The sequence below is a fragment of the Microbacterium tenebrionis genome (assembly GCF_903645325.1).
In the GTDB taxonomy this organism is placed as follows: domain Bacteria; phylum Actinomycetota; class Actinomycetes; order Actinomycetales; family Microbacteriaceae; genus Microbacterium; species Microbacterium tenebrionis.
Genome location: NZ_CAHJXQ010000007.1, coordinates 55,423 through 138,020, shown reverse-complemented (window position 1 = coordinate 138,020; position 82,598 = coordinate 55,423). Strand labels below are relative to the sequence as shown.

Below are 82,598 nucleotides of genomic sequence, written 5' to 3'. Positions count from 1 at the left end.
CTTCGACAGCGTCTTCTCCGCCCACGAGACCTACGGGTTCCTGTGGCGCCGCGACGACGACGACCACGCAGCCGCGATCAACCACGACGCCGCGCATCGCCCGCGCAGGCAGGATCGTGAGCCGTACTACCTCGAGACCGGTGCGTTCTACGCCTTCACCGCTGAGGGGTTCCGCGCGGCGGGGCACCGGTTCTTCGGACGCATCGGCATCGTCGAGGTTCCGGAGCGGACCGCGATCGAGATCGACGACGAGCAGCAGCTCGCCGTGGCATCCGCGATCGCCGACGTCGTCGAGCCGGGCGACGAGCCGATCCCGGCGAAGGCGATGGTCACGGACTTCGACGGCGTGCACACCGACGACACCGCATTCGTCGACGCCGACGGCCACGAGTTCGTGCGGGTGAGCCGGTCGGACGGCATGGGGGTCTCGCGGCTGCGCCGTGCCGGCATCCCGATGCTCATCCTCTCGACCGAGACGAACACCGTCGTCGGTGCGCGGGGGCGCAAGCTCGGCGTGCCGGTGGCACAGGCGATCGACGACAAGGCGAGCGCGCTCGCCGCGTGGGCGGCGGATGAGGGGATCGACCTGGCCGATATCGCGTACCTCGGCAATGACGTCAACGATCTCGGCGCCATGGGGATCGTCGGGTGGCCGGTCGCCGTGGCGGATGCGCGTCCGGAAGTGCGTGCGGCAGCCCGCGTCGTCCTGACCCGCCGCGGCGGCGACGGCGCCGTGCGCGAGCTCATCGAGCGGGTTCTCGTCGCCGCGCCCCCTGCCGCCGAAACAGGTCCTGCCGCCTGAGACACGTGCCGTGGCACGGCCTGTGTCGGCGGGGTGGACCTGTTTCGAGGCGGACGGCCGCACGTAACCTGCCCGTCGCGCGCTGTTCAGAGTCGGAGCGTACCCAGGAGGGATGGGGGCTCGACGACAGGAGGCGACATGACCGTCAGCATCGGATCGCGCGTGATCGGCGGAGGCCACCCGGCCTACGTCATCGCGGAGATCGGCCTGAACCACAACGGCGACGTGGAGATCGCGAAGCGGCTCATCGACGTCGCCGCGAACGCCGGCGCGAACGCCGTGAAGTTCCAGAAGCGCACGCCCGAGATCGCCACCCCGGAGCACATGCGCGACGTCCCGCGCGAGACGCCGTGGGGCACCATGAGCTATCTCGACTACCGCCGCCGCGTCGAGTTCGGCCGCGACGAGTACATCGAGGTCGGCGACTACGCCACGATGCGCGGGCTCGACTGGTTCGCGTCGCCGTGGGATGTGCCGAGCGTCGAGTTCCTCGAGGAGCTGAACGTCGTCGCGCACAAGGTCGCGTCCGCCAGCCTCACCGACATCGAGCTGCTCGAGGCGCTGCGGGCCACGGGCAAGCCGATCATCCTCTCCACGGGCATGTCGACGCCCGAGCAGATCGACCGGGCGATGCAGACGCTCGACACCGATCGGGTCATCCTCATGCACGCCACCTCGACCTACCCGATGGAGCCCGAGGAGGCCAACCTCCGCGTCATCACGACGCTCCGCGACCGGTACCCCGGCGTTCCGGTCGGCTACTCCGGCCACGAGCGCGGACTGCAGATCTCGCTCGCGGCCGTCGCGCTGGGCGCGGTCGCGGTCGAGCGGCACATCACGCTCGACCGCACGATGTGGGGATCGGACCACGCGGCATCCCTCGAGCCGGGCGGACTCGAGCACCTCGTGCGCGACATCCGCATCATCGAGACCGCGATGGGCGACGGCGTCAAGCGCGTCTTCCCGGGTGAGCAGGCGCCGATGGCGAAGCTGCGCCGGGTGGGCGTCTGAGTCCATGAACGCGGAGCTTCGTGTCGTCGCGATCGCGGATGCCGACTCCTTCGTGAAGTGGTCGGCGGCGCTGCTGGATGCGGTGCCCGGCATCAGCCGGCACATGCTGCTCGTGCGGACGCCGCTGACGGTCAGCCGCGAGCAGGAGCACATGGCTCTGGCCGGTACCGTCTTCGGCACCGATTCGGTCACACGCCTGGGGTTCGACGAGCTCACCGGATGGCTGAACGGGCACCTGCCCGACGTCGTCGTCCTCGCCGGAAGGGGACCGTTCGTGCGGCTCGTCGCCCGGGTCATCGACCGCCTGAGGCGGCGGCCGGTCGTCGTCAGCGGCCTGCCGGGAATGTCGATCCCGGCGCTGCGCGGAGCACTCGAGTACCGCCGCGAGTCCGACCTGCTCGTGCTGCATTCTCACCGCGAGATCCGGGCGTTCGAGGCGCTCGCCGACCGCCTCGGCGTGGGCGTGCCGATGGCCCTCGCCACCCTCCCCTATGCGCGGCCGGCTTCGGCGCAGGGTGGGCTCGCGCGGGCGTCGCGGGGCAGGGCGGAAGGGTCGGATGCCGTCGGCACACCCCGTTCGCACTCCGGCGGCGTGCTCGTGGCCGAGCGCGAGCATCGGGGCACGGATCTCGTGTTCGCCGCGCAGGCGCTCGTTCCGGCGCAGCGCCACGAGCGGGAGGAGCTCGCCTGTATCCTGCGACGCGCGGCTGAAGCGCGGCCGAACCGGCGGGTCGTCGTGAAGCTGCGCTCGCGGCCGGGGGAGGCCGAGACGCACCTCGAACGCGATGCGTATGCCGAGCTGCTCGCGAACAGACCCGCGAACCTCGTGCTCTCGTACGAGCCGATGGCTCTCGCGCTCGCGCGCGCCGAAGGACTGGTCACTGTCAGTTCGACGGCGGCGGTCGAGGCGATCGCCCGCGGCGTCCCGGTCATCGCGCTCGACACGTTCGGTGTCGAGAAGCAGCTCCTGAACACCGTGTTCACGGGCAGCGGCCTGCTCGCCGGGGCGGATGATGTCATCGCGCGCCGGTTCCGGCATCCCGACCCCGCGTGGATGCAGGACAACTACTTCCACTCCCCCGAGCAGTCGGAATGGTGGATGCGCGTCGAGGAGCTCGTGATGCTCCGCCGGGGCGGAGCGCTGCCGGCGAAGACCGTGCCGACCGGACGCGGGGGAGCGCTGCGCGCCGCCTGGCATCGCAAGAGCGTGCTGGGTTCGGAAGACCGCTCGCTCGCGGGAGCCGTGGCGCTCGGCGTCGGGGCACCTCTGGTCGACGGCATCCTCGGGATGCGCCGTGCGCGCGGCCGCGCCGGCGAAGACACCTGGTCGGATGCCACGACCGACTACACGCTCGAACCCCGCCCCGCCGCGACTCGTCCGCCGCTGAGCATCCGCCCCACCTACCCGCCGCTACCCGTCGCCCTCACGAGACGGGGTTTGCGGCACGAGACCCGGGTCACCCACCCCCGTCTCATGCAGCAAACCCCGTCTCACGCTCGGAGGCGTCGCTGTTCAGCGGTTGATCTCGTCGTCGTCCCAGTTCAGCGACGAGCCCTCGGCGATCGGCAGCGCCTCGATCGCCGGATCCGCGCAGATCGCGCGGACCAGTTCGCGCGAGCCGGCCACGATCGTCGAGTCGTAGTCGATCTCGCTCACCATCACCCAGGCGAGGTCTTCGGGCCACAGGATGCTGGGATGCTCCGCGTCGGGGGCGAAGCCGCGCGCTTCGGCCTCGTGGTCGCGCCAGGGCACGTCGAGGATCCAGTCGGGGTGCGCGAACGCCGAAGGGGCGGCGCTGAAGAGCACGTGAGAGCGGTCGGGCAGCTCGAGCCGAGGCCCTTTGGAGATCTCGTCGGAGAGGATGCCGGGGTGCCACCGGGGCTTGCGGAACGGGTTCTCGAAGCTCGCCTTCAGGCTGCTCCACCCCGACGGTTCGGGGAGCGGGCCGTCGCTGAACTCGAAGAACCCGCGACCGTTGCCGCCGCGTCCGCCGAGCAGCCCGCCCCAGCCCTCCCAGACCGCGACGAATCCCGCGTCCGGAGTCGAGGTGTGCGCGATGAGTGGCACGGAGAGGGCGGCAAGCAACGAAGGGGGCATCCGGCCCTCACCCGGACCGGTGTACTCGCGTCCGTCCGGTGCGATGCGGACGTCGCCGTCGCGCGGAGTGCGGACGAGCGGGTACCACTGCGCGAGCGCGTGCATGGTCGTGCCGAACACCTCGGCAGTGTCGGCCCACGTGATCTCTTCGTCGATCACGAGCTCCATCAGGTGCTGCTGCTCGGCATCCGGCATCCGGACCCAGTCGTCCATCGGCGGCATCGCACGATCCGGCAGAGACCGCACCTGTGCCGGGTGGAACACCCGCGCGTACGCCTCGTACCCGTGCGGCACGAAGTGGTGCATCGACCAGTCCTCGTCCAGGCGCTCGCACAGCCACCCGCCCGCCGTCGCCGGGTCCGAGATCCATTCCATGCCGCTCACGCTACCCGCCGCCCATGCGAGACGGGGTTTGCAGCACGAGACCCGGGCCGCCCACACGCGTTTCATGCTGCAGACCCCGTCTCACGCATTCGGCGATGCGCGGAGCAGCACCAGGCGTAACCTGGGCGAGTGACGGTGCTCATCGCCTTCCTCGCCAACGTCCTCGTCGCGATCGCCAAGACGGTCGCGGCGATCATCACGTCCTCCGCCTCCATGGTCGCCGAGGCCGCGCACTCGTGGGCGGATGCCGGCAACGAGATCTTCCTGCTCATCGCCGACCGTCAGGGAGCGCGCAAGAAGGATGAGCGGCATCCGCTCGGCTACGGCCGCAGCGCGTTCGTCTGGTCGCTGATCGCGGCGTTCGGCATCTTCACCGCCGGAGCGATCGTGTCGATCATGCACGGCATCCAGGAGCTCGGCTCCGACGAGCCCGTCGAGAGCCCGGTGATCGCGTACATCGTGCTCGGCATCGCGTTCGTGCTCGAGGGCGCGTCGTTCACGCAGGCGCTCATCCGCTCACGCCGTCTGGCGCGCGAGCGGGGCTCCTCGACCTGGGACTTCGTGATCGAGACGAGCGATACGACGCTGCGGGCCGTGTTCTTCGAGGATGCCGCGGCGCTGATCGGCCTCGTGATCGCCGGCGGCTCCATCGCGATCCATGAGGCCACGGGCGAGGCGGTGTGGGATGCCGTCGGCTCGATCCTCGTCGGCATCCTGCTGGCGGTCGTCGCGGTGCTCCTCATCGGGCGCAACCTGGCGTTCATCGTCGGAACCAGCGCGTCGCCCCAGCTGCGCTCGCGCGTCGGGCGGGCGCTGCTGGAGGCTCCGGCGATCGAACGGGTCACCTACCTGCACATCGAGTACGTGGGCCCGAATCGGCTGTTCATCGTCGCCGAGATCGACCTCTCCGGTGACGAGCGCGAGCACGACGTCGCCCGCCGGCTGCGGGAGGTCGAGCGGCAGATCGAGGCACACGAGGTGGTCGAGACCGCCGTGCTGTCGCTGTCCGTCGATGACGAGCCGTCTCTGGAGTTCGGCCGCGACGCTGAGGCTCTCGACTACGTCGACCAGCTGCGTGCCGGCGTCGCGATCGAGCTGGACGATCCGGGTGTGGTTGACGACGCGCAACGATGACCCGGTTCGCGACACGCCCGCAACTGAAGTAGACTTCTGTGGTTGTCTGCCCTCCGGACCGCACTCTGCGGCGAGAATGGCCGGCACGTGCAACACACCCTCCTGCTTCCGGGAAAGTCTCGGAAGCCGTTCAAGTCCGAAGGAGGTGGGTAAGTGACGCACCAGTACGAACTCATGGTCATTCTGAACCCTGAGATCGACGAGCGCCAGGTCGCACCCACGCTCGACAAGTTCCTGAAGGTCATCACCAACGATGGCGGTTCTGTGGACAACGTCGACGTCTGGGGCAAGCGCCGGCTCGCGTACGAGATCCAGAAGAAGAACGAGGGCATCTACGCCGTCGTCAACTTCACCGCTACCAGCGAGGCCACGCAGGAGCTCGACCGTCAGCTCAAGCTGAACGAGCAGATCATGCGCACCAAGGTCCTCCGCGCTGAAGAGGCACAGGCGATGATCGCGTCTGAGGCCAAGCGCTCCGAAGAGAAGGCTGCCCGCAAGGCGGCCAAGGCTGCGAAGGCTTAAGGCTCATGGCCGGCGAAACCGTCATCACCGTGGTGGGCAACCTCACGGCCGACCCCGAACTGCGCTACACGCAGAACGGGCTGCCGGTGGCGAACTTCACCATCGCGTCGACCCCGCGGACCTTCGACCGTCAGGCGAACGAGTGGAAGGACGGCGAAGCGCTGTTCCTCCGTGCGTCCGTATGGCGCGAGTTCGCCGAGCACGTGGCAGGGTCACTGACCAAGGGCATGCGCGTCATGGCGCAGGGCCGGTTGCGTCAGCGCTCCTACCAGGACCGTGAGGGCAACAACCGCACGGCCATCGAGCTCGAGGTCGACGAGATCGGTCCGTCGCTGCGCTACGCGACCGCTCAGGTCACCCGCGCGGCATCCGGTGGAGCCGGTGGCGGCGGCGGACAGCGTCCGGCGCAGCAGCAGCAGGTGTCGGAGGAGCCGTGGTCCACGCCCGGTTCCTCGACGAGCGCGGATGCCTGGAGCACTCCGGGCAGCTTCGGCGACGACACCCCGTTCTAACAACTTCTGGATGCCTCGGCATCCGTACATCCCAAAGGAAAAACCATGGCTGGAAAGTCGAGCGGCGACCGCCGCAAGCCGCGGAAGGGTGGCAAGCCCACCGCTCCCGCGAAGTCGATCCGGGTCGGCGTCATTGACTACAAGGACGTCGCGACCCTTCGCAAGTTCATCTCGGAGCGTGGAAAGATCCGCGCCCGTCGTATCACCGGAGTCTCGGTGCAGGAGCAGCGTCTGATCGCCAAGGCGATCAAGAACGCGCGCGAGATGGCTCTCCTGCCCTACGCCGGCGCTGGCCGCTAAGGGGTACCGGACAAATGGCAAAGCTGATTCTCACGAACGAGGTCGCCGGGCTCGGAAGCGCCGGTGACGTTGTCGAGGTCAAGAACGGGTACGCCCGCAACTACCTCATCCCCCAGGGCTACGCGACCGCGTGGACCCGTGGTGGCGCCAAGCAGGTCGAGTCGATCCAGGCCGCCCGCAAGGCCCGTGCGATCCACGACCGCGAAGAGGCCGTGGCGCTCAAGGACAAGATCGAGGACGCGAAGGTCCGCCTGACGGTCAAGGCCGGCAACGGCGGTCGCCTGTTCGGCTCGGTCAAGACCGAGCACGTCGCGGACGCCGTCGAGGCCGCAGGTCTCGGCAGCATCGACAAGCGCAAGGTGACCATCACCTCGCCGATCAAGTCGACGGGTGACCACGAGGCCACCGTGCGTCTGCACGAGGACGTCGTCGCCGTCATCGCCCTTCAGGTCGTCGCCGCCAAGTAAGCGGCAAGGCTGGACGGATGCCCCGGAGTCTTCGGACTCCGGGGCATCCGTCGTTTGCGTGCGACGAGCATCCGCTGGGGACGGATGCAAGGTCACCGGATGGGGATCAGCCGGTGACCTTGCGTCGCAGCAGCCCGGCTCCGATCAGGAGCAGCGCCGCGGCGAGCAGAGCCGGTGCGACAGAGATGTCCACTCCGGTGGTGGCGAGCATGCCGCCGTCTGCTGTCGCGATGGCGCCGCCCTGCCCACTGGGGATGGGTGCGGAGCCGGGGTCTTCGCCCGGCATCGCGCCGGGATCCGTGCCGAGGTCGGTGCCCGGGTCTGTGCCGGGATCCGTTCCCGGGTCGGTTCCGGGGTCTGTGCCGGGGTCCGTGCCCGGAGCGGTGACCGTCGAGTCTCCGATGATGCCGATGGCGTTGCCGCCGACGGTCACCGGGATCGAGATCGGGGCGACGATCTGCGTGCCCCCGAGGAGCGAGTCGAGGCCGCTCGTGACCGGATCAGTCCGCGTGGCCGGTGCAGGGGCCGCCTGACCACCGTCGCCGATCACCGCACTGGTGCCTGCGACGCTGATCGCGTTACCGGTCGCCGTCACGGGTGCTGTGACCGGTGCGACGACCTGGGTGCCGCTGGCGACACTGTCGGTTCCGTCGGTGGATGCCGCGGGAGCGGTGCTGTCGGCCGGGGTCGTTGCCGCGGGGGTCGACGCCTGCGTCACATCGCTGTCGCCGAGTACTCCGATCGCGTTACCGGTCGCCGTCACGGGTGCTGTGACCGGTGCGACGACCTGGGTGCCGCTCGCGATGCCGTCGGTTCCGCCGGTGGACGCTGCAGGAGCGGTGCTCTCGGCCGGAATGGGGGCCGCTGGTGTCGACGCCTGCGTCACATCGCTGTCGCCGAGTACTCCGATGGCGTTGCCCGTGACCGTCACGGGCACGTTCACGTCGACGAGTGCCTGCGTGCCGCTGAGCACGCCGTCCACGCCCGAGGTGGTGACGGACGGCGAACTCGGCGCCGGTTCGGCAGGTGGCGTCTGTGCGGGCGACGACTCCGCGACGTCGGATGTGCCGAGGACGCTCACGGCGTTCCCCTCGACGACGACCGGAACATCGACGGTGACCACCGCCTGTGTACCGGATGCCGTGCCGTCCGAGCCGCTGGTCGTGGTGGACGGGGCGGGCGCGGATGACGTGGGGGCCGCGACCGGTGCGGCATCCGCTGAAGACGTCCCGAGCAGCGAGATGGCGTTTCCCGTCACATCGACAGGGATGTCGACGGGCACGAGCGCCTGCGTTCCGGAGAGGAGGCCGTCCTCTCCGTCGGTCTCCGCCGCGTTCGCGGCGGTGGCGCCGAGCAGGGTGATCCCGCCGGCGATGGCGACGCCCCAGAGGGCGCGCTTGACGAATGTGCGCATGATGTTTCAGCTCCTGACTGATCGTTTCGGATGGCGCGTGCGCGATCGACGGCACGCGTGTGCATGTCACCCCGAGAGGTGACCCGATCCTGATCAGTCGGGTGAGGCGTCGGTCTCGAAGACCGGAGCGGATGGCAGATCGTCGTCTGTCGGACCGCGCCCGCCGGGCAGCGCTCGAGTGGTGGAGGATGCCGCGAACGTGTCAGCGGCATCCGTGACGACCCCACCGCCCCCGCCGACCGGTGCAACCGAAGCCGGCGCAGCGGACGGTGCGTGAGCGGCAGGCACGGGTGCGCCGGGGAAATCGGTCTCGTTCGAGACGAGAGCATCCACGGAAGCCTCGACGCGCTGGGCGTCGAGGAAGAGCTGTGCGGTGATCGAGGCGGACAGCGACGGGCTGCCGGCGGATGCGCTGAGCACCGACGCCTGGGCGGCGGGGGCGGCATCCGGCTGCGCGGCCGCTTCCTGCTCCGTCACGGCGGGACCGGTCGGATCTTGGACGGTCGGGTCCTGGACGGGCGGAGCCGGCGCGACCGGATCCGGATCGGCTGGCGCCGACGGGACGGCGCGATCCACGACGTCGACCGCGGCGGGGACGACGGCCTGGGCGGTGCGGCCGAGCGAGGCTGTCGTCGAGTCGAGCGCTGCGGTGGCCTCGGCGACGGCATCCGGAACGGAGAGCTCGTCGAGCAGGTCGCCGACGATCGGCACGGAGCGCGCGGTCTCGACGACGGGATCCGTGAGCCGCGAAGCCGGAGAGTCCTGGAGAAGATCGGTCACCGGCGCTGTGACGGTCGGGGGGACCTCGACGACGGCATCCGAAACCGGTGCGACGGCAGCGGGGACGACATCGCGGACGACAGGAACGGCCTGAACCGTGGTGGACACGGCGGCCGAGACGGGCGCGGACGCTGCCGGGAGGGTCTCGGTGACGGCAGGGGCGACATGATCGACTGCGGGGAGCACGACGTCGTCGACGACGGCGCCCGCGATCTCGGCGCCGGCGCCGACCGTCGACCCGACAACCGAGGTGAGGCTGTCGAGGGGGCCGTCGTCGTCTTCGGCGTGCGCGGTGCCGGTGGAGGACAGCAGGGTGAACGCGGCCCAGCCGAGCACGGCGAAAGCCCCCCATGCGAAACCGCTCCTGACTCGGCGGTATGCGATGGTTCTCACGTTCACCTCCCCCTCTGAGGGAAACGTCATCGACGAAACCTGTGTCGCGGCCGACCATACCCCCGGGGCGGCGGTGTGTCCAGGGGCACTCGGGTTCACCGGGTGATCCGGCGGGGCGAATCACGGCCGGGAACGCGGGACGCGCCCGGGGAAAGTCAAGGCTTGACTTTCCCCAAGTTGTACACATGACGCACCGGTGGGGGAAACCTTCAAGGACTCGTTGAAGCAGGTTTTCATCCACAGCCTGAGGAAACCGAAAAGCCCAGTTCCAGTGGCATAAAATAACTTCGCATCTCCGGTCAGCACAGGGTTATCCACATCGGTTCTGCACAGACACTCCGAAGTTGTTCGCATCCTCTCCACATAGTTATCCACAGGCCGTTTTGCATGGGGAAAATGCGACTCCTAGCGTGGACGGGCGACGAGATGTCGGTGGTGCGTGGTTCGCTCGAAGCGGCCGCGGAAAGCATCCGCTGTCGCCGGGTCAGGAGCATCCTCGACCTCACTGCCAACCGGACCGAAGGGAGCCCCGTGTCGATCGCCGACATCTCTGAGGAGCGCATCGGTGGGCAGCGTCAGCCGGAACGCACCCCGCCGCACGATCTCCTCGCCGAACAGAGCGCGCTGGGCGGCATGCTGCTGTCGAAGGACGCCGTCGCCGACGTGATCGAGACGCTCAAGGGCGCCGACTTCTACATCCCCAAGCACGAGCTCATCTTCGAGGCGATCCTCTCGCTGTACTCGCACGGCGAGCCGACCGACGTCGTGGCGGTCACGGACGAGCTCATCAAGACCGGCGAGCTCGGTCGCGCGGGCGGTGCCGACTACCTGCACACGCTCACCTCGATCGTGCCGACGGCCGCGAACGCCGGCTACTACGCGGGCATCGTGTCGGAGCGCGCGATCCTGCGCCGCCTGGTGGATGCCGGCACCCGTATCGTGCAGCTCGGCTACGACGGGCAGGGCGACGCGACCGACATCGTCAACAACGCGCAGGCCGAGATCTACTCGGTGACCGGCACGCAGGAGGCCGAGGACTACGTCCCGCTGACGGTGGCGGTGGATGCCGCGGTCGAGGAGATCGAGGCGGCCAGCGGCCGCGACGGCTCGATGACCGGCGTCCCCACCGGGTTCAAGGAGCTCGACGAGCTCACCAACGGCCTGCACGGCGGTCAGATGATCGTCGTCGCCGCGAGGCCGGCTATGGGCAAGGCGCTCGCCCTCGACACGCCTCTGCCCACTCCTACCGGGTGGACGACGATGGGCGAGGTGCAGGTCGGCGACGAGCTGTTCGACGCCGACGGACGCCCGACGCGCGTCGTCGCGGCGACAGAGATCATGCTCGATCGCACCTGCTACGAGGTCGAGTTCTCCGACGGCTCGACGATCATCGCGGATGCCGAGCACCAGTGGCTGACCGAGACCAGGGCGATGCGTCGCTCGCCCGCAGGCGGATCCGCGGTCATCACGACCGAGCAGATCCTCGAGACGCTTACGGTCGGCGCCGACGAGCGGGCGAACCATTCGATCCCCAACGCGGCACCGCTTCGCGCAGCCGAGGCAGAGCTTCCCATCCCGCCGTACGCGCTCGGCGCGTGGCTGGGCGACGGGCACAGCGCCGGCGCACGGCTGACGAGCGAGTCCGACGAGATCCCCGGATTCGTTCGGGATGCCGGCGTCCGCGTCGAGGCGCGCGGGGGGATGCTCTACTCGCTCAAGCTCGCCGAGCGCCCTGTGCTCGTGCGCGAGTGCGAGGTGTGCGGTGCCGAGTTCACAGCACGGCACCCGCACGTGCGCACCTGCGGTCGCACGTGCGGTCCGAAGAACAAGGGCGCGCATCCCGAGCGCCTGTCGTGCCCCGACTGCGGTGAGCCGTTCTCCGGTGAGGCGCAGGTCTGTGCGACCTGCTACCGCGACCACGGGTCGTTCACCGCGCTGCTGCGCGGCCTCGGCGTGCTCGGCGACAAGCACGTGCCGCAGCAGTATCTGCGCGCATCCACTCGTCAGCGCCGCGAGTTGCTCGCGGGTCTCATGGACACCGACGGCACGGTCGTCAAGGGCGTCGGGTCGTGCCAGTTCGCGGTGACGAGCAAGCACCTGGCTGACACCGTGTACGAGCTCATCGTCAGCCTCGGCTACAAGTGCGGGCGAACGACCAAGCGTGTGCCGGGCCGGTCGGAGGAGTCGTCGACCTGCTACATCCTCAACTTCTCGGCCGTGGACGATGTTTTCCGGCTCGATCGCAAGCGCCGGCTGCACGAGCAGGAGCGCCCCGCGAGCCTGGTTCGCATCGGGCGGCGCTACGTGAAGGCGGTGCGCCCGGTGCCGAGCGTTCCGGTGCGATGCGTGCAGGTCGACAACGCCGATCACCTGTACCTCGCGGGCGAATCGATGATCCCGACGCACAACTCGACGCTGGCTCTGGATTTCGCGCGCGCTGCGGCGATCGGCCACAACCAGCCCGCGATCTTCTTCTCGCTCGAGATGGGCAAGAGCGAGATCGCGATGCGTCTGCTCAGCGCCGAGGGCGCGATCCCGCTGCAGCACATGCGCAAGGGCACGCTCGACCCGCGCGACTGGACGACGGTCGCGGCGACCCGCGGTCGCATCAACGACGCCCCGCTGTACATCGATGACTCTCCGAACATGACGCTCGTCGAGATCCGCGCCAAGTGCCGCCGGCTCAAGCAGCGCGCGGGGCTCAAGATGGTCGTGATCGACTACCTGCAGCTGATGACGAGCGGCAAGCGCGTCGAGTCGCGTCAGCAGGAGGTCTCGGAGTTCTCACGTGCCCTGAAGCTGCTGGCGAAGGAGCTGCAGGTTCCGGTCATCGCGCTGTCGCAGTTGAACCGTGGTTCTGAGGCCCGGCAGGACAAGAAGCCGCAGATCAGCGACCTGCGCGAGTCGGGATCGATCGAGCAGGATGCCGACATGGTGATCCTGCTGCACCGCGACTCGGTCTACGACAAGGACGTGCGCCCAGGCGAGGCCGACCTCATCGTCGCCAAACACCGCAACGGCCCGACGGCGACGCTTCAGGTCGCGTTCCAGGGCCACTATTCGCGGTTCGCCGATATGGCGCCCGGCGACTTCGGCGGCTTGTAGGTTCCACGTGAAGATGGCCGTTTCTGTGTCAACTTGGCCCGCACTTGGCCATTCGGCCAAGTGCGGTGGATGGATTTGGCATCGACGTGATCGGGCGGCTCATCTCCGTCGACCCGGTCTGGCGTGGGGTCGCGGTCAGAGTGGGCTGTTCACATCCAACACGCGAGAATATTTCTGCACATGGATCGCGCGATTGTCGGAGGCGCTGACTAAGATGGGAGTCATGGCAGAGTTTGCTTCTGATCGCCGGACCGGCCGGGTGATGCTCGGCACGGTCCGAGTTGCGCGTGGGTGGACGCAGGGTGCGTTGTCCGAAGCCACGGGGATCTCGCAAGCGGTGCTGTCGAAGGCGGAATCCGGGCTGGTGGAGTTGGACCCCGACCGCCTGGAGAAGCTGAGCGGTGTGCTGCGTGTTCCACCGGTGCTGCTGACGGTCCCGGTGGATGAGGGAGCGGCGCCGTATGTGTTCCATCGCAAGCGCTCCACGTTGCCCCTGTCGGTGGCGAACCGGTTGCGGGCAGAACTGGAATTGCTGCACTTGCAAGTGACGGGGCTCGTCGCGGGAGACACGCCGGTGCGGCTGGTGCGGCACCCGCTTCCGCCCGATGGCTTCGATACTCCGGAGGAGATCGCGCAGGAGGTGCGTGCGTCGATCGGTATCGCGTCCGGTCCGCTGGAAGACCTCGTGCGCTCGCTGGAGGATGCCGGGGTTGTGGTGGTGAAGCGATCGTTGGGGTCGGAGCGGATCGATGCGATGGTGAGCTGGCCGGAAGGACAGCGACCAGTGGTGCTGCTGGGAGATCACATTCCGCCGGATCGGCAGCGGTTCTCGCTGGCGCATGAGCTTGCGCACGCGGTGATGCATCAGGTGCCGTCGGAGACGCAGGAGTCTGAGGCGGATCGGTTCGCGGCGGAGTTCTTGATGCCGGCGCAGGATGTGCGCATGGATCTGGCGGCGGCACCGGTGACGATCCCGGGCTTGGCACGGTTGAAGTCGAAGTGGCGGGTGTCGATCGCGGCGCTGCTGCGGCGTGCGGTGGATCTGGATGTGATCAGCGAGGGCCGTTACCGGCAGTTGAACATCGAGCTCTCCCGCGCCGGATATCGGAGCGTAGAGCCGGTAGCGATCGCCGAGGAACATCCTGGTCTGATCGACCGGGTGGTGCAGCAGCGGCTGAATGAGGGTGAGAGCGTCGCAGAGCTCGCGCGCGACGCGTTCCTGGTTCAGGACGAGTTCGAAGACCTTTACGTGAGGAGCGCAGCATGACCGATCGGGCCAACATCGAGGTGGTCGACAGCTCTCTGGTTTCGCGGACGACGCGTGAGTCGCTCGCCGGTGCCACGCTGGTCGAGCGCACTTTGGGCGGGCGAGTGTTCACGATGGCTGGCGGTGAGACGATGCAGACCGCCCCGCACGTGAACATGGAACACGGCGGCATGGTGTTGTCGGGGCCGACGGCTCTTCAGACCGCCTGGCGCCTGCGGGCGCGGCATCAGGATTTGGTTTTCCTTATCGAGCCGACTTCGGTGCTCGCTCCGGCGACGGCCGAGCGCCCGTTGATTATCGATGAACCGGTGGATGCGCTCATCGCGCCCACGGTGGAGGAGACTCTCCAGGCGCAGCGCGATGCAGGCGCGGCGGTCGCGGTGATCCCAGCGGGGTTTGTGGACGTCGCAGACCCGGGGGCGCTTAAGGCGGTCCTCGCGGCTGCGGACAATATCGACCGCGACGACGTGATCCTCCCGTTGGCCGTCCATCAGAAGTGGTCGACGCCGGATCACATCTCGCAGTTGATCGCGGTCGCCGCGCGGAGCCGTCATCCGGTGGCGTTGGCGCTGGGAGCGAAGGCGGGTGATCCTCTGAATCTCAAGGGGGCGCCGGAGTCGTATCGCCGGTTCTTCGGCGAGGTGAAGGGTGCGGTGCCGTGGCGGGCGGACTTCGCTGGCATCGATGCGTTCGCGTCCGGCGCTCGCGCGGCCGTGATCGGGCAGATCCCGAGCCTGCGGCGCCTGCCGGTGCCGGGCAGCCGACCGTACTCGAGTCGCCCTGGTGATCGCACGCCGCACGTGCTGATGCCGGAGCTGATGCGATTCGCCCGGTCCAGCGAGATGCACCTGAAGTGGTTCGCCAGCGCGACTCCGTGGCCGTGCCCGTGTCGCCACTGTGAGGGACGCGCGGTGGACTCGTTCACCGGCTCCGATGAGGATCGGCTCCGGGCTCACCTGCACAATCTGGCCGCGCTGGACGAGATCGCAGGTATCGTCACCTCGATGGGGACCTCTCAAGTGGCACGGTGGTGGAATCAGCGTCTGGCGGAGGCTGAAGCGGAGCATGTTCGGCTCGCCCAGCACACGGGTGTCATGATCTCGATGCCGCCGACACTTGCCCGGTGGCGGTCGCTGAGCTGAGCGCCTGGCCGTAGATGCGCTCAGCGAACAGCCAGGAGGCGCCAGTGAACCGGGCGGGCTGGAAGGGCGCCGACGCGGCGACGGTCCGCTCGCCGTTGGCGTCGGCCACCGTAACGCCGACACCGTAGAAGGTTGCTTCGAGCAACAATATCTCGTCGAGCCGTCCAGAGGGGACGACGAGTCGACGACGCCCGTAGGGGGCGAATGTCGTCGCCAACTGCAGGGTGCTGCGACGGAACGGGCCGAACACCGATATCAGCCGCACCGTCACGGGAGGCTCCGCTCTTCGGATGAGAGTGGACTGGCTGCGGGCGACGGCGCGCTCTTCGGCGAACCCGCAGCGGACGGCTCGCCGAGCCAGGCGCCGCTCGTACGCATCGAGGCCCGCGAGGGCGGTGGGCTGATCGACGGGGAGCGTCAGCAGGAACCGCAGAGTGTCCAGGTCTTGTACAGACCCCGCCGCGTTTGTGGCGCGGCGGCGCTGGATCTCCGGGAGGTGAAGCTCGAGGTCGACGTGGACGCGATGGGCACCGGTTTGCCAACTCACCCCGGACGTCCCGGCGACGGTCGTGGAGGGGCTAGCTGTCATAGGGGCCTCCGATGCCCAGGGTGTCAGTCACCTCGGACGTGAGTTGAGATGCCGCCTGCCATACGAGATGGTCGCGACGCTGGTAGGCGAGGGTGCGTTCTCCCTCGAGATGGCCCACGACCTCGATGAGGCCGGCGCGTTTGAGTCGTGCGAGCATGCCGTGCACGATGCTCCCGGCCAGGCCCGTGGCCCGTTCGATGGCGGGAGCGTTGAACGTTGCGTCCGGTGCCTGCGAGATCTGCCACATCACGGAAAGCATGTGCTCGCTGCCGAAGACCGCCTTCGACAGCTCGGCCGCGCGGGCAAGGGTTGGCACCTACCCAGTCTAGATCAAATTCAAGATTCATGAAACATGGAGAACGCACCAGTGTGTGCTCTGGACGCCGCACCTTGCGAATTCGGCAGCGGTGGCACGTGGTGGCGCGACGCACGTCGAACACGTCGCTCACCGGTCGTCGCGACCGAGCTGTGGGTCGATCCGGGGCGCCGTGGGTTAGCTGGCGGCTCGATGCTGCGGGATCTCGGGCGCAGCTTCGGCGTACTCGCGGGCGGCGCGCATGTAGGGGTTGTCGCGGACCTGGTACAGCGTGGTCTTCTCCCCGGGCACACGGCCCAGGTACTCGATGAAATGCCTGGACTTCAGCCTCTTGATGAGCGGGTGGATGATCCCGCCGGGCAGTCCGGTGGCGTCGATGATCTGCTTCGGGGAGAACGGTTCATCGCCGTGCCGGGTGATCTCGACCAGCACGGTGTGCATGTAGCTGTTCCCGAAGAGCGCTTTGGAGTCTTCGGGGGCAATCGGGTGGATCGCCGTCATGCTCCGAGTGTCTCATATGCGTCGGACGCCGCCGACTGGTCGGCGGAGGTTTGTTGTGTATCTGACAGGCGCAACATCGAGCTTGGTAGTGAATGTGACATTTACTAGTGATTAGCTGTTTAGTGATTTAGTACAAAGCTGCTCACTTCTTTCTGTGGCGTCGGTGAGTTCCGCTGCGCGGTCGCGGGGCAACAGCATGTGTTCATGCGCACGCACCGCTGTCAGGTTCCGACCGGGGACACGGGCGATGGTGAGCTGCGGGCCGGGGAGCCGGGTCGGGGATGATCGCGGTGGCGTCGACGATCCGGATCCGTATGATGCAGGATCACGTCGACGTCGTTTCGCTGCCGGATGCCCGGTTGGGGGTGTTCGCGGCGGCGGTGCCGTGGCGTGAGTTCCGCTGGTACCGCAAGCAGCGTCACTTCTCCGGCTCGTACTGGTCCGCGACGATGCAGGCGCCCGTGGGGTACGAGTCGCGGCTGGAGTACGCGAACCTGCTGCTGTGCGACTTCGACCCGCGAGTGGACTGGATCCTGTCCCAGCCGTTCCTGATGGAGGGCGACGATCACGGCACGACCCGCAGGCACATCCCGGACTATCTGATCTCGCACACAGACCGGTTGGTGTGCGTTGTCGATGTGAAGCCGGCGGCGAAGCTGCAGGTCCCGGCGGTGCGGGACTCGCTGGACTGGACGCGGCGGGAGGTCGAGGCGCATGGCTGGGAGTACCGGGTGTGCTCCGAGCCCGATCCGGTGCTGCTGGCGAATGTGCAGTTCCTCGCCGGGTACCGGCGCAGCTTCCAGTTCGATCCCGGGCAGGTCGATGCCGCGGCGACCGTGCTGGGAGCCGCTGTGACGTTCGGGGAAGCGGTGCGTGCCGTGACTCCGATCGCGGGAGAGCAGCGGTTCGCCCGTTCCCTCGTGCTGCACCTGCTGTGGACACAGCGTTTGCGCACGGACCTGTCCCACCTGTTGAGCACGACGAGCGTATTGGAGCTGACATGAGCGCACGAGACGACCTTCGACCTGGCACTCCCTCCCTGCTCTTCGAGGAGGCTGGCCCGGAGCGGTCGACGAGATCGGAGCGCGACCGCGAGGCCGACACGGCGCGAGCATGCGAGGCGCTGGGCATCCCCGTGGCCCTGCCGGTGCCCCCGCAGTCACCGAGAGCGGACAAGGAAGCGGCAGCCCAGCTGCTGCGCGCCGTTGAGGAGTACCTGCGGCAAGTGCTCGGTACGCGCGTCGTGCAGCCACCGGCGCGGCATCTTCGCGTGACGGCGGAGAGCGGCTCATCCCTCCGTGACACGGCCTGAGTCCCGGCACCCGATCCCCGACTACTCACTTTGAGAGGAAGCATGATGATGGATAGCTGGATGCTGCGACCTGGGATGGACTTCGTCTACGACGGGGAGGCGTGCACGGTCGCGGAGATCGCTGACGGGGCGGTGATCATCCGCGACCGCACGGGCCGGCACCGCCGACTCCGGATGGTCGACGTGCTGCGCCCCGCCGCCGAGGGCGGCAAGGCCCACATCCCTGGCCACACGCGGGAAAGGGATGCTACTCCGCTGGGGGTGCTGTGGGCGGACGCTACCGACTCCGCGAAGGCACGCACCATGGAGCGCGCCGACCACGTCCGCGAGGTGCTCACCGGATACAAGTCCGGCACTCCGCAGATCCCGCGGGAGGGTGAGCCGCGCCTGGAATACCACCCGCAGCACAGTCTGCGACAGCGGACTGCGGCGAAGGCGACCGAACTCGGGAAGGGCGAACGGACCGTGCGCCGCTGGGTGGCGCAGTACCGGGAGTCCGGGGAGGCGGGCCTGATGGACTACCGGTCCTCCCAAGCCGGAAACGCGCTGACCGGGTTCGACCCGCGGTGGATCGCTACCGCGCAGACGGTCCTGGATGAGCAGACCCCCGAAGCGAAGGTCTCCAAGAAGATCATCATCGACCGGATCAATGCACGCACCGAGCGCGTCCACGGCCCGGGGACAGTGAAGCGCCCCTCGCGCGCGAGCGCGTACAACGCGCTGGCTGAGCTGGATCGAGGCCGGGCCACATTCACCGGCCCCACCAAACGCAAACGGTCGACCGCGAACCGACCCTCCGCACCCTACGGGCGGTTGTCGGCGGTCCGGCCGGGCGAGTACGTGCTGATGGACACCACGCCGCTGAACGTGTTCGCCGTCGCCCCGGTGACCGGGAAATGGGTGTCAGCGGATCTCACGATCGCGATGGACCTGTACTCGCGGTGCATCCTCGGACTGCGGCTCACGCCGGGTTCGACGAAATCGATCGACGTCGCCGGCGTGCTGATGGAGGCGCTGCAACCGTTTGATACGCCCACGGATTGGGGCACGTCCGCTCGCTGGCCGTACCACGGTCTGCCCGACACGCTGCTGGTAGACCCGACCCGTACGAAGGTGTCCCGGTTCACCCGCGCCGGCATCCTGCCGGAGACGCTGGTCGTCGACCACGGCGCCGCCTACCTGTCGGAGCATCTCACCAGCGGGTGCGCCCGGTTGGGGATCTCGATCCAACCCGCCCGGATCTACCAGCCCACCGACAAGAGCCCCGTGGAACGATTCTTCCGCACCCTCGACGACCTGCTGCAAGAGCTGCCCGGCTACAAGGGCGCGGACGTCGCCGGACGCGGCGAGGACCCCGAAGCAGAGGCCGTCTACACGGTGCCGCAGCTGGAGCAGATCATCCGGGAATGGGTAGCCACCGTCTACCACCTTCGTCCCCACAGTTCGTTGGAGGATCCAAACCTGCCCGGGGTAAAGCTCAGCCCCGCGCAACGATACGAACAGGGCCTGGCTGTCGCGGGACAGCTGCGTCTGCCCACCGACCGGAACGTGCTGCTGGAGCTGCTGCCGGTGGTGAAGCGGCAGTTCAACCACTACGGGGTGGAGATCCACAAACTCCGCTACACCGGCGAGTCGGTCGCGAAGTACCGCAACCGGGCCCGGTCGATCCACCGCGACAAGGGTACGGAGTGGCCATTCTTCGTCAACCCCGACGACCTCACCAGAATCTACTTCCACGACCCCGAGGACCACACCTGGCACACCCTCGAATGGGAGCACAAGGGCAGCTTCGACACCCCGTTCAGCCTGGACGCGTTGGAGTACGCGAAGAAGATCGCAATCCGGCAGGGTCGCCCCTCCCAGGTTGACGACGTCGCCGCGCAGCTGCTGGAGGACTGGGGCGCCGGCCGTGGTCTGACGCCATCGGAGCGGCGGATGAGCGCCCGGATGGCCGCACAGCTGAACGACAAGGAACCGGACCCGGACGGGGTGTGGTCGCTACGCACCGTGCAACGGATGCTCGACGCGGAACTGACCGCCTCGTCTGATCTCGGAACCGAGCTCACCGGCTCCGTCCGCGACCCGCGCCGACGCGTCGACACGCCCGAGACCGGTGATGATGACGACGAGGACGACATCGACGAGCCCACCATCCGCGGCGACTACCACTTCGAACCGATGGAGATGCTCCGATGACCAGCCCGACGAGCGCCCCGCAGCAGCCGCCCCGCCAACGGAGCCTCTCCACCTACGAGGGCTGGACAGACTTCGCCGAACGGCCTCCCCGCGCTCGCCCTGAGGAGCTCTCGCGCGCCCAGCTGGAGTCGTTGCCTGCTCGCGATCGCGTCGTCTACGACTTGGAGCGGCGGGTGTGGCACGCGAACATCCTGCTGCGCACACGGCAGGTAGAGGACATCGAACTGCAGCTGGCGGACATCCTCGACTCCAACCTGCAGGACTCCGACCGGGTGAAGTCAGCCGCAGCGATCGACGCCCCGCCGGCGCTCGGGAAGTCGACCGTGGTGAACAACTTCGGCCGCGTGTTCCACCAGCAGCGGATCGCGGAGGCCGGGGGATGGCTGGACGCGGACAGGGACGTGCGGCACCTGCCGGTGTGTCATGTGACGCTGACGGGGCGGCTGACGATCAAGGGCCTGCACATGATGATCCTCGGCTTCTACGCCCACCCCGCCACCGCCGGCATCCTGCACCGCTCCATGGCCGGCCGGGACCTGGCCCGGGCGGCGGCGGAGTGCATCGAACGGCATGACACCCGGCTGGTGATCGTTGACGACCTGCACTTCTTGAACATGCGCACCCGCGACGGGGTCGAAGTCGCCAACCAGCTGAAGTGGCTCGCAAACGAATACAACGCGACGTTCTTGTTCGCCGGCGTCGCCCTCCGCGCCCGCGGCCTGGTGGGTGAAGGGGAGACCGGCCGGGAGGCGGCGATGGCGCAGACCTTCCGCCGATGGACCGTCCTCGGGCTCAGCCCCTTCACGCTTACCCACAAGAGGGGCAGGGAGGAGTGGGACCGGCTGCTATTCGGCGTCGAACAAGCTCTCGTCCTCACCGGTGCTCGCCCCGGGATGCTGGTCGACCTGTCCCGGTACCTGTTCGCCCGCACCACCGGCAACATCGGATCCCTCATGGACCTGATCCGTCGCGGCGCGTCCCGCGCGATCCGCACAGGGCGGGAGGTCATCGATCGGGAACTGCTCGACGACATCCGCATCGATGAGGGCGCGGAGACGGAGCGCCGCGAGCTTGAGGCGAAGCTGGATCAGCAGCTGCGAAACCACCAGGCACGCCGCCGCAAGAACCAGGACGGCGAGGCGGCCGCCGCATGACCACGACGTCGACGATTTCCTATGAGGTGCGGGTGCTGCCGTTTCGGGTGCGGCCGCTGCCTGATGAGCCGTTCGACTCTTGGCTGGAGAAGATGGCGGCCACCTATGGGGCGACGATGAACGAGATGGCCTGCGCGCTCGGCCTCATCGAGCAGCAGGAGGGTGTGGCGGTGTCGGCGACCGCGTGGATGGCGGACAGTTGGGCCACCGCGCTGACTGATGAGCAGGCGTCGCGGCTCGAGGCGTCGACGGGCATTCCGGCGGATCAGTTCCAGGAGATGACGAGAATGCGGTTCGCGCACCATGCGATCCGGTACACCCGGCGGGGGCGGATCAGTTCGCAATGCCCGGCGGCGGGGACCGCGGGACGCTACTGCCCGGAGTGCCTGGTCGATTCGGGTGGCCGGTGGCGGATGTCGTGGCAGTTCCCGTTCGGGTTCGCCTGTTTTCGCCACCGCCGCCTGCTCGTGGACCGGTGCCCCGTGTGTGATCGTCCTGCCCGGTACCGTGCCCACCCGCTCGCGCTTGTTCCCGTTCCTGGCCGGTGCCACAATCCCGTCCAAGGGCCGGGACGGGGCCCGCAAGCGAACCGGTGTCGGGCCGACCTCACGGCCGACCCGACCCGCACTCCAGTGTCGCGGGCGGTCCTGGATGCGCAGCGGGCGTTGATGCGGATCGTTTCCACCGGCGGGGCAGGGTTCGGGATCTATGCGGAGGCGCCGCAGCCGGCGGTCGCGGTGCTGGAAGACACTCGGTTGCTGTCCCGTACCGCCCGGCACGCGATTGCCGCCGGCGATCGCCTCGACATCAGTCCGCTTGGTGAGGAGCTCGTGGCGCTGTTTAGGGCGAGCGAGGATTGGACGACGGCAGTACGGGCACGACCGGATTCTGCCGTCGGGGCCGCCGTCGGCACCACCCTCGCCGTCACCGCACTGGCGAAGCCGGGCAGTGTCGCCGCGCTGCTGCAGGGGCGGCTGGCTCAGAGTTCGTCGTACACGGCGCACACGCCGCAACTGCAGACCCTGATCGCGGCCGCGCTGGGGCGTCGTCGCCGGCCGACGGTGTTCCTGCAGTCCGCACCACCGTCAGGGGTCAGCCCGGTCGAACGAGCGCGAAAGGTACCGGCACAGTTGTGGGGCGAGTGGATCACCCGGTACGCGCCGCAACGGGTCGGCAGTGAGGTGGTGGCGTCGGCGTTGGCGGCGGCGGTGGTGTTCACGGGCACGAGGCTCACACACTCCGCCGCTCTTGCATTGCTCGATCCGCAGGCGCCGGCCCGCCAGGTGACCCATGTGATGCGTGACCTCGGTCGCAGCTCTCATGACGTGGGCACCCTGCACGCGATCCTCCGGCTGGCCGCGTTCCTCGATACGCATGACGTGCCCGTTGACTACGCCCGACGTCGCGCCCTCGACTACAGCGGGATCCTCCTCGAATCCCAGTGGCAGGAGGTGTGCCGGGTGGCGGGGGTATCGGCTGGGGGGGGACGACGATGGCGTTTGGCCCGGGCGCTCCTGCACCGGACACTGTCGGGGGATCCGATCCATTCGATCCCGCCGGAGTGGGATCAGGCAGGGGTGACCGCGCCGGCCGTCGCCCGCTTCGCCGATGGACTGCCGTCAGCGGTGCGGACGGGACTCGACCAGCTCGCCGCGGACTTCCTTCTCGTCAACGGCATCGATGAGCCCGTCACATGGACACCCGAGCCTTCGGACGGTGTCCCGGACGCGCCTGCGGCGTGGGCGCGGAGCCGCCCAGCACGATCAACGGCCGCGGACGTGATGCCTCCCGATGTGTTAGCGCGGGCGTATGCGGCGGGGGCGTCGACGTACGAGATCGCCGCGGACGTGAACGTGTCCCGGCAGACCGTGGGCCGCATCCTCGCCGACACGGGCACCAAGTCGCGTCGCGGACGACCCCCCACCTTCACCCTCGATTCCGATTGGCTACGCGACCACTATGAGACGCAAGGGAGGACTATGGCACAGATCGCGCACCTTGCCGGATGCAGCGAGATGACCATCAACCGGCACCTGCACGCCGCCGGCATCACCGTCCGCCCCCGCGGGAAAGCAGGGACGTCATGACAACTGAGAAGCGAACCTCCCGTCGGCTGCAGCAAGCCGCCAGGGAACGCATGAAGGCGACCGGAGAGAAGTACACCACGGCACTGCAAGCACTCATCGATGCGGCGCCGTTGCCGAGCACATCCTCGCCGACCGCCCCACGCGAGACACTGACATCCTCCCCTGGCGAGGATCATCCTTCTGACGACGCCCGCGCCCCTGGCTGGGCTCGGCGGCGGTATATCTGGGATGACCGCTGAGGGGAGCTGCAGGGTGGTGTCGAACGACGGTGAAGTGTACGAGAAGCCGTGGTCGGCACCGCACCTCGTGCCGCTGTTCACTGAACTCACCGCTGATGAGACAGCGCCGGTGTGGGCGCGCCGCGCCGTGAGGTTCATCCACCGCCACACCCGCGAGCGTGGTCAGCCGCCGACCTTCCGTGAGGTGTTCGCGGAGCTCGCCGCCCACGACCCCGACGCCGCGGAGCGTCAGGAGGCGTGGTCTTCGGCGTCGGTGCGGTACCTGACGATGGTGCACTGGCGGCGTCGCGGATGGATCCGCTTCCGACGGGAACCGCGTACCCTCCGATCAGGTCCCGCGGCAGGCGAACTGTTTACACTCGGGCCCACGCGGTATACGCCGACGCGGAAGTCCCGCGCCTAGACAGTCCCCGGGGGCGAGTCGGGGTGGGCGGAGTCGAACGCGCCGAGGAGTTCTTCCAGCGCGACCCGTAGCTCGTTGTAGCCCATCGTGTAGAACAGCGCGTCGGAGTTTGAGGTTTCGCTGCCGTCGAGGTCGGTAATGGTCTGGCGGGCCTCACGGATTGCGATGTCGAGCCATGGTTCGGCGTCTGGGAGGCCGCGGATCCACGCGTCGATTTCGGTGAAGGGGACGGGCGTGTAGCCGTGGGCGTCGACGCCGACGTGGAACTGGTGCCCGTTCGGTCCGTGGTCGCGGGCGTGGGTGTAGGAGTGGGATCCCGTCGTCCCAGCGCGGTCGATGGGTGGTGTGCCGATCCGACTCCTGCGAGTCGCCCTTGTATGGGTAGTGAGAAGCGAGGATCCGATACCCGCGTCGGGTGCCTTCGATGACCTCCGGCAGAATCGTCCAACCGGCCGCTTCGTAGAGCGCCGCGAACCGTTCGATCGCCTTCTTCGACTGCGTCGCCGGTGACACCCGGTCGTGGTTTCCGGGGACCAGGAATCGGCGGCCGTGCAGTTGCGCGGTGATACCGATCGATTCCTCGATCGGGCCGAGCGCGACATCTCCGAGGTGGAGCACCACCTCTGTCGGACTGACCGTTTCGTTCCAGCGGCGGATGAGTTCAGCGTTCATCTCGTCGACCGTTGCGAACGGGCGATCCGCGAGTTCGCTGATCCGCGCGTGGCTGAAGTGGGTGTCCGCGGTGACGAAGTCGACCTGGTCGAAGTCGAACCGCGGATACAGGTTCACGACGACGCCCCTCTCGCAGGTGATCGGTGTCTCGCATGATCTGGTGTCTCTAGCGTGCCAGTAGGCGACGACAGGTATCGCTAGAGCTCGTCGAGATCGATCCCGAACTTCCGAGCGACATCGGCGAGCGGGACGTCCGGGCTGTCGGCGGGACGTTCCCGGGCGATGCGGGCGATCTCCTCCGCCTCGGCCGCGTCCTCCACCGCGGCGATCGCCGCCAGCTGCTCGACCAGCACCTCGACGGGCGTATCGTCGGCGGTCGCGCGGCGTCGGATCTCGGCGGCGGCGTGGCCGAGGGTGTACATCCGCTCCCACGGGTGGTCGCCGTGCCGGTCGATGGCGACAGTGTCGCGAGTGTAGCTGCGCTCGTCGCCGGGGACGAGCCAACTTTCGGTGCCGTCCGAGGTGCGGAAGAAGTCGACGTAGCAGTTCCCGCACGGCATCCGGTACACGCCTGGCTCGGTAGGTGCGGATTCGCTGCTCCGCGCGATCATGTCGCGGATGATCTGTTCCCAGTCGGTGTGGTCGTCTGTGTGCGGCACGGTGGTTCCCCTTCCAGCAGAACAGAGCAGTCTGTCATGCCGATGACGCGGTGTCCACGGCATCGGGGATCAGAGCCCGTCCACGTCGGGGTGTCCTCGAGGTGGTCTGGGATGGTGCCACACGAGCGCTAATCGAGGACAGCGGCCTGGTCGATCGCCAGGTTGATGGTGGTTTGCGCTGTGTGCCATGGAATGCGTTCTTGTTCGAGGCGGAGCGGCGGCTGTCCAGCGTCGAGATATTCCAGCGCGGCACGTTCATCTTGCGTGAGGACTGGTTCGGGTGGGTCTACGCGACCGCTCGGGTCGGCGTTCGCGAGTGGTTCGAACTCCCGGACAGTGTCGGCGTGCATGAGTAGGGAGGCGATCTCGGGCACCCTAGCCCGGGCACGCGACAGCAGTGTGATCCCGGCTCGATCGAGGTCTCCCCAGTACCAGGTGCGTGCGGACCGCAGCCATGGGAGCGCGTCGAGCACGTCGAGAAAGTTGCCAAGCGAATGAATCACTACAAGCCCTGCTCGGTCCTCTATTGGCGTCGCGGCCTCCTTGTTCTCGATGATCAGGACGTCATCGGGGGTGAGGGGGAGGCCGGCGACTTCTTCGACGGGTGCTCGGAGTTGGCGGATGCCGCCCACGAGTCGGCGGTCGGCGGGGTCGGCGAGGATGACGTCGACGTGGTTCGGCAGTCGCCGCAGTCCGAGTAGATCGAGGTCGTTGATGTCGAGTTCAGGGTCGACGGCTTCTGCGCCAAGATCAGCCACCCGGTTGGGGATGTCGGTTCGAAGCAGGCAGATGACGATCGCCTTGTGCCGTCCCAGCCACTTGGTGTGGAGACCTGTGACAGGGACTTGGCGGGCGGTGAGCCCGGATGCGGGGTTGTTGCGGAACCATTCCACGACGCGCAGGAGCAGTTCGAAGTCGTAATCGTCGAGGTCGACAATGCGGGGCAGGATCGGCCGCAGCTGGTCGGTGGAGACGTCGAGGTCTGCCAGTTGGGGGTAGCGGGAAATCGCGGTCTGCCAGTGGTTAGCGGTCGCGGGGTCGAGTCCAGCGAGCGCTGTTGGCCCAGGGATGTCGATGTGTGTGTAGACGACCTGAGCGCCAGCGGCCGTGCGGACGGTCGCGGTTCGCAGGCTGGTAGCGGGGTGCAGGTCGTGCCAGGCACGCCACGCATGTAGCCACGTCCGGACGGCCTCTTCTTGTGCGGGGATGGTTGACGCGGTGGGTGGCTGGAGGGGGAAGGTGATCTGTTCAGGGGAGGATTGTGTGAGCCAGGCGCGCCAGGACGACTTGTAGCGGGTGGTGATAAGACGTTCAACGTCTGCGGGGCTCCTCACGCGGCTTCCTCGATACTGAGCGCTTCGCTGATCGTCATCTCGAAGATGCGCACGCCCTGCGGGTTGGCTGGGTCGGAGTTGATGTATGCGACGGTTTCCACGTGGGACTCGAACGCCGTTGCCTTCTCACGCGGCGCGCCGATGATGAGCTGGAACCCGAGCGCGGACAAGGCGGCGAGGGCCCGTCCGGTGTAGTCGCTATCGGCTTTGACAAATCCTTCATCGAGCACGATCGACGCGTAGGTGGGAGGGGCGTCCGTTCCTTCGCCCAGCCGATATCTCAGGGCTGCGCCGAGGATGAATGCGATGAGTTCCTGCCCCTCCCCGCCGCTCATCCCGGAGACACCGTCGTGCACGATTTCGACGCCGTCGGCTCTCTTCTCGATTGCCTTGAACTCGACGTGTTCGCGCGCGTCGAATACGCGGCGACGCCAGCTCTCGCCGGTTCGGGTGAGGTCGTCGAGGAGGGCCAGTTTGCGGCGCAGCCGGTTGAAGTCGCGTTCGATCTTCTCCGCGTCGCGTTCGATGGATTGGTGGAGGGTGTTGCTGGTGTACTCCGAGATCGTGGAGCGGAACTCGTTGAGCTCACCGCTGGGTTTGTCGGAGACGTCGATCGTGAGGGTGGAGTCGACGCGGAACGCCACACGCTCGAGAACCCTATCGATGGGGGCGAGGCCTCGGACGATTGAGCGGCGATCGTCATCGATCTGGACGAGAAGTCCTCGCAGCTGTGTGTTCATGTCCTGGTCGACCTGCTCGAGCCAGCGTTGCTTGGTGCGGGGGAGGTCATCGGTGAGCAGCTGGTCGTGAATGGAGAGCAGCGCCGGCAGGCTGTCGATGCTCTCGTCGATTTCCCTCTGGTTTCGATCCTCCAGGCCGCGGAATGCACGGATGGTGGCGAGGACAGCGGTCTCGAGTGCTTCGCGTTCCTTCCTGAGTGAGACGAGCTGGTTCTGCAGATCCGTGGCCGCTTGCCCGTAGCTGGCTTCGATTGCCGCACGGAGCGCGCGACCCGTCGCCGTCGTGACATCGACGGGAGGTGCGAGGAATCCGAGTGTGCCGGTGGCCTCGCGTTCGTCGGCGTCCAACACGGCGGAGTCGTCGATGAGAAGAGATGACTCGTCTTCCAGGTCGACCAGCACTCCCCACGCTGCGTTCAGAGTCGTGAGCTTCGTCTCGATCTCGCGTGCGTGCAGCTCCGACTCGGTCATTTCTGTTCGCGCGTCGTCCAGTTGCTTCTGGAGTTCGGTGACTTCGGGGGTGTTGGCCTCGGCGATCTCCTCTTGGAGCTGTCGCACCTGGTCGGCTGCAGGTGCCGTATCGATGGATGACCAGTCGAGTTCTTCGAGGAGTGTCGTGAGGCGCTGTGCCCGATCGCGTGCGTCGTCGCGTGTGGCTTGAGCGGTGTTGGACGCGGCGTCAGCGGGTGCCAGTTCCGCGGTAAGCGACGCGAGGTTCTGCTCAAGGTCGCGGCGTAGATCGGCGGTGTCCCAGCCGATGAACGAGTACCTCTGTACCGAGTCGTCCTTCGCGAACCGTCCGAATGCTGCGGTGCGCATCCCTGCGCGGGTGACGGCGCCGTTGAGGTGTGACGCACGTTTGGTGTCCAGATCCGAGTCGCGTTCCACGAGCTGGTAGGAGAATCGGTCGACGAGCTCGTTGAGTACCCACGGGGCGAACGGTGAGTCCGCCAGTTCGACAATCGCCGGTACGGTGCCGGGTACCGGCTCGCGCTGAGAGCCCTGTTCGCGAACGGGAACGAGCGACACGTGCATCCGGGTGTCATGCTCATTGATGAATCGCCGAACGGTGATGAAGTGTTCCTGATCGACGACGAGATCCTTGGCGACGCCGCGCAGAACACTGAAGACGGCAGCCTCCCATGATTGGTGCTCGGCCTTGATCTGGATGAGTTCACCGAAGAAATGCAGCCGGTCCAGCGGCACGTTGGTAGCTGCGGCGATGTCGGCGCGCAGCTGAGCCGCCTCGGGAGAGATGTTGGATCGTCGGGAGCTGAGTTGATGCAGCTCGTGTGCGACCGACTTCCGTTGTCCGGCGATCATGCCCGCGCGGAGCACCGCAGCCTTGGCCTCGGCGTCAAGAGCGATCTGTTGGGTCTCCAGTTGGGTGCGCATATCGCTGAGGTCGTCCTGCAGAAGCAACAGATCACCCTGCGAGGCGGGCAGGGTGCGGTCGAACTCAGATAGGCGACGGGAGACGGCTGCGCGGTGAATGCCGATCCGGTCCAGGTTGTGCTGGGCGGTGTCGAGTTGGACCTTGAGGAGGGGTGCTTTGTCTCCGCCGGCCGAGGTGAGGCTGAGCAGGAGGTTGTCGAACGTTGTCTTCGCGTGTGTCCTTCGCGTGTTCGCTGCCTGCAGATCTTCGTTGGTCTCTGCCGTCGTCAGGCGATTGTCATCGATCCGTGCGCGCAACCAGTCGAGGAGCTTGTGGGCGTGCCAGATCCGTAGGCGCGCGGGGGTCCCTTCGGCCCGCTCCAAGAGGAGTGAAGTCTTGCGTGTGTGGTCTTTGCCCGCGTGCTGGTACTTCTCGGCGAGCTGAGGGAGGCGGGTGAGGGTCTCCAGCTGGCGTCGGGTGGCTTCGTACTCGTCATACAGACGTGACGCCTCTCGGTACGCCTCGAGCGCGGTTCCCCACCGGTCGAGCGCGAGCGGCTCGGTGAGCACAAACTCCTTGAACAGCGCGTTGATGTTGAAAATGCCTTTGGAGGCCTGGGCGCGGCGCAGCAGGTGCATGGCAAGGCGCTGGGATTCGTCGGACTTGCCCATCTCCATCACGGAGCGCATCTTCGCGTGGATCTTGCTCTGTGAGGAATCGACGAGATCACCGCGGCTGGTGTCGATCAGGCCGCTGAGCGTCGTCTTGGTCAGGGGCGATGAGCCGGAGCGGACACCGGTGAGCCCGTTCAGGCGGTCCAGGTCGAAGTCGCCGGAGACGAACCCGTAGATCGTATTCGCGTTGATCGCGTCGGCGCCGGTGGTGTCGCTGGCAACCCATGCGAGTCGAAACACCGTGACCCGTCGGCCATCGTCATGAGCCCACGTGATCGCAGCGCCGCTGGCGAACCCGTTTGTGCCGGGTGGACGCACGTAGGTGGTTGTGCCGGAGCGTCGGTTCTCGTCACGCCGCCGGTCAGTGAGCCCACGCGCGTACGTGTATACGGTGCGCTCGCGCTTCTGGCCTTTGTCGTCGCGTGCGGCCTGGTTGAACTCTTGCGGGTTGGGAAGGATGACCGAGGCCATCGCATCGAGCAGGGTGGACTTGCCGCGTCCGGACGGTCCGAGGATCGCGGTGCCGGCACGTTCGACATGCATGACCTGTAGGTCGGAGTATCCGCCCCAGTTCAGGACCTGGACCTTCTCGATGCGGAACTGCCCATTGATTAGCATCAGGACTCCTCGTCAAGGAGCTGGGCTGAGTTTTCGGTGCCATTCCCGTCATTTGCGGTGGCGCCTGCCCCGAGCCGGTATGCCGCTTCCAGCCGCGTCAGTTCATCGACACCGACAAGAGGTACCACGACTGGCGAGATCGTGTAGAGGTAGTCGGCGTCAGGGTCCTGGTTGAGCAGCCGCAGATCCTGCAGCTGCCGGATGGCGGCGGTGACGCGACGATCGAACTTCGCCTGGTCGCCGTCGTCATCCTGGCGGTAGGCGCTAAGGAACTCGTCGATCTGAGCCCGGGTGACCACGACGAGCTCGTCCTGGGGGTCGGCGTGGGCGCACTCCTGGCAGAGAAAGATGAGCAGGAACGAGGCGTCGCGACTGAGCGGGCGATCTTTGCGGAGGATGCGGGGAGTGTCCTCCTCCATGATCTGCCGTTTGAATGCGACGCCGTGGTCGTGGTCGATCTCCAGTGTCAGGTAGAGATCTGCGAGGCGGCCGCGGATCTCTTCTTCATACCCACGCAGGATGTCCCACACGGCGCGATTCCTCGTCCGGGTGATGAACCGGTTCGTGAGAAGCACGACGAGCGCGCGGCGGGCACCGTCAGGGAAATCCTCGGGGGCGTCAGGCGCTAGCTCTCCTGTATCGGTGGTGCCGTGTCCGTCGCTCATTCGTGCTCACCGATCATGATGGGTGTGTCGAAGCGTAGATGGGGGAGCGCGACGTGGAGTGCACGTTCCTGCGCGGGCTGGAGTGCGACGCGATCTCTGATGTGGTCTGATACCTGGCCGTAGGTGATGGCTAGATCAAGGAGGGAGACGAGTGCTCCCAGCCGTCGGAAGTCTGGCGGCGTCGCGTCGAAGACTTCGCTGCCGGTCACCGCACCGCGCTCACGGATCAGCCGGTTCACGGTCCGGGCGACGACTCTCGGGCTCGTCCCAGCCGCCAGCCGCAACGCCTCACGATCCGCAGTCGGGAGGTCTGCGTGCGGCGAGATCGCGCGGACCTGAACCTCTTGAGGTCCCCGGTCGATCCAAAACTGGGTCTGGGAGATGTCGGTGGTGTCGATCGTTCCGATGCCGAGCACGTCGCTGTCGATCACCGCGGGGCCGGGGTGCCGTTCGACCCATTCGGCGCCGGCGCTGAGCGCCCGGTCAGCGAGGGCGAGGAGGCGCCGGTGCTTCTCGTGTGTGCTCCTGGTGAGGAAGCGCCGCAGTGACGAGGTCCATTTGACGTAGCTCTGCTGTACGCGAAGTTGCGCGGCGAGCAGGGTCGAGAACATCGTCTCGAGCTGCGCCCGCTCGGTCACAGTCATGTGCTCGCGGGCGAACTCCTGGGAGAGGATCTGATCGATGTCGTCCGGGATGGATTGGGCCTGCTTGGACGTCAACAGCCTCGAAAACCCTTGGTAGGAGCGGCCCTCGGGGGTGTCGCCGAGGAGGTCGTGCTCGTGGAGGTAGTCCTCGACGAGCTCTGCTTTGGTAGGACCGTCGGCCATCGCTCGTCGGGCGACTCGCTGGTGACGGTCCTCGACAAGGGTGCGCAGTTGCCGGAAGTCCGCAGGCAGCGTGCGGGTCATCGCCAAGATCTCACGCAGCTGCTGTTGCTGCTCCTCCACGGTAGACAGCCGGGTCCGACCAGACTTGATGTCGTCCCGCTGCTTCTTGAGCCGGGAGATCTCCCGATCGATCCGACGAACCTGCACGCGCCGGTCGGGGTTGGTCATATCCGCGAGCGTGTGGACGGCATGCGCGATGCTCTCTAACCGAGCCGTGGTGACAGTGGTTTCACCGTCGACGATCTCACGGACGAACTGCAGGGCTCGCAGCGAGTAGGCGGAGAGCCGGTATCGCAGGCGGCCAGCGTCCATCTCCGTTTCCAGCCACCGGTCCTCGACCCACTTTTTACAGTGCTCGGCGGGAGTACGATCTCCCGTCATGCTCGGCAAGGCGTCGATGGTCTCAGCGACCCGCTCATGGAACCACTCCGCGGAGACGGAACCATCGATGGTCCCCAGGTGGGTGGCGAACAGCGGCAGGACCCAGTCGCGACTGTATGCGCCGAGAAGACGAAGAGTCGGGTTGGTGTCGACGGCTTCAGCCAACTGCTGTGGTGTTGCTGTCAACGGGTCCCCCCTGCCGGCCTCAGGTGTCGCCAGTATCTCCTATACCGACGACACGGTGCCGCTTTGGCGGGCGGACGGGGGCTCGAGGAGGGCGAGGATGCGTGCGCCTGGGCACCCTCATCCGCCAGATGCCCTCGGCGGTATGTGGTCGGGGTCGGCAGCCCGGGGTACGTAGCGTTCTTGTCGAGGCCGGGGTCTCCTCCCACCCGAACGACGGCCAATCACGCGCCGGCGCTGAGGTACGCGGCTCTGGCCTCGCTCAACTCTGCCCAGTGCGCCTCGAGGCCGGCCAGAGTGGGGCTGACGTTCAGGGTGGGGAGCGGCTGGGAGTGTCCGTCGATGTAGCGGCAGGCTTCTTCGAACACGCGGTTCACAGTCTCGATAGCGGCAGGCAGGGCGGCCGTCTTGATGTTCGGTAGCGCGGTCATCCGCACGTTGGGCTGGTAACGCTGCGTCACCCCCTGCAGCAGCTCAGTTTCGGTGAACACCTCGCACCAGGCCCGGATCCAGTCGTAGCCGGTGCGTACGAGCGCGGCGCGCGCATCACCCTGCTGGGACTTGGCGGCCTGGATGGTCTCGTTGATGTTCTTCTTCAGATTGCTGATGCTGTCCCAGCGGGGCCCGGTAGCTCGGGTGACCTGCCCCTTGCCGTCCTCGTCGGTGATGTGGAAGTACGAGCATCGTTTGGACGCTGCCATCAGGTTCAGCAGTGTGGTGGCGAAGAAGATGTCGTGGGTGAACACGATCACCTGGGTCGTGTCGGCGAGTGCCGCGACACGCTGCGCGACCTCGTTGATGCGGCGATGATCGAGACTGGAGACCGGGTCGTCGAAGATCACCGGTGCGGTGATGCCGGCGAGGCGTGCTTCGGCGAGAAAGTCCGCCATCGCGAGAACCTTCTGCTCGCCCTCGGAGAGGACCTTCGACGGCTTGTGCTTGCCGGTGAGGACCTTGCGGCGGTGCGCTCGTCCCTGACGGCCCACGAACTCGACTTGAAGTTCGGGTGCACGGAGCGCGGTGCGTTCTTCGGCGAACAGCGCGTCGAAGCTTTCGTTGATCATCTGGTCGCTCGCGGTTTTGGCAAGGCCAGTGACCGCGCGTAGTAGCGCAGGCATGGGCTTGGCGAGCAGTGCGAGGCGGTCGGCTTGTTTCGCGTCGCGCACCTGTTGTTCGATGATCGCCCAGGACCGGGCGAGTTCGGCGGCAGCTTCGAGTTCGACCAGTTCCTTCTTCTTCTCAGCGAGTGTTTCCGCGCGCCGCGCGGCTTGTCCTCGCAGTTCCACCAGGGCGCCGCTGGTGGTCTCGAGTGCTTCGGTGAGGCCATCTGCGTCGGCGGCCACGTGAGCCAGGAGGTCGGCTGTGACGGGGGTGTTGTCGCGGAGGTGGTCAAGGAGCGCGGTGGCAGTGCTGAGCGTGCGTTCCAGCAGTGGCAAGAACACGGGCTGCGGGTTGCTCGTGGCGTGGTCGCGCGCGTAGGCGTCGACATCGCTGGTCCGGATGCCGAACACGGGTGAGGTCAGGGCGCTGAGCCGCCCCTTGGCGGCTTCGATGTCGCCGGCGATCTTTTCCTCGAGGAACTCGGAATACTTTCCGATCAGCGCCCGTGCCGGGTCACTGAGCGGTTGGCGGCAGTAGAGGCACCGGTCTGCGTCGTGCGCGTCGTGTGCGCTCAGGTGTGCTTCGTACTCCTCACCGGCCTGGATGAACCGGGTCCAGGTGTCGTCGGGGGCGGCGGGCAGGTCCGCCGCTTCGAACAGCGCCGCGCGGAAGGCTCGATACTCCTCCTGCAGGTACGCCAGGGCGGTGAGCTCGCTGCTGTACGTGGCGGGGCTGAACCGACCGAGAATCTGTGCGGCCGTGCTCGCCTCGGCTAGGACACGCTCGGCGCGTTGTTGCAGGGTGATCTCGGCGCTGATCGTGTCGGCCTCCAGCGCGGCCACGGTGCGGCGCAGTGTCCCGATGCGGGTATCAGCGTCGGTGTGGTGGTCGGCCATCGCCCTGAGCTGGTCCAGGTCTGTCGCGGCGCCGAGCGTCTCGATCAGCGGGTACACCGACGCCGCTCGCGGGAATCGGCCCAGCAGTCCTGTGGGGCCGGATCGCAGGTCGCTGATTGCCGCATCAATGCGGGCCTGGACGGCCTTGATTCCGGCGATGACGTGGTTGAACAAGGCAAGCGCGGCGGGGACGTACACATACTCGAGGTCTTCGTCGACATGGAAGCTCACCGATGGGCTGTCGAAGATCGAGATGCGCGTGAACGGGGCAACCCCCCGTTGCCCTGTCCAGGCGTACGTCTTCGCTTCCGCTCCGAGTTGGTAGCCGATCGTCGCGGACGGGGATTGCGGCGCCGTCGCCTCGATATCCCCGAGGATGACGTCCGCGGTGCGGCTGGCAGCAAGCGCTTTGAAGATTCTCGAGTACCCGGTCTTGCCGGTGCCGTTCTCACCGAACAGAATGGTGAGGCCCTGATGCGGTTCGATGACCCCACCACCGATCAGAGCGTTCACCCCCGCAACCTCTGACAGTGAGGTCACGGTCAAAGGTTCGAGCGCCTCGTCCTCCCCGTCGATCATCGCGAGCTGATCCTCGGTCGACAGTTCCCGGGCGTCCAGCGCCTTCTCTTGCCGGAACAGCGTGTACGCGTGGTCCTCTTCGTCGGAGTTGAGAGGGCCAGCTCCGGTGAGTACGACGCGCACGATGTACCGCACCCATTCGTCGGAACTGTTCGCCCACGCGCCAAGAAGCTGACGGGGGTCCACCCGTGTGTCCGCTTGCACCGCGTCCGTCATCGACCGACCTCCGTCGCGACAGCGGTGTCCATGGAACGCGCTGCTCACCGCCGACTCTATCGTCGCCCTGACAGGACGCCGAGCTGTGCGTCGCGCGGGCCGCTGGAGTTGGTGCGGGAGATGGGGCACGCTGATCGGATGACTGAACGAAACACCTGGCCACGCAACCGGTCGACGCTTCCTGGCGGTGGCCTGTCGACGCTTCCTGGTGGCGGCTTGTCCACCCTGCCGGGTGACGGGGCCTCTACGCTTCCCGGCGGTGGTCTGTCGACACTCCCAGGTGGTGGCCTGTCGACCCTTCCTGGTGGCGGTTTATCCACGCTCCCTGGTGGCGGTATGTCGACGCTTCCTGGCGGTGGTCTGTCGACGCTTCCCGGGGGCGGCTTGTCTACGCTTCCTGGCGGAGGTCTCTCCTCGCTGCCTGGGGGTGGGCTGTATGACGGTGCAGACCCGAACCCGTACCGCTCGAATCAGCCACCCATGACCCACTTCATCCCCTACCTCCGCCATCAGGGGCTGAACGATGTCGCCGATCTGCTGGCGCGTGCTCACGGGCTGAACCTGTAACGAATCACGAGCTCTGCTTCATCGGAGCGGCCCCACGTTCACCTTGACACTCCACCGGGTACCGTCGAGCTGTGTTCTTGCTGCTTGACGCCAACGTGATCGTCGGCAATCCGCTTCTGCGCGGGCGGCAGTGGGACGCCGTCGCGGATGCGGTCGCTTCCGAAGCGCTCGATCTTTATGTGCCCGAGCTTGCGGTCGATGAAGCCGTGGCACGGTACCGCGACAGTGCAGCATTGCGTGAACGCGAGGCGAAGAAGGCTCTCAAGACATGGCCGCCGAGGTCACGGGAACTCGTCCAGGAAGCCATCAACGCTTCAGAGTCCTTCGCCGCCGAGTACGAGAGTCTTCTGCGGGCGCGCCTCGAACAGATGGGTGCAGAGATCGTCGGCTACCCGGAGGTAGAGCATCGTGAGGTCGCGTTGCGGGCGATCTCACGGTCGGCACCGTTCGACAGGGAGGGCAACGGATACCGTGACGCGCTGCACTGGTACGTCTTTGTCGATCTGCTTCTCACGTGCGAACCCGAAGATCCGCACGCGTTTCTTCTGTCGGCTGACAAGCGTGCGTTCGGACCAGCGCGACGGCGCGAACTCTTGGCCGAGATCGAGAAACTCGATGTGGAGTGGGAGGTGAAGATCCTTGAAAGCATCTCCGATTTCAAGGTTCCCGGGCAGTTCCTCGATGACGAGGGCTCATTGGACTACGAGCAGGAGCGACAGCTTCACGACGCGGTACAGGATGCGGTGCTGGCAGGCGGAACACCCAAGGACTTCACTCACTCGCTGGCAGCGAAGACCGAGTTCGACGTTGCTGATGTGCTTGAAGTCTTGTTACTGGATGTGAACGTGGAAGGGGTGCAGATCGAGCGAAAGTCGCGCGATCTATGGATCAACTACACCGCCCAGGCAACGTGCCTCGTGAAGCTCGAGAGCGTCGAGATCCTCGACGAGGACGCCGGCGACTACGCCACCCATCGGGACACCGCCGTATGGGTCCTGGATCTCAGCGGCAATGCTTACTCGTCAGGGAACCGCATCGACGAGGTCGCCTCCCTGCGTCTCGACACCATCGAAGGAGACGCACCGGCATAGATCGAAGGAGACGCACCGGCATAGACAGTGGGCGGGTAGGAGCTACCTCGAGGGCCGCCGGCGCGGCCGCCGCTGTTCAGGTGGGGCGTGCATCTGATCGGCACTCGGCTGTCCTCGCTTTATGTCGGCGGCCTTCGCGGTTCGGCGGTGACGCTCGGCAAGTCATCATGGACTTCGTGTACCGACGCCGAGTGTTCGAGGTTGCAAATGAGCTCGGCGTTGACGTGCGCACCGTGCTCGACGCGCTGCGGAGCCTGGGTGAGGCGGAAGTGCGCCCTGAGGCGCAGCTGAGTGAGTCGCTCGCTCGCAAGGTGCGAGTGCATTTGAATGGTGGCGGGGCTGTGCCGGAGCGGCGGCGGGGTGTGGAGCCAGCGCGCCGCCGGTCGAGGTTTGCTCAAGGCATTCGGGAGCAGCATGACGACGCAATCCGTCGCGTCATCCCCACCATCGCGGCGGGCTTGACCGTTGCCGCTCGGCTGCCCGAGGGTAACGAAGTCATCGTCGCATTCCACAACCGTGACGCCGTCGCGCGGTACGGGTTCTGCACCCTGTCGGGCGGGCCGCTGCCACCCACTGTGCTCAACGCTTCGGATGCACGGAGGCTGTTGGCGCCGTTGCGGGACGTTGACCGCGACTATGTCGCTCGCGGGTGGACGCCACCCAATCTCTACATCGCCTTCGACCTCGCCCATCAACACGTCTGGCTAGGAAGGTCGCTGAAGACGATCGGGCATCCTGGTGAACGATTGGCTGCGGACTCGCTCGTGCGGGTGCCACCCCCTAGCGCCGGTGAACCGCCCCGCATCAACCCTCGCGCACAGCTCTTCACCGCCAACAAAGTGCCGTCCGTCGTCGCGGCGGTCGGCGAGGGGTCGGATCGTCCCGAAGAAGCGTTCCTCCTTCACGAAGAGCTTCTGCGTCTGGCTGTCGACAGCCTCGTCGACGCGGACGTTCTCGATCCGCTGCCCGTGCATATCAACGCGATCTGGTTCTTCGCGCGCCCGATCGTGATGCAGCGGGCGGGCGACAGCGACCGCCATGTCCGCGCGGTCTGGTACCGGCAGGGCGGCTCGATGTGGCGCATACGCACATACGTTGCTGGCGTTGCGGGATCCGGCGCGGTCAATGTCAAACAGGTCGGGCCGCAGCTGTCCGGCCGCGTGCCATTCGTCCCGGTCTGGGATGACACCCGACCGGAACAGAAACTGCTTGCCGCGGTGTGGGCGTTAATGGCCCAGGGCGGCATAACTGAGTCGGAACGCGTCACAGGCGTCGTCGTGCCCAGCGGCGAGCCGCAGGGCGAGCTGACGATCGTGCGCGTGCAAGCGGGCAGCGATCACGTATCCGTCTATCGAGAGGGGAGCGACGGCGAGCCGCCCGATCGTGCGGCCTGGTCGGTTCGCGGCCACTGGCGGCGACAGCCCTACCCCTCACTCGGGCTCGACGACGACGGCCACGTGCGCACCCGACTGATCTGGATCGCGTCGTATGTGAAGGGTTCCCACGGAGCACCAGTCGAACCCAAGGTAATCGTGGTCAGTTCAAGGCCGGGAGAGGCCTGAGGGCCGACACGACCGGCAGTTGAAGGTTCTCGATACGAGATGCCAATTCCACGAGGTCTTTCGAGCGAGTTGCGAATTGCAGTGTCGTGGGGACGTAATCGCCGCCGCCGCCGCTGCCCGCCGCCCGCCGCCGCTGGCGCGCCAGCCAAGGGGCCGCGTGTAGATACGCTCGAAGTGGGCGTATTCTCCGACGAACGGGGCCGCGGTGCGGGAGTCTGGTCTAATCGGTGGATGGTCGCAGCTTCGTTGAAGCCGTTCCCAAAGTCCGTCCGGGTGATCGTGTCGCCGTGATCTCGCCGGCATTCGCCGCCCCAGCGATTTCGCCCGTTCTCCACGAGCAAGCGATGCGGCGTCTGAAGGAGGCGACCGGGTTCATCCCGGTCGAGTACCCCACGACGCGGCAACTCGGCGCGAGCGCGGAAGCCCGTGCGGCAGACGTGAACGCGGTGTTCGCGGATCGGAGCATTCGCGCGGTGCTGGCCGCCATCGGTGGTGATGACCAGATCACTGTCATTCCGCACTTCGATGCCGCCGTGATCGCGGCGAACCCGAAGCCGTTCCTCGGGTACAGCGATAACACGAACCTGCACAACCTTCTTTGGAACCTCGGCGTGCGGAGCTTCTACGGTGGATCCGGTCGACCTCGTCTACCCGTTCACGGGGAGGTGGCTCGTGCAGAACAGTCCGGCGAACCACGACCGACTCTGACCAGTCGCTCGCCTGTGCGCATCACGGAAGCATGACGTCCCCGGTTCGGTTCACCGAGCTCGCTGGGTGGACGCCGCAGCCCTACCGCTCCGTGTTCGTCTGGGTCGCGTTCGAGGAGCGCCTCGTCGCGACCGGCGAGAGGTACGGTCCCGACGATCACGCGGGAGTCTGGACGGCGGACGGGTTCCTGTCGCGGTGGTCCAGTCGGCTCGTCGATCAGGGATGGGAATGGATGGCTCCGCTCATCCGCCGACTCGCGGACGGCGAGGACCCGGAGCACGTGCGCACGGACGCGCTCCATGAGTACGCCGCTCGCCACGACGGCGCGGAACCGAACGTGACCATCTGGAACCTGGGCGTCGACCGACTCCGGTGAGGGCGAGTCAGCCGCGTTGCCGCCCCGCTCGTGGAGCCACGGCATGCGACGTTGGTGCCGTACTTTCCCCGGCGTCGGCGCCTTCCTCGAGGAGGTCGAGAGGCGTAGTTCCGTTTCTGAGCGGGCCAGCGGGAGGCGACGATGCCGCTACCGGCGTGTGGGATCCGGTGCTGCTGGCGATGAGGCTCATTGCGATGTGGGTGGCCGGGCGTAGTCAGGTCTCCATGTTCACGCGTGTCGCGCGCGGTGCCGACGTACTGCAGCGCGGTTGGCGCAGCGGACGCTGCAGTACCGCTGGCGGCCGTTGCGCGTGACGTCTACCACGACGTTGTGGCACGGGTCACCCGGGACTTTGCCGGCGTCGCATCGGTGAAGGCGGTGCATTCCCCGCGTTGTCAGGTGGAGTGCGGTGCCGACGCTGATGACGGCCTCCAGCACATGCGGCAGGGCTTGGTCTTGGTCTCGATAGTGGAGGTGCCAGCCTTCATCATGGTGGTCGGTTAGGCGCGGGTAGGCGGCCGCCTCTGCGAGGTGTTGGTTGAGGAGGTCGGCGCGTCGTTGCGGCAAAGGTTCATCAACGACTTCGAGCCATCGGTCGATTACCCTGCGGACACCGGTGTAGTCGTCCGCTTGCGGATTCGCGAACGGCGTCTGCATCCCATAAGACTCCGCACGGTCGACAATGCCCGCTCGATCTTCGGGCCAGTCGTTTGCCAGTGACGCGGCGAGCAGGACCGCGTACTCGCCGTAAGGGTTGAGATGCATAAGGGCATTACATCACACTGGAACGTGAATCGTTGGAAGGAACTGACTATGACGGTGCTGGGTACTGGACTCCCGTGGGCCGCGGTCGGCGGGATGGGGTTGGCGGCGTTGGTGATGGTGCTCACGCCTGGGCCGAACATGATCTATCTCGTGTCGCGCAGTATCGCTCAGGGGCGAATCGCAGGTCTGGTCTCGCTGGCGGGGACGGGCGTGGGATTCCTCACCTACATGACGATGGCGAACCTGGGGCTCAGTGTCGTGTTCGTTGTGGTTCCGTGGCTCTACATCGGTCTGAAGGCCGCAGGAGTGCTGTACCTCGCCTGGCTCGCGTTCAAGACGTTCCGCCCAGGAGGGACAGGACTGTTCGAACCCGGACCGCTCACCCGCGATACGCACGGGAAGCTCTTCCGGATGGGGCTGTTTACCAACCTGCTGAATCCGAAGGCGGCGGTGATGTACCTGGCGATCATCCCGCAGTTCATCGACACATCGCACGGCAACCCGATTGCGCAGGGGTTCACGCTCGGCACAGTCCAGATCACTGTCAGCGTGATCGTCAACGCAGCAATCGTGCTGGCCGCCGGGACGATCGCAGGATTCATCGGAACCCGCCCGTCCTGGCTCAAGTGGCAGCGCCGCATCACCGGCAGCCTTCTTGCCGCGGTCGCCGTCATGCTGGCCAGGGAAGTTCCCCAGGCTGCCCGCGCGTAGACAACCTGCAGGTGGTCGCGCGCGTGTGGCCAGCGCGCCAGCCATCGCAGCGCCGATGTAACCTGAAATGGACGAATCCGTTCAACCGATTCGTTGCGACATCGACTGATCGCTCTCGCGGCACACGTCGTGAGTGCCACGTGCGCACGAGCGCCGACGACGGCAACCCCGTACATCAGAAGCCGAGGGCGTGGACAGCTGAGCGTGTATGTCAACGGCCGCAGAATGGGAGCGAGATGAACCTGCGGGAAGAGCTTCTGCGTGTCTACGAGGACGCGCGGTCCAACCGGTCCTCCGAGGAGAACGAGACGACGGATCGTGCGGCTGCGGAGCTCTTCGACGCCGGTACGGCAGACCGCGCGAAGGCCGTCGGAGATGTGGCGCCGGTGTTTTCTCTCCCCAGCGCCACTGGCGAAACGGTGACCTTGAGTGATCTGCTTGAGGATGGCCCCGTGGTGCTGAGCTTTTACCGAGGCAGCTGGTGCCCGTATTGCAATCTCGAGCTGCGGGCGCTTCAAGCGAACATCATGGAGTTCAAGGCGCGCAACGCGCGGCTCGTTGCGATCTCGCCGCAGGTGCCTGACGAGTCATTGTCGACCGCTGAGAAACACAGCCTCACTTTGACGTTCTGAGCGACGTGGGGGCCACTGTCTCCCAAAGCTACGGCCTGTCCTTCGTCATTCCTACGGAGCTGGCTGCGCTCTACGAGCGACGAGGTCACGATCTCATCCGTCGAAACGGTGGCGATGGTCGAACGCTTGTGATCCCCGCGACCTATGTGATCAGGCAGAGCGGGTCTATATCGTGGTCGTTCGTGGACAGCGACCACACCAGACGTGCGGAACCGCGGGACATCATCGCAGCGCTCGATGCGATCCGCTGACTGCTGCAGAGGCGACGGACGGAGGAGTCACGCGCCTCTCGTGCGACCGTGCGCGCTGCGACGCAACTCCCGGCTGGTTGTGGACGGAGATCGGTCATGCAGCGCGGCGATCTCCGTTGGCCGCGCACCTCGGCTCGCGAGATCGCGATCAGAACGCGCTCCTCTTCGAAAAGAAGCCTCGAGGAGATGGGGAGAAGCGAAAGCGGGCCAGGGCTGTGGCACGACCTTCACCGCGCTATCCTTGCGCCGCACCGCGGTGCCATCGCGCCGGGGGTACGCGGCCGTCCGCATCGCGCCGACCTCGCGGGCGGCGGCCGCCAGCGGCTGCACTGAGCGAGCAACTCCGTGAACCGGTTCCACGTCAACGAGTTCGGCCTACGCCCGGGGCCCGGACGGGCAGATCGATCGTCGCGTGCCGGGGTGATTCCGGCGCTGACATCTGGCTCGACCGTTCCTGCCGACCGAGGGTGGTCAATGGCTTAAGACCGTTGCCGTGACGGTGGTGATGCCGACGATGACGACGAACCCGCGGAACAGGCCTGCGGGGAGTCGTCTTGCGAACCTGCCGCCGACCAATCCTCCCAGGATCGAGCCGAGAGCAACGAGGGCGACGATGGGCCACGAGATCAGTTCTGGTGAGACGAAGATGAAGACCGTGGCGGCGATGATGTTGACCGCGGCGACGCTGGCGTTCTTCACGGCGTTGAGTTCTTGCATCAGCAACGTCGTCGTGATCCCGAGCAGGGCGACGAGGAGGATCCCCTGCGCTGCACTGAAGTAGCCACCATAAACTCCGAGCAGGAACGCGCCGACCACGGAGGCGACTTTCGAACCTCGGCGAGGGAATGGCGTCGCGTCGACGTCGTCGGTTGCCGCCACGCGGCCGATGCGGTTCTTGATGGCGGGTCCGCTGAGTACCAGAAGCGTACCGATACCAATCAGCCAAGGGATGACGGCAGCGAAGATGTCGGCGGACAAGTGCAGGAGGAGGAGCGCGCCGGTGACGCCGCCGGCGCTGGATGAGGGAAGCAGTAGGCGAGTAACGCGGTAGTGTGCGCGCAGCTCGCGTCGGTAGACGAATACCCCCGACAGGCTGCCGGGCACGATGCCGACCGTGTTCGCCATCGTCGCCGTCAACGGCGGAAACCCCAGCAGAACGAGGATGGGGAAGGACGCCAGTGTCCCCGCGCCTACGACGACGTTCAGACCTCCTGCAAGGAAGCCTGCGCCGACGACCGCCGCTCCTCGCAGAAGCGGCGCGATTTCTATCAGCACGTTGGCCTCCTCCTCGCCCGGGTCACAAGATGTCCCGGAGGCCTTCAAGGCTTCCAAAAGTGCGCTGGACGCAGGTTGATAGAATCGGAAGGGATGTACGCGAAATCCGAAAGCTAGTTCGTGGCGCCCAACTTGCGGGATCTGGAGCTGTTCGTCGCGATCATCGACGCCGGCTCGATCACGGCGGGCGCCCGCGCCGTGGGGGTCTCGCTGTCGTCGGCCAGCAGCCGGATCGCTCTACTGGAACGGCAAGAGCGAGTCGAGCTGTTGTCGCGTCGACGAGGTGGGATCGTGCCGACCACGGCCGGCACGACCCTGGCGATACATGCCCGTGCCCTTCTCGAACGTGCTGATGAACTGCGGCAGGCGATGGACGGGCTGCGCGGGGACTCTGCCCACGAGATCCGGCTCGCCAGCAACACATCAGCCGTCGATACCTTGACCGAGTTCCTGGCCGCGACTCTCGCACGATTCCCTACGATGCGGATCGCGGTGGTCGAGACAAGCAGCGTCGAGGTCGCGTCTCGGGTCCGCGAGGGGGGTGCTGACCTCGGGATCGTTTCCCTCCCACCGACGGGCGACGGTTTGATCGCTCGTGAGTTATGGGCGGATCCCCTTGTCGTCGTTCGTGGCTCGGTGTTCCGCGGAGACGACGTGGCTCCTTCCTTCGAGGAGGTGATGCGGGGGCCGCTGATCGGGTTGCCAGCGGCAAACCCGCTTCAGACACTCATCGACGAGCAGGCGCGCATCCTCGGTGTGTCACCGGCGTACCGCGTGCGGTTGCCAACCCTCAACGCGGTGTACGCCGTCGCCAGCACTGGGGCTGGCGCGGCGATCGTCCCGTATGGGACCGTCAGCCGCTCTCCCACACTGCCTGCTGCCATACATCCGGTGGCAGAGGAATGGGCCGACCGCCGCGCACTCCTCATCACTCGGTCTACCTACGTTCCGTCCCCCGCGCAGCAGGAGTTCATCGACGCGCTTCTGCGCTACCGGGATGAAGTCGATGTCACCGAGCCGCTCGGAGTCGTCATCCTCGGCTCGCCCCCTGAGCAAGCCCGCCGCGGGTAGCGAACCCGATACGAGATCCACCCCGGTCGGTGATAGAGCTGTACGCCAAGCTCGGAAAGGACCTCGGCACCAGTTAGTGAGCGTTGCCGAGCGTAACGACTCGCTGGCGCAGCGCGGCAAGATTCCGGCTGGCCCAAGCAACCCAGACCGCACCGAGAGCGTCTGTTACTGGAATGCAAGGTCGGCTACCGATCGGCGATCCTCCCCTCACCCCCTCCGAACGGGAGCAGATGCTCAGCGCACCGATGTTGTTGACGACCACGAGTGCATGGAACAACGCGCGTAGGCAGTCTGCCGTGGCCCGTGCCAATTCCACTCATCGTGGCCGGATTCATATCCGGAGCCCGCGACGATGATCGTGAAGCAAATGGCCGACACCACGAGCGCCACAATGACGGGCACGAGCGCCCTGAACTATCGATAACAACTCGTGGGCGCAGCGAGGACCCCGGCGTTCACGTCCGGCGCTGTCAGAGCTCGATCACGTACTTGACTCCGCGTGAGCGGCCGCCGGCGCCAAGCCGTCGGGCACGCGCGCGACGTGGGCACTGGTCACGAGAACCTTCTCCGCCCAGGTGCCGCTGCCACCGGGCAGGGGCGCCTCGTGGACGAGGTCGAACACGGCGATGGGAATCGCGTAAGCGAGTGAGACGGCGTTGCACAGGTCGACGAGCGGGTGGATCGAGGGCAATTCCCCGTCGCTCTTGAATCAGCGTGGCAGCGCTTCCGACGCGCACCGGTACTGGGTGGGTTTGAGTCCCATCTGACTGAATGCGCGCCGCCAGGCGACGATCTCGGGGAACTCGCTCTCCGGTCGTTCGGAGAGGCGCATGGAGGCCCGCTCGCGGAATGGTGCCGCGGTCGCCGAGACGTCCGCCGTGTCGGTCACGCCATCGAGGGTGAGTGTCGCGACGGCGAGCTGAGGGAAATGAGCGCGCAGCGCCGAGTCATGAACTGAGCTGCATCAGCGGGTTTCGAGGGCGAGACGGCCGGCGAGCAGCCCATACGTGCCCGCGAAGGTGCGACGCAGCCACGCCATGACCTTCGGGCGCGTGATGACCTGGTTGCGCATCCCCGCGGCGAACACCCCATACAGCGCAAACACGACGAACGTCAACGCCATAAACACAAGGCTGAGCCAGATCATGTGCCACGTGCCTTTCGCCTCGCCCGCGGGAACGAACTGAGGGAGGAACGCGAAGAAAAAGATGGTCAGCTTCGGATTAAGCAGGTTGATGAGCACGGCGGTACGGATGACCCGCCAGAACGAAACCGGGGCGGGGTTCGCGTCGCCGTCGATCATCGTCTTGTCGCGGAATGTCTGCCAGGCGAGGTAAAGCAGATAGGCGACACCGAGCCACTTGATCGTCTGGAACGCGATCGCGGAGGCATTCAGGATCGCGGCCAGTCCGGTGATCGCGGCCACCATGTGAGGGATGACCCCGAGGGTGCAGCCGAACGCCGCAATAATGCCAGCCTTTGCGCCGCGGGAGAGCCCAGCGGCGATCGAGTAGACGGCGCCGGTGCCGGGGGTGGCGACCACCACGAGGGTGGTCAGCAGGAATGCAATGCTCATCGTCGTCCTTCGAGAGTCGTTGCTTCCGCACAGTACCGCGTCCGCGTAATCCCGAAATACACGAGCGATCAGCCGAAGACGAGCGAATCGCCCAGATGGACACCGTGTAGACATTCGTCCGCGAGATCGGGATGGCATGAAGTCGCGCCCCTCGGGTAGCGAGGTCATGGTCGTGTCGCGGTTACACGTCATCACGCTGGCGGACGATCGGCAGCCACAACTCCGTCGTCGCGGAACGGAAGTCTTCAGCGCGATCGAGGATCGCGACGATCGAGGGGCCTGGTCGCAGCAGCCACGGGTTCGACGGAAACCACTCGGATGCCGATGCCGCATACGTCTCCTGCAGAGCCGCGGGATATGGTCCAGATGCCCGGAACACAGCCCACGTGCCGGCAGGAACCTCGATCACGTCGAGTCCTTCCGGCGTGGTCGTCGCGGCGTCCCGGGCAACGCCGTGCAGATAGGTCAGTGTGCTTCCCTCGGTGTAGTCGGAATCGACATCTGCGCTTATCTGAAGCAGTCCGTGAGGATCCGTGTTGCCGAGCGCCGTCAGTCGCGCGTGCTCGTGCGCCGGCAGAGAAGCGACGTGCGCTTGGATGTGAGGATTCGCGCTCCGGTGGATGAGCGGAACGCGTGCAGCATGGCCGACGAGCCGGAACGCGGGTCGATCCACGATACGCGTGTCCATCGACGTGGCGCCGTGGACAGTCAGTCGCAGCGTGAGTTGCGGCTGTGACCGAAGCGGGCCGCCGTTCGTCCGCACCTCGATAGGCGCCGCACCGTGGACCGCCCGGAACGCACGTCCGAATGCCTCGGCCGAGCCATAACCAAATCGAACCGCAACCTGGAGAAGCGGATCGCCCGCGATGACGTCGGCCGCGGCGACCGTCATCCGCCGACGCCGCACATACTCGGACAACGGCATGCCGACAAGCGATGCGAACATCCGCCGCAAGTGGTACTCCGTGGTGCCGAAGGAAGCAGCCAGCGCACCGATGTCGAGGTCGTCGGACAGATCCGCTTCGACGACCTCGATGAGCCTGTTGAGCTCACTGATCACACAAGCCTCCCTTCATTCCAATTCTGCTTGCCGGGGTGCAGTGGTTTGTCCGAACGTGCGACTCCGATCCGAGCGGGCCGGCTCGTGACGGCCGGCGACGTCCGACGACACGCAACACCACACACCATCAGGCGTCCCGGGCGCCTTCACCCGACTTGATCGGTCTCCAATTGTCGGGCGCTGGACCCGGCGTGACGAACACCCTGGAAATCGTCTCGCACCACGAGAGTCCAAGCTGAAGGGAAGCATGTTAGACGCCCGTATCGTCGAGCGGACGGCCTTCCGCCTGATCGGTTACGCCGCGTGCGTCCCGGTCGTGTCGGAATTCCGGAATCCTCATGTCGAGGCACACATCACGGCGCTGTCTGCGGAGAACGTGGAGCGGCTCCGAGCACTGGGCTGCTCGGAGCCCTCGGGTCTGCTTCAGGTGAGTACGGAGGTCGACGCCGACTACGCAGTGAACAGTCGGTTCACGTTCATGGTCGGTGTCGCCCTCGATGCGGCTCCGCCCGCACCTGAGCGCCTCGATGTGATCGAGGTTCCTGCCGGCAAATGGGCGGTGTTCCGCACGGGCGCTCCTTTTGCGTCGGCCTGGATGGACATTGTCAGCGAGTGGTTTCCGTCACACCCGTGGCGCCTGCGTCCGGGGCCGTCGATCGTCACTGAGCGCCGACCAGGCGAGCAGCGCGCCGCAACCGCCGAGGTCTGGATTCCCGTTGAACGCGCGTAAGCCAACTCTGCGCGTCTCCCGGCCGAACGCAAGATTCCAACAGTGGGAAGCTCTGCTCCACAACCGCAACAAGCGCCAGCGGGCCGGCGAGTTCATCGTGCAGGGTGTGCGCCCCATCAGCCTCGCACTCGAGCGGGGCTGGCCGATCCGCGCAGTCCTCTATGACGCGGATCGGCCGCTGTCGCGGTGGGGTGCACAGGTTATCGAAGGATCAGGAGGCGAGCGGGTAGCCGTCGCGGCTCAGCTGCTGCATCAGTTGAGCGACCAAGACGACGGCTCCCCCGAGCTGATCGCCGTAGCCGCCGTGCCGGACGATCAGCTGTCTCGCATACCTATGGGGCCGTCGTTCCTCGGGATGGCATTCGACCGCCCCTCCCTGCCCGGCAACATCGGCACGATCATCCGTTCATTGGATGCCTTCGGCGGGTCGGGCCTGATCGTCACCGGACACGGCGCAGATCCGTACGACCCCAGAGCCGTCCGCGCCTCCACTGGGTCGCTGTTCGCGGTGCCGGTGATCCGACAACCATCTCATCAACCACTGGTGACCTGGGTACGGGAGCAACGCGCTGCGGGCATCCCCCTCACGATCGTCGGAACCGACGAGAACGGGTCCGACGACATCGCCGACGTGGATCTGACAGGCCCCGTCCTGCTCGCGATCGGCAATGAGAACGCCGGACTCAGCGCGGGATGGCGCGATGCGTGCGATGTCGTCGCACGCATCCCCATCGGCGGCGCCGCCAGCTCGCTGAACGCTGCCAACGCGGCATCGATCGCTCTCTACGAGGCCGCGCGCCAGCGCGGACGGGCATAGGCACGCGAATGGCCTACCGCTACGCCGTCACGCGAGAGAGTTACGCCGACCTCTCCGGCGGCGTGCTCCACTCTGCCCCCGGGTTCCCCGCCTTCCCCGCACGCCTCGCCAGCGAGATGTTCCAGCGAGCATTGGCGCTCACCCCGAACCCCACCGCCCAGGTATGGGATCCATGCTGCGGCAGCGGCCACCTCCTCACCACTCTCACACTCCTGCATAGAGACAGAATCACCAGCGTCCTCGGCTCCGACGTCGATCACGCGGCGCTGGAACTCGCCCGGAAGAACCTCGCCCTTCTGAGCAAGCACGGCATGACCGCCCGCGCGAATGAACTGCAGGCCCGCGCCGAGCGCCTGAGCAAACCCGCCTACCTCGATGCCGCCGCCGCTGCACAGCGACTCGCTCGCCGGCTCGCGTCAGGCGACGGCTCATTCGACTACAACATCGCACCAGCCGACGTCTTCGACCCCGCACAACTCCGGCGCGCGTTGAACGGGCGACGCCCCAATGTCGTGGTCACCGATATCCCCTACGGCGAGCAGACAGCGTGGCACGGACCGGATGCTGCACGAGGCCTCGACGGCATGCTGAATTCGCTGGAAGAGGTACTCGACGAGGGAACCGTGATCGCAGTGACGACCCGCGCCCGCAAGGTGCGCCTAACCGGCCCCCGGCGACCTCTCGCATGGTTCCGAATCGGAAGCCGAGCAGTCATCCTCTGCCGCATCGCCAGCCGACTCCAGCATCGAGTTTGAATCTTCCGTGTAGCTCGTCAGCATTGTTCCTTCGGGCAGAAAATTCGTGGGGCTGCATAGAGCCCGGTTACAGCGTTGAGCACTGTCTTGGTTCCGACCGTACTGGCCGGCGACGTTGTTGGAAGCTAGCAGCGATTATCGCCCAAGCACCATCGGACCACGGATCAGATCGGCTACGCAGCGAAGTGTTCTTCGTAAAGGATCCCCTCACGGCCGAAGCGGCGTTTGCAGATCTTCCCGAAATGCGCGAGGGCGTCGACGCGATGGCAATCGGGCCGGGTGTCCTGTACTTCTCGCGGGTAGCCGCGCAAGCGACCAAGACCCGCGTTCAGCGCGTACTCGCTATGCCGATGTTTCAACAGATGACAGTCCGAACCTGGCGCGTAACTACACGGCTGCTCGAACTGCTCGACAACGGTTAGCCTCCGCACGCATCCCGAAATTGATCGTTTCCGGATTCGACGTGATCGCTCGGCCCCTGAAACTTGAAACGCGATCGAGTCAGGGAGAAACGCGCTAATGTCCGTTCTCTTTTGAGTCGGAATCTCGTGCCGCTGATTCACCGCGATCGAGGTTCCTCAGCTCCGCAAGGTCGTCGTGAGTGAGGTTGAAATCGAAGATCTGCGCGTTCTCCCGCAGCTGTCTGGGGTCGTCCGCGCGCGGAATCGGGACGATGTTGTGCTGCACATGCCACCGCAACAACACCTGCGCGGGGGTGCGACCGACCCGGTCTGCGATGTCTACCACGACGGGATGTGTGAGCAAGGGGCCGCCGCGCCCGAGCGGACTCCAGGCCTCGGTCACGATGCCCCACCGCTTGTGCAGATCACGGATATCGTCGCGCGCCAGGTCGGCACTCAGTTGGATCTGGTTGACGTCGGGCACGCGTCCGGTAGCGGCGACGATCCGTTCCAGATGTGGTCGTTTGAAGTTTGAGACGCCGATCGCCCCGACCCGCCCCTGCTCGACGAGTCTTACAAGACCCCGCCAGGCCGCAACGTAGGTGTCGAGCCAAGGCACTGGCCAGTGAATGAGGAATAGATCGAGGTAGTCGAGCCCGGTCCGTCTGAGGCTCTCGTCATAGGCGCGCTGGACACCATCTACGCTGTGATTCTCCTTGTTGAACTTGCTGGTGACGAAGATCTCCTCGCGAGCGATCCCGCTCTCTCGGATCGCCGCGCCAACCGGGGCCTCGTTGAGGTACTTGTGAGACGTGTCGATCAGTCGATAGCCGATGTCGAGCGCCAGCGCGACCATCTCGTGCACCGCGTCGCCCTTGAGCGGCCACGTGCCGAGACCCAGACGCGGAATCGAGTGTCCGTGGAGGAGCGGGATCGGGGCGGGGTTCACTGGAGCACCCCCGTGATTAGCCCAACGCCTCGCTCAACCGCATCGAGGCGTCCTTGAGTGCTCGCCCGAAGGTCGCGACTTTCGAGACCGGAAGACGATGGACTGGGGCAGCGAGGTTGATGGCGAGATTGATGCCTGCTGAGTTCGCGACCGAGACTGCGACCGATGCCACACCGTCCTCGCTCTCCTCGCGGTTCGTCGAGTAGCCCTGGCGCCGAACGGTTTCGAGTTCCTTCTCGAGGTCCGCAAGGGACTGAACGGTATGCGAGGTCACCGCGGGGAGTGAGTCCGTTGGAAACAAGCGCCCGAGCTGTTCTGTCGGCAGGCTGGCAAGCATCGCCTTGCCGGTCGAGGTCGCGTACGCCGGGATCTCCCGTCCAAGGCGTGAGGCGACGCGGACTGCCGCCGCCGGCTCGGACGCCGCGATGAAGCGGACGTTCGCGCCTTCGAGGATGCCGAGATGGCTCGTCTCGCCCATCGAGGAACTGAGATCCTCGAGGATCGGCTGCGCCAGGCGCGGAAGATCCATGCGCCGGAAAATCGAGAAGGCCACGCTCGTGAGTGTCGGACCCGGACCGTAGGTCTTCGTGCGCGGATCCTGACGGGCAAATCCGCGCCAGATGAGCATTGCGAGGATGCGGTGCGCCGTCGAAGACGCCACCCCGAGTTCGGCGCTGACGTCGGTCAGCCTTACCTCCTCCGTACGCTCGCCAAGAAGGAGGAGCAACCGCAGTGCGTTGTCCACTGACTCGATCGGGTATTGGGGCGCTACACCGTCGCCGGGCGATTTCTGCACAACAGAAATCGTATCCTCTTGTGGTCACGGGGACCATCCTCAGACCGCGGGCGTGACCGACCGCGCGCCGTCGCCGCTCAGGCGCGCCGCGACCTCGGCTCGATCGGTTCTCGTAGCCACCGCTCGCCGCGTGCTAACGAGCGCCCGCGGCCAGTTGACGACGAGCGCGCCGGTCAGCGAGTCGCCACTCTCCGAGTAGAGCACGGCGAAGCGCTGGTCCTCCTCGGACCCGATGATGACGATGTCGTCGGCGCCGGTGCGCCCGACCACCTGGATCTTCCAGTCGTACTGGTCGCTCCAGACATACTCGGTCGTGTCGTAGTCCTCGCAATCATCAGGGTGGACGATGTTGTGTGCGACGACGCGAGCCTGATCAACGGCATTGGTCCAATGTTCGAGGCGCAGCGAGACGTTGCGCGACGCACTCGCCCAACGTGCGATATCGCCGACGGCAAAGATCTCAGGATGCCCGATGGCCCGCAGCCCAGAGTCGCAGATCACCCCGTTGTCGAGTTCGATGCCGGAACCCTCGAGCCACTCCGTGTTGACCACAGCTCCGATACCGACGAGAGCTGCATCGGCCTCGATGATCTCGCCGCCATCGAGCACCACGCGCACCCCGTCTGCCGTCTGTTCGACGCCTTCGACTGTCCTTCCGAAGTACTCCTCGACGCCCTCATGCGCATACTTGCGGCTGAAGATCTGGCCGACTTCGGCATTGAGCACCCGCGACATCGGCGCCGGGAACGGGTCAACCATGCTGACCCGCACGCCCGCCGTGATCGCGGTCGCGGCAGCCTCCCCCCCGATGAAGCCTGCGCCGATGACCACAAGGTGCCTCGCTGTGGCCAGCTCATCCCGCAAGCGCTCGGCATCGCCGCTGGTACGCAGCAAGTGAATATGCTCACCTTCACCCCACGGAGAGCGACGGGCGCGTGACCCGGTGGCGATCACGAGTGTGTCGTATGAGACAGCTGCACCGTCCGCGAGCGTCACAACCTGGCCTTCGAGGTCGACGGATGCCGCGGGCGTGCCGAAGATCGAGATGGCTCCGATCCCCCGCGTCTCGTGCTCGGAAAGAAGTTCGATCTCGTGTCGCGCCGTCTCACCGGTGAGGTACTTCTTCGAGAGCGGAGGTTTGTCGTAGGTGGGATGGCGCTCCTGGTCAATCAGGACGATCTCGCCCTCGAACCCCTCGCTTCGAAGAGCTTGGGCGGTCTTGAGCCCACCAACAGAGGCGCCGACGATGACGACCCGGGACACGTCAGTCCTCCACAACCAAGGCGGAGACGGGGCAGCTGCGCGCCGCCTCCTCTACTCGCTTGCGGTCACTGTCGGGCAGGTCCTCGCGCAGAACGATCACTAGGGCGTCGTCATCTAGGTCGAAGTAGTCGCCCGCGGCGACAACGCAATTGGCGTAGCCCTGGCAGGCGCTGCGGTCGGCGATGATCCGTGCCATCGGTCTCTCCTTTTCTACTGCGGTCGCATTTCGGGAAACATCGGCTGGTCAGGCCGCGCGATCATCTCGGAGAACGTCTGCGTGGTCTGCCAGGTCAGGGCCTCGAGTTCCATGGGGTCGATCGCGATCCACTGGCCAGTTTTCGGGGCGTCGATCAGTAGCCTCGTGCCGTTGTGAGTTTCCACGCGGCGCACTTCGATCTCCGAAAACTCGTTGGCGATGACGAGCGGCTCTCCGACGGTGCGGGCGACAAGACGCTCGCGCTCCGCCGCCGCAGCCGCCGCGGCATCACGATCGACGTCGGCACCCTCCCAGTCGAGGCCGCTCACAGGAAGATCGCCAGGTTCTGGGTGCGGAGCACCGACTCGTCCACCATGATCACCCGACGTGCCAACTGCAGGTCGTCACCGACGCGACGCAATACGTCCTCGCGGTGAGCGGAGATGATTGACGGCTCGTTGACGTCTCCCCGGCTGCGGAACAGCAGGACGGCGGAGTCGACGATGAGCTCGTCCTCGACCGAGGACAGGAACACGCGCACGTTCGTCACGTAGTGACGCAGGCGTGAGGGAGGGTCCTCCGTCCAAGCGTGTTCAGTCAGGAATCGCGCGACCCGGCGGCTGAGCGAGTACTTATTCTCGTCCCAGTGCGACATCCCCCTCGCCGTCGTGAAGGAAGACCCGAGAGCCGTCGTCTGACGCACCGGCATGATGTAGTGAATATCCTCTGTAAGCGTCTCAAGCCAGTGCTCGTACCGTTGCTCGTCGAGGGTGTAAGCCTCTTCAATCAACCAACGATGCGCCTCGAGATGCAGTTCGTCGGAGAACAGTAGGGACCGCCCGACTCGATCGGCGCGCGTGGCGTGGGCGCCGAGAGGCGATTGCCCGGAAATCTGGACACCGGTCTCGGTGTTCATCATGCGGGTGCCTCCCCGTTGTTGGTGATGCCTGTACCGATGCTCGCGACCTGCACCTCGACTTCGTCATCGGTGTCGAGGTAGTCGGCCCAACGATCGAGCAGATGACGCTGGTTGTACTCGCCGTAACCAACGTGCGCGACGCCTGGACCGGCGAACTGTTCAGGCGTCAGCGCAGCGACGACCGGAGTGTCGTCTTTGAGAGTCCCCATCCGACTGTTGAGCAGGAGCCGTCGAGCCATCGAACCCTTGGCAGTCGTGGTCAGCGAGACCCAGTTCTCGACATCGTCCTGCTCGAACATTCCCGTGCTACCGAAGCACATAAGGTAGGCCTTGTACGAGAGCTCCTTGAACTCCTCCGGCGCCTCGGCATCGACCGCGAACCAGGAGTAGACCTCCGTCTCGTTCTCGCTAATGGGCTGCCACGAACGGATCGAGATGAAGGGCAGCACGTCGTCCCCGTCCTCCACCTTCGGCCAGTTGTGCACGAAACTCATGTTCGGGAAGAGCGATGCCGCTGAGATCATAAACCCGTCACGGCCAATCACATCGAGCTGCTCAGGCGACCATTGCTCCTTCATCCGCTCGATCATCGCGTCGGGATATCCGACGTAGCGCAGCCGCTCCTCGAGGCTGCCCGGCGGGAGCTTGTAGGTCGTGCCGCCGCCGTTGCCGGCCCAGTACGTGTTGCCGTCCTTGCGCTTCTCCGCCTTCGGCTCACGGAACAACCCGATCTCGACGACCGAGGTGTGGGTCTGGGGCGTGTGATACATGTCGCCGGCGAAGTTCTCGGCGCCGATCTTCCAGTTCGCGTTGACGCGCCACCGCTGCGGGCCACGCAGCTCGATGCCCTTGGCGCTCTGCCCGGTGTAGTAGTCGAGGTAGAACGCGAAGTCGCCGATGTATTCCCGCAGGGTCGGCGCGTTCGGGTCCATGCTGATGAAGATCAGACCGTTGTATGTGTCCAGGTTCGGCGCCGGGAGCAGTCGTGCACCCTTCTTGTTGAACCCTGCCTCACCCCCGTAGGCCTCCTCGTGGAACGGGAGGCCCATAATCCGGCCGTCGTTGCGGTATGACCACCCGTGGTAGGGGCAACGGAAGTGGGAGGCGTTGCCGACCTCGGCGCGGCATACCTGCATCCCGCGGTGCAGGCACATGTTGAAGTGCGCCCGAATCTCACCACTCTCGTCGCGCACGACGATAAACGAGTCGTCGAGCACATGCCGCACCACGTAGTCACCGGGCTGAGGGATCTCGGATTCATGTCCGACGAAAATCCACGCGCGGCTGAAGAGCTTGCTCTTCTCCTGCTCGAAGATCTCCTCGTCGTTATAGATGTGCGCCGGGATCATGCCGCGCCGCACGTCCTCGAAGATCGTCGTCTTGCTCGCCATTGGGCCGCTGCTTCCTGATGTCAGAGTCCTATTCCGCGCCTTGAAGATGATGTCGGTCGAGACCGGTTTTCTTTAAGACAGAATCTGATTCTGCTAGATTTTCCAGGAATTCGCAATCGGAGATCACGCCTCGAAGGAGAAGTGGATGATGAACGACTACGTCGACGAACGCATGCTCGTCGCCAATGCTTGCCGCGTGCTCGCGGTCCGGGGGCTCGTGGACGACATCCTCGGGCACGTCAGCCTGCGGGTCGACGACGACACCGTCCTCATCCGAGCCCGCGGACCGCAGGAGCGAGGGCTGCGTTTCACCACCGCCGACGACATCCTCGCCGTGCCCCTCGAGGGATCGTTCGAGCTCGCCGGCGGGTACCGGGCGCCGAACGAGCTGTCTCTGCATCTTGAGCTGCTGCGCCGCAATCCTGCGGCCCGATCCGTCGTCCACGCGCATCCGCCGGCTGTCGTCGCGTTCTCGCTAACCGGACGGACACTGCTACCGATTGTCGGTGCCTTCAACATCCCCGCTATGCGGATGGCGCGCGACGGCATCCCCGCGCACCCCTCGTCTGCGCTGATCCGCAACCACGCACGCGCGACGGCCATGGCGGACGATTTCGGCACGCGGCCGGTCGGCATCCTGCGCGGTCACGGCCTCACGGCCGTCGGCGAGAGCGTCCCGCAGGCCGTCATCCGCGCGATCAATGTCGACAGCCTCGCTCGCGTGCACCTCGCCGTTCTGCAGGCAGGGGCCGAGCCTATACCGATCGATGACAACGACCTCGCCGACCTGCCCGACCTGGGTGACGCATTCAACGACGGGCATCTCTGGCGATTCCTGCTGCAGGAACTTGCTGAGCAACGGCTCCTGCTGTAGTCAGGCCATCACAGATGTCCGGAGCCCGGGTCGCGATCAACTGCACCATCCTCACCGCCGCGGGCGTACATTTGGACCGAGCCACTCCGTCACCAGGTTGAGCACCGCATCGCTGTTCGACTCCTGCATCAGCATGTGGCCGTTGCCAGCCACGTTCGCTGCCGTCAACGCGACGAACCTGACATCGCCGCCCCGCTCGGCGAGCCAGTCTGCAGTCGCGCGGTCCGACTCGATCGGATGATCGGTGTCGTGGGTACCGACCATCACGAGGGTCGGTAGGCCGTCCAACTCCCTGTCGCCGATGTGGACCTGCGCACCGCGGACGTTCTGCCGCTCGAGGAGGAGCCCGGCTGGGATTGGCACCAGCTGTGAACGGAGCTCGTCCAGGTGACCGGGTGGGAACTGCTCGCTCGCACCGACCAGCTTCGCCTCGATGAACTCTGGTCCGGGATGCCACCAGCCGCGACGGGGAAGCCTCCAGGTGAGCGGGCGTCCCTGGACGACGATGTGATCGGCGTCCTCTTCCAGCACGGCGGGCTCGGGCTGGATATCCCCGGGGGGAGCGGGCGCCAGCGCGACTAGGGCGATCAGTGAATCCCGATGGTGGAAAGCGACCCGATAGCCGAAAGCGGCGGACATGGAGTGGACCACGAGGACAACCGGGCCGCCGAGCGCAGCGATTAGCTCCACGATCGCGCCGGCGACCGCCGCCCCATCCAGCGGCGTGTCGGGGTCCCATGCGCCGCCAGCCGACAACCCAGGCCACGTCATCACGACCGCGCGGTATCCGGCCTCGGCGAGACGGGGCGCCCACCCGGGTCGCCCGCCGATCGCTCGACTCCAGCCACCGGGCCCCCCCCCCGCCGTGAACGAGCAGCACCGTCGCACGGGCGGGGCCGCCGGGCAGCCATTCGGCGTAAGCGACGGTCCCAGCGGAAGTCGCGAAAGAGCGAAACGTCGTCACGACATGACGGAGACGATGGCTGCTGCCAGTTCCACAGGGCGCGTCAACATTGCCTGGTGGCTCCCCGGCGAGCTCGCGGTCGTGGGGTTCGTGAGCCGGTCTGCTGATGCGCGGTACAACTCCTGCGGCACAGCCCGATCCTCTTGCAGGAAGATGTAGCCGCTCGGCACGTCACCGGTGCCGGCCGTCCGAAGACGGATCGGCTCGTCGAGCCAACCGCCAGGCGACGGCACCAGACGAGGCTCGACCTGCGCGTGAAGCTCCTCCGATCCGTCCTGCAAGAAAGCCGTCATGAATAGCTGCGGCGGGATCGGCACGCTCTGGTCGGGCGAGGACGCGGCTGTGCCACGGGCGAAATTCGCCAACTCGGCGGGGAGGATCGCATTGATCGACTCGCCGTCGGCGAGTACCCACGCGTCGATGAAGATCGCCTGCTCCACCTGCTCCGGCATCGCCTCAGCTACGAGTTGGATGAGCGGGCCGCCGCCACTGTGGCCGACTACGACGAACCGGTCCCACCCCTTGTCGGCGATCCGGCCGATGAGATTGTCCGCCATGGTCGAGAGCGTGACACCTGCACGGTCGTCGTTGTCACCGTGACCCTGCAAGGTTGGGGCCCATACCTCGTGGCCTGCCTTCGTGAGCTCAGCGACAACGCCGTCCCACGCCCAACCACCCTGCCAACCTCCATGAACCAAGACGATGCGCATTCTGGAACTCCTTTGTTCACCGACGGCGGGTTCCGTCGGATGGAATCCCACTCTACCTAGCAGAATCTGTGCAGAACAACAGTCCTGTTCAATCCCTTCAGAAAGGGTCATTCGTACTCGTCGAGCTTCCGGAGGACGGTCTATCTGAGCGGCGTCTCACGGAGGTCCTGCAGCATGATCGCCCGGTTCAGGGGCGAGATGCATTGCGGGACCTCTCTGGCCAGCGTGACCGCCACTGCGCCGAGCGGGGTGCCGGATCCATGTGAGTCGCGTCGACACGAATCCGGAGATTGTGCCGGCGCCCAGCACGATGAGGGAGTTGACGATCATCCTGACGATGATCTGAACTCCGCCGAGAACGAATCCCTGAGCGGTCGTGTTTCCCTGCCCGTGATCTATGAACTGCGGGATGATCGCGAGTTACATGACAGCGGCCTTGGGGTTGAGCAGGTTGGTGACGAGCCCCATCCGGAACAGCTTCGACCGGGAGTCGCGCGCGTGGGATTGTGTCTCGAATAGCCCGTTGCCGCCGGGGCGCAGGGTTGCGGACGCCAGCCACGCGAGATAGAGCACTCCAGCGGCTGTCCCGGTCCAGCTCACCTTGACAGGGCTCTCAGGGGTGAGTGCTCGACCGGACGATCCCCCGCGGACTCGCCATGGAGCCACGGCCAAGGAATGCGGAGATCGAGGACGCCGGTCGCGCTGAGCAACACCGGGATGAGGAGAAGAGTGAGCCGCCCCGTCGGCGATCGCCCTCGCCTCTGAACGGCGCGGCTGCTCACTCGTTAACACACTCTAGGTCGATCTGCCTGCCGCAAGCGGGCATCTGAGTTGAGTCGGACCAACTGTAGGAAAATGCCATTTCGCGTGGAATCCTGGCCCTGAAACCGTTGCCAACTACCGTGGAATCGCGAGGGGTTCATGCCATCTCGAGCGGGAACCCACACGGCTGACGGGTGACTGACTAGATTGTCTTAGCCTCACGTAGATTGTCCCGACTGGTGGTTTGGACAATCTAGGTGTACCCGGCCATGAGGTTGGTGGCGGTGGTGGGGTTGCGGGAGGGGAGAACCTCCGGGCTTAGTGGAGATATCTGACGTCTTGACGACCACGGAGGTTCTCGTGTCCCACCGTAATGCCCGTCTGACTGTTCACGGTCGGCGGTTGATCATTGAGCGGTCTCGGCAGGGGTGGCCCCAGGCGCATATCGCGGCGTCGATGGGCGTGTCCCGCAGGTGTGTTCAACGATGGATCGACCGGTATCGGACCGAGGGAGACGCGGGCTTGGAGGACCGCTCGTCACGGCCTGTGACGATGCCCACGAAGACGTCCGCGACCGTGGAGAACGCGGTTGTGGCGCTGCGGCGTGCGGAACGCCTCAGCAGGGACGAGATCGCCCATCGGTTGGATGTGGCGCCTCGGACGGTGTCACGGATCCTCGCCCGCCACGGGATGCCACCACTGTGGGATCTCGATCCGATGACGGGGGAACAGGTGCGTGCGTCGAAGAAGACCACCACGAGGTATGAGCGAGATCATCCGGGCGAGCTGGTCCATATGGATGTGAAGAAACTCGGCCGCATCCCCGCCGGCGGCGGGTGGCGGGCCCACGGGCGTGCGGCGACGAACCCCGGCAAGAACAAGCGCCCCAAGCTCGGATACGATTTCGTTCACTCGCTCGTGGACGACGACGAACAAGTCGAAGTCGAAGTAGCCGGATGATTGGAGCATCGTGAGCAACGAGCCTGACAGGTCGACTCTCAAGGAGAGTGCATCGCCAATCGCGAGGACGCGCCCCGCCGCGGCGAGCGTGCCCGCAGGCATGCCCGCGACCGGGCCGGCTGCCTCCGCGCCCGCACCGTTGAATGAACGGAGTGATGATGGCGGATCGGAACACTCAAATCGTGGAGCGGAGTGCGGCTCCGCTCCGAGGGAGCGTACCAGCGCCAGCCGTCACGCCATCCGGCATGCCGAACGCCGGACCACAAGCAACCACGCAAGGTCCCTCGGCGCCCTCCGCCGCGCCCGCAGCGGGAAGCCAGTCGGGAGATGCCCGTGAGTGATTCGAGCAACTGGTGCGATGCGCTGTACTTCCCGCACGGTCGGCACAAGTACGGAGGAGTGCACTGCCGTCTGGAGGTCGGGCACGATGGCGATCACTGGTGCGAGGCTGAAGACGAGATGGACTCGTAGTTCGAGAGCCACACACGGATTCACTCCGGCCGCCAGTTAGGTGGGTGGTCGAAACGTCGCTGAGTAGCAACTGGGAGGTACGGATGGACTGGGCAGTACTGCAGGCGCAGGTCGATGAGCTGATGCGCCGGTACGACGTCGGTGAGATCGATGGCGGGACATACGCGCAGAAGATGATGGAGCTGACCACCTCCGCGCAGGACTGCCCCACTCCTCTCAAGACACTTGAGCAGTCGGAGTCCCACTAATGGCTGCACTCGCTGGCATCGCCGCATTCTTCGTTGCCCTCTTTCTCAGCTACCAGATCTTCCCCAATCCGGGCACTGGGGATATGGAGTATGCAGGGGGGCGGTTCATCTTCACCATCGCGGTGACCGTCGTCGTGTCGGTAGTTGCAAGCAAGGCCAGTAAGAACCGACGTGAAGAGCAGGAGCGCCGCGAAGCTGAGCTGGAGCGGGAGCAAGAACTCGCGAAACGTGAAGCGAAGCGAAGGCGTATCCAGGACGCGCTCGATCGCGAAGAGGCCCGCAGGTCGGCCGCCCTAGCGGACGCGAAATCGCGCGTTGACCACCTGCGCGCGCTCCTGCAGCGTCGTGAGCAACAACGACGCGACTCGGGGTACCGACACGGGCGGCACGCCTTCGGCGTGGTATCCGATGAGTTCCTGGCAAACATCGTCTGGGAAAGGCTCCACACGCCTTGGGATGAGCGGAGCACCATCACAGCCGAACAGATGGAGTCGCTGACCGGGGATCTCTACATCAGCACGTACCGAAATCAGCGACGTGAGCTCAACCTGGAGGGAATGCAGTACGCGACGAACATCGATGCGCTGAGTCTGAACCCGATTGACGATGAAGTCGACCTGAGCCCCATTGCGGGGCTTGCCAACCTCCGCCGCCTAGAGATTCGCGGGGGCAAGGGCATCTCAAGCATCGATGCCATCGCCACGCTCGATGGGCTACAGCACCTCGCGCTCGCCCATCTCGCGAACGTCAAGGACTTTCGTCCATTGGCAGGCCTCGAACGCCTCGCTCGACTCGAACTCACCTCAATGTCGGACGCGCTGGAGTTCGACTCCATATCCGGATTGACCGGACTTGCGAAGCTTGAAGTCGGTCACATGGGTTGGTTTACCGACCTCAGCGGCATATCGAATGTCCGACAGCTACGGGAATTAGTGCTCTACTCCACCGGGGACCTCGAAGATCTTTCGGCGCTCGCCAAGCTCAGTAGGCTCGAGGGTCTCTGGTTTGACCGAATGCACATCCGCGGCCTTCGCAAGATCGGGAACCTGTCGACGCTAAAATCACTTACCCTTCGCGACGTGTCGGGTGTCGCCGACCTCGAAGCCCTTTCAAACCTCGGTCAGCTTGCGCAACTTGAACTCACCGGTGTTCGCCTGGACCCCTACAAGTACGAGGGAGGAGCCCTGGACCTCGGCCCCTTGAGCAGCCTCTCCACCCTGAGAAAGGTGAAGCTGATACAGGGAGACGGGTACACCAGCTTTGCCAACTGGGATGCCATCTCGCTGACCAGAGGACTGGTCGAACTCGAGGTGGCCGGGGATCTATACGGAACGAACGCGCTTGATGCCATCTCACACCTCGATCATCTCGAGACACTCCGCATTTCCTCCGCCACCATGCCGGACCTGAAACCTCTCTCCACGCTCGCCCGGTTGGAGCGTCTCGAGATCGAGGGAGAGTGGATTGGGGACGGACCGACGCACCTGCACGACCTCGAGACGCTGGCCGGCCTGCCTCGACTTCACACGCTGGTCATCGACACATGCGAAGGCTGGCGCCTACTCCGCGACGTTGGCCAGTTCCACGGGCTGACGCACCTTGAGCTTAAGAACTGCAAGCTTGCGCATGAGTACGAAGATCTAGATTCCTTGGCGAATCTCACGCGGCTCGAATCGCTCGTCCTGCGGGAGAACTCGAATCTCGTGCGCGACGTCAGCCCACTCGAACACCTCTCACGACTGACAAGCCTCACTCTTGTATCGAAGAGCTACGAGAGCCCGTGGGATACCTCCCGGTTGGAACAGACGGAGGGGCTGACTATCAGCACGAGGTAACCGAGCTTGAGGCGCGAGCGATTCGATAGCCTCAACCCGCGCAGATTCATCCGCTTGAACATGTAGGCGGCCGCTTGAGTGACTACTGGCTGACCGTTGGAATCGTCGCGTTGATCGCAGCCCTCACGAGTGCAATCGTCAGCATTTGGGGTGTCGCACGGAACATCAAGCACAAGGCGGTGATCGAGGAGAGGCAGAACTGGCGACTGGCATTGCGCGAACTGGTCCCAGCATTCGTCGGCGAAGAAGACGTGCGCGAACGCGAACGAATGCGAAACGCGATCGTACTCCGCCTGAATCCCTATAAGGACCAAGAAGCCGTCGACCTACTCAACCAGTACGTCTCGGCGCCTTCGCCTGATGCAGGACGGGAGTTGGTCGCGCACTTTCAGGCCATGCTCAAGCTTGAGTGGCAACGGGCGAAGAGGGAGGCCGGCCTCCTCCCATGGGGCGCGGGTTGGAGGGCGGGCCTCAGCGTGAAATGGCAGGGATGGCGAGCCGTGAGCTCAGGTCGCGCTGACGCAGACCAGGCAGCGCTGTAACGCATGCCGTGCAGAGGGGACGGGTCCAGAGGATGGGGCCGCGGCCTTGTTTCGAGGGTTGCTCCGTGGGACCGGTCGAACGACTTATGCAGGTCGGACAATCTAGTTGGCGGAGAAAGCCGACAAACTGTTGGCGGAATCGCTCGAATCGCCATATCTACGGACAAACTAGTGGTGTCTCCGACAGCGGCGGCGGGGGCGGCGACTTCAACTAGTCGACCGCGATGCCTGGATCGGGCGTGATGTCGCGGTAGGCGACGGCGTCGATCTCCATGTCGAACGGACCTGACAATCCAGTGACGGGAACGAACACGCGCGTGGGTGCGCTGCTGGCGAAGAACGGAGGCGTCCATGACCGACCTCGCCACCATGCTCGCCAAGACGCGGCTGTGATCGCCTCGGTGGGTACGCACACGTGTCGCATCGAGTTCGTCGGCGCGGGGGCGTGACCGTCAGGTAGCGGCCGCCGCAGCGGGGTGGGCAAGACCATCGAGGTGCGCCTCGATCAGTGTGACGGCGTCCTCCGGGTGATCCGGCTCGACCGTCAGATGCAGCCCGACGCCATCGATCAGCCCTCCCGCTCGGCAAGCACCGCACGCACCCCGTGGAGCACCTCCTAGGCAAGCTCGTGATCGACACGATGAACCACTGGTGGGAGGTCGACGGTCCCCGCGAACAGATCCTGCCCGGCGCCCTGTCGTCGAGCGTCTTCGTCCAGCAGCTCGTGCCCGAGTCGCGGATCGTCAAGGCGCTGAACGACATGGGCTACCACGACCTCGAGGACGAGGCGAGACCCGTCGGTCAGCCCGGCCGCAAGGCGATCGCGATCGCGGGTGACCTACCCGACGACCTCGAGACGGCGGCGGAGATCGTCGACGCCCTCGGGTTCGACCCCGTGGTCGTCGGCGACCTCGCCGAGGGCACCCGGCTCGAGCCCGGAAACCCGGCGTTCGGAGCGAACGTCGACGCCGACCGTCTCCGCGAGCTCGTCGGCATCCCGTCGCTGACACCGGGCGGCTGACCGGGCGAACGACCCGGCGCACGACCGCGACCGGCTCGATACGATCGAGCCAGAGCATCCCTCCTGACGACCCTTCCGATGATCGGAGAATCCATGCGACCGTTCCTCGACAAGACCATGCCCGACGCCTGGAAGGCTGCGTCGACCTTCTCGACGGCGGTCCGCGAGGCGGCGGAGAAGGGCGGATTGAGCATTCAGGAGTCCGAGCTCATCAAGGTGCGCGCCTCCCAGATCAACCAGTGCGCCTTCTGCATGGACCTGCACGCGCGCGAGGCCCGCCATGCCGGCATCCCGCAGCAGAAGCTCGATCTGCTGCCCGGCTGGCGCGAGACCGACCTGTTCGATGAGCGCGAGAAGGCTGTGCTCGCGATCGCGGAGGCGGCTACGGTGCTGCCACTGAGCGAAGAGTCCGAGGCCGATCTGTTCGGCGCCCGCTCCGTACTCGGCGATGAGACCTTCGTCGCCGCCGAGTGGGTGGCCGTGACGATCAACGCCTTCAACCGGATCTCCATCCTCAGCGAGCATCCGGTGCGTCCGCGTGATGCCGACGGGAAACTCGTGCGATGACGAACCTCGAGCGGTCGCCCGACGTCGAGGTCCTGGACGCCGGCGAGCTGTGCACGGACACCGAGGTGCTCGAGCCGCGCCTGGTGCCGCTCGGCGGGCCGCGCGCCATGACCGTCTACCGCACCCTGCCGCAGAAGCAGCGCTCACTCGTCGGCGCCTGGTGCTTCCTCGATCACTACGGGCCCGACGACGTGTCGGAGACGGGCGGGATGCAGGTACCGCGGCATCCGCACACCGGTCTCGCCACGGTCTCGTGGCTGTTCAGCGGACGGATCGACCACCTCGACTCCGGGGGTAACGCGGCCGCAGTCGTCCCCGGGGAGCTCAACCTCATGATCGCCGGCCGCGGCATCACGCACCAGGAGCTCAGCGACCCCGCGACCACCACCCTGCACGGCGTGCAGCTCTGGTACGCGATGCCGGACGCGACCCGGTTCGGCGAGAACGCGTTCGCCCACTACGAGCCGGAGCCGGTGCAGATTCCCGGTGCGACCGTGCGGGTCTTCATCGGCTCGCTCCTGGATTCTGTCTCTCCCGTCGACACCCGGACACCCGATCTGCTGGGCGCCGAGCTGATCCTCGACCCCGGCGCCGTCGTGCGGCTGCCGGTGCGCGCCGACTTCGAGCTCGCCGTGCTCGCCGAGAGCGACGACGTCACGGTGAACGGCGCGGCCGTCGCCCACCGCTCACTCGCCTACGTGCCGCCCGGGTCCGACACGATCGAGATCACAGCATCGGATGCCGGTGCCCGCATCATCCTGCTCGGCGGCGTCCCGCTCGGCGAGCAGATCGTCATGTGGTGGAACTTCGTCGGGCGCGATCACGACGAGATCGTTGAGTTCCGCCGCCGGTACCAGGCCGAGCTCGGCTTCGAGCCCACCGACCCGCAGGATGTCGGCAAGCGAGCCCTCTTCGGAGAGTTCCCGCCCGACCAGCCGAAGCCGCTGCCGGCGCCCGCGCTGCCGGGGGTCCGGCTGCGGCCGCGCGAGTAGCGGCTTCCTCCCGCCTACCCAGGACCGCTACCGTGTAGCCGTGCCCTTCGCGCTCGCCCTGACAGTGATCCTCGCCCTGCTCGCGGTGTTCCAGACCGCGCTCGCCGCCGGTGCGCCCTGGGGGCGCTTCGCCTGGGGAGGTCAGCATCGGGTGCTGCCGCGCAACCTGCGCATCGGCAGCGCCGTCTCGATCGTCATCTACGCCCTGATCGCGTTCATCGCGTGGGAGCGGGCCGGCATCACGTCGCTGCTGCCGGATGCCGTCGCGCAGGTCGCCATGTGGATCGTCTTCGCGTACTTCGCGATCGGCATCGTCATGAACGCGATCTCGCGCAGCAAGCCGGAGCGGTACACGATGACCCCGGTCGTCCTCGTCCTCGCCGTGCTGTCGCTGCTGATCGCGATGGGGTTCGGCGAGTACGCGATGGCGATCTGACTGCGGGCTCAGAGCACGATGTCGGCGGTGCCGTCGAGCACCCGCCAGTCACCCGGACGCACGCCGCGCACGCGCAGCGAATCCGCCTCGGCGAGGGCGCCGAAGTCGACCCCGGTGATCTCGGCGATGTCGCCGATCGGAACCTGGAACGTCCGGAAGGCTCCCAGCGGCGGCACGGCGAGAACACCCTGAGAGGTGTCGACGAGCTCGGTCTGATCCAGCACGAATCCGGCCGCTGCCAACCCGGCAGACCCTTCCCAGGCCGCCACCTTCCAGAAACGCAGCGGCACCCGGACGCCGCGATACGGCGGATCGTCGTCCGCGAGCACCGGAGCCGTGAACACCGAGACGCGCTGATCGGTCGCCTCGGCATAGGCGAGGACATGGTCCTCGAGTCCGAGCCACAGCTCCTTCGACTGGTTGAACCCGGCGGCCTGCGGTGCGGCGTTCGGGTAGAAGAACGTCGCCTCGGTGGCATCCCGCGCCTCGTCGGCCGTGCCCCACCCGGGGTCGCGGCGGCGCACGAGGTGGCCGCGGTCGAGATCGTTGCGGGAGTACACGTCGGGGCCGGCCTGCTCATCGGCATCCACCCGTGAATCCAGACGCCAGTCGCCCGAGCGCGGCACCTCGCGCAACTGCGCTCCGTCGATGTTCACCGCGGTGACGGCGGCGAACCGGCGCGCGGGGTCGAGCAGCACCGAGAACCGCGGGTAGGCGAGGTCGCGCAAAACGCCGCGCGGTCGGGGGAGCGGGACGGAGGTGGCCAGGAACTCGGAGTCGTACCCGTCGGTCATGCCTCCATCGTGCCCGAGACCACCGACGCCGTCAGCCCCAGAACTCTGCGAGTGCGGGCGCCGCGCCGCGTCATGACCGCGGCGGCTCGAGCGGCAGCTGCGGACCGTGGTTCCACGCCAGGATCGCCGGCTGCTCGCGGTCGTATCCGAGCACTGAGACGGAACCGGCGCCGAAGGTGATGGATGCGCCGAACCGCGGCGCCTGCCGCAGGAACACCGCGGCGAGGATGCGCAGATAGTGTCCGTGCGCGACGAGGGCGACGTCTCCGTCGACCATCGCCGGGAGAACGCGGGTCAGCACGCGTGATGCCCGGGCGGCGACCTCTTCCACGGTCTCGCCGGGGGTCTCGCCGCGGATCACGCCGTGCGTGAACGCCGACCAGTTGTAGCCGAGCTCGGCGCGGATGTCCTGGGTCGTGCGGCCCTCGTACCCGCCGTAGTCCCATTCGATCAGCTGCGGATCGATCTCGGCGTCGAGGCCCGCGAGTTCCGCTGTGCGGCGCGCGCGCTGCAGGGGAGAGGTGAGCACGAGCCGGAAATCGTATCCGCGCACGAGCTCGCCGGCCGCCCGCGCCAGCTCCTCGCCGTGCTCGGTCAGCGGAACATCGGTGCGGCCGGTGTGCCGCCCGGTTCGTGACCACTCGGTCTCGCCGTGGCGCAGCAGCACGAGCTTGCCTTGCGGGTTGTCGGGGGCAGGGCGATCGGGCAGCGGGTCGGCGGCATCCACACGGCGAGCGTACTCGGCGCCGGGCACGACGGGGTACCGCGCCGAGCCGGTGCGGCGCAGGCTCGCCTGCGAACGTCGGCCCGGCCGCCTGCGCCGTGCCAGCATCCGTCTCGCCGCAGAGAGCAATTCTCGCGGCTCGGGCGGGAGTCACGGCCGGACGCGGACCGTCCGGCCCTCGAATGAGACGAGGTCGCCGTCGCGGAGCTGGCGCCCGCGGCGGCGCTCCTCGTCACCGTTCACGGTGACGTATCCGTCGATGATGACCTCCTTGGCGTCGCCGCCGGAGTCGAGCAGTCCCGAGAACTTCAGGAACTGGCCGAGGCGGATCATCTCGCCGCCGATGGATACGTCGGAGGTCGCTTCGTCAGTCATTCCTGAATGCTAACCGGCGCCGGTGCGTAGGCTTGAGCCGTGAACAAGAATTCCCTGTGGACCATCGTCGGCGTGATCGTCGCTGTCATCGTCGCCTGGTGGCTGGTCGGGGTGCTGTTCTCCGTGCTGTGGTTCATCGCGAAGCTCGCGATCGTCGCCGTCGTCGCGGTGATCGTCTACCTCGTGCTGCGAGGGCTGTTCCGCTCCGACGCGGAGTGAGCCCGGGCCTGGGACCTCAGACGAAGCGCACCGTCTGCTGCAGGCGAGTGCGCACGTCGAACAGCTCGTTGCCGCCGATGTCGCGCGCACCGGGAACGCCCTGCCGCAGGACCATGCCGAGCGTGCTGCGACGCACGACGACGACGGGGATGCCGCGCACCTTGCCGAGCGCGGTGACGGCCTGCTCGAGGTCGTCGTCGGGCAGCACGATGATCGCCCCGCCGAAGCGCACCTTCGCCGCCCGGGCGATCACGCGCACGCGGGCGAGGAGGCTGGCCACCGGAGCGCGGCCGTCGACGTTCTGGCCGATGATCTCGCCGCGTCGGAACCGGGCGGTCTCGGCGAAGTCCTCCGACATCACCCCGTACAGCCCCGACGGGCTGAGCACGACGTGGTCGAGCTTCTCGCGCGGGTCGGTGCCCGTGGCGACGTCGTGCCAGACCGTGAACCCCATGCCGAGGTCGGACACCGTGCCTGCCGTGGCCTCCTCGGCGAGGGCGTCCGCCAGCAGACGCCGGATCTCGAGCGGCGCCGAGCGCACCAGCGCCGGGTCGTAGGGGTCGTCGAGGTCGACGCCGCGGCCGGCCCATTCGCGCATCAGGGAGAGATAGCGCTCGCGGCGCCAGCCACCGGGATGCCCGTAAGCGCGGGCCTTGGGGCGCGTGTCCGTGCGAGGGGCCGGTGCTCGCCAGCCGCTCCAGTCGTGCTCGGGCGTTGACGCGCCGGATGCCGTGCCGAATCCGTGCCCGCGGTCGTAGAGGGACCGGGCCTCGGGAGTGCCGACGAGCTCCCACGCCCGCTGCACCTGGATGAACGCCGCGGCGTCGCCGCCGGCATCCGGGTGGGTCTGGCGCAGGCGGAGCCGGAACGCCTTCCTGATCTCGTCAGCCGTCGCGGTGGGGTCGACACCGAGCACCTCATACGCGGAGGCGGAGAGCGGGCTGTCGAACATCAGTCCTCATTCTCGTCTGCGCCGCCTATGCGCGGGTCGGGCATGATCGTCTCGATGTGCGGCTTGGCGTTCGCCTGCGCCCGCCACCACACGACGAAGCCGACGGCGGTGAACGCGCCGTAGAAGACGTACATGAGGCCGGTCGCGTAGTAGCCGGCGCTGAACAGGAGCGGCACGCCGACGACGTCGACGGCGATCCAGATGAGCCAGAACTCCGTCCAGCCCTTCGCCATGCCGTAGGTCGCCAGGAGCGACCCGACGAAGGTCCAGGCATCCGCCCACACCGGCTCGTACGAGCCGAGAAGCCGGAACAGGGGAGTGAGGGCGATCGTGCCGATGACGAGCACGAGCACGAGTCCTATGCGCGCACTGTTCGGCGCCCAGCGCGGTGTCACCTGCCCGGTGCCGGATGCCGCCTGCCGCCAGCGGATCCAGCCGTACACGGCGACCGCGATGAACATGACCTGCCGTCCGGCCTGCCCGAGCAGGTGCGGCAGGTCGTGCTCAGGGCTGAGGATGCTGCCGAGGAACACCGTCAGCAGCAGCAGATTGCCGACGATGCCGACCGGCCACGCCCACACCTTGCGGCGCATGCCGCCGAGTGCACTGGCGAGCCCGAACAGGTTGCCGACGACCTCGCGGATGAGGAGTTTCTGCCCGCCGGGGAGCACCCACTGCGAATTGAAGGCGTCGACCAGCCAGTGCAGCACGTCCATCGCGGAGCTCAGTGCGCGACGACGTTGGCCGGCGACTCGCCGCCCTCGGTGAACGAGGGCTTCTTGCCCAGCATCCGCCCGATCAGCATGACGACGCCGACGACGATGAGACCGACGACGAGACCCGCCAGGGCCGAGACGAAGGTCTCGCCGATCCACGCGATCACGGCACCGGCGGGCGCGAGGAAGTCGTGGATGCCGTGCAGCAGGTCGCTGAAGAAGTGCAATCCGACCTCGCCGAGGTTCGCGAGCAGCAGGTGCCCGCCGACCCACAGCATCGCGACGGTTCCGATCACGCTGATCACGCGGAACACCGCAGGCATCGAGCGCACCAGACGCGTTCCGGTGTGACGCACGCGCTGCGAGTCGCTCTTGGCCATCTTCAGTCCGATGTCGTCGATCTTCACCAGCAGCGCCACGGCACCGTAGACGACGAGGGTCATGATCGCGGCGATCACGGCGAGGATTCCGAGCGTCATCCAGATGCTCAGCCCGCCCTCGAGGTTCGACAGCGAGATGAGCATGATCTCGGTCGACAGGATCAGGTCGGTGCGGATCGCACCCAACACGAGCTTGTTCTCGTTGCGCGCGCCCTCGTCGTCGTGTCCGTGGAGGAACCCGAACCACTCCAGCACCTTCTCGGCGCCCTCGAAGCAGAGGTATGTTCCGCCGAGGATGAGCAGGAACGGCAGCACCCACGGAGCGAACGCGGTCAGCAGCAGGGCGATCGGGATGATGATGATGAACTTGTTCGCCAGCGACCCGAGCGTGATCTTCGCGACGACGGGCAGTTCGCGCGCCGGAGTGATGCCCTGCACGTACTGCGGGGTGACGGCGGCGTCGTCGATCACGACGCCGGCCGCCTTGGCCGACGCCTTCATCGCCGCGCTCAGGATGTCGTCGACGACGGCGAGCAGACCAACCGACATGTGTCCCCCTCGTGGGTCTCAGGGAAGCAACTCTACTGCCGGGACACGCGGCGGCGATGTCACCCGCGTCCGGTGAAGTGGTCCATCGACGAGTACACCTTGAACACGTGCCGGGCCAGGAAGTCCCACGCCCCGGTCGGCAGGATGCCGCGGAGCGCCATCGACAGCTTCACGGTCCACGGCCGCAGCACGAGCGGCGTCCCGTGCAGCATCCCGTTCCAGGCCGCGGCCGTCGCGGTCTGAGGGGTGAGGATCGGCGTCAGCAGCGGCCCTCGCGCTCCTTCGAACATGCCGGTCGAGACGTAGCTCGGGCAGAATGTCGTGACCGCGATGTGCCGATGCCGGTGAGACTCCAGTTCCAGCCGGAGCGACTCGCTCCAGCCGATCATCGCCCACTTGGATGCCGCGTACACGCTCATGTTCGGGTTCGCCAGAGTTCCGGCGGCGGACGCGATGTTCAGGATGCGCTTGGGGCGCGAAGCATCCGCGATCATCTCGGGCAGAACCTCACGGGTCAGCCACATCGCCGCCAGGGTGTTGATGCGCATGGTCGCCTCGATGTGCGCGACCGGGTCGTGCTCCCAGAACGGCGCGCCGCGCACGATGCCGGCGTTGTTGATGACGACGTCGGGGGAGCCGAGATCCGCCCGAAGCTTCTCGATGCCGGCGGCGATCTCCTCGCGCTGCGACACGTCGACGCGGTAGCCGCGCACCTCCACTCCGGATCGGGAGAGGTCGGCGGCCAGAGCGGTGACGGCATCCTCATCGATGTCCCACAGCGCGACGGCGCGCGCGTGCGCGGCGACCGCGCGGCGTGCGTAGAGTTCGCCCATGCCGCGGGCGCCGCCGGTGATGAGGACGAGAGCGTCGGTGATCGGGTTCTCAGTCATGGTGACGAAGCTATGCGCCCCGGCATCCGCCCTCGTGTTTCTTGTGCCTCCCGCACAGGCCGGATGCTTTCGGTCGGTTCTGAGCGCCTCGAAACCGACGAAACGCATACCGCACGCGGTTCCTGAGGGTTCGTCCAGAACGGCTCCCGCCCCGCGATCCTGCGTCAGACTGGAAGGGCGAAAAGGAGTCCACATGACCGACACCGGCACCATCACCCGCACACCCGGCACCGAGACCGCTGTCCTCGCGGGCGGCTGCTTCTGGGGCATGGAAGACCTCATCCGCCGCCAGCCCGGAGTCCTGGACACCCGCGTCGGCTACACCGGCGGTTCGAACGACCACCCGACCTACCGCAATCACCCCGGCCACGCCGAGGCCGTCGAGATCGTGTTCGACCCGACGAAGACGACATACCGCGACATCCTGGCGTTCTTCTTCCAGATCCACGACCCGTCGACGCTGAACCGACAGGGCAACGACATCGGCTCCAGTTACCGCTCGGCGATCTTCCCGCTGAGCCCCGAGCAGGAGCAGGTCGCCCGCGACACGATCGCCGACGTGGATGCCTCGGGCCTGTGGCCCGGCAAAGCCGTCACGACGATCGAGCCCGAGGGCCCGTTCTGGGAGGCCGAGCCCGAGCACCAGGACTACCTGCTGCGCATCCCGAACGGCTACACCTGCCACTTCCCGCGCGCCGGGTGGGTGCTGCCCAAGCGCGAGGCCTGAGCCCCGGCGCTTCGGCGTCGCCGCTCAGGAACCCGCGAGGAACTCCAGCGCGGCATCCTTGAACGCCCGCGAGCCGGGCGCGTTGAAGTGGTGGCGCCCGGGGATCTCGAAGAACGTCCCGTTCGGTGCGGCCTCGGCCAGCGCGCGGGAGCCCTCGATGATGGCGTCCTCCGTGCCCGTCGCGAACAGGATGGGACGGGTCGGGGCATTGGCCGGGTCGGGGTCGACCGTGCGGGTTCGCCTCATCCCCTCGGCGAGGGCGACGAGCGAGCGCAGATCGTTGCCGGGAACGCGTTCGGTGAGGGCGATGTAGTCCTGGGTCGCCTGATCCGTCACGGGTGTGCCGTCGTCTGCATACGCGCGCACCTGGTCGAGGTCGAGCCGCTCCAGAGGGATGCCGTCGGGCACGCCGCCGAGCACGGCACGCTCGATGCGCTGCGGAAGATCACGCACGACCTCCCAGCCGACGCGAGCGCCGAGCGAGTAGCCGACATAGAACGCGTCCTCGACGAGATAGGTGTCCATGACCGTCTCGACGTCCGACACCAGAGTGCGGATGGCATAGGCATCCGGCTCGTGCGGCTTGTCACTGTTGCCGTGCCCGCGCTGGTCGAGGGCGAGCACGCGGTACCCGGCCCTGTTGAGCTCCCGGACCCAGCCGGTGAGGACCCAGTTGTCGCGCACGTTGGACGCGAACCCGTGCACGATCACCACAACCGGGGCATCGAGCTCTCCCCAGGTGTAGGTCGCCAGGCGGGTTCCGTCGGCGGCGTAGACGAGTTGCGGATCCGGCATCCGCGTCAGTTCGGAGAGAGGAACGGCCACCCCTCCATCATGGCCCTCGAGGTACGTCCGGGTGGCGTTTGCGTAACATCATCCTTCCGATGGATGCGGATGCCGGCGGGCCTGCGTACCGTGGGAAACACGAAGGCGACCGGGGGGTCACAATGTCATCGATCGGGCTGATCAGGGATCTTTCAGAGCTTTTCCTGTGGGTCGGAATCGCGGGGGCGGGCATCGCCCTGATCTGCGCGATCGTCGCCCTGATCGCACTTGCGATGGGGGCCGCCGGCGTAGCCGGCGGAGCATCCGCGGCGTGGATCGGCGGCGCGCTGCTCAGCCTTGCATCCGGTTTCTCCGGGCAGTGGGTTCCCGCGATCGTGGCCGCGGGCGGCCTCGTCGTCGCGCTCGTGCTCGGCGCCGTCGCACGGTCCATCGTGCAGGCCTTCGAGCGGCGACCGAAGCCGGAACCGATGGCCTCCTCCGCAGCAGCGGCACCGTCGTCCGCGCCGGCACCGGTGCTGGCGACGCCGCGCATCGTCGGCGTGCACAGCGACCTCTGAGACCGGCCGGTCTCTGAGGCGGGCCCGGCTCGCTGCGTTCACCGCCGTGTGGGTCTTCGATCGTCCGAATCGATTCGATAGACTGGGCGCTCGCCGCACCCCGGCGAGCCGTCTGCCCCGATCCTCGTCTCCGGAAGCCGCTTCCCCCGCATGGCAACCTCCCTCACCACAGGCCGTCCCTGGCGCGTCATCCTGACCTTCGCCGTCCCTCTGCTGATCGGCAACGTCGTCCAGCAGCTCTACCAGGTCGTCGACACGGTGGTGGTCGGGCGCGAGCTCGGCGTGAACTCGCTCGCCGCCGTCGGCGCGACGGGGAGTCTCCTGTTCCTGCTCCTCGGATTCGCCTGGGGCATGACGAGCGGTTTCGCGATCCCGACGGCGCAGGCGTTCGGGGCGAAGGATGCCGCGGGCGTGCGGCGATCCGTCGCCACGGGCACCCTGCTCTCGGCCGCCGCCAGCATCGTCATCACGATCGGCGGCCCGCTGCTGGCCGAGCCCGTGCTCGTGCTCATGCAGACACCGCCTGAGCTGCTCGCCGAGGCGACGCTGTTCACGCAGGTGAGCTTCCTCGGCGGCGGGGCGACGATGTTCTTCAACTACCTCTCGGCGATCATCCGTGCGATCGGCGACTCGAAGACGCCGCTGGTGTTCCTCACGATCGCGTGCGGGCTCAACGTCGTGCTCGTCATCGTGCTCGTCGGTCCCGTCGGATGGGGTGTGGCCGGCGCGGCGCTCGCGACCGTCGTCGCGCAGGCCGTCTCGGTGCTGCTGTGCCTGGAGTTCGTCCGCCGCCGGATGCCGATGCTTCACATTCGGCGCGAGGACTGGCGCGTCACCCGCGACGACATCGCCGACCACCTGCGGCTGGGCCTCCCGATGGGGTTCCAGGCCTCGATCATCGCGATCGGCACGCTCGTCGTGCAGGTCGCCCTGAACGTCCTCGGCGCCGAGGCGATCGCGGCGTACACCGCGGCATCCAGGGTCGACAGCCTCGCGACGGCGCTGCTGGCCTCCCTAGGCCTCGCGGTGTCGATGTACGTGGCGCAGAACTTCGGCGGCCGGCGGCCCGACCGCATCCGCTCCGGCGTCGTGCAGGCGACGTGGATGGCCATCGTCGCCTCGCTCGTGCTCGGCATCGTGCTCATCGCCTTCGGCACGCACCTGGTGCGGCTGTTCGTCGGCGACGGTGCCGACGAGGTCGTCGAGCTCGCGCACCTCATGCTCATCATCAACGGATCCACCTACGCCCTGCTCGGCGTGCTGTTCGTGCTGCGCGGCGCGCTGCAGGGACTCGGTCAGGCGATGATCCCGACCATCACGGGTGTCGTCGAGCTGTTCGCCCGCGTGGCCGCTGCCGTCGTGCTCGGAGCTGTTCTCGGATTCGCCGGCGTCGCGATGAGCAATCCGCTCGCCTGGGTCGGCGCGGTCGTGATCCTCATCCCCGCATACGTGCGCGCGCATCGGGCGCTGGCGAAGATGCCCGTGGATCCGCTCGAGCCGACGCTGACGACGCCGATCGCGATCGTCGGCCCCGACAACAGCTCCCTGAACGTGGATGCCGTGGTCACCCAGCCCGTGCCCGTCATGGTGCAGCGCCGCTGGAAGAAGCTGCTCCGCCGCTGAGACCTACCCCAGCACGCCGCGGCCGTCGCGCAGATCGAAGACCAACTGGGTCTCGGTTCCGCGCACGACCGGATGCACCGTGATGTGCTCGAGGACGATGTCGCGCAGTGCCGCGGCATCCTGAACGGCCACGTGCACGAGGAAGTCGTCGACGCCGGCGACGTGGAACACCTGCAGCACGCGGGGAGTCGCGACGAGCGCGTCGAACAGGGCGTTGACCTTCTCGCCGGTGTGGTTGGCCAGACGCACCTTGATGATCGCCTCGAGCGGGTAGCCGAGGGTCGCGGCGTCGAGTCGGATGCGGGTGTCGCGGATGACGCCACGGTCGCGCAGGCCCCGCACGCGGTGCGCGCACGTGGACTCGGCGAGCCCCAGCCGGGCGGCGAGCGCCTTGTTCGTCAGGTCTGCGCGCGTGCTGAGCGCAGCCAGGATCTGCAGGTCGAGCTCGTCGAGTTGTGCTTTCGCCAAGATCGTCGCCCCTGTTCAGTCGCCCGTCATCGATAATCGCGGATCTGCCGGGATAGTCGGCGGATGCTGTCGAATTCTCCCACTCGCATTGGGATTCCGGCAACGTGAAGGCATGAGCCTGCACCCTGACACCGTCGCCGTGCACAGCGGCCGCGACGACCTCAACGCGCTCGGCGTCCACGCCCTGCCGATCGACCTCTCCACGACCAACCCGCTTCCCGACATCGAACGGGGTGGCGACGCCTATGAGGCGATGGCCACCGGCGGCCGTCCGATCGAGAACGGCAGCCTGGTGTACCAGCGGCTGTGGAACCCGACGGTCGCACGCTTCGAGGAGGCGCTGGCCACGATGGAGCACGCCGAGGCGTCGGTCGCGTTCTCATCGGGGATGGCGGCGATGACCGCCGTGATCCTGGCCATGACATCCGCCACCGGCAAACGCCACGTCGTGGCGGTCCGTCCCCTGTACGGCGGCACCGACCACCTGCTCGGCTCCGGGCTGCTGGGCACCGAGGTCACGTTCTGCCATCCGTCGGAGGTCGGCGTCAGCATCCGTCCCGAAACGGGCCTCGTCATCATGGAGACGCCGGCGAACCCCACTCTCGAACTCGTCGACATCGCCGCCGTCGCCGCGGCGGCGGGCGGCGTTCCCGTCGTCGTCGACAACACCTTCGCGACGCCGATCTTGCAGAACCCGCTCGATCTGGGTGCGGCGATGTCGCTGCACAGCGCGACGAAGTACCTCGGCGGGCACGGCGATGTGATCGCCGGGGTCGTCGCCTGCAGCGAGGAGCACGCCGAGGCGCTGCGCCGCGTGCGCGCCGTGACGGGAGGGCTGCTGCATCCGCTCGGCGCGTACCTGCTGCACCGCGGCCTCACGACCCTTCCGGTGCGGATCCGGCAGCAGCAGGCGAACGCGCAGCGCATCGTGCAGTGGCTGATCGACCGGCCGGAGGTCGACGAGGGGTTCTACCCGGGACTCGACGGCGACCCGCAGGGCATCCTCGATCGGCAGATGCGGGGAAGCGGGGCGATGATCGCGATGCGCATGCGCGGCGGCTACGCGGCGGCGAGCTCCGTGGCCTCCGCGGTCGAGCTCTTCACGCACGCGGTCTCGCTCGGGGGAGTGGACTCGCTCATCCAGCATCCGGCCGCCCTGACCCACCGCCCTGTGCCTGCTGACGCCCGCCCGGATGCCGACCTCCTGCGTCTGTCGATCGGGCTGGAGGACGCCGATGATCTCATCGCCGATCTGGCGCGCGCATTCGCTGTTGTCGAAACGCTACAAGAAACCAAGTCTCAGAGAATCTGAAACTTAGTACCTGGTCGCAAAGGCCGAGGGAAGTCGGCATCCGCACTCCTACACTCGCGGGTGGCAACGATGCCATTGACCCCTGGAGCCTCGATGATGAGTTCTCAGTCCCACGCGCACGGCAACGGCGTGCGCATAACCGTCGTCGTCCTCGCCCTGCTTCTCGCGGCGATGGTGACGATCTTCTTCCTGACGACCGGAAAGATCGCCGCGGGTGCCGCTGAGCTGTCGGACGGGACGGGCACCGCCCGGGACGGATCGGCTCAGCTCGCTGCCGGAGCGCAGGAGCTCTCCAGCGGAGCGCAGCAGCTCGCCGACGGCTCGCAGGACCTCGCCGACGGCGCGCAGAGCGCTCACGAGGGATCGCAGAAGCTCGCCGCCGGTGCGCTGAAGGCCGAGTCCGGAGCTGCGGCACTCTCCGTCGGCGCCGGCACGCTCGCCGCCGGCACCGCCAGCGCCGAGTCCGGCGCCGCCCGCCTCAACGGGGGAGCGCGGACGGCGCTCTCCGGCGCGCAGGAACTCGCCGCCGGGCTGCTGCGTGCAGATGCCGGTGCGCAGAAGGCTGTCACCGGTGCGGAGAAGCTTTCCGGCGGCGCTGCCCAGGTGGATGCTGGCGCGCAGAAGGCCGTGGACGGAGCGCAGAAGCTCTCCGGCGGCGCCGCGGAGCTGGATGCCGGTGCGCAGAAGGCCGTCACGGGTGCGCAGAAGCTTTCCGGCGGGGCTGCCCGAGTGGATGCGGGTGCCCAGAAGCTGCTCGACGGTGTGACCAGCATCGCCGCCGGCGTGGGCGGTGCGCACCAGTACGCGCAGTCGCTGAACGCCGGGGCCCAGAACCTCAGTTCCTCGCTTGCCGCCGGAACCGGCGACCAGGTCCGCTACCTCGCCGCCAACGGCGCCACCATCACCGGCACGGTCGGTTCGCTGTCGCAGAACTCGCAGGCGCTCGCCGACCAGCTCGCCGTGCTCGCGCAGACCAACCCCGAGCTCGCGCAGCTGGCGGCACTGGCTGCCGGTGTCGACAAGCAGGTCGACGGCATTGCGCCCGCAGCGGCCGCAGCGCCGCAGCTCGCTCAGGGCCTGATCAACGCCGGTGACGGCGCTGCGTCGCTCGCCGCGGGAACCAGCGCGCTCCTCAACGGCGACTCGTCGAAGGGCTGGCCCGGAACCATCGGCCTCGCCGATGCGCAGAACGGCGCTCCGGCGCTCGTTCTCGGCGCTCAGAACCTCAAGAAGGGCAGCGGCGACCTCGCCACCGGTGCGTCGGAGCTCGCCACGGGCATGGCGCCGCTGAAGTCGGGAGCATCGCAGCTGGCCTCGGGTGCGAAGGAGCTCGCCACGGGCATCGCCCCGCTGAAGTCGGGAACCTCGCAGCTGGCCTCGGGCGCGAAGGAGCTCGCCACCGGTCTTGTTCCGCTGAAGTCCGGCACCGCCGACCTGGCATCCGGCGCCGGCCGCCTCAGCGGCGGTCTGACCACGCTCTCCGAGGGCGCGGCAGCGCTGCACGACGGAGCGACGCGTCTGAACTCCGGCGCATCCAGCCTGAACGAGGGTGCGGCATCCCTTGCCGAGGGCACCTCGACCCTGCAGCAGGGCGCGTTCGACCTCGACAACGGCCTCGGCACGCTGTCCGAGGGCGCGACCGCCGTCGCCGACGGCTCGGGTGAGCTCGCCGACGGCGGCACGAAGCTCGAGACGGGCGCCGTCGCGCTCGCCGACGGCAACGGACGCATCGCAGACGGCTCGGGAACGCTCGCCACCGCGACCGCGGGTGCCGCGCCGTCGATGCTGCCCTGGATGCTCGGGATCGCCCTGATCGGTCTCATCGCGATCGGCTTCTGGGTCGGTCACCGGATCAGCCACCGACGCGCGCTCGCCGCGGGGTAGGCCGGGCAGAACGGCCAGGCGGGGGCCGCAGGACCACGAGTCCTGCGGCCCCGTCCCGCGTCGGCCGCGTGCCGTCCGCCGCAATCGCCAGCCACCATCTGCTCAGGGCAGAGCCGCCCTGAGCAGATTCCGCCCACCGGCGGACGGATGCCGCGCACAGTGGGGGGCATGAGCGAAGAGAATCCGATTCCGCAGTTCGACCCCGAGGCCAGGCGCGCGCCGTTCCACGAACGCGTCCTCGTGCTCGACGACGCCCTCGATGACGACAACGGCACGCTGCTGATGACGTAGCTGCTCACCCTCTGGAATTTCCGGAGTCCGCAGATCCGGAGTTGTATGGAATCACACACCGAAGCACACATCAGAAGGAGTGCACACATGCGTGGAGTAGTCATGCACGGCCCCGGCGACGTCCGCGTCGAGGACCGCGAGAAGCCGACCATCACGAGGCCGACGGATGCCGTCATCAAGCTCGCCGCGACCTGCATCTGCGGCTCCGACCTCTGGCCGTACCGCGGTGCCGACAGCGTCGATGCGACGCCCATGGGCCACGAGTACGTCGGCGTCGTCGAGGAGATCGGCGCGGACGTGAAGAACCTGAAGGTCGGCGACTTCGTCGTCGGCTCGTTCATGGCATCCGACAACACGTGCGAGATCTGCCAGGCCGGGTACCAGTCCCGATGCGTGCACGTCGTGCCGATGGGCCGGTACGGCACCCAGGCCGAGTACGCGCTGATCCCGCATGCAGACGGCACGCTCGTCGCCACCCCCGGGCAGCCCGACGCCGACCTCATCCCCGCTCTGCTCGCCGCGTCCGACGTGCTCGGCACCGGATGGTTCGCCGCCGTCGCCGCTGAGGCCGGACCCGGCAAGACCGTCGCCGTGGTCGGCGACGGCGCGGTGGGCCTCCTCGGCATCCTCGCCGCGAAGCAGCTCGGCGCGGAACGGATCATCGCGATGAGCCGGCACACCGATCGCCAAGAACTCGCGCGCCGTTTCGGCGCGACCGACATCGTCGAAGAGCGCGGCGACGAGGGCGTGGCGAAGATCAAGGAGCTCACGAACGGGCTCGGAGCGCACTCGACGATCGAGGCCGTCGGCACGCAGGAGTCGATGATGCAGGCGATCCGCTCGACGCGGGCCGGCGGGCACGTGGGCTACGTCGGGGTCTCACACGACGTGGCGCTGCCCGGGGACGAGCTGTTCTTCTCTGGCGTGCACCTGCACGGCGGGCCGGCCCCTGTGCGGCGATTCCTGCCCGAGCTCATCCAGCTCATCTGGGACCGCGAGATCGACCCGGGCGTCGTCTTCGACCTGACCCTGCCGCTCGAGGATGCGGCCGAGGGGTACAAGGCGATGGACGAGCGGCGCGCCACGAAGGTGCTGCTGACCGTCTGAGCGACGACCGCGGCGCATCCACCCGTTCAAGTAACGCAAATGACCCCATCCGCGTGCGGAATGGGGTCATTTGCGTTACTTGAAACCGGCGAGCCGCTCCGCGAGGAAGGCGGCCTGTTTCTGCCACTGCAGACCCAGGCCGCCTTCGTGCTCGTTGAAGGCGTACTCGACGATGTCGGCGGTCCCGCCCCAGTGGTTCCGGGCGGCGAACACCGTCGACGGCGGGCACACCGGGTCCATGAGCGCCACCGAGAACAGAGCGGGCGCCGTGGCCCGGCAGGCGAAGTTCGCCCCGTCGAAGTACGACAGCGTCCGGAACGTGTTCTCGACGGCGTCCCGATGCACAGCCAGGTACCGCACGATCTCGGCGTAGGGGTCGCGGTCGGTGAGTCCGACCGCCCGTTCGAAGTGGCAGAGGAACGGCACATCCGGCAACGCGGCGATCAGGCCGCTCGAGAGCGCCGCGGCGGCGATCGCGACCCCGCCGCCCTGGCTGGTGCCCGTCACGGCGACCCTGGATGCATCGGTCCGATCGAGCGAGCGGATCGCGTCGATCGCGAGGACGGCGTCGGTGTAGACCCGGCGGTAGTAGTACTCGTTCGGATCCTGGATGCCGCGGGTCATGAACCCCGGCGTCGCGGGGCCGGAGCCGTGCGGGTCGGGCGTGATGCCGCCGGTGCCCCATCCGCTGCCCTGGCCGCGGGTGTCCATGAAGAAGTGGGCGTACCCGGATGCCGCCCACCCGAGCCGCTCATGCGGAAGGCCGCGCCCGCCGCCGTACCCGTTGTACTCGACGACCGCCGGCAGAGCGTCGTCGGCATCGGCCGGCAGCAGCAGCCATCCGCCGACCGGATCGCCGCCGAACCCGGTGAAGGTGACGTCGTACACCTCGACGGCCTGGAGCGGCGACTCGATCCGGCGCAGCTGGACGGGGGTGGCGAGGGCACGTGACTCGGCGAGGGTCTGCTCCCAGAAGTCGTCGAAGTCGGCGGGCTCCGCCACCTCGGGCCGGTAGGAGCGCAACTGCTCCGCCGGCAGGTCGAAACGCGGCATCGCTGAATCCTTCACTCGGGGTCGACCGCAGTTTATCGCCGCGACGCTGTCACCTCACAGGCGCACTGGTTAGGCTGAACCTCAGGGTCTCTCCCGCATCTCTCCCCCGCTCTGAAAGGCGTCCATCGTGACCGAATCCGTTGAGAACACCGCCGAGCAGGGCACGGACTTCTTCGATCAGCTCGCCCAGGGTCCCGCCCGCGAGCAGGAGAGCTTCACGATCGGTTTCCGCGGCTACGACCGCGGCGAGGTGGATGCCGCGATCGCGGGTCTGCGTATGCAGATCAAGCGCGCCGAGACGGAGCTCACCGAGGCCCGCTCCGGTGTCAGCCGCGACGTCGAGTCCGTGCGCGCCGAGCTGGAGACCGCGCGGTCCGAGAGCGAGAGCCGGGCAGCCGAGAGCGAGGCGCGCATCGCCGAGATCGAGAAGCAGCAGGAGGAGCGGGTCGCTGCCGCCCGCGCGGACGATGAGAAGCGCATCGCCGCCCTCGAAGCCGATCTCGCCGCTGCTCAGGCTCGGGCCTCCGAGTCCGAGCAGCAGGTGACGGCGCTCTCGAACGAACTCGCAGGTGCGCCGAAGGACGAGACCGACACCGAGGGGTCGCGCCTGCAGTTCGAGGCCGTGCTCCGCGTGGCCGAGGAGCAGGCATCCGTCCTCATCCAGAACGCCGCCGTGCAGGCGGAGCGCCTGCTCGAAGCCGCCCGTGATGAGGCCGAGGCCCGCCGCGCAGAGCTCGCCGCCGAGGTCGACCGGCTGACCACCCAGGCGCAGAACGATGCCGACCAGGTGCGGCTGCGCATCGAGACCGAGTACACCGCGCATGAGGCGCGCATCGAGCGCGAGGCGGCGCACGCGGCCGAGAAGGTCAATCAGGCCGAGCAGGAGGCGGCGACCATCCGCACCGAGGCCGAGAAGGGTGCGGCGGCCCTGCGCTCCCTCGTCACCCGCGAGACGACGCAGCAGCGCACGGATGCCGAGCGCATCACCGCCGACGCGAACGAGCAGGTGGCGTCGTCGCTCGAGCACTCCAAGCGCATCGCGGCGAAGGCCGACGACTACGAGAAGCTCATGCGCTCGCAGGCGCAGTCGATCGAGGCGGATGCGCAGGTGCGCGCCCGCGCGACGCTCGAGCGCGCTCAGGTGAAGGCCGAGAAGATCGTCAGCACCGTGACCGGGCACACCGCCGATGTGCTCCGCGATGCCGAGGACCGCACCCGTCAGCTGCGCTGGCAGCAGCAGCAGCTGAACAGCTTCATGGCCGAGGTGCGCGAGCTCATCCGCCCGGAGGGCGTGCTCGCGGCATCCGCCGGCGAGACGGAGGACGCCGACGACGTGGACGTCCTCGAGGAGGGCGACGAGGTCATCGAGCTCGCTCCCGACGCTGACGAGACGGATGCCGACGAGGACGACCGCGCCTGACCGGTCGGCGCCGCAGCCATGCCTCACCTCGTCGACGCCGCGCGGCTCACGGACCTGATCGCTGCGGATGCCCGGATCCTCGACGTCCGCTGGAAGCTGGGCCGGACCGACGGTCGTGACGCCTATCTCGCCGGCCACGTCCCCGGCGCGGTGTACGTGGACCTCGAGACCGAGCTGTCTCGGCACGGGCGTCCCGACGAGGGACGGCACCCGCTGCCGTCGACAGGGCAGGTGCAGGATGCTGCGCGCCGCTGGGGCGTGAACGCGGGCGACGTGGTGGTCGCCTACGACGACGCCGGGGGACTCCCGGCTGCCCGAGCGTGGTGGATCCTGCGGCAGGGCGGTGTCGACGTGCGCGTTCTCGACGGCGGCTGGCAGGCCTGGCAGACCACCGGCGGAGCGGTCGAGGCCGGCGATGT

General features: G+C 66.9%; 85 protein-coding genes and 3 pseudogenes (1 of these 88 running past the window's edge). 47 read left to right on the top strand and 41 right to left on the bottom strand.

All coding sequences use genetic code 11. From position 1 onward, the window contains the following. The 3 genes and pseudogenes from HWX58_RS11220 to HWX58_RS15430 form a co-directional block, all read left to right on the top strand. Positions 1 to 802, top strand: an 802-nt coding sequence (locus tag HWX58_RS11220; RefSeq protein WP_175987754.1) for an HAD hydrolase family protein, incomplete at its 5' end; no start/stop codon positions are given. A gap of 138 nt (positions 803 to 940) precedes the next feature. Beyond that, positions 941 to 1,813: an N-acetylneuraminate synthase family protein gene (locus HWX58_RS11215; protein WP_175987752.1), complete on the top strand. Its 873-nt coding sequence runs from the start codon at positions 941 to 943 to the stop codon at positions 1,811 to 1,813. 4 nt (positions 1,814 to 1,817) lie between these two features. Then, positions 1,818 to 2,870: pseudogene (locus tag HWX58_RS15430) on the top strand (DUF6716 putative glycosyltransferase); the annotation flags it as partial. A 456-nt stretch (positions 2,871 to 3,326) separates the two neighbouring features. Here the strand turns inward: HWX58_RS15430 and HWX58_RS11205 are convergent. Next, complete coding sequence (locus HWX58_RS11205) at positions 3,327 to 4,286, bottom strand: hypothetical protein (protein WP_175987733.1); 960 nt, start codon at positions 4,284 to 4,286, stop codon at positions 3,327 to 3,329. Between the two features lie 138 nt (positions 4,287 to 4,424). Here HWX58_RS11205 and HWX58_RS11200 point away from each other — a divergent pair, with 138 nt between their 5' ends. The 5 genes from HWX58_RS11200 to rplI all read left to right on the top strand — a co-directional run bounded on the left by HWX58_RS11200 (position 4,425) and on the right by rplI (position 7,230). Next, positions 4,425 to 5,429 carry a cation diffusion facilitator family transporter gene (locus tag HWX58_RS11200; RefSeq protein WP_175987731.1) on the top strand — a complete coding sequence of 335 codons (1,005 nt, stop codon included), beginning with the start codon at positions 4,425 to 4,427 and terminating at the stop codon, positions 5,427 to 5,429. A gap of 153 nt (positions 5,430 to 5,582) precedes the next feature. Then, entirely contained in the window at positions 5,583 to 5,951 is a 369-nt protein-coding gene (gene rpsF / locus HWX58_RS11195; protein WP_147038991.1) for a 30S ribosomal protein S6, read from the top strand. Positions 5,952 to 5,956: 5 nt separating this feature from the next. Beyond that, positions 5,957 to 6,463 carry a single-stranded DNA-binding protein gene (locus tag HWX58_RS11190; protein WP_175987729.1) on the top strand — a complete coding sequence of 169 codons (507 nt, stop codon included), beginning with the start codon at positions 5,957 to 5,959 and terminating at the stop codon, positions 6,461 to 6,463. Positions 6,464 to 6,508: 45 nt separating this feature from the next. Then, positions 6,509 to 6,763 (top strand): 30S ribosomal protein S18, encoded by a 255-nt coding sequence (rpsR, locus tag HWX58_RS11185; protein ID WP_071641238.1) that lies wholly within the window; start codon positions 6,509 to 6,511, stop codon positions 6,761 to 6,763. Positions 6,764 to 6,777: 14 nt separating this feature from the next. Then, positions 6,778 to 7,230, top strand: coding sequence for a 50S ribosomal protein L9 (rplI, locus tag HWX58_RS11180; protein WP_175987727.1), 453 nt, complete (start codon positions 6,778 to 6,780; stop codon positions 7,228 to 7,230). A gap of 106 nt (positions 7,231 to 7,336) precedes the next feature. Here rplI and HWX58_RS11175 read toward each other — a convergent pair whose 3' ends face one another. Next, a complete protein-coding gene (locus HWX58_RS11175; protein ID WP_175987725.1) occupies positions 7,337 to 8,644 on the bottom strand; it encodes a chaplin family protein in 1,308 nt (435 codons plus the stop codon). Positions 8,645 to 8,737: 93 nt separating this feature from the next. After that, the gene (locus tag HWX58_RS11170; RefSeq protein WP_175987723.1) at positions 8,738 to 9,817 is read right to left on the bottom strand and encodes a hypothetical protein; all 1,080 of its coding nucleotides are present in this window, start codon (positions 9,815 to 9,817) and stop codon (positions 8,738 to 8,740) included. Between the two features lie 387 nt (positions 9,818 to 10,204). Here HWX58_RS11170 and dnaB point away from each other — a divergent pair, with 387 nt between their 5' ends. The 3 genes from dnaB (at position 10,205) to HWX58_RS11155 (ending at position 15,331) form a co-directional block, all read left to right on the top strand. Next, entirely contained in the window at positions 10,205 to 12,922 is a 2,718-nt protein-coding gene (gene dnaB, locus HWX58_RS11165; RefSeq protein ID WP_368356424.1) for a replicative DNA helicase, read from the top strand. A gap of 223 nt (positions 12,923 to 13,145) precedes the next feature. Then, positions 13,146 to 14,189 (top strand): helix-turn-helix domain-containing protein, encoded by a 1,044-nt coding sequence (locus HWX58_RS11160; RefSeq protein WP_171024262.1) that lies wholly within the window; start codon positions 13,146 to 13,148, stop codon positions 14,187 to 14,189. After that, entirely contained in the window at positions 14,186 to 15,331 is a 1,146-nt protein-coding gene (locus HWX58_RS11155) for a hypothetical protein (RefSeq protein ID WP_138174616.1), read from the top strand. Before HWX58_RS11160 ends, HWX58_RS11155 begins: the two co-directional genes overlap by 4 nt. On the opposite strand, the gene HWX58_RS11150 is transcribed toward HWX58_RS11155, so the two are convergent. The 3 genes from HWX58_RS11150 to HWX58_RS11140 form a co-directional block, all read right to left on the bottom strand. Beyond that, positions 15,282 to 15,920, bottom strand: a complete 639-nt coding sequence (locus tag HWX58_RS11150) for a hypothetical protein (protein ID WP_171024261.1) — start codon at positions 15,918 to 15,920, stop codon at positions 15,282 to 15,284. The two genes, HWX58_RS11155 and HWX58_RS11150, sit on opposite strands and share 50 nt — an antisense overlap. Then, entirely contained in the window at positions 15,910 to 16,236 is a 327-nt protein-coding gene (locus tag HWX58_RS11145) for a MarR family transcriptional regulator (protein ID WP_138174612.1), read from the bottom strand. The genes HWX58_RS11150 and HWX58_RS11145 overlap by 11 nt, the downstream gene beginning before the upstream one ends. Before the next feature lie 177 nt (positions 16,237 to 16,413). Then, a complete protein-coding gene (locus tag HWX58_RS11140; protein WP_138174610.1) occupies positions 16,414 to 16,737 on the bottom strand; it encodes a hypothetical protein in 324 nt (107 codons plus the stop codon). A 290-nt stretch (positions 16,738 to 17,027) separates the two neighbouring features. Between HWX58_RS11140 and HWX58_RS11135 the strand changes: the two genes are divergently transcribed. From HWX58_RS11135 to HWX58_RS11110, 6 genes are all read left to right on the top strand, one after another. Then, complete coding sequence (locus HWX58_RS11135) at positions 17,028 to 17,741, top strand: TnsA-like heteromeric transposase endonuclease subunit (RefSeq protein ID WP_212743498.1); 714 nt, start codon at positions 17,028 to 17,030, stop codon at positions 17,739 to 17,741. Then, positions 17,738 to 18,049, top strand: a complete 312-nt coding sequence (locus HWX58_RS11130) for a hypothetical protein (protein WP_138174608.1) — start codon at positions 17,738 to 17,740, stop codon at positions 18,047 to 18,049. Before HWX58_RS11135 ends, HWX58_RS11130 begins: the two co-directional genes overlap by 4 nt. A 60-nt stretch (positions 18,050 to 18,109) precedes the next feature. Then, positions 18,110 to 20,245: a TnsB C-terminal domain-containing protein gene (locus tag HWX58_RS11125; protein WP_171024260.1), complete on the top strand. Its 2,136-nt coding sequence runs from the start codon at positions 18,110 to 18,112 to the stop codon at positions 20,243 to 20,245. Then, complete coding sequence (locus HWX58_RS11120) at positions 20,242 to 21,399, top strand: AAA family ATPase (RefSeq protein WP_138174604.1); 1,158 nt, start codon at positions 20,242 to 20,244, stop codon at positions 21,397 to 21,399. The genes HWX58_RS11125 and HWX58_RS11120 overlap by 4 nt, the downstream gene beginning before the upstream one ends. Continuing rightward, the gene (locus HWX58_RS11115; protein WP_175987721.1) at positions 21,396 to 23,486 is read left to right on the top strand and encodes a TniQ family protein; all 2,091 of its coding nucleotides are present in this window, start codon (positions 21,396 to 21,398) and stop codon (positions 23,484 to 23,486) included. Before HWX58_RS11120 ends, HWX58_RS11115 begins: the two co-directional genes overlap by 4 nt. A gap of 252 nt (positions 23,487 to 23,738) precedes the next feature. Further along, entirely contained in the window at positions 23,739 to 24,128 is a 390-nt protein-coding gene (locus HWX58_RS11110; protein ID WP_175987719.1) for a hypothetical protein, read from the top strand. A 153-nt stretch (positions 24,129 to 24,281) separates the two neighbouring features. Here HWX58_RS11110 and HWX58_RS11105 read toward each other — a convergent pair whose 3' ends face one another. The 7 genes from HWX58_RS11105 to HWX58_RS11075 form a co-directional block, all read right to left on the bottom strand. After that, positions 24,282 to 24,917 (bottom strand): metallophosphoesterase, encoded by a 636-nt coding sequence (locus HWX58_RS11105; protein ID WP_171024259.1) that lies wholly within the window; start codon positions 24,915 to 24,917, stop codon positions 24,282 to 24,284. Positions 24,918 to 24,997: 80 nt separating this feature from the next. Beyond that, positions 24,998 to 25,459 (bottom strand): zinc ABC transporter ATPase, encoded by a 462-nt coding sequence (locus HWX58_RS11100; protein ID WP_138174597.1) that lies wholly within the window; start codon positions 25,457 to 25,459, stop codon positions 24,998 to 25,000. Between the two features lie 128 nt (positions 25,460 to 25,587). After that, entirely contained in the window at positions 25,588 to 26,793 is a 1,206-nt protein-coding gene (locus HWX58_RS11095; protein WP_138174595.1) for a Wadjet anti-phage system protein JetD domain-containing protein, read from the bottom strand. Then, positions 26,790 to 30,200 (bottom strand): ATP-binding protein, encoded by a 3,411-nt coding sequence (locus HWX58_RS11090; RefSeq protein WP_138174593.1) that lies wholly within the window; start codon positions 30,198 to 30,200, stop codon positions 26,790 to 26,792. The genes HWX58_RS11095 and HWX58_RS11090 overlap by 4 nt, the downstream gene beginning before the upstream one ends. Beyond that, the gene (locus HWX58_RS11085; RefSeq protein ID WP_138174591.1) at positions 30,200 to 30,865 is read right to left on the bottom strand and encodes a DUF4194 domain-containing protein; all 666 of its coding nucleotides are present in this window, start codon (positions 30,863 to 30,865) and stop codon (positions 30,200 to 30,202) included. The genes HWX58_RS11090 and HWX58_RS11085 overlap by 1 nt, the downstream gene beginning before the upstream one ends. Further along, positions 30,862 to 32,298, bottom strand: a complete 1,437-nt coding sequence (locus tag HWX58_RS11080; protein WP_171024258.1) for a DUF3375 family protein — start codon at positions 32,296 to 32,298, stop codon at positions 30,862 to 30,864. The genes HWX58_RS11085 and HWX58_RS11080 overlap by 4 nt, the downstream gene beginning before the upstream one ends. Positions 32,299 to 32,540: 242 nt before the next feature. Further along, positions 32,541 to 35,108, bottom strand: coding sequence for an AAA family ATPase (locus HWX58_RS11075; RefSeq protein WP_138174587.1), 2,568 nt, complete (start codon positions 35,106 to 35,108; stop codon positions 32,541 to 32,543). A 638-nt stretch (positions 35,109 to 35,746) separates the two neighbouring features. On the opposite strand from HWX58_RS11075, the gene HWX58_RS11070 reads away from it, so the two are divergent. The 4 genes from HWX58_RS11070 (at position 35,747) to HWX58_RS11055 (ending at position 39,412) form a co-directional block, all read left to right on the top strand. Beyond that, positions 35,747 to 36,766, top strand: a complete 1,020-nt coding sequence (locus tag HWX58_RS11070) for a PIN domain-containing protein (protein ID WP_138174582.1) — start codon at positions 35,747 to 35,749, stop codon at positions 36,764 to 36,766. Positions 36,767 to 36,933: 167 nt separating this feature from the next. After that, on the top strand, positions 36,934 to 38,328 hold the full coding sequence (locus HWX58_RS11065) for a hypothetical protein (RefSeq protein ID WP_138174580.1): 1,395 nt from the start codon (positions 36,934 to 36,936) through the stop codon (positions 38,326 to 38,328). 227 nt (positions 38,329 to 38,555) lie between these two features. Continuing rightward, on the top strand, positions 38,556 to 39,071 hold the full coding sequence (locus HWX58_RS11060; protein ID WP_138174578.1) for an LD-carboxypeptidase: 516 nt from the start codon (positions 38,556 to 38,558) through the stop codon (positions 39,069 to 39,071). After that, positions 39,068 to 39,412, top strand: a complete 345-nt coding sequence (locus tag HWX58_RS11055) for a hypothetical protein (RefSeq protein ID WP_138174576.1) — start codon at positions 39,068 to 39,070, stop codon at positions 39,410 to 39,412. Before HWX58_RS11060 ends, HWX58_RS11055 begins: the two co-directional genes overlap by 4 nt. A gap of 228 nt (positions 39,413 to 39,640) precedes the next feature. Here HWX58_RS11055 and HWX58_RS11050 read toward each other — a convergent pair whose 3' ends face one another. Continuing rightward, complete coding sequence (locus HWX58_RS11050; protein ID WP_138174574.1) at positions 39,641 to 40,177, bottom strand: CGNR zinc finger domain-containing protein; 537 nt, start codon at positions 40,175 to 40,177, stop codon at positions 39,641 to 39,643. Between the two features lie 48 nt (positions 40,178 to 40,225). On the opposite strand from HWX58_RS11050, the gene HWX58_RS11045 reads away from it, so the two are divergent. Both HWX58_RS11045 and HWX58_RS14880 read left to right on the top strand, forming a co-directional pair. Next, positions 40,226 to 40,888: a LysE family translocator gene (locus HWX58_RS11045; RefSeq protein WP_228480872.1), complete on the top strand. Its 663-nt coding sequence runs from the start codon at positions 40,226 to 40,228 to the stop codon at positions 40,886 to 40,888. 236 nt (positions 40,889 to 41,124) lie between these two features. Further along, a complete protein-coding gene (locus tag HWX58_RS14880) occupies positions 41,125 to 41,520 on the top strand; it encodes a peroxiredoxin-like family protein (RefSeq protein WP_212743497.1) in 396 nt (131 codons plus the stop codon). Positions 41,521 to 42,242: 722 nt separating this feature from the next. On the opposite strand, the gene HWX58_RS11035 is transcribed toward HWX58_RS14880, so the two are convergent. Beyond that, a complete protein-coding gene (locus HWX58_RS11035; RefSeq protein ID WP_138174624.1) occupies positions 42,243 to 43,046 on the bottom strand; it encodes a sulfite exporter TauE/SafE family protein in 804 nt (267 codons plus the stop codon). Positions 43,047 to 43,166: 120 nt separating this feature from the next. Here HWX58_RS11035 and HWX58_RS11030 point away from each other — a divergent pair, with 120 nt between their 5' ends. Next, entirely contained in the window at positions 43,167 to 44,117 is a 951-nt protein-coding gene (locus HWX58_RS11030; protein WP_138174572.1) for a LysR family transcriptional regulator, read from the top strand. Between the two features lie 481 nt (positions 44,118 to 44,598). On the opposite strand, the gene HWX58_RS14875 is transcribed toward HWX58_RS11030, so the two are convergent. From HWX58_RS14875 to HWX58_RS11015, 4 genes are all read right to left on the bottom strand, one after another. Then, positions 44,599 to 44,808: a hypothetical protein gene (locus tag HWX58_RS14875; protein ID WP_212743496.1), complete on the bottom strand. Its 210-nt coding sequence runs from the start codon at positions 44,806 to 44,808 to the stop codon at positions 44,599 to 44,601. An 18-nt stretch (positions 44,809 to 44,826) separates the two neighbouring features. Next, on the bottom strand, positions 44,827 to 45,006 hold the full coding sequence (locus HWX58_RS14870) for a hypothetical protein (protein ID WP_212743495.1): 180 nt from the start codon (positions 45,004 to 45,006) through the stop codon (positions 44,827 to 44,829). 75 nt (positions 45,007 to 45,081) lie between these two features. Then, complete coding sequence (locus HWX58_RS11020) at positions 45,082 to 45,693, bottom strand: LysE family translocator (RefSeq protein ID WP_138174570.1); 612 nt, start codon at positions 45,691 to 45,693, stop codon at positions 45,082 to 45,084. Between the two features lie 181 nt (positions 45,694 to 45,874). Beyond that, entirely contained in the window at positions 45,875 to 46,753 is an 879-nt protein-coding gene (locus HWX58_RS11015; RefSeq protein WP_138174568.1) for an AraC family transcriptional regulator, read from the bottom strand. A gap of 247 nt (positions 46,754 to 47,000) precedes the next feature. On the opposite strand from HWX58_RS11015, the gene HWX58_RS11010 reads away from it, so the two are divergent. From HWX58_RS11010 to HWX58_RS10995, 4 genes are all read left to right on the top strand, one after another. Next, complete coding sequence (locus tag HWX58_RS11010; RefSeq protein WP_138174566.1) at positions 47,001 to 47,483, top strand: GyrI-like domain-containing protein; 483 nt, start codon at positions 47,001 to 47,003, stop codon at positions 47,481 to 47,483. Further along, on the top strand, positions 47,470 to 48,300 hold the full coding sequence (locus HWX58_RS11005) for a TrmH family RNA methyltransferase (RefSeq protein WP_212743493.1): 831 nt from the start codon (positions 47,470 to 47,472) through the stop codon (positions 48,298 to 48,300). The genes HWX58_RS11010 and HWX58_RS11005 overlap by 14 nt, the downstream gene beginning before the upstream one ends. Positions 48,301 to 48,308: 8 nt before the next feature. Then, a complete protein-coding gene (locus tag HWX58_RS11000; protein ID WP_175987716.1) occupies positions 48,309 to 49,055 on the top strand; it encodes an rRNA methyltransferase in 747 nt (248 codons plus the stop codon). Between the two features lie 185 nt (positions 49,056 to 49,240). After that, positions 49,241 to 49,477, top strand: a complete 237-nt coding sequence (locus tag HWX58_RS10995; RefSeq protein WP_138173441.1) for a hypothetical protein — start codon at positions 49,241 to 49,243, stop codon at positions 49,475 to 49,477. Positions 49,478 to 49,571: 94 nt separating this feature from the next. Here the strand turns inward: HWX58_RS10995 and HWX58_RS10990 are convergent, their stop codons facing one another. The 8 genes and pseudogenes from HWX58_RS10990 to HWX58_RS10960 all read right to left on the bottom strand — a co-directional run bounded on the left by HWX58_RS10990 (position 49,572) and on the right by HWX58_RS10960 (position 54,970). Then, positions 49,572 to 50,405 (bottom strand): aldo/keto reductase, encoded by an 834-nt coding sequence (locus tag HWX58_RS10990; RefSeq protein ID WP_138173439.1) that lies wholly within the window; start codon positions 50,403 to 50,405, stop codon positions 49,572 to 49,574. Between the two features lie 16 nt (positions 50,406 to 50,421). Continuing rightward, positions 50,422 to 50,958: an IclR family transcriptional regulator gene (locus tag HWX58_RS10985; RefSeq protein ID WP_250646199.1), complete on the bottom strand. Its 537-nt coding sequence runs from the start codon at positions 50,956 to 50,958 to the stop codon at positions 50,422 to 50,424. Between the two features lie 51 nt (positions 50,959 to 51,009). After that, positions 51,010 to 51,150 (bottom strand): annotated as a pseudogene (locus HWX58_RS15125) (helix-turn-helix domain-containing protein); the annotation flags it as partial. Between the two features lie 90 nt (positions 51,151 to 51,240). After that, the gene (locus HWX58_RS10980) at positions 51,241 to 52,464 is read right to left on the bottom strand and encodes an NAD(P)/FAD-dependent oxidoreductase (protein WP_175987713.1); all 1,224 of its coding nucleotides are present in this window, start codon (positions 52,462 to 52,464) and stop codon (positions 51,241 to 51,243) included. Between the two features lies 1 nt (position 52,465). Then, complete coding sequence (locus HWX58_RS10975) at positions 52,466 to 52,660, bottom strand: ferredoxin (protein WP_005050734.1); 195 nt, start codon at positions 52,658 to 52,660, stop codon at positions 52,466 to 52,468. A gap of 14 nt (positions 52,661 to 52,674) precedes the next feature. Continuing rightward, a complete protein-coding gene (locus HWX58_RS10970) occupies positions 52,675 to 52,989 on the bottom strand; it encodes a hypothetical protein (RefSeq protein ID WP_138173433.1) in 315 nt (104 codons plus the stop codon). Further along, positions 52,986 to 53,579, bottom strand: a complete 594-nt coding sequence (locus HWX58_RS10965; RefSeq protein WP_138173431.1) for a 3-phenylpropionate/cinnamic acid dioxygenase subunit beta — start codon at positions 53,577 to 53,579, stop codon at positions 52,986 to 52,988. The genes HWX58_RS10970 and HWX58_RS10965 overlap by 4 nt, the downstream gene beginning before the upstream one ends. Further along, a complete protein-coding gene (locus tag HWX58_RS10960; RefSeq protein ID WP_005050729.1) occupies positions 53,576 to 54,970 on the bottom strand; it encodes an aromatic-ring-hydroxylating dioxygenase subunit alpha in 1,395 nt (464 codons plus the stop codon). The genes HWX58_RS10965 and HWX58_RS10960 overlap by 4 nt, the downstream gene beginning before the upstream one ends. 145 nt (positions 54,971 to 55,115) lie before the next feature. Here HWX58_RS10960 and phtC point away from each other — a divergent pair, with 145 nt between their 5' ends. Further along, positions 55,116 to 55,844 (top strand): 3,4-dihydroxyphthalate decarboxylase, encoded by a 729-nt coding sequence (phtC, locus tag HWX58_RS10955; protein ID WP_138173429.1) that lies wholly within the window; start codon positions 55,116 to 55,118, stop codon positions 55,842 to 55,844. Between the two features lie 51 nt (positions 55,845 to 55,895). On the opposite strand, the gene HWX58_RS10950 is transcribed toward phtC, so the two are convergent. From HWX58_RS10950 to HWX58_RS14865, 3 genes are all read right to left on the bottom strand, one after another. Then, positions 55,896 to 56,732, bottom strand: coding sequence for an alpha/beta fold hydrolase (locus tag HWX58_RS10950; RefSeq protein WP_175987711.1), 837 nt, complete (start codon positions 56,730 to 56,732; stop codon positions 55,896 to 55,898). Positions 56,733 to 56,804: 72 nt separating this feature from the next. After that, the gene (locus HWX58_RS10945; protein WP_250646196.1) at positions 56,805 to 57,629 is read right to left on the bottom strand and encodes an alpha/beta fold hydrolase; all 825 of its coding nucleotides are present in this window, start codon (positions 57,627 to 57,629) and stop codon (positions 56,805 to 56,807) included. A 309-nt stretch (positions 57,630 to 57,938) separates the two neighbouring features. Beyond that, positions 57,939 to 58,118 carry a LysE family transporter gene (locus tag HWX58_RS14865; RefSeq protein WP_005050722.1) on the bottom strand — a complete coding sequence of 60 codons (180 nt, stop codon included), beginning with the start codon at positions 58,116 to 58,118 and terminating at the stop codon, positions 57,939 to 57,941. Between the two features lie 522 nt (positions 58,119 to 58,640). On the opposite strand from HWX58_RS14865, the pseudogene HWX58_RS10935 reads away from it, so the two are divergent. The 4 genes and pseudogenes from HWX58_RS10935 to HWX58_RS10920 form a co-directional block, all read left to right on the top strand. Continuing rightward, positions 58,641 to 59,207: pseudogene (locus tag HWX58_RS10935) on the top strand (helix-turn-helix domain-containing protein); the annotation flags it as partial. Positions 59,208 to 59,794: 587 nt separating this feature from the next. Beyond that, complete coding sequence (locus HWX58_RS10930; protein WP_175987709.1) at positions 59,795 to 59,959, top strand: hypothetical protein; 165 nt, start codon at positions 59,795 to 59,797, stop codon at positions 59,957 to 59,959. After that, positions 59,959 to 61,794, top strand: coding sequence for a leucine-rich repeat domain-containing protein (locus tag HWX58_RS10925; protein WP_175987707.1), 1,836 nt, complete (start codon positions 59,959 to 59,961; stop codon positions 61,792 to 61,794). The genes HWX58_RS10930 and HWX58_RS10925 overlap by 1 nt, the downstream gene beginning before the upstream one ends. 74 nt (positions 61,795 to 61,868) lie before the next feature. Next, positions 61,869 to 62,336: a hypothetical protein gene (locus tag HWX58_RS10920; RefSeq protein ID WP_175987705.1), complete on the top strand. Its 468-nt coding sequence runs from the start codon at positions 61,869 to 61,871 to the stop codon at positions 62,334 to 62,336. 211 nt (positions 62,337 to 62,547) lie between these two features. Here the strand turns inward: HWX58_RS10920 and HWX58_RS10915 are convergent, their stop codons facing one another. Then, positions 62,548 to 62,826, bottom strand: a complete 279-nt coding sequence (locus HWX58_RS10915; RefSeq protein WP_175987703.1) for a hypothetical protein — start codon at positions 62,824 to 62,826, stop codon at positions 62,548 to 62,550. Between the two features lie 114 nt (positions 62,827 to 62,940). Between HWX58_RS10915 and HWX58_RS10910 the strand changes: the two genes are divergently transcribed. The 4 genes from HWX58_RS10910 to HWX58_RS10895 all read left to right on the top strand — a co-directional run bounded on the left by HWX58_RS10910 (position 62,941) and on the right by HWX58_RS10895 (position 65,352). Next, positions 62,941 to 63,357 (top strand): NADPH-dependent F420 reductase, encoded by a 417-nt coding sequence (locus tag HWX58_RS10910; protein ID WP_175987701.1) that lies wholly within the window; start codon positions 62,941 to 62,943, stop codon positions 63,355 to 63,357. Between the two features lie 93 nt (positions 63,358 to 63,450). After that, positions 63,451 to 63,924, top strand: coding sequence for a carboxymuconolactone decarboxylase family protein (locus tag HWX58_RS10905; protein ID WP_175987700.1), 474 nt, complete (start codon positions 63,451 to 63,453; stop codon positions 63,922 to 63,924). After that, positions 63,921 to 64,916 (top strand): pirin family protein, encoded by a 996-nt coding sequence (locus tag HWX58_RS10900; RefSeq protein ID WP_175987698.1) that lies wholly within the window; start codon positions 63,921 to 63,923, stop codon positions 64,914 to 64,916. The genes HWX58_RS10905 and HWX58_RS10900 overlap by 4 nt, the downstream gene beginning before the upstream one ends. A gap of 40 nt (positions 64,917 to 64,956) precedes the next feature. Next, positions 64,957 to 65,352, top strand: coding sequence for a hypothetical protein (locus HWX58_RS10895; protein ID WP_175987696.1), 396 nt, complete (start codon positions 64,957 to 64,959; stop codon positions 65,350 to 65,352). Between the two features lie 8 nt (positions 65,353 to 65,360). Here the strand turns inward: HWX58_RS10895 and HWX58_RS10890 are convergent, their stop codons facing one another. The 3 genes from HWX58_RS10890 to HWX58_RS10880 all read right to left on the bottom strand — a co-directional run bounded on the left by HWX58_RS10890 (position 65,361) and on the right by HWX58_RS10880 (position 67,245). Further along, complete coding sequence (locus tag HWX58_RS10890; protein ID WP_175987694.1) at positions 65,361 to 66,146, bottom strand: DNA/RNA non-specific endonuclease; 786 nt, start codon at positions 66,144 to 66,146, stop codon at positions 65,361 to 65,363. A 70-nt stretch (positions 66,147 to 66,216) separates the two neighbouring features. Further along, positions 66,217 to 66,978 (bottom strand): histidine phosphatase family protein, encoded by a 762-nt coding sequence (locus HWX58_RS10885; protein WP_175987692.1) that lies wholly within the window; start codon positions 66,976 to 66,978, stop codon positions 66,217 to 66,219. Positions 66,979 to 67,020: 42 nt separating this feature from the next. Then, on the bottom strand, positions 67,021 to 67,245 hold the full coding sequence (locus tag HWX58_RS10880; protein ID WP_175987690.1) for an RNA-binding S4 domain-containing protein: 225 nt from the start codon (positions 67,243 to 67,245) through the stop codon (positions 67,021 to 67,023). Between the two features lie 39 nt (positions 67,246 to 67,284). Here HWX58_RS10880 and HWX58_RS10875 point away from each other — a divergent pair, with 39 nt between their 5' ends. Further along, positions 67,285 to 67,464 (top strand): hypothetical protein, encoded by a 180-nt coding sequence (locus HWX58_RS10875; protein ID WP_175987688.1) that lies wholly within the window; start codon positions 67,285 to 67,287, stop codon positions 67,462 to 67,464. A 16-nt stretch (positions 67,465 to 67,480) separates the two neighbouring features. Here the strand turns inward: HWX58_RS10875 and HWX58_RS10870 are convergent, their stop codons facing one another. Genes HWX58_RS10870 through HWX58_RS10855 form a run of 4 tightly spaced genes read right to left on the bottom strand, consistent with a single transcriptional unit; the run spans position 67,481 to position 70,951 of the window. Continuing rightward, the gene (locus HWX58_RS10870; protein ID WP_175987686.1) at positions 67,481 to 68,416 is read right to left on the bottom strand and encodes a J domain-containing protein; all 936 of its coding nucleotides are present in this window, start codon (positions 68,414 to 68,416) and stop codon (positions 67,481 to 67,483) included. After that, the gene (gene pnuC, locus HWX58_RS10865; protein WP_175987684.1) at positions 68,416 to 69,132 is read right to left on the bottom strand and encodes a nicotinamide riboside transporter PnuC; all 717 of its coding nucleotides are present in this window, start codon (positions 69,130 to 69,132) and stop codon (positions 68,416 to 68,418) included. The genes HWX58_RS10870 and pnuC overlap by 1 nt, the downstream gene beginning before the upstream one ends. A gap of 8 nt (positions 69,133 to 69,140) precedes the next feature. Beyond that, positions 69,141 to 70,061 carry a DUF808 family protein gene (locus tag HWX58_RS10860; protein ID WP_175987681.1) on the bottom strand — a complete coding sequence of 307 codons (921 nt, stop codon included), beginning with the start codon at positions 70,059 to 70,061 and terminating at the stop codon, positions 69,141 to 69,143. A 59-nt stretch (positions 70,062 to 70,120) separates the two neighbouring features. Beyond that, positions 70,121 to 70,951 (bottom strand): SDR family NAD(P)-dependent oxidoreductase, encoded by an 831-nt coding sequence (locus HWX58_RS10855; RefSeq protein WP_175987679.1) that lies wholly within the window; start codon positions 70,949 to 70,951, stop codon positions 70,121 to 70,123. Between the two features lie 193 nt (positions 70,952 to 71,144). Here HWX58_RS10855 and msrA point away from each other — a divergent pair, with 193 nt between their 5' ends. Next, positions 71,145 to 71,678, top strand: a complete 534-nt coding sequence (msrA, locus tag HWX58_RS10850; protein WP_175987677.1) for a peptide-methionine (S)-S-oxide reductase MsrA — start codon at positions 71,145 to 71,147, stop codon at positions 71,676 to 71,678. Positions 71,679 to 71,702: 24 nt separating this feature from the next. Here the strand turns inward: msrA and HWX58_RS10845 are convergent, their stop codons facing one another. Continuing rightward, entirely contained in the window at positions 71,703 to 72,503 is an 801-nt protein-coding gene (locus HWX58_RS10845) for an alpha/beta fold hydrolase (RefSeq protein ID WP_175987675.1), read from the bottom strand. A gap of 122 nt (positions 72,504 to 72,625) precedes the next feature. On the opposite strand from HWX58_RS10845, the gene HWX58_RS10840 reads away from it, so the two are divergent. Then, positions 72,626 to 73,021 (top strand): hypothetical protein, encoded by a 396-nt coding sequence (locus HWX58_RS10840; protein WP_175987673.1) that lies wholly within the window; start codon positions 72,626 to 72,628, stop codon positions 73,019 to 73,021. Positions 73,022 to 73,171: 150 nt separating this feature from the next. Continuing rightward, entirely contained in the window at positions 73,172 to 74,644 is a 1,473-nt protein-coding gene (locus tag HWX58_RS10835) for an MATE family efflux transporter (RefSeq protein ID WP_175987671.1), read from the top strand. 3 nt (positions 74,645 to 74,647) lie between these two features. Here the strand turns inward: HWX58_RS10835 and HWX58_RS10830 are convergent, their stop codons facing one another. Next, positions 74,648 to 75,112 (bottom strand): Lrp/AsnC family transcriptional regulator, encoded by a 465-nt coding sequence (locus HWX58_RS10830; protein ID WP_175987669.1) that lies wholly within the window; start codon positions 75,110 to 75,112, stop codon positions 74,648 to 74,650. 112 nt (positions 75,113 to 75,224) lie between these two features. Here HWX58_RS10830 and HWX58_RS10825 point away from each other — a divergent pair, with 112 nt between their 5' ends. The 4 genes from HWX58_RS10825 to HWX58_RS10810 all read left to right on the top strand — a co-directional run bounded on the left by HWX58_RS10825 (position 75,225) and on the right by HWX58_RS10810 (position 79,706). Then, entirely contained in the window at positions 75,225 to 76,424 is a 1,200-nt protein-coding gene (locus HWX58_RS10825) for a trans-sulfuration enzyme family protein (RefSeq protein ID WP_175987667.1), read from the top strand. Between the two features lie 96 nt (positions 76,425 to 76,520). Then, positions 76,521 to 78,308: a YhgE/Pip domain-containing protein gene (locus HWX58_RS10820; RefSeq protein ID WP_175987665.1), complete on the top strand. Its 1,788-nt coding sequence runs from the start codon at positions 76,521 to 76,523 to the stop codon at positions 78,306 to 78,308. Between the two features lie 168 nt (positions 78,309 to 78,476). Further along, positions 78,477 to 78,599, top strand: a complete 123-nt coding sequence (locus HWX58_RS15285; RefSeq protein ID WP_264674994.1) for a hypothetical protein — start codon at positions 78,477 to 78,479, stop codon at positions 78,597 to 78,599. A gap of 87 nt (positions 78,600 to 78,686) precedes the next feature. Further along, entirely contained in the window at positions 78,687 to 79,706 is a 1,020-nt protein-coding gene (locus HWX58_RS10810) for a zinc-dependent alcohol dehydrogenase family protein (RefSeq protein ID WP_175987663.1), read from the top strand. Between the two features lie 75 nt (positions 79,707 to 79,781). Here the strand turns inward: HWX58_RS10810 and HWX58_RS10805 are convergent, their stop codons facing one another. Next, positions 79,782 to 80,759: an acetylxylan esterase gene (locus tag HWX58_RS10805; RefSeq protein WP_175987661.1), complete on the bottom strand. Its 978-nt coding sequence runs from the start codon at positions 80,757 to 80,759 to the stop codon at positions 79,782 to 79,784. A gap of 127 nt (positions 80,760 to 80,886) precedes the next feature. On the opposite strand from HWX58_RS10805, the gene HWX58_RS10800 reads away from it, so the two are divergent. After that, positions 80,887 to 82,179: a coiled-coil domain-containing protein gene (locus HWX58_RS10800; RefSeq protein ID WP_175987659.1), complete on the top strand. Its 1,293-nt coding sequence runs from the start codon at positions 80,887 to 80,889 to the stop codon at positions 82,177 to 82,179. An 18-nt stretch (positions 82,180 to 82,197) separates the two neighbouring features. Beyond that, positions 82,198 to 82,598, top strand: partial view of a sulfurtransferase gene (locus HWX58_RS10795; RefSeq protein ID WP_175987657.1) — the beginning only. The gene runs 421 nt beyond the window's last position; the window shows 401 of its 822 coding nt (coding positions 1-401); its start codon is at positions 82,198 to 82,200; its stop codon lies beyond the right edge, outside the window.

Coding starts and splice junctions, on each gene's coding strand:
- HWX58_RS10905 (WP_175987700.1), top strand. CDS start 63,451: ATGCGACCGTTCCTCGACAAGACCATGCCCGACGCCTGGAAGGCTGCG.
- HWX58_RS10805 (WP_175987661.1), bottom strand. CDS start 80,759: ATGCCGCGTTTCGACCTGCCGGCGGAGCAGTTGCGCTCCTACCGGCCC.
- HWX58_RS11140 (WP_138174610.1), bottom strand. CDS start 16,737: ATGACGGCGATCCACCCGATTGCCCCCGAAGACTCCAAAGCGCTCTTC.
- HWX58_RS11150 (WP_171024261.1), bottom strand. CDS start 15,920: ATGACAGCTAGCCCCTCCACGACCGTCGCCGGGACGTCCGGGGTGAGT.
- HWX58_RS11190 (WP_175987729.1), top strand. CDS start 5,957: ATGGCCGGCGAAACCGTCATCACCGTGGTGGGCAACCTCACGGCCGAC.
- HWX58_RS11175 (WP_175987725.1), bottom strand. CDS start 8,644: ATGCGCACATTCGTCAAGCGCGCCCTCTGGGGCGTCGCCATCGCCGGC.
- HWX58_RS14880 (WP_212743497.1), top strand. CDS start 41,125: ATGAACCTGCGGGAAGAGCTTCTGCGTGTCTACGAGGACGCGCGGTCC.
- HWX58_RS11160 (WP_171024262.1), top strand. CDS start 13,146: ATGGCAGAGTTTGCTTCTGATCGCCGGACCGGCCGGGTGATGCTCGGC.
- HWX58_RS10890 (WP_175987694.1), bottom strand. CDS start 66,146: ATGACCGACGGGTACGACTCCGAGTTCCTGGCCACCTCCGTCCCGCTC.
- HWX58_RS10900 (WP_175987698.1), top strand. CDS start 63,921: ATGACGAACCTCGAGCGGTCGCCCGACGTCGAGGTCCTGGACGCCGGC.
- HWX58_RS11050 (WP_138174574.1), bottom strand. CDS start 40,177: ATGCATCTCAACCCTTACGGCGAGTACGCGGTCCTGCTCGCCGCGTCA.
- HWX58_RS11000 (WP_175987716.1), top strand. CDS start 48,309: ATGGCCTACCGCTACGCCGTCACGCGAGAGAGTTACGCCGACCTCTCC.
- HWX58_RS10855 (WP_175987679.1), bottom strand. CDS start 70,951: ATGACTGAGAACCCGATCACCGACGCTCTCGTCCTCATCACCGGCGGC.
- HWX58_RS10965 (WP_138173431.1), bottom strand. CDS start 53,579: ATGATGAACACCGAGACCGGTGTCCAGATTTCCGGGCAATCGCCTCTC.
- HWX58_RS10975 (WP_005050734.1), bottom strand. CDS start 52,660: ATGGCACGGATCATCGCCGACCGCAGCGCCTGCCAGGGCTACGCCAAT.
- HWX58_RS11215 (WP_175987752.1), top strand. CDS start 941: ATGACCGTCAGCATCGGATCGCGCGTGATCGGCGGAGGCCACCCGGCC.
- HWX58_RS11075 (WP_138174587.1), bottom strand. CDS start 35,108: ATGACGGACGCGGTGCAAGCGGACACACGGGTGGACCCCCGTCAGCTT.
- HWX58_RS10925 (WP_175987707.1), top strand. CDS start 59,959: ATGGCTGCACTCGCTGGCATCGCCGCATTCTTCGTTGCCCTCTTTCTC.
- HWX58_RS10810 (WP_175987663.1), top strand. CDS start 78,687: ATGCGTGGAGTAGTCATGCACGGCCCCGGCGACGTCCGCGTCGAGGAC.
- rpsR (WP_071641238.1), top strand. CDS start 6,509: ATGGCTGGAAAGTCGAGCGGCGACCGCCGCAAGCCGCGGAAGGGTGGC.
- HWX58_RS11020 (WP_138174570.1), bottom strand. CDS start 45,693: ATGAGCATTGCATTCCTGCTGACCACCCTCGTGGTGGTCGCCACCCCC.
- HWX58_RS10885 (WP_175987692.1), bottom strand. CDS start 66,978: ATGCTGGCACGGCGCAGGCGGCCGGGCCGACGTTCGCAGGCGAGCCTG.
- HWX58_RS10870 (WP_175987686.1), bottom strand. CDS start 68,416: ATGTTCGACAGCCCGCTCTCCGCCTCCGCGTATGAGGTGCTCGGTGTC.
- HWX58_RS11055 (WP_138174576.1), top strand. CDS start 39,068: ATGACGTCCCCGGTTCGGTTCACCGAGCTCGCTGGGTGGACGCCGCAG.
- dnaB (WP_368356424.1), top strand. CDS start 10,205: ATGGGGAAAATGCGACTCCTAGCGTGGACGGGCGACGAGATGTCGGTG.
- HWX58_RS10860 (WP_175987681.1), bottom strand. CDS start 70,061: ATGTCGGTTGGTCTGCTCGCCGTCGTCGACGACATCCTGAGCGCGGCG.
- HWX58_RS15285 (WP_264674994.1), top strand. CDS start 78,477: ATGAGCGAAGAGAATCCGATTCCGCAGTTCGACCCCGAGGCCAGGCGC.
- HWX58_RS11125 (WP_171024260.1), top strand. CDS start 18,110: ATGCTGCGACCTGGGATGGACTTCGTCTACGACGGGGAGGCGTGCACG.
- HWX58_RS11085 (WP_138174591.1), bottom strand. CDS start 30,865: ATGAGCGACGGACACGGCACCACCGATACAGGAGAGCTAGCGCCTGAC.
- HWX58_RS10945 (WP_250646196.1), bottom strand. CDS start 57,629: ATGACCCTTTCTGAAGGGATTGAACAGGACTGTTGTTCTGCACAGATT.
- HWX58_RS11045 (WP_228480872.1), top strand. CDS start 40,226: ATGACGGTGCTGGGTACTGGACTCCCGTGGGCCGCGGTCGGCGGGATG.
- msrA (WP_175987677.1), top strand. CDS start 71,145: ATGACCGACACCGGCACCATCACCCGCACACCCGGCACCGAGACCGCT.
- HWX58_RS11090 (WP_138174593.1), bottom strand. CDS start 30,200: ATGCTAATCAATGGGCAGTTCCGCATCGAGAAGGTCCAGGTCCTGAAC.
- HWX58_RS10915 (WP_175987703.1), bottom strand. CDS start 62,826: ATGGTCTTGCCCACCCCGCTGCGGCGGCCGCTACCTGACGGTCACGCC.
- HWX58_RS11065 (WP_138174580.1), top strand. CDS start 36,934: ATGGACTTCGTGTACCGACGCCGAGTGTTCGAGGTTGCAAATGAGCTC.
- phtC (WP_138173429.1), top strand. CDS start 55,116: ATGATGAACGACTACGTCGACGAACGCATGCTCGTCGCCAATGCTTGC.
- HWX58_RS10880 (WP_175987690.1), bottom strand. CDS start 67,245: ATGACTGACGAAGCGACCTCCGACGTATCCATCGGCGGCGAGATGATC.
- rplI (WP_175987727.1), top strand. CDS start 6,778: ATGGCAAAGCTGATTCTCACGAACGAGGTCGCCGGGCTCGGAAGCGCC.
- HWX58_RS10825 (WP_175987667.1), top strand. CDS start 75,225: ATGAGCCTGCACCCTGACACCGTCGCCGTGCACAGCGGCCGCGACGAC.
- HWX58_RS10820 (WP_175987665.1), top strand. CDS start 76,521: ATGAGTTCTCAGTCCCACGCGCACGGCAACGGCGTGCGCATAACCGTC.
- HWX58_RS11205 (WP_175987733.1), bottom strand. CDS start 4,286: ATGGAATGGATCTCGGACCCGGCGACGGCGGGCGGGTGGCTGTGCGAG.
- HWX58_RS11115 (WP_175987721.1), top strand. CDS start 21,396: ATGACCACGACGTCGACGATTTCCTATGAGGTGCGGGTGCTGCCGTTT.
- pnuC (WP_175987684.1), bottom strand. CDS start 69,132: ATGGACGTGCTGCACTGGCTGGTCGACGCCTTCAATTCGCAGTGGGTG.
- HWX58_RS10840 (WP_175987673.1), top strand. CDS start 72,626: ATGTCATCGATCGGGCTGATCAGGGATCTTTCAGAGCTTTTCCTGTGG.
- HWX58_RS11010 (WP_138174566.1), top strand. CDS start 47,001: ATGTTAGACGCCCGTATCGTCGAGCGGACGGCCTTCCGCCTGATCGGT.
- HWX58_RS10960 (WP_005050729.1), bottom strand. CDS start 54,970: ATGGCGAGCAAGACGACGATCTTCGAGGACGTGCGGCGCGGCATGATC.
- HWX58_RS10930 (WP_175987709.1), top strand. CDS start 59,795: ATGGACTGGGCAGTACTGCAGGCGCAGGTCGATGAGCTGATGCGCCGG.
- HWX58_RS11120 (WP_138174604.1), top strand. CDS start 20,242: ATGACCAGCCCGACGAGCGCCCCGCAGCAGCCGCCCCGCCAACGGAGC.
- HWX58_RS10835 (WP_175987671.1), top strand. CDS start 73,172: ATGGCAACCTCCCTCACCACAGGCCGTCCCTGGCGCGTCATCCTGACC.
- HWX58_RS11155 (WP_138174616.1), top strand. CDS start 14,186: ATGACCGATCGGGCCAACATCGAGGTGGTCGACAGCTCTCTGGTTTCG.
- HWX58_RS11130 (WP_138174608.1), top strand. CDS start 17,738: ATGAGCGCACGAGACGACCTTCGACCTGGCACTCCCTCCCTGCTCTTC.